This window comes from Edaphobacter bradus (genome assembly GCF_025685645.1).
Lineage (GTDB): Bacteria > Acidobacteriota > Terriglobia > Terriglobales > Acidobacteriaceae > Edaphobacter > Edaphobacter bradus.
This window is the reverse complement of record NZ_JAGSYF010000002.1, coordinates 1-115,343: the sequence shown is the minus strand read 5'-3', so window position 1 is coordinate 115,343 and position 115,343 is coordinate 1. Positions and strand designations below refer to the sequence as shown.

Sequence of the window (115,343 nt, the reverse complement as noted above, 5' to 3'; positions counted from 1 at the left end):
TGTGCCGTGCCGCAGGTGATGGCGTCCTCCTCAAGTTCACGAATCTGGGTTCCTACATTTTGCAGGACAACACTTTTGTAGGTTACGACGCAACGCTCTTCGATATGTTTTGCGAAGACGGCTGGGACTTCTGCAACGGAGCCGGAACAGCCTTTCAGAACAACGTTGTTTTGGGGTATTCCAACCCAACTTACGATTCGGGGATATTGCCCGGCTTGTTTTATCTGGAGACAGGTCAAGGCCAGGTGTTTCCGAATAATTCAGGTTGGGCAACACGCGATCATAATTTGTACTACAACGTCCGGTATTGCCCGTCTTCTCTGCAAGTTGGAGAGAAGTGCAACACCTCGGATCCTCTCTTTGCAGGTGAGCCAACTTCGCCGCTCAGTGCGGAGTCTGCACTGGATGGCTTCGACTTCGTTCCGTCATCTGCAGGCCCGCTCGTCGGATCTGGAATCGCGGTCGCTGGAATTGTGACGGACATTTCAGGCGCGACGCGACCAAATCCCCCGTCGATCGGCGCGTCTGAGATTCCGGCAGCCGGTTCCGCGCAGCCGTCTACCGTTACAACAGTCTCCTTGAATGCGACGGCAACATCTTTGTTCGTCGGACAGGCAGGAACTCTCACGGTATCGGTGGCTTCAGTGAACGGCGTAACTCCAACGGGAACGATTACGTTCTATAACGGAACAGCCAGCCTTGGGTCCGCTGCTCTTAATAACACGGGAGCGGCAACATTATCGACGTCTTCGTGGAGCGCGGGCGCTTACGTCGTGACAGCGGTTTACTCCGGTGACTCGGTCTATGCACCGGCTGCATCAAGCTCAGTCTCACTGACGATTACTACTCCACCAGCGCAAGGTGGCTCGACCACGCTACTAGTTTCGACAGCGGCGGTGAGCATTACACCCAACCCTGCGACGGTCGGACAGACAGTTACGTTTACTGGATCCGTTGCCGGTACTACGCTCAGCGGCGTGGTTCCCACAGGTGCGGTTTCGTTTATGGTTGCGGGCTCGTCGATTGGAACCGCACAGCTGAATAGCTCCGGTGTCGCAACGATGTCTACGGCATCTTTGGCTGCGGGTACATATTCTGTGACCATCAGTTACGCCGGCGACAGCAACTATGCCGCAAGCACTTCGAGTGCGGTATCTCTCACCATCGCTTCGCAGAGCAGTTCTGCAACTCCGCCGACAACGCCTCAAACATCGACGCTCAGCTTAAGTGTCGCGTCAAATCCAGCGATGGTTGGGCAGACGGTTACATTGACTGGACGCGTTGCGGGCTGGTTGAGCGGATCTGTTCCGACAGGTACGGTCTCGTTCCTGGTTGCGGGTTCGTCGATCGGATCGGCACAACTGAATAGCTCTGGCGTCGCAACGCTATCCACGGCTTCGCTTGCCGCAGGCACCTATGCCGTAACCGCCAATTATTCCGGCGATGGCACGTACGGTACCAGCACGTCGAACTCCGTATCGCTTGTGGTGAATCCGGCTGCTTCCAACGCTGTCTCAATAGCAGTTGCGCAGCCCGCATACGGGTTCAACGTAATTCCGAACTCGGTGCGGCGCATCTTCGCTACGGTCACTAATGGCAGCACCAATAAGGTGAGCTGGGCGGTGAAGTCCGGTTCGGCGCAGTTGTCGTCGAACAGCGGATCGTGGGTCGATGTCACAGCGCCTGCAACGGGAAGCTCGTGCAAGATCGCCGGATCGGCTTCGCAATACTCTGTCAGCTCGTCGGCCCAGTTCACCATCGAGGCGACTTCATTGGATGATCCTGCGACGGTAGCTGACGTCACGTTCAACGTCTGCAATCCGACGGTTGAGATCTCTACGGTTCCGTTCTACCGGACGGTCTATGCGAACCAGCCGGTCGATATCCAGAGCCTTGTGCTGGGAGCCACGGATCAGACGGTTCACTGGGCGATTACGTCGCAGCCGAGTGGCGGCGACGGAAGCCTTACCGATTCGACCTCGCGCGACACAGTTTTCACCGCGACCGTCGCAGGCCGCTACGATGTGACGGCGACGAGCAGCGCAAACTCTCAGAAGGCTGCCACGGCGATTGTTTATGTGACGGGTCACTCGCTGCCGTATCGTGTGACTCCGAATCTGACAGAGCCGGTTGACTGCAGCGTCGATCCCTCGCTGCAGGGCCTCTTGTACGATGTCGGACCTTCGCAATCGTTCAAGACGCTTGCTGCGGTTCCGTTCCCAACGATGCCTGCGGGTTCGACTGTGCGTGTTCACAATGAAGATACGACCGGGCTTCATCCGACTGAGTATCACGAATACGTGCAGATTTCCCAGGCTGGAACCGCGCAGCAGCCAGTGCGAATCTGCGGTGTGGCGGATCCCCAGGGCAATCTTCCGGTGATCGATGCGTCGAGTGCGACGGGACGGCCGGATGACAGCGCGAACGTCGCTGGCCTCGGACTCATCACGCTGCACAATCCGTCGTACTGGACGTACTGGCCTAACTACTCTGCTGCGGCGTACGTCGTCGTGGAAGGGCTTCAACTGCGCAATGCGAAGGCTGGCTCCAGTTACACGGGGCCCGACGGATCGCAAGGTCAGTGGAGCAACAGTTCTTCGGCGATTCGGATCGATGAAGGACAGAACATTGTCTTCGTCGGAAACGATATCAACAACAACAGCACCGGCGTTCAAAGTACGTTCGCCGCGGACGGTGGATGGGGTTCCTCGGACCTGAATGTTCTGTGGGAAGGAAACCATATCCACAACAACGGTGTTTCGGGCTCGGCTACCGCGCACCAGATGGACCTGCAGGCGTGGGGCGAGGTGGTGCAGTTCAACCGCATCGATGGCTACGTCTCCGGCGGACTTGGGTCGAACATCAAGTCACGCGGCATCCAGGGAGTCATTCGCTACAACTACCTTGGCGATGGGCCGGCGCGGCAGATCGACCTGGTGGATGTACAGAATGCAGCTCCTCTGATGTCGTTTGAGGCGTTCCTCAGCGGCGGAGCCTCTTCAGTACATGCGAACTATCCGCAGGACGTCTATCCTGCCGATAGGATCGCCGCGGAGCAGGAGGCGTGGAACTCACACTTCGTCTACGGAAACATTTATCAGAACAGCACTTCGATGACTCCGATCCATTTCGGTGAAGAGCTGAGCGGAGGAGAGGCTGCCAGAAAAGGCTCGCTGTACTGGTACAACAACACTTTCTATCAGAAGCTCTGCCCGTCATGCTCGAACCAGGCGTGGACGCTGTTCGACACTGCGGCCAGCAATGGTGGGTTCCTGGGACAGACCGAGTTCCAGACCGTTCAGGCGATCAATAACATCGTCTGGATGGATAACCCCGCCGAGCCTGTGTTCCAGTTCAACAACAACGCAGGCTTTATCGGAGTGGCGGGGAGAAATCTTCTGCCAGCGAACTGGGGCACGAACAATACCAATGGAGGTTCAGGTACGGGATGGGTTGCGAGTGCAAATTCGCAGGCGTACCAGAACGCGGGCGAGCTAAGCCTGCACCTGAGCGGATTCACGAGCTCGCACCTGATTACGAGTTCCACTATTCCGTTCGATACGATCGACTGGACGCTGACTTCGGGCGTGTCGGGACAACTGAGCGTTCCGTCGGCAGTCTGCGAGATGCCGGTTCGGTTCGCCTATCTGCCGAGCCTGGGGTATGTGGTCCCGCGAACGGACACTCCGAACCTGGGCGCTACCGACACAGCCGCTCAGACGGCAACACAGATGAATGCCGTTGCCGGAAATGGGCGGTATCACACTCGCTACTCGACCTGTCGCTGAGGAGGATCGGTTTCGTTACGCTGCAGGCGGTTCTTCCCGGCGGGGAAGGAAGAGGGTGAAGACGGTGCCGTGGTGGATGGGGTGGGCCGTGCTTCGAACCGTGAGGCGTCCCTGATGGCGGCTGACGATGCCGGAGGAGATCCAGAGGCCGAGGCCGGTTCCGCTTAGATTTCTAGTGGTGAAGAAGGGCTCGAAGATGCGGGCGCGGACCTCGGGTGTCATACCGTGGCCGGTGTCGGCGATGGTGATGCGCAGGCCGTGGCGGTTGCCGCGACCCGGAGTTCGATCGATGGCGTCGTGGGCGCGGACGATGAGGCGGCCTCCGCCCTGGCGCATTGCATCAATGGCGTTGGCGATGAGGTTGTTGAGGACCTGGCGGATGTCGTTCTCAAAACAGAGAATGCGCTGTGAGGTTGCGTAGCAGGCTTCGACGCGAATGTCGGAGTTGGCGAGGCGGCCCTGGTAGAGCCTGAGGACGTCGTCGACGAGGCCGGCGGCGGTGATCCAAGTGGCGCTGACGGCCTGACGGTGGAAGCGCAGAGTCTGGGTCGCGATCTGGCAGACGCGCGAGAGTTCGCTCTGGGCGACGGCGACGTATTCGCGCACAGTGTCGGGCAGGTCGTCAGAGACGGCGATGAGGTAAAGCAGGTTGGTGATGGCTTCGAGCGGGTTGTTGATCTCGTGCGAGATGGAGCTGGCGAGGCGTCCGACGGCGGCGAGCTTTTCGTTTTGTACGAGAGCTGCTTCAGCGCGCTTCTGCTGCGTGATCTCCTGGATGACGGCGGCGACAGCCTCGACCTTACCTTCGGCGCCGTGCAGGGGGGAGTAGCTGACGTTCCAGAAGCGGTGGTCGCCAGGTCGCGTGGGCAGTTCGCCTTCGAGCTGGTGATCGCGGATGGTTTCGCCGGCCGCAGCCCTTCGGAGCAGGTCTTCGAGCCCGGCGAGGGGGATGAGGTCAGTGATACGGCGGCCGAGGATCTGCTCGCGGGGCAGGCCGATGGTCTTGACCTGGCGGTCGTTGACGCGGAGATATCGCAGCTCGAGGGGATCGAAGAGAGCGAAGCCGACGGGCGCGGTGCGGTAGATGGTCTCAAGCTCGGTTCGCTGGCGTTCGGTCTCCTCCTGGCGCTGCTGGAGGGTCTCGGCGAAGGTCTTGCGGTCGTCGATGTCGGTGTTGACGCCGAGCCAGTGCAGGATATTGCCCTGTTCGTCGCGGACTGGCTGGGCGCGGATCCACCACCAGCGGGCGCGGCCGTCGCGGGCGCGGATCATGCGGGCCTCGAGGTCGAAGTCGGCCCCGGTGGCGACGGAGTGCTTCCAGGCTTCGAGGACACGCTGGCGGTCGTCGGGATGTAAGGCCTTGAGCCAGTTCTCGCCTTCGAGGTCTTCGTTGTTGAAGCCGAGGTAGTCCATCATCCCCTGGTTGGCGTAAGTGAGGCTGCCGCAGGGAGCACCCATCCAGATGGCCTGAGGGTTGAGGTCGGCGAGGATGCGGTAGCGGGCTTCACTCGCGGCGAGCGCCTCCTGGTTACGCTTGTGTTGCGTGATGTCGATGGAGAGGCCACGAAGATGTGGTGCGCCATCGACGACGAGAGCCTGGCCGCGGTTCTCGACCCAGACGATTGAGCCATCGGCGGCGCGGATAGGAAAGTCGACGACGATCATTTCGCCAGTCTCGCGGGTTCGACGGATAACATCGGCGAGGATGGGGACGTACTCGGGAAGCAGGAACCTGGTGAAGGTTTCGATGTCGGGAATCGCATCGTGAGGATGGCCGAAGACGGGGTAAGAGCCGTCGCCGACGGTGATCTTTCCAGTGGTGAGATCGACGTCCCAGGTGGCGGCCAGCGCGGTCTCCTGCACGACGGAGAGGAGATCGTGCTGCTTCTGGATGGCCTCGCGAGCGGCGCGTCCGGCGGTGATGTCGCGGAAGAAGATGACGAGGCCGTCGTCGGCGGGACGAACCTGGATGGAAAGCCAGAGGTTGAGGGGCTCGGGGTAGAAGGCGTCGAACTCGCCGGGGATGCCCTGGTTGAGAGCGCGGTTGAAGTAGTCGCGGTGTTGCGTGGCAGCGGGGAATTCAGCCCAGATATTTTTGCCGAGGAGATCGCCTTTGACGGCCAGCAGCTCGCGGGCGCGGCGGTTGAGGTAGGTGAAGTTGAGGGTGCGATCGAGGCTGACGACGGCGTCAGTCGTGGCCTCAAGGACTTGGTGCAGCTGACGGGAGGCAGCGTCGCGGAGCAGCTCGGCACCCTTGTGGTCGGTGATGTCGCGGAAGTAGATGGCGACGCCCTCATCGGTGGGCAGTACGTGGGTGTCGAGCCAGATGTCGCGCGGTGTGCAGAGGTATTCGAGGTACCCGGATTCGCCGGTCTGCATGACCCTGCGGTAGACACGCTCGACCTCGGTTCCGAGCTTCTCGGGGAAGATCTCCCAGTGGGTTCTTGTTGCTATGTCCTCTGGAGTGAGCCGGAGGAGCCGAGTCGCCTCGTCGTTGGCGAAGGTGATGTACCAGTCGCGGTTGCAGCAGAGGACACCAACGGGAATCCGGTTGAGAAGGCGGCCGAGGTCCTCGTGTCGCCGATCATCTGCGCGCCGGCCGGCATTCTGCCGCTGGACGAAGACTTCGGCGTTGGCGTTGTGGTTGGTCATAGAACAGTCAGCTAATGTGGGTTTCGATCATCTCACAGAGCAGGAGCCTGAGAGTAGAAGAAGAATTGAGGTTATGAGGTCGGGGCGAGGGTGTCGAGGCGAAGCTTGAGAGCTGCCACGGTGGAGGCGAGGTTCGCTAGCTCGGACTCGAGGTGGGCAAGCCGCTGGGCTGTCGTCTCCTGCGAGGTGGCCGTCGTTCCGTAGGGCCGGGCGGACTCGGTGACGTCGGGTATGGGGCCGAGCAGGTGGGTGTAGCGGGCCTCGCGGGAGCCGGGCTGACGGGGCAGGATTGCTGTGAGAGGGCCGGTGGAGTCGGTGGATGCGTCACGGGCGGCGAGGCGGTCGAGGGTGGCCTGCACGGCGGCAATGTCGTCGAAGGCGTAGAGACGCTCGGAGCGGCTGCGAAGCTCGCCGGGGGTCTGGGGGCCACGAAGCATCAGCAGGCAGAGGACGGCAGTCTCGTCGCGGCGGAGGTTGAGCACGGTGCGGACGCGGTGCTCGTACTTGGGGACGCGGGAGTCGTGGACGGTGGATGTGAGGGCGAGGTCTTCGAGGGTGTGGAGGGCCTGACGGACTTCGTCCTCGGTCAGCTCGAGGACGGGGTCGCGGCTGGATCTTTGGTTGCACGCGTTGACGAGCGCGTTCAGCGAGAGCGGGTAACTCTCCGGGGTGACGATCTCTTTTTCAATTAGGGAGCCGAGAACGCGTATCTGGATGGGGTCGAGCGTCATGTCTTCTAGTTTATAGGCGTGGGGTTGATGTTCGGATGAATCGTTGAAAGTGGCCGGATGCCCTTTGTTTTCAGCGGAAATGGCATGACACGAACGTTATATTTTTGTTCGGCGAGACAGGACTTAGGCTCATTTAAAATGACGATAGTGAATGACTGAAGCCGAAGCGCAATTGCAATGGTCTATTTTCGAAGCCATGGTTAGGGGTGTCTGAATGAATCGTTGGAGGGGGAAGGTTTTTGGGGGCGTCGCGGCGGCTGCGCTGGCAGTCTTTGCATTGAGCGCGTCTTCCAGAGCCGAGGACCCGACGCCAGCGGTCTCGAGCGGCGGCGAGCAGTACCGTTTGCGGCTGCACCACCTGCATACGGGGGAAGACATCGACATCGTATACCGCGTGGGCGCTGCCTATCTGCCGGAGGCGATGGAGAAGCTGGACTACTTTCTGCGCGACCACCGGACCCAGACGGTCAGCAACTACGACCCCAGGGAGTTCGACGTGCTGCATGACCTGATGGCGAAGCTGCGGCGACCCAATGGCGTGATCGACGTCGTCTGCGGCTACCGCACGCCGTGGAGCAATGATCTTCTGCGGTCGCAGTCGGCGAACTCAGGCGTGGCGGAGCATAGCCAGCACATGGAGGCCAAGGCGATCGACATTCGCGTGCCCGGCGTGCCGACGGCGAGGCTGCGCGATGCGGCGCTGAGCCTGCATGATGGCGGCGTGGGGTACTATCCGGTGAATCAGTTTGTGCATGTGGATGTCGGCCCGGTGCGGGAGTGGAGCTATGGGCGGGTGTCGCGGCGGCGGGCGTCGACTCACCTTGTGGCACGTGCGCACAGGCGGCACTCGGATCATTCAACGTCGGGCTAGTAAGTTTCTCAGGTAGAGGGTGGCAGGGCTCCGCGAACGGAGCCCTTTTTGCGTCGGACATTGCGACGGGATTGCTCTTTGCGACGGGATGCTCTAATAGACTGCACTTGCCAGATTGCTTTCTATTGGAGTGTGCGAATGAGCCGTGAATACTTTTCCAGTGATCCCTCCAGTCCGTTTGCGGATGCCGTTCTTGTGGAAGGCAGGACGCTGTATCTCTCGGGGCGGATTGGCCTGATTCCGGGCACGACCAAGGTTCCCGATACGGTTGAAGAAGAGGCGCGCCTGGTGATGCAGGACCTGCAGCGAGTGCTTGCGCTGGCGGGCATGACACTCGATCAGCTTGTTTCGGTGCAGGTTTTCGCGAGCGATGTGTCGCATTGGGAGCGCTTCAATGCGGTTTATCGCACGTACTTCAGCGGACAGCTTCCTACGCGGGCGTTTCTGGGCTCGGGGACGCTGCTGTTCGGGGCTCGGTTTGAGGTGCAGGGGATCGCTGTCAAGGATTAGCGGGAGATGCGCTCGCTCGGTGAAGGCACGTGGGGTCTGGAGCGGGCGCGGCAGACTGCGCGTGAGATCGAAGGGGACCGGCGAGCGGTGAAGGCACTGGTGGAAGCGATGTTCGGGGATGAGTCGGAGACTCGCAAGCGGGCTGCCGACGTGGCTCGGAGAATTACGGAACAGGATGCAGCTCCGTTGGAGCGGTATGCGGACGAGTTAGCCGGTTTGCTGGCGGAGATTTCGGTGGAGGAGTCGCGGACGCGGTGGCATCTGGGGCTGGTGGTTGCGCGAGTGGCGCATACACGCGAGCAGAGATTGCGAGCGGCTCGGCTGATGGAACTGCTGTTTGAGGAGGAGAGTAACGTGGCGCGCTGCTCGGCGGTGGAGGGGATGGGTCTGCTCGCTGGGCAGGAGGCCTCGCTGCGTGAGATTGCGGAGGAGATGATTGAGCGGTCGTTGCGGGAGGGGACGCTAGCGATGAAGTGCCGGGCTCGGGAGGCGAAGAGGCGTTTGGAGAAGGTAAGAAAAACGTAGCTTAGTTCCAAATGGCCCTGTTTCTTCGGTTGCCGTCCTAAATCCGCCAGGACACTGCGTTCTCCGGTTCGTATTTCCATTCGCCCTGTACCCCCTCCCCCATCTTTTTGCGCAAAGTCTTCCAAACAGAGACCTTAGGTTTGGACTTCGCGCGCAGGTTTGATGCCAAACCCCGAAGAGTCCAGTAAATCGATAATGCTGGCGCGCAAAGTATTCTAAACACTAAAGTTTTGCACAAAGAAAGCCCCGGAGCGGCCGGGGCTTTCTCTTCTGCATAGTCTTATTTTAGCAAGTCGGGTGAAACTGCTTTGCCATACTTCGGCGATTTATTTTCCCTTTGTTTTGTGTCGATTGAAAGGTTTTCCGTGGTTAAGGGGTCTTGACAAGCTCTGGAACGAATGTGTTCGAGGCGCGGGCGTTGTGAGGAATCGTGTTTATGGGGGCGATTCCAACACAGCAATTCAGCGACGGGATTGCAGCGTGGACGCGCTTATATGAGTCTTAGCGGCGTCACTTGTTCCTGGTTTTCTTAGTTGCATCTGGAGGTATTGGACCAGCTTTTGTTTCTTGTCGGGATCGGGAATCATGCTGATCGCGATTGTGCCTCCATTGTCGATGACTACTGGTTCTAGCGAATCGGAGATTGGCATGTGGGGAAACTTCATGGATTGTGGAAATGTGTCTGGAGCCTGCGGCTTAAACGTGCAGCGTACCTGCTGAGAGCCCTCGATAGGTTGAACGAGAAGATCGTAGGCGAACGCGATGTTGTTTTTGGTTTCCTCAATGATGAGATGAATGATCTCCTGACCGTTCGATCCGTCGACATGCATTGCTTCGTTCCAGATGCTGCCAACGTTTGTCATCGTGATGTTGACAGTGACATCATTTGCGGTCGGGTGCCAGCGATCGATAGCCCCTGCTGGAGGTGCTGCGATTTTTTGATAGATGGGCGAGTGTTCATAGGACTGTGCGCGGACGGCTGCAGAGATAAGTGGAAGGGCAACGAATAGGAGAAGAGCACGTTGAAGGAAGGGACGTTGACTGGGCCAAGACAAGACAGGCGGCATATCTGATCTCCTGAAAAAAATATGCGGAACTGGTAGAAAGACCTGTGCGTGTTTTGACGAAGTGTCTCAAGAATATTCACGTTAGAGCAATAAGAAAGGCCGCCATTGCTGGCGGCCTTTGTCGTTGATGCGGCTTGAGGGGGTTAGTCGCCAGCGACGGTTTCTTCTTCCGTCTTGACCGGAGCCGCTGCCTTGATCTCGCCGAGGGAGATGAAGCCGGGCTGCTCCTGCTCCTTTAGGATCTCCTTGCGGTAGAGCTTGGCCATGCGGGCGTTTTCGGCGTCCTGCTTGATCTTCGCGTCGCGGGCGCGGATCTTCTCCTCGCGGGCGTTCTTGGCGATGCCGGACTTGTCGAAGGTGTCGTTGGCAGCGGCGTTGACGTGGGCCTCGTTGAGCACCAGGTCGTACTTCTCCTGCTTCTCAATGCCCACCTTCTTGCCGCCGGCGAAGATCTCGTGGCGGCCGTGCTCCTCGTACCACTTGGTGAGGGTGGCAGTCATGTGCATCTTCTCGATGATGTTCCTCCAGCCCACGCCGGTGTTGTAGGCGCAGAAGGAGATCTCGCCTTCCTGGGTGGCGTAGGGGATGATGCACTGCTCGGTGCGGCGGAAGTCGTAGTTGAAGAGGTCCTGGAACCACATTCCGGCGATGAAGAGGAAGTTCCAGCGGTCGGCGCGGCGCTTCTCGATGTCGGCCATGGTGCGGTCGCCGGTCACCTTGCCGTAGTTGCGGCCGGTGGCTCCGAAGCACTTATCGAACTTCTGCAGCAGGTCCATGATGCGGAAGTGCGTGGGGGCCTTGCTGGGGTCGTAGTTGCGTAGCAGCGCAAGCGAGACTCCGAGGATGGAAAGGAACTTGCCGCGGGCGGCGTCGTTGATGCGGGCGACGTCCTTGGCGAGCTGCGTGGCGTCGAGGAACGCGGTGACCGGAACGGCTTCCTTGGTCTCCTTGTCGATCATCAGCGCCATGCCGATGCCGCAGTTCGGGTGGCAGCCGCAGGAGAGCTGGCCCCAGTCATGCTCCGGCCCGTGGACCAGGTCGGCCCAGTCGGAGAAGGTGGACATGAAGGAGATGGGGAACCAGTCGCGGGTGCTCTCGCCGAGGCCGGTCTGGTTGCGGATGTCGTGCGCGAGATGCGACAGCGTGTAGCGCTGTGCGGCGCGGCGCTCGTCCGAGACCTCTTCGTCGCGGCCAGTAAACGAGACCGGCTGGAAGGAGAGGAAGTTGATCTTCTTGGGGTTGTCGAGCGCGAACTCGATGATGCGGCCGACCTGCTCGTTGTTGATGCCGTTGACGATGGTCGTCACGGGGACGATGTCGACGCCGGCCTCGTGCAGGTTGTGGATGGCCTGGAGCTTCACGTCGAACGCGTTGCCGACCTTACGGTGCGAGTTGGCGGCGTTGCCGATGCCGTCGAACTGCAGGTAGGCGTAGCGGAGACCGGCCTCAGCGGCGGCCTTGGCGAACTCCTTGGACTTCGCGAACTCGATGCCGTTGGTCGCGGCCTGCACCGAGTTGTAACCGACCTTGCGGGAGTAGGCGACGGCGTCGAGGAAGTAGGGCGAGAGCGTGGGCTCGCCGCCGGAGAACTGCACGCTCATCTGACGACGCGGCTTGATCTGGATCGCGTTGTCTAGCATGGTCTTGATCTCGTCCCAGGTGAGCTCGTGGACGAAGCCGACCTGGTTGGCATCCATGAAGCAGGGGTCGCACATCATGTTGCAGCGGTTGGTGAGGTCGATCGTCAAGACTGACCCACGGCCGTGGGTGACAGTGGAGGTTCCGTGGTTGTGGAGCTTCTCGTCGTTGTGGGCGCGGATGTCGCGGCCGGGGAAGACGTCTTCGAGGTGCTTCATCATCGGAGGGTCGATGGACATGACGTCTTCGAAGTGGCCGTGGATCGGGCAGTCCTTGACCATGAGGATCTTGCCGTCGCGCTCGATGATCTGAGCCTTAATCTCGCCGACCTTCTCATTGAGCAGGATCTCGTGGGGCAGCTTGCCGTCGACGATCTGCTGGCGGATCTCAGGGATGCACTTGGGGCAAAGGGAGTCGGTGGTACGGGGCCAGCCTAGCGGCGGCTTCTCTTTCTGGTAGGACTTCAGGAGGGGCTTGTCGCTCCACTTCGGCGTGAAGCTCTCGTTGGGCGAGATCGAGTTGATCCTGTCAAATACTGCCCAAGCGGCTTTTGCTCCATAGGTAAGGGCTTTTTCGGCGAACTTCGATGCCTTTGCCATATGCGTTCTTTAGTCTCCTGATGTCCTCTTCAATCCCACTCGGGACTGAGATTTTTTTTGTGCGCAGCATCCATCTGACCTGGAGACAGGTGGGCTGCGACAAGTTGAAAAAGGGCCCTGATTGACCCGCGATCACGCTTCCCTTAACTGCATGAAGTGCAATGGCTTTTGTCCGTCGTTAAGACTACGCAAGCTGCCCTCGGGACCGAAGCCTGAGCAATCGAACGGCGAAATTCTGCATTGAACGGGGAAATGTGGGGTTGACCGGCGCTGCAAATCAGGATGCAAAATTTTGCGCCCGGAGCCTCAGAAGCTTATGGTTGCGGGCCAGCGGGGGCGGCGGCGATGTTGTTGAGGATGTTCTGCACGAAGATGATGCGGACGTGGACTCGCCTGGCGACGTCGGGCACGAACTCGGAGACGAGGTTGTTGACCGGCTCGAGGGCGTAGCCGATGAGGATGCGCTTGGCGGTTGAGCGACCGTCGCTCTGGATGCCGGGCACGTAGAGATTCGAGATCTCGGAGGCGATGGGATAGGTGAGGATGACGCCGTAATTGGGCATTCTGCGGCCGTCGTCGCTGTAGGCGACGTAGGTCTGCGCGACGGCGTGGCCGAGGCGGCGCGGAATGCTCGCCTTTGGCATCCGGTAGTAGCGCGGGTCCTGATGGGTGAGGGAGGGGATGGCGAAGGCCCCGAAGAACTCGCCGGTTGCATCCTGAAGAAGGCTGACGCCGGTTAGCTTGCCCCAGCCCTTAAGGCCGGGGCCGTAGGCTGTATGCGAGTCGACGCCGATGTTGATGGCCGAGATGCCAACGATGGTGAGGAGGTTCGAGGGGTCGCTGAACTGGTGCATGGCGAGATAGCCCTTCTGCTGCCAGGTGAGCGGGATTACGATCTCGGTGTCGAGGAAGCGCTGGTACGGGGAGATCAGCTCTGCGCAAGGGGGAGGCACCTTGCCTGGTTGATTGACGTCGTAGGGGATCAGCTGGATCGACCGGGCAAGATTGCAGTTTCCGGGGGCGTTGCCGGTTGTCTTGAAGGAGTGGTGTGCGGCTATGACGACGTCGGTCTGGCGGGTTGCGGATGCGCTGGGAGCGTCAGGGAGGCTGTCGCTTGTGGAATCGGAGGAGAGCGAGACCAGAGGGATGGTGAGAGGGCTCGGAGGCAAATTGAGCGGCGCGTAGCTCTGTGCGCGGGCGGCCGCGGCCGATACCAGGACTCCGTAGATGATCGCCCAGCGCTTCAAGACACTCCTCCTCTATCAACCCAGGCAGGGAGAGATTACTCATATTTCTTGAGATGGGCGAATGTGAGAACGTCGGGGAGAAACTCTTTGTTGAAGGAGCCGATGAAGGAGCCGAAGAACGACTCGCCTAAGGTCTTGCCTACCTTCGCTGTCAGCGTATGCACAGATATAAGGGACGCGATAGGCGTGCAGCAAGTTGTATTTGCCGCGTGAGGTGGGGCGGAGGCCGTGCGATCCACCACTATCTGCTGCGGTTACCACCTCGGCACTGCGTGGTGGAATATTGCGCCAGCATTGGTAACCGTGCTTTTTCCCACGTCATCATATTTAATGGTGGAGAGGTGCGCGTATGCCAGACGAGTCGTCAAAGCGCCCGTGGGAAGAACGTCTGCACGAGGCAGGAAGCCACATCGAGGAGGACCTGCGCCGCGTCATCGCGTACATCAACGATGAGGTGGTGCCTGAGGTGCGCCGTAATGGCTCTGAGGCGCTGCGTGCTGCGGCGACTGAGCTGCACAAGCTGGCCGAGCGGATCGACAGCCGACGCGCGTCCGCGCCTCCTCGTCCACCAAAGGATGTACCGAAGCCGTGAAACGTGCCCGCATCGTTGACGTCGCGCTGGTGTCGGCGCTTGCGCTGACAGCCTCGGGCTGCCACAAGAAGGTGAAGCAGGCGTATCAGCCTCCGCCTCCGCCGTCGGTCTACTCCAGCTCCGACGCCTGGGGCAGACCTTCGACACGTCCGGATACTTCCTCATCTTCGTCGGGCACGGCACAGCAGCTTCCCTCGCCGCCGCCTGACACTAAAGGCAAGCCGACACTGGTGGAGACGGGACTCGCAAGCTGGTACGGGCCGCCGTACGCTGGCCGCAAGGGAGCCGACGGCAAGGTTTACAACCAGAACGCGATGACCGCAGCGCACCTTACGCTTCCGCTGGGCTCGATGGCGCGGGTCACCAATCTGACGACGAACCAGTCGGCGATGGTGAAGATTACGGACCGCGGGCCGTTCGTGCATGGGCGCATCATCGACTTGTCGCTGGCCGCGGCGAAGGCCACGGGTCTCTATCGCATGGGCGTCGCGAAGGTGCGGGTGGAGGCGTGGGCGCAAACTCCGCGTACGGCATCCACTCCGGGCGGACGGTGGTGCGTGCAGATCGGCGCGTTTGCCCACCAGCAGGACGCCATCCAGCTCAAGAACCACCTGATGCGCCGCTACAGTACCGCCAAGGTGATTGAGTTTGCCGGCCCCACTGGTCACTGGGTGCGGATCAATCCACAGACGCCGGACCGCAACCACGCCCAGGAGATCGCGAACAATATTCACGTGCCGGACGCCGAGCCATATGTCATCCGCACGGACTAGCGCGGATTCTCCGCGCGCTGCGATCTATTCCGTAATCACGAGGTCTGCCCATTCGATGAGGGAGACGAAGATCGGTGGGCTGCCAAATTTAGCGCTGTAGTTGCTCAGGTCACCTTCCGTCACGCCTCGAGCGCGTGAGCAGGCGCCGCAGGCATAGATCGGAATGTGCCGGGCAGCGACCTTGTCCAGTGTCTCGCCGATGGGGGGCCAGCCTACGGGAGTGACGGCATTCGCGACGGTTTTTCTCATCAGCACAACGGCCTCTCCCAGCAGGAATATCTGCACCTCGTGGCCGGCATCAGATAGCGCCAGGCTGTGCGAGAAGGGAAAGCCGGCCTTCGTCGGGTCATCGGAGCCCCACGCGCTCTTCATGAGGATCTTGCGAGGTTTGCGTGCGGTCTGGGCTTCGAGGGGAACTGCAGACGCGACCAGAGGTGCGGCCGCCAACTGTGCAAGTTGTGACAGAAATGCTCGGCGTCCCATGGCCTCCTTCAGTTCAGAAGAATTCAGGACCGGAAAGGCACCATGACTTTACAACATTCTGTCGCGTTTGCAGCGTGCGCAGCCTCGAGGCTACCTTCCCTCAAGCGTTGGCGGCGGGTAGTACGGCAGTTTCTGCTGCTCTTCGTTAGCTCGCTTCACTCCGATTTCGTCGAAGAGCAGGCTCGGCGCGATGGTCGTCTGCGGAACGACTCCCATTGACTGGGAGATATATGGATCGTCGCCCGCAGCAACGATCTCGGAGCGGAGACTGCGAACGTCCAGCTCATCGAAGACTGCTCCGCGCACCAGTTCGCGGCTACCGTCCGAGGCGTGCACGCGATAGAGTAGCCGCGGTGCATCGCCGCCCATAGTCTCGACGGCATAGACGTCGTGGCCCTGCTCCTTGGCCATCGCGAGCAGGCGCTTGTTCAGCTCATCAGCCGGTACCGGGTTCGTTGGCTTGAAGATCATCACGCCGGACTGCGAGTGCGCCGGTGCGCCTGCCGCGGCGCGGCCGTGTCCGTTCGAGTTGGGGAAGTCCTTGATGGGGTCGCGGTCGATGAGATAGTTCTCAAGCGTCCCGTTGGTCACGACCGGCACGGGATGCGCGGGCACGCCCTCATCGTCGACGGCGTAGGCGCCGATGAGGCCTCGACCATTGAAGGTTGTCTGCAGCGGGTCGTCGACAACGTTGAAGAACCCAGGCAGCACGCGCGCTTTGTAGCTTGCGTTATAAGCGCCGGTGGTGCGAGCGGTCGTGCCGAGGTCTGGCCGGCCGGCCTCGACGTTCGGAACGAAGAACCGGTTCAGCACGTCGGACGCGGCATCGCCACTGAACAGCACCGGCCCGTGGTAGTCGGTTGCATCCACGACAGGAGCCCTGCGCAGCGCGTCGAGGCTCTTGAGATCGTCGATCACGCGCTTGCGAAACGCGGGCCAGCTATCGAGCTCCTTCGCGGTCACGGCGACCGAGCCGTTGTCGCGGCCGAGCCGCATTCCGTCCGAGGCCTGGCCTCCGACGCTGATGGTGTTGCTGTAGGCGGAGTAGCCCTGTCGCACAACCGTCCCCTCGGTGTTCACGAGGTAGCGGTTCATCGCGACGGCGCGGAGGTTGGCCACCGAATACTGCACCTGGTCGGCAAAGGCCTTGACCTCAGGATCGGTTGCGTAGAGGCCGCTTGCCTCCACGACACGCTTCTTCCACTCGGCACGGTCGAGATCGAGCTTGGCCAGGGCGGCGATATGTACGGCCGGCTTCTCTTCGGAGAAGTCGTTTTCGCCACGCTGCGTCTGGAACCGTTCGAGTGCTGCCTGCTTGGCCGAATAGGCGCGCAGCGCGTTCTTGTAGGCGTCGTCCGTGGCGATCCATAGGGCGTAGCGCAGCGCGTCGGGGTCGTTGTCCCTTGGCCCGAGCTGCACGACGCCGTCGCCCCGGCTTGAGCTGGAGTCTGTCTGGTAGCCTCCCACTCGAACCGAGACCCGCACGAGACGCTGATGGCTCTCCTCCTCGCGGGTGAGCGCGCCGTAGTTGGCGACGGCCTCGTAGGTGCTGATGTCATCCATCCGGTATTCGATGAAGTACGGCCCGTGCATTCCGGGGAGCACGAGCTGGATCTTCTCGCGGTCCAACTCGTCCTGCATTGCTTTCAGCAAGGGGTCGTTCGCCTGGGCGTGCGCAGCATTTGCGGCTGCGATCGTTGCCAATACAGCGATGGCGGCGGCGATTCTAAGGTTGGCCGCGGATTTACGTAACTGTGCCGGGAGGATATTCATTATTTGGCCCCCTTGGCGCTGGCCGGTGGCGGAGGAAGGATTGGCGGCCGTGCCGTGCCCTGCGCCTGGCGCTGAGTCTCAATCTCGCTGACCAGCATCGCCGGAGCCACGGCGCTGACGGGAATGCTTCCTGACTCCGCACCGCAGATGCCGTTGAAGATCTCCTGCCTGTCTCCAGTGGCCATGATGCGTGTCAGCGCGGCCTGCGGAGTGCCTACGATGCTGACGCCGCGCACTAGCTCATCCGGCCGGCCGTCGACGTAGACGCGGTAGACGACCAGCGGGATGACCTGAAAGGCCTGCGGAGAGCGCCGCGTCGTAACGGCGAAGCCTGAGGAGATGTCCTCGAAGTAAAGACCGTAGGGCTTGCCCTGCTTCTTCGCCTCGTCGATCAGCATCTGCCGCAACTCTTTGTCGTTCATGGTCTTCGAGGAACTGACGATCAGATTGCCCTGCCGCCCTGTCGGCATGCGTCCTGTTTCGGCGCGGCCGTGGCCGTTGCTGTTGGAGAAGCTGGCGATTGGCAGCCGCGACATGAGAAAGGTTTCGAGCACGCCGTCTTTGATCAGATCGACGCGCCTGGCCTCCTGGCCCTCGTCGTCATAGTCATAGTGGCCGCTGAGCGGTGCGCCGCCGAAGCTCTTGAGCGTCGGGTCGTCGTAGACACTGAGGAAGGTCGGCAGAATCTGCTTGCCCAGCATCTTGGTGAAGGTCTGGCCCTCTTCGTCGCCGCGCTGCCGCTGGCCCTCGAGCCTGTGGCCGAGCACCTCGTGGAAGAAGACCGCGGAGGCGCGCCCGCTGAGGATCGCCGGCCCGTTGAAGGGTTCAGTGACGGGGGCCGTGCGCAGGTCTTCGAGGTTCTTGGCCATCGCCGTGGTCTTCTCGATCAGAATCTTCTGGTCGGGCAGATGGCTGATGTTATCGGCCTCGAAGGTCTCGACGCGGAAGAGGTCCATGCCGTCGGCGGCACGCGTCCGTGCCACGATGACGATTCGTGCAACCTGGTTTGGCGTCGCAACCTTTGCGCCCTCCGACGAGACGAAGTAGTCGGTTTCGGTGGCGGCCTGCAGGATCACGGTGTTGAAGAAGATGTCGGGGTACTGCTTGAAGAGGCTGGAGAGCTCGCGCAGCCGCGCCTCCCACGCCGTCTTGTCCACGGCGAGAGCGGAAGCGGTAGGCTCGACCGCCGTCTTCGGCTGCTCGCTCGAAAAGTCTGCCGAAGTGTCTTCTTCCTTGGCGCGGACCTGCTGCTCAGTCCTGACCTTCACATAGCCATCGAGAGCACGGGCGTAGCCGCGATTGGTGGCGAACCAGAGGCTTCGCTCGATGGCGTCACGGTCGTCGGTGAGGGGCAGGGGAATCGTCGTCAGCGCGCTGATGCGGTGGTCGCCGTGGGTGTTGTCCTCCTGACGAGTTCCGAGGCGCATCTGCACGTCGGCGGTGCGGCGCTTGCTCTCGTTGGAGACTGCGACCGCCCCGTACTGGACGGTGATGTTGAGACTGTCGCTGTCGGAGACGGCGTAGCTGAGGAAGTAGGGCTTCGGCTGCTCCGCCGCGTCGGCTCCCGTGGAGCCGAGCGAGTGCATCGCCCGCGCCAACTCGGAGCCCATCGCATCCAGCAGAACCTGTGACCGGCTGGGAGCCGGAGCGGCCGCAGCATGACCCGGCAGCATCATTGCCGCCAATACAAGACCGGCTGATGTGCCGGCAACCACGACTCGATCTGTCTTCATGGAAAGGGGAACCCGTATTCCCAGTGCAAATTAAGGCTTCAGCCGAGTGTACAGAAACTCCCGTGCGGTGTGCCCTGCACCTTATGGCCTTTTGTTGCACTGCCTGGAGTGTTGGACGATGATATATGCGGTTCAGGAGCAGAGATCGCTCGCCACTGGAGAGTTAAACTCATGTAGGTTACTGGTTAGAGACACTGTGAGATTCGAGACGACTGAGACCGTTCCGACCGGCGACGCAGAGCAAGTCCTGCACGCGCTTGAGCTGTCCCTGCTCGAGCTCTCCGACGAGGTGGAGCGCCAGGGGCGTCAGCTTACGCTTCGGGGGCTCGGCCCCTCTCCGCGCGCCCGTAACTACCGGGATACCGCGATCTTTGAGGTCGTGCCCAGCCATGACAGCACCGCGATCCACGCCAACATCAGCTTTCAGGCGTCGGCGCTGCTGGGCTCGTCACCACAGGATGCTCCGATCCGCGCCAAGCTGGACTACGCCTTCGGCCAGATGCGCGCGCGACTTGGCCTTCCCGGCCTGGGCCGCTCGACGACGCCGCTTGAGCCAGTGCCGGAGCCGGTTTCAACGGTCGAGCCTGAGTCGCCTGCCATGGGGGAGCCCGAGCCAGCCGCTGATCCTACGATGGAAGCGGTCGGTCCGTTGCCAGTCGAACCGCCAGTTGCTTCGCCGGCTGAGCTGCCTGTTGAGCGGCCGGTTGTGCCGCTCGAATCGCCAGGCGAGGCGTCAGTTATGCCGCCAACTGTCCAGCCAATTGAGCCGCCGACCGCCAGCTCCGAGCCAACTCCGACGTCTGGGCCGATACAGGAGGCGTCAGAGCGGCCAAAGCCCACCGCCGAGACTGCGTCGAAGCCCTCGCAGCCGACGGCCTTTGCCGCGCTGGCTGCCCAGCTCGCGGCAGCGAGCGCGACGCGAACCGCATCCGGCTCACGCAAACGGGCAGTGGTGGCTGAGCCTCCCCGCGAGCTTCCAACGATTCGTCTCGCGGCTGCCGATTCCTCACATTCCAGGACGCGCATGCCGCTGCTGGTGGCGTTGCTGCTCGCGCTTACCGTCTCGGCAGGGACGATCTACCTGTACTGGGCTGGCCGCCTCGACCTCCAGAGCTTGCGGCTGCGCCCGGCTACGCCACCGGCGGAGGCCCAGCCTCAGCCCGCTCCAGTCGCTGTGGTGCCTCCCACTCCTCCGGCTCCTCCTCCCCATACCGAGGCCGACCCCAAGGTGTGGCTCGAAGAGTGGGCCGACTCGATGCGAGGCCGCGACCCTGTGCTTGAGGCCTCGTTCTATGCCGATCCCGTTGGGCATTATCTTGGCGATGCAAACGTCGGCAATCAGGCGCTGATCGACAAGTTTCGCAGCGCCATCCAGGACCGCTCAGGCGTGTGGACCGTCAAACTCGAAAGGGTCGCCGTTCAGCCGCGAACGGACTCCGATCTCACGGTCCGGCTGACGAAGCACTTCATGCAGCTTGCCGACGCGACCACGCCAGACTCGGAAACCGAATCCATGGCAGGTTCGCAGATCGCTGACCGCTATGTCCGCACGCAGCTCGAACTCAAGCGCATCAACGGTGAGTGGAAGATCGTCTCCGAGCAAGAGACCGCGGCGCCGGGCAAGCCGCAGGTGTGAGGTTGCGATGAATCTACGCGCCCTCGTTTTGCTGCTCGTCTCCTTCGTCACGGTCTTTGCTGTACCTTTTCTCCGGGCTCAAGCGCAGCCTGCGGCCAATGTTCGAACTGGCGCACAGGTTCGGCCGGCTGACGGTAAGCCAGCTTACTCTCTGCCGCCGGAGACACTGCGGAAGGCCGTCACCTTCTCCCACAGCCGCATCGCACTCGACTTTCTTTCGAGCGGTTGGGGCATTCTGCAGCTCATCCTTCTGCTGGGGCTCGGCATCATCGCCCGAATGAGGAACTTTGCTGTCGCGGTCAGCAGGAATCGCTGGGCGCAAGGTTTCGTCTTCACCTTTCTGCTGCTGCTCGTCACTACGCTGCTCACGCTGCCGCTCGACATGGTTGGCCACCACACTGCAGTCGAGTACGGCCTCTCCGTGCAAGGGTGGGGAAGCTGGTTCTGGGACATGGCCAAGACGTTTGCCCTTGCCTTCGTCTTCGGAGGGCTGCTGGTTATGCTGCTCTTCTGGGTCATTCGCAGATCGCCTTCGCGGTGGTGGTTCTGGTTCTGGATTCCGGCGGTGGCGGTGACCGTTTTCGCGGTCTTCGTTGCGCCCATCTTCCTCGATCCGCTCTTCAACACCTTCGAGTCGCTGGGCAAGACCGACCCCGCACTTGTGGCCCGGCTTGAGCAGGTGGTTCAGCGCGGCGGCATCGAGATTCCTCCGGACAGGATGTTTCTGATGAAGGCCAGCGAGAAGGTCACGACGCTCAACGCGTATGTCACCGGCATCGGGGCCTCGAAGCGGGTTGTCGTGTGGGACAACACCATCAGCCATGCCACGCCTGACGAGATCAGCTACATCTTCGGCCACGAGATGGGCCACTACGTCCTGAACCACATTTACAAGACGCTGGCGTTCCTCAGCGTGCTTATGCTGGTGGAGTTCTATCTCGGGTATCGCTGCGTTGGCGGGCTCATCCGGCGCTACGGCCGCACGCGATGGCAGATCGATTCGCAGCACGATTGGGGCGCTCTCGCTGTACTTCTGCTGGTCTTTTCTGTGCTCTCGTTTCTGGGAGAGCCCATCATCAATGCTTACAGCCGCGCGCAGGAGCATGCCGCCGACGTCTACGGCCAGGAGGCCATCCACGGCATCGTTGCCGACCCGCAATCCACAGCGCAGCAGAGCTTTCAATTACTCGGTGAGCTCTCATTGAGCGAGCCGGATCCGAACCCGTTCGTCGTCTTCTGGAGCTTCAGCCATCCTTCGATCAGCAGCCGCGCGACCTTCGCCCTTCGGTACAACCCCTGGTCGCAGGGGGAGCATCCGAGGTACTTTCAGAAGTGAAGGCTTGAGAAGCGTATGGGGGGATTCGCTTGAAATCGAAACCTAACATGTCTGCCGACTGTGTGTTCTGCAAGATCGTCGCTGGCGAGATTCCGGCCAACCGGGTGTTTGAAGACCAGTTGTGCATCGGCTTTCCCGACATCAACCCCCAGGCCCCAACTCACCTGATCATCATCCCGAAGGAGCACATCGTCTCGCAGGCCAGGGCGCTTGCCGAGCACAAGTCTCTGCTGGGCCACCTGTTGGCCGCAGCAGCAGACCTGGCGCGCTTGCAGAAGCTCGATAAGGGTTACCGCGTCGTGGTCAACACAGGCGATGACGGCGGCCAGACGGTGCATCATCTGCACCTGCATCTGCTGGGCGGCCGCACCATGCACTGGCCTCCGGGCTAGAGGCGCTGAAAGGCGCAGGGCGCGCCATGAAGCCCATGACGCGCCCTATCACCACCCGGAGTTGATTCCACTATTGGTTGAAGTTGTTGTCTTCCTCTTCCTCCGTGCCGTAGCGGCGCAGAAGGTTGGGAAGGTTCTGCGAGAAGGCAGCCCGCGGCATCACGGTGTCGCAGCCGGCCTCGGTCGCCTTAGCCTTCAGGTCGCCCTGCAGGTGCGAGAGGAAGCCGATGATGGAGGTTCCCTTCTTCAGCTTGGCCTTGAGCTTGGGAATCAGCGTCAGTGGCTTGGCGTTGGCGTTGTTCAGGTCGAAGACGATCAGTCCCGGCCTATCCTCCTCATCGCCCGATGTGAGCTGTGAGAGGACTTCCTTGTCGTTCTTCACGAACGCGACCTTGACTCCGAGTTTGCGGGCCGTCTCCTGAATCTTCGCCAGGAAGAACAGGTCTTCGATGAAGAAGTAGATCTTCGTTGGGGCATTCTCGTCGATCGGAATCGGCCTGCCAACGGAGTAGTCGATCGGGCCGGACTCGTTCAGAAGCGCTCGCGCGCCGCCACTATGTCCGTTGCGGCGTCCTCCGTAATTACCGTGCGTCTCGATGGTGGAGGGAGGCGCGTCGGCAAAGTTGCCGTTCACCTCGCGGTAGCTGTGGTCCATAGGACCGACAAAGCTGCGAGGCCCGCGCTGCTGCTTGCCACCCTTGCTCCGCTTGTAGGCGTTGTTGCCGGGCTGGTGTGAATCGCGGTCGCGGTAGCCCCCGCCGGACTCGGCGACATTTCCGGGGCTCTGCTGCGAGCCACGCTGGCGGTCACGGTCGCGATACTTCTTCTTCCAGCGCTTGCCACCCGAGTTCTGGCCGCCGTGGCTGGGCTGCTGCCCGCCCTGCTGCTGGAACGGCTGCGGCTGCGCTCCAGCCTGCATCGAGGGGACCTGTCCGCCGGGCTGGCCGCTCTGTTGGCTGTTCGGCTCGAAGCCTGTCTGCTGCGCGGCCGAGTCGAGGCCCTTGTTCTTGCGCTTCCGACGGCGACGGCGGCTGCTCTTGGACTGTCCCATGCCTGGGGGCACGGGCTGACCAGCGTATTGTGCGTCGCCATCCTGTTCGGAGGACGCTGGGGAACCCTGGTAGGACTGCACCTCGGGTACATTTTGCTCTGAAGTCATGCTTCCACTTCCTATTGCATCAAACGCAATTCGCGTTTCGTCCCACGCTGACAGCCAAAGCCTTCTCCGTGGAAACCACGAGGAGAGAATCAACCCGGTCTTTCAGCGTCGGAGGAAACGGTTTCAAGTTGTACTCAAAACGGACTTCTTGCCCTGCATCTCGCTGCGATCAGCGGCTCACTCAGCCGATGCTACGCGCAGCCTGGAACGCCTGATTCGGCCGTTCCCATCACCCTCATAACTGTTTTGCGACAGAGTCCGGCAAGTTCCGGTGCACTGTATCCTGTGCTTCCAGCCCCAATCTTACACGATAGCCCGGAAGGTCTGCACAGCGAACGGCACGCACCGCCAGTTCACGAAGCAAGCACAAGCGTACGCGTAATGGCTTCGGTTTGCAACTACTCTCTTGTGCAGGAACGATGTTTTCTTCGGCCTCTGATTTCAAATCCATGAAATATATAGGCTTGCCCAAATTCAAAAGAGTCGCCCATCGGGCGATGATCCCAACCAGAGTGGGGAAAGGCTGCTCCCGAAAGGGGAGCGGCCTTTCCGCCAAAGGTCAATGGCCAGTCACTGGCCTCCTGAAATTACTCCCCGGAGAGGAAGCTTGCCTCAACTTGGCGACACCTTCTAGCGGGTGTACTCGTGCATTGAGGCGATGCGGCATCACGCCAGAAATCCTGGCGCAAATCCGCACGATAGGCAAATGTGCAATCCTCATGCCAAACAGAACTGGTGGATTTTGTGGGATTTCTCATAGGGTTACGGGGGGCAGGTGGCCAGAAAACAGAAGAATGACTGGTCAATGCTCCATATTTCAGAAGAGTGATATTTGAGAAGAGTTTGTTTGACCCACTCTGGGGCGGGTCCTATAATCGCTCTTGTTCTGGAAGCCCTCTCGCTCCGTCGATTTTCCCATCGGACAATCGGGTGATCGAGGTATATGGTGACGCCGCTCCCCGGTGTGCGTCACTCTGAGTGGATGCAAGGAGCAAGGCAGGGCAGGCCCGGATGGTGCGACGAGGCACCGAAGGCCAATGAGCATTTGAACGATCTCCCAAGGAGTACCACACACCGCATGAATCGCAACGTTGCCTTTGCCTCCGCACTCGCGGCGGCGTTGACCACTGCCGCAGGGCTTGCACAGACGGCCAGCCCTCAGGCTCCGGCGGCTCCGGCCACCACTCCGGCCACCACTCCGGCCACCACTCCGGCCACGACTCCGGCTAGCGCTCCTGTTGCTCCACAGGCCATTCCGGCGAAGATCGCCGTCATTGAGTACGAACAGGTCGCCGCCGCCACCAACGAGGGGCAGCGTGCACTGCAAGAGATTCAGAAGAAGTACGAACCGAAGAAGACGCAGCTTGACGCCCTGGCCGGCGAGATCGACTCGCTGCAGAAGCAGCTTCAGGCCTCGGGGACCACGCTGTCTGAAGATGAGCGGGCCACCCGGTTGCGTGCGATCGATACCAAGCAGAAACAGTATCAGCGCGACGGCGACGACGCCAGCAACGCTTATAGCGCTGATGTACAGGAGGCGATCGGTAAGGTCGCCCAGAAGCTCGGGCCGGTCGTGATGAAGTATGTGCAGCAGAACGGATACACGATGCTGCTCGATAACAACGGCCAGCAACAGGGCGGCGGCCTGACTCTGCTGTGGGCGCCGGGCGCCGACATCTCGCAGGCGATCGTAGAGGCCTACAACGCCTCGTCCGGAGTTGCGGCTCCTCCGCCATCGGCTCCGTCGGCGACGCGTCCCCGGACGACGACACCTCCCCGGCCCGCGCCTACCAAGCAGTAAATTCCACTCCGTCCCTGATGGAGTGACTCGTCCTCCATCAGGCGACGGACAACAAGGCAAGACTCTGAAGGAGCATTCCAGACCTATGAATCGCACTCTTGTTCTCCTCTCCGCTCTCGGCGCGGGACTGTCCACGGCCGCTATAGCCCAGTCTGCAGCCGCACCCGCCGCTGCCGCACCTGTAGCGGCCGCTTCGGCTCCCGCCGCTCCTCCGCAGGCCGTTCCCGCCAAGATCGCGCTCGTCGCCTTCGAGCAGGCTGTCTTCGCCACCAATGAGGGCCAGCGTGCCGTTCAGGATGTGCAGAAGAAGTACGAGCCCAAGAAGCAGCAGATCGACGCTCTCGCGCAGGAGGTTGATTCGCTCAAGAAGCAACTTCAGAGCGCCCCTGCCACTCTCAGCGATGCAGATCGGGCTGCGCGCCTGAAGAGCATCGACACCAAAGAGAAGCAGCTCAACCGCGAAGCCGAGGACGCCAACACCGCGTACCAGACCGACCTGCAGGAGGCCTACGGTAAGGTGGCCCAGAAGGTCTCGGTGGCATTGAAGAACTATGTAGAGCAGAACGGGTACACGCTGCTGCTTGACGTCAGCAACCAGCAGACGAACAACGTGATGTGGGTCAACCCGAAGGAGAACATCGACATCACCCAGGCTGTGGTGAGTGCCTACAACGCCTCTTCGGGGGTCGCTGCTCCTCCTCCGACGGCTCCGTCGGCCTCCGCTCCGGTGCGTCCGCATCCCGCGGCCGGCACCACACCGAAGGCTGCTGCCCCAAAGCAGTAACTGGAGCGTCGTGCACGATCAAAAGGGAGGCCCGACAGGGCCTCCTTTTTCTATTGGAAATAAGTTCGCTAGCATCGAACAATGTGGAAAACACTGTGGATTTCCTGGTTGTGAGGCCCCGCGAGCTGTAACGGGATTGTGTCCGGCACCGCTCTGCTCCGTCCATCCTCCGATTGCGTAACTCTATGCGGGTAAATAAGTTGTGGCGTCAAGACTGTCCGTGCCGACGGTGCTTTTTCGGCAATCTGACAGCAAATTGAGGCACCTCAAGGGTTTCCACAGATGAAGATGAAAGCTGCATTACAGAATTCTGGATAACGGCAATCCGCGCCTACTCTTCGCCCACTTTCAGCACGGCGAGGAAGGCCTCCTGCGGGATGTCGACCTTGCCTATCCGCTTCATCCGCTTCTTGCCTTCTTTCTGCTTCTCGAGCAACTTGCGCTTGCGGCTGATGTCGCCGCCGTAGCACTTGGCGAGCACGTTTTTGCGGATGGCCGCGACGGTCTCGCGGGCGATGATCTTCGAGCCGATCGCCGCCTGAATCGCCACCTCGAACATCTGCCGTGGAATCAGCTCGCGCATCTTCGAGACCAACGCCTTGCCGCGCTCGTAGGCGAAGTCACGGTGCACGATGATGGAGAGCGCGTCGACCGGCTCTCCCGAGACAAGGATGTCCATCTTCACCATCGGCGAGACCCACATTCCTGCGAGGTGATAGTCGAGCGAGGCGTACCCGCGTGAGACCGACTTCAGCCTGTCGTAGAAGTCGAGAACGATCTCATTCAGCGGAAGCTCGTAGGTCAGCATCACGCGTGTCTCGGAGACGTACTCGAAGTTCTGCTGGCGGCCGCGCTTGTCCTCGACGAGCTTCAGGATTCCGCCAACATATTCTTCATTGGTGAGGATCTTCGCCGTGATGACAGGCTCTTCGATCTGCTCGATCTCACTGGGATCCGGCCAGCGCGAGGGATTGTCGACCTCGATGACAGAGCCGTCGGTCATCGTGATCTTGTAGCGCACGCCTGGAGCAGTGGTGATGAGGTCGAGGTTGTACTCGCGCTCCAGCCGCTCCTGAATGATCTCGAGGTGCAGCAGACCGAGGAAGCCGCAGCGGAATCCGAAGCCGAGCGCGGCGGAGGACTCAGGCTCGAAGTTGAAGGAGCTGTCGTTGAGCCGCAGCTTTTCGAGCGCATCGCGCAACATGCCGTGCTCGTGCGAGTCCACCGTGTAGAGTCCGGCGAAGACCATGCTCTTGATGTCTTCGAAGCCGGGCAGAGGTTCGGCGCAAGGGCGCTCGACATCGGTGATGGTGTCGCCAACCTTGGTGTCGGCGACGTTCTTGATAGTGGCGACGAAGAAGCCGACCTCGCCGGCTGAGAGCTCATCGAGCTCGACAGGCTTGGGAGTCATGACGCCCATGCTCTCGACATCGAATATCTTGCCGTTCGACATCAGCTTGATCTTCATTCCCTTGCGCAGCTTCCCGTTGATGACGCGAGCCAGCACGATGACGCCGCGGTATGCGTCGAACCAGGAGTCGAAGATCAGCGCCTGCAGTGGAGCCTCGGCGTCACCCTTGGGCGGAGGCAGTAGATGCACGACAGCCTCAAGGATTTCATCGACGTTCTGTCCCGTCTTGGCGGAGACCGGAATCGCATCATCAGCGGGAAGGCCGACGGACTTCTCGATCATCTCCTTGGTCCGCTCGATGTCGGCGCTGGGCAGGTCGATCTTGTTGATGATGGGGATGATCTCAAGTCCGTGTGAGATGGCGAGGTAGGCGTTCGCGAGTGTTTGCGCCTCGACGCCTTGCGAGGCATCGACCACCAGCAGCGCACCTTCGCATGAGGCAAGCGAGCGCGAGACCTCGTAGCTGAAGTCCACATGGCCGGGCGTGTCGATCAGGTTGAGCTGATAGGTCTCTCCGTCCTTTGCCTTGTACATCATGCGGACGGTGTGGGCCTTGATGGTGATGCCGCGTTCGCGCTCGAGATCCATCGCGTCCAGCACCTGCGCATGCATCTCGCGCGCCGTCAGCGAGCCGGTAAGCTCAAGCAGCCGGTCGGAGAGCGTGGACTTGCCATGATCGATGTGCGCGATGATCGCGAAGTTGCGGATGTGACTTGGATCCATACTGGGTGGGTGAATTCCTTCAACTTCTAATGTTAACACCCGCAGGACGTCCAAGCCCTTGCGCGACGCCGCATCCGAAGATGAATTTCAGGCGCATAAACGCAGTTCGAGAATGCATCAGTTTCCGGTCGCAATCCGTCTTACAATGAGCAGGAACAATGCAGCAGCGAGCTCGATACAAATGGGTGCGGCAATGGGCACTGGCGGCGATGTGTGCGCCGCTGGTGCTGCTGGCAGGGTGTCCGCAGAAACCGGCCGCTGCTCCAGGCAAGGTCCCCGCGCAGGCCACCGCTCCCTCGACTTCGCAGGCGGCGGGCGTTGCGACGGCCAGCAAGTCCACAACGCAGCAGCCTGCGGCGCATCCCGTTGAGAGCGCAGAACAGACGTATAAGGAGCAGCAGCTCATTAGTCGCGTCGAACAGACGTATCGCCGAGGTGTCGACAACTATCGTGCAGGTCATCTCGACGCCGCGCGGCAGGACTTCGACTCTGCCGTTGACGTCATGCTCACGAGTGGCATGGACCTGAAGGGCGACCCGCAGCTCTCCGACGAGTTTGAGCATCTGCTGGATGCGATCAACGCCCTCGAGCTGGCGGCGCTCAAGCAGGGCAATGGCCTCTCGCCTGTCCTCGAAGCCGCTCCGCTCGATACTGCGAACGAGGTCACCTTTCCTCCGAATGCGGCTCTCACCGCGCAGGTGGCCGCAGAGCTCAAGACGACGCAGTCTGACTTTCCCCTCGTCGTCAACGACTACGTTGCAGGCTTCATCAGCTACTTCACCAACTCGCAGGCGGGCCACGCGCATCTCCTGCGTTCGCTTGAGCGCGCAGGGAAGTACAAGGACATGATCCAGAAGGTCCTGCGCGAAGAGGGCGTTCCGCAGGACCTGATCTACCTCGCGGTCGCGGAGTCAGGCTTCCAGCCGCAGGCGCTCAATGTTCGCTCGGGCGCCGGAGGCATGTGGCAGTTCATGCCGTTTGCCGGATCGTACGGCCTTGCGCGCAATGGCTGGGTCGATGAGCGCTTCGATCCCGAGAAGTCTTCGCGAGCCTACGCGAAGTACATGAAATCGCTCTATGACCAGTTCGGCGACTGGTATCTCGCCATGGCTGCCTACGACTGGGGCCCGGGCAATGTGCAGCGCGCTGTGATGCGCACGGGCTACGCCGACTTCTGGGAGCTCTATCGGCGCGGCAATCTGCCCGGCGAGACGAGAAACTACGTGCCGGGCATCATCGCGGCGATTATTATGGCGAAGAATCCGGCGCAGTATGGTCTCGACAGTGTCGTGCCGGAGCCGGCAGTGCTCTCCGACAAGGTCACGATCGACTATCCGATTGATCTGCGTCTGGTCGCCGACGTGACTGGGGCGACGCTGCAGGAGATTGTCGCGCTCAACCCGAGCCTTCTGCGCATGAGCACGCCGCAGGACACCCCCTTCGACCTGCACGTTCCGCTGGGGACGCATGACGTCTATCTAGATCGCATTAAGGAGATTCCCGAGGACAAGCGCAGCACCTGGCGCTTCCACGTCGTTCGCTCCGGCGAGTCGCTCGACGCCATCGCGAACATGCTGCACGCGCGCGCCAGTGAGATCGCACAGGTGAACAGCATCGCCGCGGGCGATCCTGTGGACACAGGCGACGAGCTTGTCGTCCCCGTCGCCAGTCCTTCGAGCACGCACCCGCAGCATTACCGAGTGCTCCGGGGTGACACGCTTATCACCGTCGCGGACCGCTTCGGCGTCTCTGCGGAGGACCTCCGGCGCTGGAATCATCTCTCCTCCAACACGATCCATCCCGGCAGCACGATCACCGTCGCCGAGCCTGTGAGGCTTGCGCCGAGCGTACGCGCGCGCTCCAAGGCCTCGAGCAGAAGATCTGCATCTCACGGAGCGCCGTCGCATGTGGGGTACAACTCAACCAGGAGCGCGGGCGCGCACCACCGCTCATCGAGCAAGAGCGGAGGCGCAAAATCGAAGAGCGCCTCTTCCAATTCGAGACGGAGAGCTGCACGATAAGCTACCTCGCACAAAAGAGTGCTTGCGTTTACTGGCAGATAAGGGCATCCTGTTGCTAGAATTCCGTGCCGAAGGTGCAATGAACTTTCTTCTACATCGAAGAAATGTTCGAAACCGGCCGGAAAATGTGGTGGGAAGGAAAGCAGCAGAGGATAGGCGACAATGACGTTCGACGACACGATCAGGTTCCACGCAGCTGCCTCAGACGACGATTACATGTTCAGCGATGAGAGCGACGACGATCTCTCCAACAGCTTTGATCACGACGACGAAGAAGAGGAGGTTATTGTGACCTCCGAAAACGGCGGAGTGACCGAAGTGGAAACCCACGCCGAGGAAGCCGTCATCTTTGCGCCACCGCCGTCACCTGTGGCCCCCTACACGCCTCCCACGAAGGCATCCAAGCCGCCGGTGAGCAGCGAGGCCCTTGCAGCAGCAAAGGCTCCGAAGCCTGCAGCGAAGAAGGCTGCCCCAGCCAAGAAGGCGGCGGCGAAAGCCCCTGCGAAGAAGGCCGTGGCCAAGAAAGCTGTGAAGAAGGCAGCTCCGGCCAAGAAAGTGGTCAAAAAGGCCGCCAAGAAGGCTGTGAAGAAGACATTGAAATCTGCCGCGAAGAAGTCTGGTGCTCGGCGCGGTAAGGTCGCTCCTAAAAAAGCGGTCGTGAAAAAGAGCACAAAAAAATCAATCAAGAGAGGTACGACTTTGGCAACTAAGAAAGCAGCAAAGAAGGCAGTAAAGAAGGCGGTTAAGAAGGCTGTTGTTAAGAAGGCCGCCAAGAAGGCCATCAAGAAGGCTATCGTCAAGAAGGCCATCAAGAAGGCAATCGTCAAGCGGGCGGTCAAGAAGGCAATCGTCAAGAAGATGAGCTAAGAGTAACCCTGTACTAAGGCAAGCAAAAAGGCCCGGTCTGCTCAGAAAGAGCGCCCGGGCCTTTTTGCGTCTGTTGGAGTCTACTTCTTCTGCGCTGTGATCTCGGCCAGCACCTCTTCGCTATGTGTCTGCGGGTCGACCTTCGGCCAGACCTTGACCACCTTGCCAGCAGGCGAGATCAGGAAGGTCTGGCGGCTGGCGAACTTCATGTCGCCGTGCGTCATGACTGGAACACCGTACTCGTCTACGACCTTGTGGTCGGGATCGGCCAGCAGCTTGAAGCTGAAAGTGTCCTTCGCGCACCACGCCTTATGCCCCTCGACCGTGTCCAGGCTCACTCCGAGCACGACGGCATGCAGCGCGTCGTACTTGGCCATGTCACGCTGGAAGTTGTGCGCCTCAATCGTGCAGCCGGTGGTCTGGTCCTTGGGGTAAAAGTAAAGGACGACCCACTTGCCCTTATAGTCCTTCAGGCTTACCGGCTTGTCTTCCTGTGAGGGGAGAGTGAAGTTCGGCGCCGTTGCACCGACCTGAACTGTATCCGTGGCTGCGTTGAGCTTCAAACTGAAGCTGCCTGCTGCGACTACGCCTGCAATAACTGCGATCCACATACCCTTGCGCATCATGTCTTCCTCGTTTTCGGGATTCGTTCTTGGGGATTTCAATGAGAGTGTACGAATGAAAGTGCGCGCAGGACTCACCCCCGGCGTCGCTCATGGTGATTTTACTCTCGCTTAACGGGGCCTTGACCAGTCAATGACAAAACGGCAGGCGTTCAGACCCCATGCAGCAGGCCGAACATCAGCACGGCGAGCACAAAGAGGCTGATCGCAACGTACAGGCGGTCGCGCTCCATAGCGAATGCAATTACGGCGAAGACGACGCGCGCGATAGGGGTCGCAACCAGCAGCAGCACGCCGAACTGGATCAGTGCGGCGGCGTTGCCGGCTGCGACCTCCCGCAGCAGCGCGCCTGGATGCCGCAGCTCCGCCGGTTCGCTCACAAAAGTCCGATAGTTCACTGAGGTATGCGGATGTGCCTTGAGGTACAGCAGACCTCCCACCAGCACGACCGCCGAGGCCAGCAGCACGCCGGACTGCAACAGCCGGCCCATGATTGCGTCCATGCGCTGGTCATCGAAGGGCCTGCGTTCTTCGGTCATAGTTTGCCCATCCAGCCGTTAACGATCATCTCGACTCCCAGCGCCAGAATCACCAGCGTGAACACGGTGCGCAGCACGGAGACGCGCGCCCGCACCAGCAACCGCGCACCCAGCAGCGACCCGATCAAGACGCCCAGCATCACCGGGAAGGCGAGCCCCGGATCAATGTATCCGCGCTTCAGGTAAATCCCCGCGCTTGCCGCTGCCGTTACGCCGATCATGAAGTTGCTCGTTGTCGTCGAGACCTTGAAGGGGATTCGCATCACGCGGTCCATCGCCAGCACCTTCACCGCGCCGGAGCCGATTCCCAGCAGCCCTGAGAGAGTGCCAGCGCCGAACATCGTCGCGAAGCCTCCCGCGATGCGATCCACTTTGTAGGGAATCTGTCCGCCCTGCCCGTCCGGATACTGGCCCGAGAGCCGCAGCCGGTCCGACCACGGACTTGCCTTCCTCTCTCTGCCATCCTCGGGGTGTCCGTTCCTGCTCAGCCACGCGGAGTAGAGAAGCACCAGGCCAAAGATGATGGCCAGTGCCCGCGTCGGGGTTCGCGTCGCGAGAAGCGCGCCGAAGACCGCACCCAGTGTCGTGGCGACCTCGAGGAACATCCCTATCCGCACACTTGAGAAGCCCTCGCGCACATAGGCCGCTGCCGCTCCCGATGAGGTTGCGATGACTGAGATCAGTGATGCCCCGATCGCATAGCGAAGATCCACGTGGAGGACCAGCGTCAGCAGCGGGACCAGTACGACCCCGCCGCCTAGCCCGGTCAGCGCTCCCAGCATCCCGGCCAATGTGGAGCCGGCAAAGATCAGCATAGTAAATGGAAGGGCTGGCATCGCAGATTATTCTAGACGGGGATGCAACCTCGGCCTCGCACAAAAGAGTGAGTCTCCATGCCGCTAACAGGCGTCCTATACGCAGAAGAGACAGGCCCATGAGCAAGCCATGGATGGCTGAAGACATTCCCTCGCAGGTTGGCCGGCGGTTCCTGATCACCGGCGGCAACAGCGGCATCGGCTACCACGCTGCGCTCAAGCTCGCGCGCAAGGGAGCGCAGGTGCTTCTGGCGTGCCGCAACCGCAGCAAGGGCGAGGCTGCCGTGGCGCAGCTCGCCGAAGAGGCCCCTGGAGGCCACGTCGAGCTGGCGCTGCTCGACCTCGCTTCGCTGGAGAGCGTGCGGCAGTTTGCGGCTGAGGAGATCGCCCGCAGGCGTCCACTGCATGTGCTCATCAACAACGCAGGCGTCCTGGCGCCGCCGCGCCGCCGAGAGACCACCGAAGGTTTCGAGGTGCAGTTCGGCACCAACGTCCTCGGGCACTTTGCTCTGACGGGCCTCCTGTTGCCCGCACTGCAACTCACGGCCTCACATTCCGGTGAGCGTCCGCGCATCGTCACGATCGCCTCCATCGCACACAAACGCGGCGGGATCAACTTCGACGATCTGCAATCCACACGCTCGTATTCGTCCATGAAGTCCTACCAGCAGTCCAAGCTCGCCAACCTTATGCTTTCGCTAGAGCTGAGCCGCCGCCTGCGGGCTGCCTCCTGGCCAATCATCAGCGTTGCGGCTCACCCCGGAGTAGCTGATACAAACATTTTCAAGAAAGAAGACTACTCTCCGTTTGAGAAGGCTGTGCGCAACATGATGGGCCACGTCATTGGCACGTTCCTCAACACGGATGCCGAAGGCGCGCTGCCCACGCTCTACGCGGCCACCTCGCCCGACGTCGCAGACGGTGGTTACTACGGCCCACAGGGCTTTCAGGAGATGCGCGGCGAGACCGTCGGCCCGGCGAAGATCGCGCCTGCAGCCCGGGACCAGGCAGCGGCGGCAAGACTCTGGGGTATCTGCGAGGAGCTCACCGGCGTTCGTTACCTCGATCGCTAAGCACGCCGAACTGCTTGACGCATACGATCGCGCGGGCGCAGGATTTGCCTGTCTCTGGTCCAGAGGTGTGTCGCTATGCCCGCCGATTCCTTCGATCTTCAGCGCTTCATTGATGCCCAGGAACAGGTCTACCCGCAGGTGCTCGCCGAACTCCGCGCCGGCCGCAAGCGCAGCCATTGGATATGGTTCATCTTTCCGCAAATTGCCGGGCTTGGCTCAAGCCCTACATCCCAGCACTTTGCTCTCAAGTCGATCGCAGAGGCGGGGGCCTATCTTGAGCATCCCGTGCTGGGCCCGCGCCTGCGTGAGTGCACGCAGCTTGTGCTTGAGATTCACAACCGGATGCAAGGCCGCGCGATCGACAAAATCCTGGGCGACCCGGACGATCTGAAGTTCTGGTCCTCGATGACTCTTTTCGCGGAGGCCACAACGGAGAATCGGCTCTTTCTCGACGCAATTGCAACGTATTTCGCAGGCCAGCCGGACACGAATACGCTCAGGTTGCTCCGCGTCCTATCCTCAGAGGGACAGCGGTAAGAGCGAAGCGACGGCGATTTTCGCAAACGATTCACAGATTTGTGACCGCCCCATCTTGCAAATTCAGTTATCGGTTACGTATGCTCTCCTGCCGTCCGCGCATGGAAGGCTCAACTGCAGCGAACAATCACAACACGACTTTCAGGTAGTTCATCAGGAGGCTCTTTTATGTTCCAAATGAAACGTGCTGGAAAGATCATTCCGGCCTGTATCTTTCTTCTGTTGCTGGTGACTGGATTTGTACCGGTAGCCCTGTATGCTCAGGTAGATACTGGCGGCGTCACCGGTACCGTTACCGACCCAACTGGAGCGGCCGTCCCAGGCGCTCAGATTACCCTCACCAATCCGTCAACCGGTATCTCGCTCACGGCGCAGTCCACAGCGACTGGCAGTTACACAGTTTCCGGCGTGCGAACGGGAACCTATGTCCTTAAGGCCGAGGCACCGGGCTTCCGGACCTTCACCGTAATCGGTGTCGAAGTACACATCCAGAACATCCTGACGATCGACGTCAAGTTCGAGGCTGGCCAAGTCACGCAGCAGGTTGAGGTCACGGCCTCGGCTCCTCTGCTACAGGCCGAGAATGGATCGGTCGGACAGACGATCCGGACGCAGACCGTAAACGATCTCCCGCTGCAGGGCCGAAATTGGACTTCGCTCTCACAGCTCTCGGCTGGCGTCACCACAGCGCCTCCTGGCCAGCCAAGCTCAGACTCAGGCGCTTCGTCCAGCGCCTTCTTCGTGGTTGACGGCGCCAACTTGTGGCAGAACGACTTTAGGCTCAATGGCATCAACGACAACATTGAGATGTACGGGGGCTCCTCCGTCAATAGCAACGCCACCATCACGCCTCCTCCGGACGCCATCGAGGAGTTCAAGCTGCAGAACGGCAACTTCAGCGCCGAGTTTGGGCACTCCACCGGCGGAGTGGTGAATGCCACCACCAAGTCTGGCACCAATCGCTTTCACGGTGACGTGTGGGAATACGTCCGCAACGACGTCTTCAACGCGAACCTCTTCTTCAACAAGCTTAACCAAAAGGCACGGCCGGAATACCGCCAGAACATCTTCGGCGCCACCATCGGCGGCCCGATCGTTCGCGACAAGACGTTCTTCTTCTTTGCCTACCAGGGACAGCGGTACGTGCTGCCCTCTCCTGCCACAAGCACTGTGCCCACCGCGGCGATGGTGAACAGCGGCTTTACCAACCTGCAGGACCTGATTACCTACAACAGCGGCACGGGCACGGACGCTCTCGGTCGCGTCATCCCGCACGGCACCGTCCTCGACCCGGCGACGACGCGCCAGATTCCTGCCTCGGGCGTGGATCCTATTACCGGCCTGAGCGGAACTGCGGGCAGCTATGTGCGCGATCCGTTCTATACCGGGAGCCTGGCCGGGAAGACCACGTTCGTCGGCGCCACCTCGCAGCTCAACATCATTCCGGCCAGCCGTATCGACCCCAATGCCGTGAAGCTGCTCGGGGTCTATCCCACGGCGACCGCCTCGGGTCTTAACAATAACTTTTTCTGGTCTCCCAGAACCGTGACCAATGTCGATACCTATGACCTGCGCATCGACGAGCACATCAACGACAAGAACATCCTGAACGGAACCTATGACCGCAGCCTCTACTCGTCTGCGGTTCCGTCGGCGCTGCCTAACCGGGCCGTGGGTCAGTCGGGAGGGCGCAACGATAGCTTCCCGGCCTATGCCTTCGCGGTTGGATACACCCACGTCTTTACAACGACCCTAACCAACGAAATGCATGTCGGCATGATGCACGCAGACAAGTTGCAGCGGTCGGTCTTTGGAAACACGATGGGAATTCCCGCTGAGTATGGCATCCAGGGCATTCCGCAGGTTGCCAATAACGGCGGAATTCCTCCGATCAACATCAACGGCCTGACCCACATCGGTGTCGGCAATTTCACCCCGACGCTCCAGTACGTCTACAGCATCGAAGGAGCCGACAGCGTCACCAAGGTCTACCGCAACCATGCCTTCAAGATGGGGGTGCAGGTCGACGACATCGAAGGCGACATCTCCCAGCCACCCCAGGGCAGGGGATTTATGACCTATAGCGGCCAATATTCCGATATCCCGAACAAGAACAGCAACCTCACTGGCCTCGGCGATATGCTGCTCGTCCCAATCGCTTCTACAGTTGGTGGCGTAAAGAACGTAGGCGGGCTGGGCACCTTCTCCGGGTCGAACATCTCCGCGACCGACGATCATCGCTGGTACATCGGTGCCTACTTCCAAGATGACTGGAAGATTACGCCGGACCTGACGCTGAACCTCGGCCTCCGTTGGGATTACTTCACGCCCTATGCCGAGAGCTCTGGCCGGCAGGCGAACTTCGTCGCCAACGGCGGAAACGGCAACACCGGCACCTACTACATATCGAATAAGGGGTGCGCAGTGTCGCGTTCCGCATCCTTCGACGCTCTGCTGGTGAGCAGCAACATCACACTCAAGTGCGTCTCAGGCCTTACTCTGGGCAATGCGCAGAAGACGAACTTCGCTCCGCGTCTTGGCTTTGCTTATCGTGTCAATCCGACGCTCGCGGTCCGCGGAGGATACGGCATTGCCTATGGTGCGCTCGGAAACCTGGGTTACGGCGGAACTCTCGGCACCAACTATCCATTTGTCTACACCTCCACCTTCCCCAGCCCCGACTCGCAGCATCCGATCGTGCTTCCCAATGGAGCAACGGCGACCATGGAGAGCGCATTCGCCCAGATCAACATCTCCGACCCCACGGTCAACAGCGGGCAGGGACTGAATCTGTACGGGCGGCAGTATGACTTCAAGACTCCCTACATTCAGTCTTTCAATCTGACAGTCCAGGACCAGTTCACCAACCACGACTCCATCCAGATCGCATACGTCGGATCGACCGGCCGTCACCTGGACAACCTCGGGTACTTCAACTCACCGAGCCAGCTTCTCCCTCCCAGCGCCAACCCTCAGAACTACGTTCCGTTCCCGAGCTTTGCCAGGAACGCAACCTACGAGACGACCAATGCAACCAGCAGTTACAACTCGCTGCAGGTGACCTACGAGCGCCAACTTGGCGCCGGTCTGAGTGTTCTCGCGAACTACACCTACAGCAAGTGCCTGACCGACCAGCACACGCAGGCCTCGCAGAACCAGCAGTACAGGGCCGAATGGCTTCCCGGCTTCGGCATCGCAGCCGACTACGGGCTCTGCGATACCGACGCTACCAACGTGGTCCACGGCTCCGGATCGTATGCGCTGCCCTTCGGCCACGGCCGCGAGTGGCTGGGCAATGCCAACAAGCTCACGGACCTGGCGGTTGGCGGATGGAACGTCAACTTCATCTACACCTACCAGACCGGTCAGCCGTTCACAGTAAACTGCCCAATTGCCACCTCTGCGTTTGGCTGCTTTGCCAATGTCGTTCCGGGCGCAAACATCTACGGCGGCAAGCACAACTACTCGCAGTGGCTGAACCCCCAGGCATTTGCTCAGCCGGCTGCTGCAACGGCGATCGGGCAATCCAACTACGCTCCGCTTGGCGGAGGCCCGCAGCAGGCTCGCGGTCCTCATTTCACCAACCTCGATGCCTCGATCCTCAAGGACTTCACCGTTACCGAGACGGTCAGGCTGCAGTTCCGGGCCGAGGCATTCAACGCAACCAACACTACGCCGCTGGCGCAGCCAGCAACAGGAACCCTGAACTTCCTCACCACAAACTTCAGCTCAATCACCAGCGCCAGAGGGGGACCCAATGCCTCCCGGCGCCTACAACTCGCTATGAAGCTGTTCTTCTAAACCAGATGTTGTACAGGCAGTCAGCGGGCGCGGGAGGAGCACATGCCTCCTGCGTCTTTTTTGTTACATCACCAGACGCTTCGGCAGCGCATGGTGTACGCCCTGCGTCAATTTGACGAGGTTGTGCGGTCAGGGTCTTACTTGCGCGACGCTCTCTACATCAATAGAGACTGCCTTATTCACGCGCAGAACGAAGGTGCTTGGGTCCTTCAATCCCCATTGCACATAGGGTACTTCGAAGTGAGTGTCGAGCTCGACGCCGGCCGATTGCGGGTGAGCGCTCACCATCATCTTCATAGGGTGGTCCGCGCCATGAAGACTGAAGACTCCATCTACAGTGAAGACGCCCTGAGCTGCCTGATCAAACTTGCCCTCCACGTGCGTGGGGCGAAAGGTAATGGTCTGGTATCGCAGGCTCTCGAGAACATCTTTGTGCATTCTCTGATCGCGCGCAGAACTTCCGCTCTCTCCGCTGGCCGCATCGATCTCGATCAAGCCCGTGGCATTGCCGGTGAGAGGATCGTAGTGGATTGCGCCCTTCTTCAGTTTGAAAGATCCATGAACGGTGTGCAGAACATCGCCGAGCGTCCAATGAACGGTTGTAGCTACGGGATCGAGTGTGATGTCGATCTCATGTGGAGCCTGTGCAATCGCAATTGCCACAAAGGTCAGAAGCGACCCAACGATTCCCAGCAACAATCCGAAATTTCGACCGGCCGTGCTCTTCCGTTGCATCGATTTCCCCCTTAACCGTGATGACTTCCAGTCATGAGACTCCAGCCGAGCTTTGGTCCACGCAGCATGGCAAACTCGAACAGACCCTTCATCCCCAAATGGACGGACAGCAGTTCGCGAAACAGCTCCGGATTGGAGGAGAGAGCCCGCATGGCGCGCACCTCAACTGACGGCCAGCGGTCCATTGTCAGCATAAGAGACCCCATGGCGTGTGGCAGCCTTCCGATCCGCTCATGCGCACGGCTATAGCCCGCCAAAGACCCCGCCTCGATTGCTTCGGCCAATGCGCTTGCCTGACGAAACGACATCGCGAGTCCTTCCCCTGTGATGGCATCTGTCGAGCCAGAGGCATCGCCGACCAGGGCAACTGTTCCGTCTGCAACTCGGCTCAATTCGCGGGTTGCTGAAACTGCGCCTCGCTGCTGCGATAGAAGGGGAGCGCTACTGAGCCGCTGGCGTAAGGCAGGGAACGACGCGAGGATATCGCTGCGATCACGCAGGTCAGCGGTGACGAACACGATACACACGGACTCCGGAGATACAGGCGTGACGTAAATCTGACCACCCGGGCCCCAATGCACCTCGACAAACTCGCTCCATGGCCTTATCTGATAGTGCCGCCGAAAGCCATATCGCAGGCGTTTCTTTCGTGTCTGGTCAAGCCCCGCCCAGCGACGCACGAAAGAGCCCTGTCCATCGGCACCGATCAACCAGCGAAACGCTATCTGTGTGCCGTCGATCGAGGACATGCCCCGATCGAGCAGTGTGACGCGGCTGTTCCAGAGGATGTTGACGCCGCAACGATGCGCACGTAGCGCCAGACGTTCGTGCAGCCTGATCCTGCGAACACCGACTCCGTAGCCTTCAGGGAACTGCGCATCTACCTGGTGCGCTGCGTTTGCAAATCGTATTCCGCGAAACGGATATCCATCCTCGTCTGTGATCTGAACGCCGAGGGATTCAAGTGCGCTGAGCGCATTCGGCATGAGCCCTTCACCACATGCCTTGTCAATCGCCGGAGGCAAGGCCTCCACAACCACGCAGCCGATGTTTCTTTGTCGCAGAGCGATTGCGGCGGCTAATCCCGCTGGTCCGCCGCCAACGATGAGTGCATCGGTCGATCCAGGCATCAATGAGTTCCGCTAAACCTTTCCTTATCTAGACGCGGCGGGTCGAAGATCGTTGCGCGGGGGATGTCATCTTTCTGTCACGTGTTTATCAAAGCGTTGCTAAACACAGGCAGTGATCCATCCCCACCGACGCATCAGGGATTGATCAAGGTGATAGCAGATCTCATCATGCAGCTTGTGAAGCTACATCGGTTTGGGGGGAATGAGCATAGTTCCAGACGGAGGTAAAGGCACCGCCGGTTCGCTTAGCGTCTTGCTGGCTTCCTGCCAGGTCAGTCGGGCCGATACCGACGGATAGTTGGTGGCGGTCAACTCGCCCATTACCGGATAGTTGCGAATCCTGTTGATCTGGTCCATACTTGCTAGCGATACAAAGCTGACGGGTTGTGTTGAGGCGAAGGACTATGGACCTTTGGCCGCTGGCAGTCTATCTCGTAATCGTTATCATGCTCGTTGTCGCTATGCTTGGCCTGTCTTTCGTACTGGGTCAGCGACATCACAATCGGGCAACGGGCACCCCCTATGAATCAGGTATCCTCTCGCAGGGGTCTGCGCGAGTGCGGTTGTCGGCCAAGTTCTACTTGGTCGCCATGTTCTTCGTGATCTTCGATCTCGAAGCGGTCTTCATTTTTGCGTGGGCGATCTCCGTCCGTGAAACTGGATGGACCGGCTACGGCGAGGCCTCGCTTTTTATGGCGGTCCTGCTCGCAACCCTGGTCTATCTATGGCGCGTGGGTGCGCTGGATTGGAGCGGAAGCCGACGGACAAGTTAGAAACGGATGGTGAATTATGCCCTGGTCGATCAGTCGGCTTGGTGCCCCGCAGGTTGAAAAAGTCGGTGAATCTTCTGACGACGCGATCCGTCGTACGCTCATTCTGTCTCGCGTGGATGACCTTGTTGCTTGGGGTCGCAAAAACTCCGTCTGGCCCTTCAACTTTGGTCTCTCATGTTGCTTTGTGGAGATGGCTACGAGCATTACCAGCAAATATGACATCTCGAGGTTCGGCGCTGAAGTGATACGCGGTACACCACGAGAAGCAGACCTCATGGTCATTGCAGGTACGGTCTTCATCAAGATGGCTCCGGTCATTCAGCGCCTGTATGAGCAGATGATGGAGCCGCGCTGGGTCATCTCCATGGGCTCATGCGCGAATTCAGGCGGCATGTATGACATCTACAGCGTTGTACAGGGCGTAGATAAGTTCTTGCCCGTAGACGTATATGTGCCTGGGTGTCCGCCTCGGCCGGACGCATTTCTCGAAGGTGTCTTGTTGTTGCGTGATGCGGTTGGAAAGGAAAAGCGGCCCCTGAGTTGGGTAGTCGGGCCGCAGGGAGTGGAGCGGCCTGAGATGCCTTCCATGCGAGATGAGAAGCGGGCTCAGCGGCAGTTGCTGACGGTGCTCAGGACTCCCGATAGCGTATAGCGGTACTGGCGGTGCTGTATGGCAAGTGGCCTCGTCCTCGATCAGGAGCTACAGCATGAATTGGGGGATACTGCTGCGCCTCAGTCGGCCCGTGACGATATTCCTACATTCTGGGTGTCGAAGGATGCCATCCATCAGGCGATACGCTCGCTTCACTCCAGCATCTCCGATCCATATACGATGCTGTACGATCTCACGGCAATCGACGAACGCGGACGTGCGCATCGCGACGGTCAGCCGCCGAGCGACTTCACGGTGGTTTACCACCTCTACTCGTTTGAGCGAAATTCGTATGTTCGGCTGAAGGTCGCGCTCAACGAAGAGCAGCTAACACTGCCAACCATCACCGATATCTTCCGTGCCGCCAACTGGTACGAGCGCGAAGTGTGGGACATGTTCGGCATTGTCTTCGACAAGCACCCGCATTTGGAGCGCATTCTCATGCCGCGGAGTTGGTCGGGACACCCATTGCGCAAGGATCATGCGGCACGCGCCACTGAGATGGGGCCGTTCCGTCTGCCGGACGAAAAGCAGGACGCCGAACAGCAAGCGTTGCAGTTTCATCCTGAAGAGTGGGGCATGTTGCGCGAGCATGACGGTCTGGACTTTCTCTTCCTGAACGTAGGGCCGCAGCACCCGGGCACGCACGGCGTTCTGCGCATCGCTCTACAGCTTGATGGCGAAGTGATCGTCGATGCTGTGCCAGACATAGGCTTTCATCATCGCGGCGCAGAAAAGATGGGCGAGCGCCAGACGTGGCATACCTATATTCCTTACACCGACCGTGTGGACTATCTGGGCGGTGTGATGAACAACTTCGCGTACCTGACAGCGGTTGAAAAGCTTGCAGGTATTACGGTGCCGCCACGTGGGCAGATGATTCGCGTCATGATGGCGGAGCTCTTTCGCATCATGAGCCACCTGGTCTGGTACGGCACGTTCGCGCAGGATCTCGGCCAAATGTCGCCGGTGTTTTATCTGTTCAACGACCGCGAACGAGCCTTTGGGATTGTCGAAGCGATCTGCGGCGCGCGCATGCACCCGAACTGGTTTCGTATCGGGGGGGTGGCACAAGACCTTCCGAATGGATGGGACCGGTTATTCCGAGAGTTTCTGCAATACTTGCCAGCCCGGCTCGATGAATACGATCGCACCGTTATACGCAACCGTCTGTTCAAAGGGCGCACAAAGGGAATTGGCGGCTGCACGGTCGAAGAAGCGATCGAGTGGGGCATGACAGGGCCGAATCTGCGTGCCTGCGGACTCGAATGGGATTTCCGCAAGAAGCAGCCCTACTCCTGCTACAGCCAGCTCGACTTTGAAATACCAGTCGGCCAATCCGGTGATTGTTATGACCGTGCAGTTGTCCACGTTGAGGAGATGCGTCAGAGCCTTCGCATCATCCAGCAGTGCGTCGACAACATGCCGGGAGGCCCATGCAATGCCGAACATCCGCTCACCACGCCGCCACCCAAGGCGCGCACCATGCATGATATCGAGACGCTTATCCATCATTTTCTTGGCGTGAGCTGGGGGCCAGTCATTCCAGCGGGAGAAGCAATGGCGGCAATTGAAGGGACCAAGGGCAATAACGGCTACTACCTGATCAGTGACGGGGGAACTGGCTCGTACAGGACGCGTATCCGCACGCCGTCATTCCCGCATATGCAGATGCTGCCGCAGCTGTGCCGGGGGCTTATGATTCCGGACCTGCTGGCGATTCTTGGGAGCCTGGACTATGTGCTCGCCGATATCGACCGATGACACCAGAAGGGAAGCGAAGCGATGCTGACTACTGAGGAACGAAGAGAGATCGAGACGAAGCTTGGCGACTATCCGAACAAGCAGGCCATGAGCATCGAGTCCATGCTGATCGTCCAGCGAAATCGCGGGTGGGTCTCGGAGGAAAGCCTGCGAGACATTTCGGAGCTTCTTGGACTTTCCGTTGCCGACCTGGATGGTGTCGCGACGTTCTACAACCTGATCCGACGCAAACCTGTCGGACGACATGTGGCACTAGTCTGCGACAGCGTCTCCTGCTGGATCATGGGCTGCGATCGTGTGCGCGATCGTCTTTGCAGCAGCCTGGGTACAACGCTCGGCGGCACGACAGCAGACGGACGGTTCACCCTTTTGCCTATTGTTTGTCTGGGCGCGTGCGATCACGCACCCGCTGTGATGATCGACGGCAAGTTGTACGAAGATGTTGACGAGCGGCGGATCGAGGAAGTCGTAGCGCAGTACGAGTAGGTGAGCTCTATGGATAAACCTCTGACTGGGAACTTTCGAGCCGATAAAGAGGCAGTAAGCCTTGCAGAGTACGAACGCAGCGGAGGCTATCAAGGTCTTCGCAAAGCAATGCTCATGGCGCCGGCAGAAGTGATTGAACTAGTGAAGAGGTCCAATCTTCGCGGACGGGGAGGCGCGGGCTTTCCCACCGGCATGAAGTGGAGCTTTGTACCTTTGGGAAAAGACGCACCGCATCCAAAGTATCTGGTTGCAAACGCCGACGAGATGGAGCCCGGTACGTTCAAAGATCGCGCGCTGATGGAACGCGATCCACATCAGTTGATCGAGGGCATGATCGTCGCGGCTTATGCGATTGAGGCCGACATCGGTTATATATTTCTGCGGGGGGAGTACGAGTGCTCCTACGAACGTCTTGCCCGAGCAATCGCCGAAGCGCAAGCAAGCAATTACCTCGGACGCAACATTCTCGGGTCAGGCTATAACCTCGCGATCCACCTTCATGCCAGCGCAGGCCGCTACATCTGCGGTGAGGAGACCGCGCTGCTCAACGCGCTCGAAGGCAAGCGGGCACACCCGAGAACGAAGCCACCGTTTCCGCAGATTTCAGGGCTCTGGGGAAAGCCGACCGTCGTCCAGAACGTAGAGACGCTCTGCAATGTTCATCACATCGTGAACCACGGGACCGACTGGTTCCGTGGCCTGAGCCGGACCCAGGACGGTGGCACGAAGCTCTACGGTGCCAGTGGCAAGGTCAAGAGGCCGGGGCTTTGGGAACTTCCAATGGGTACACCGCTGCGGGAGATCTTGGAGGAACACGCAGGAGGAATGCGTAACGGCCTGCACTTCCGCGGGGTCCTGCCTGGCGGAGCATCGACTGATTTTCTGGTGGAGGAACATCTAGACACGCCCATGGACTACGAACACGTGCAGAGAGCGGGAAGCCGCCTGGGCACCGGAACCATGATTGTGCTGGATGACCAGACGTGTCCCGTCGGCATGGTGTGGAACCTCGAGCACTTCTTTGCACAGGAATCCTGCGGCTGGTGCACGCCGTGCTGGAGCGGGCTCGCGTGGACGGAAAAGATTCTGTACGCGATGGAGCAAGGCAAGGGAAGCGCACGCGATCTCGAAACACTGACATTTCAGACGAAGTTCCTTGCTCCCGGCAACACATTCTGCGCGCTTGCTCCCGGAGCAGTGGAACCGCTTCAGAGCGCATTGAAGTACTTCGCCGACGATTTTCGGCGGCACGTCGATGAACAGCGGTGTCCGTGGAGGAGATGACCGTGGCGACTATTTTTATCGACAATGAGCCCAGGCAGGCTAACCCCAAACAGAACCTTCTTCACGCCTGTCTTTCGCTGGGCTATGACCTCCCTTATTTCTGTTGGCATCCTGCTCTGGGATCAGTGGGAGCGTGCCGCCAGTGTGCAATCAAGCAATTTCGCAATGAGCAGGACACCACAGGAAAGCTCGTGATGGCCTGCATGACACCGGCCGTAGAGGGTATACGCATCTCGATTGCCGATACCGAGGCTGCAGCTTTTCGTGCGGCGGTCATTCAGGGCTTGATGCAGAACCACCCGCACGATTGCCCGGTCTGTGACGAAGGCGGCGAATGCCATCTTCAGGACATGACGGTGATGACTGGCCACCGGCAACGCGTTTACAGCTTCGGCAAAAGAACTTTTCGCAACCAGTATCTGGGCCCGCTGGTGAATCATGAGATGGACCGCTGTATCCAGTGCCAGCGGTGCGTGCGTTTCTATCGCGAATACGCAGGCGGCCACGATCTGAATGCATTTCATCTGCGCGACACCATCTACTATGGGCGGCACGAAGACGGCGTCTTAGAGAACGAGTTCAGCGGCAATCTGGTGGAGATCTGTCCAACAGGTGTCTTTACGGATGCGACTCTCAAGCGCCACTACACGCGCAAATGGGACCTCCAGATGGCGCCTTCCATCTGCATACATTGCGGACTCGGTTGCAACATTACAGTCGGCGAGCGATACGACGCGCTCCGTCGCGTGGTCAATCGCTACAATCACGAAGTTAACGGCTATTTTCTTTGCGATCGTGGCCGGTTCGGCTATGAATTCGTCGAGAGCAGCCTGCGCATTCGCCACCCACTTGTTCACGGTAAATCGGTCACAAAAGGCGAGGCACTGGAACGATTCGGCGCCGTCCTTCGCGAAGGCAATGTGGTAGGTATCGGGTCCCCGCGAGCCTCCTTGGAAGCCAACTTTGCGTTACGCACAATGGTTGGCCCGGATCGATTCTTCGCCGGAGTCCCCGACGAAGAGGCGCGGCTGTTCTCAGCCATGATCCGCATCCTGCGCGAGGGGCCGGCGCGGTCTCCTTCACTCGATGAGGTGGAGCATTCGGATGCCGTGTTTGTGGTCGGCGAGGATCTCACGAACGTCGCGCCGATCATGGCGCTGCGACTGCGCCAGTCCGTACGCCAGGCACCCATGCGTATTGCCGCCGGCCTGCACATCCCCGAATGGCTTGACCACGCGGTGCGAGAGGCCGTGCAGGACGCGAAGGGGCCGCTCTTCATTGCCTCTCCGTATGCAACGAGGCTAGATGACATCGCGGCGGCTACCTATCACGCTTCGCCGGACGATCTGGCGCGACTGGGCTTCGCCGTCGCGCATGCGATCGACACGACGGCCCCTGCAGTGGCAGGGCTTCAGAAAGAGTTGGAGTTGATGGCTGCCAATATAGCTACAGCCTTGCTTGACGCTCAACGTCCTCTTGTAGCCTCAGGTGCGAGCTGCCGCAGCCAGAGTGTCATTGAAGCCGCGGCACAAATTGCCTGGGCCCTATGTAAGTCAGGTCGTCCGGCAAGCCTCAGTTTCACTACACCGGAATGCAATAGCCTTGGCCTTTCATTGATGGAGCCGCGACCGCTCTCCGAGGCGTTTCGGACGATCAACAGCGGATCAGTCGATACGCTGATTGTCCTTGAGAACGATCTGTTCCGCCGCGCCTCTGCAAACGAAGTAACGTCGTTGCTGCGTGGCGTCCGGCATCTGGTCGTGCTCGATCATCTTGGGAATGCCACTACGGAAGCGGCCGAACTTGTGCTGCCCGCTGGCACCTTCGCCGAATCGGATGGCACGCTCGTGAATAGCGAAGGACGCGCACAACGGTACTTCCAGGCTCTGGACCCCAGCACTGACGTGCAGGCGAGCTGGCGATGGTTGCGTGAAGGCTCCGTGGCGGCAGGCAAGAGCGAGGTTCAATGGCAGGGTCTTGACGACCTCACCACGGCGATGGCCGCAGAGATAGACGCACTCAAAGCCGTTCCAAAAGTCGCCCCACCGCGCAGTGCAGTTGGCAAGATTGCTCGTGAACCGAGCCGGTATAGCGGCCGCACCGCGATGCTCGCCAACATCAGCGTGAACGAGCCCAAGCCGCCTGACGACCCCGATTCCGCGCTGGCCTTCTCCATGGAAACTGGTCCGAATCTGGTACCGCCTTCGCTGATTCCGTTTTTCTGGGCGCCTGGGTGGAACTCGGTGCAAGCAGTGAACAAATTTCAGAGCGAGATGGGAGGGCCACTACGTGGTGGTGACCCCGGAGTTCGTTTGATCGAACCGGCACTGAAATCAGACTGGCGGTATTCTTCCGCAATTCCTCCCGCTTTCAGGTCGCAATCGGGGGAATGGCTTCTCATCCCTATCTTTCATATCTTCGGCTCAGAGGAACTCAGTCGGCATGCGCAGGGTATCGCGCAGCTTCTCCCGCGTCCCTATCTAGCGTTGAACTCGGCGGAAGCTGCTATGGTTGGCGTGAAATCTGGGGAGTCGATCAAGGTAGTTGTCGAAGACTCCCAGTTTGAGTTGGAGGTTGTGTTGCGTGCCGACCTGCCGCGTGGCCTGGCCGGCGTACCTGCAGGACTGTCTCTGTTCGACGGCATACAACTCCCGGTCTTCTGCAAGCTCACGCCATCTGGAGCCGAACTCCTGGCGAGAGGTGCGTCATGAGAACAACTCTTTTCCCTCTGATCATCATTGGTGTTGTCCTGTTCGTAGTTCTCAATCTGTCGGCGGGGCTGATTTGGGTTGAACGCCGTCTGCTTGCACTGTGGCAGGACCGATATGGCCCAAACCGGGTTGGACCTTTCGGCCTGGGGCAGATCGTTGCAGACTCGATCAAGCTTTTTACCAAAGAAGACTGGATTCCACCGTTCGCCGACAAACCAGTCTTTGTCCTCGCGCCTGCGATTGTTGTGGCTACCGCGTTGATCTCGTTCGCGGTCGTGCCCTTTGCTCCAGGATTCGTGATCGCCGATCTCAATATCGGGGTTCTCTTCCTTCTGGCGATGTCGTCGTTGGGCGTTTACAGCGTCGTTCTTGCCGGCTGGTCTTCTAACAACAAATACTCGCTGCTTGGGGGCATCCGTGCCGCCGCGCAGATGATGAGCTATGAAGTCTTCATGGGGCTCTCGCTTCTCGGCACCGTCATTCTGGCTGGCTCATTCCGTCTTACGGACATCGTCGAAGCGCAGCGCGGACTGTGGTTCGTGGTTCCTCAATTCCTCGGCTTCGTCCTGTTCCTGATCGCGGGAGTTGCCGAAACGCGACGGCTTCCCTTCGATCTTGCAGAAGCAGAAAGCGAATTGATTGCGGGCTTTCATTCCGAATATTCAGGCATGAAGTTCGGCATGTTCTTCGTCGGCGAATACATTGGCGTCATTCTCGTCTCGGCAACCATTTCGTTGTTATTTTTTGGCGGCTGGCTCGGCCCCGTGCTCCCGCCTGCGATTTGGTTCGCCGTAAAGACAATGTTTTTCATCTGTCTGTTCATCCTGTTTCGCGCGGCGCTTCCCCGGCCGCGATTTGATCAGCTTATGTCCTGGGGTTGGAAGGTAATGCTGCCTCTCGCTCTGGTGAATATTCTCGTGACTGGAGCGGTCGTGCTAGCCCGAAGGTGAAGGGAGGCGTTTCTGTGCTCAGCTTGGTGCGTTCTCTATGGGAGGTCTTCCGGCACGCGTTTGCACGGCGTGTGACGGTTCAGTACCCGGAACAAAAGGCCTATCTCGCGCCCCGGTACAGGGGCCGCATTGTTCTCACCCGTGACCCCGACGGTGGAGAACGCTGTGTCGCTTGTAACCTCTGCGCTGTGGCCTGTCCGGTGGCGTGCATCTCGCTCCAGGCAACGGAAGACGAGCATGGCAGGAGATATCCGGAATTCTTCCGCATCAACTTTTCCCGCTGCATCTTCTGTGGCTTCTGCGAAGAAGCTTGCCCTACCTACGCAATTCAACTGACACCGGATACCGAGATGGGCGAGTACAAGCGGCAAAATCTTGTGTACGAGAAGGCGGACCTGATGATAGACGGCCCGGGAAAGTATCCCGACTACAACTTCTGGCGCGTCGCGGGAGTTGCCATAGGCGGTAAAGACAAAGGACAGGCCGAGAACGAACTCGAGCCAGTCGATATCCATAACCTGATGCCCTGAGGAAACTTCATGGTCCTACTCTTTTATCTTGCAGGTACTCTCGCAGTCGTAGCTACGTTGCTTGCCATCACACAGCGGCACGCGGTGCACGCGCTGCTCTATCTGATCGTGTCGTTGCTGGCAGTCGCTGCCGACTTTTACGCGCTCGGCGCACCATTTGTCGCGGCGCTTGAAATCATGATCTACGCGGGAGCCATCATGGTGCTCTTCGTGTTTGTCGTCATGATGCTCAATCTGGCGGAGCATGCGATGGAAGTGGAACGCGAGTGGCTGAAGCCAAAAAACTGGTTCGGACCTGCACTTTTTGCTTTGATCCTGCTGGGAGAACTGGTCTTTTGCACCGCAACATCGTTCAGCACGCCTTCCCTCATGAACATAGTGAGCCCAAAGCAGGTTGGCATGTCACTGTTCGGGGGGTATTGGATAGGAGTGGAGCTCGCGTCGTTGTTATTGACGGCGGGCCTCGTCGGAGCATTTCATCTGGGACGCCATGCCATTGCGGGAGAGGAGAAACAACATGTCACCAGTACCGATGCAGCACATATTGATTCTCGCAGCGATCTTGTTCCTGCTGGGTCTCGCGGGACTTCTCACGCGGCGTAATCTCATCTTCACGCTCATGTGCATTGAGATCATGCTCAACGCGAGCGGTCTGGCATTCGTCGCTGCGGGGTCTCGCTGGGCACAACCTGACGGCCAGGTCATGTTTCTATTCATTCTCGCCATGGCCGCCGCCGAGGTGTCTGTTGGATTGGCATTCGTCCTCCTCTACCACAAAAAGCAGCTTGCATTGGATGTGGACGCTGCCAGCGAGTTGAGAGGTTGATATGTTTCAACTGCTGTGGCTGATCGTCGCCATTCCGTTCGCCAGTGCTGTCCTGCTAGGACTGTTCGGCTCCAATCTGCCGCGCCGCGTGGTCGCAGTCATCGGTGCTGGCTCGATTGGACTCATTGCGGCACTTACTCTACTGGTTGGCGCGGAGTTCATCACACACTCGCCGGTCGGCAACGTATACGTCCAACACTTGTGGACATGGATGGAGAGCGGCGGATTTCGCCCTGAGATCGCCTTCTATCTCGATCCTGTTTCGCTCATCATGCTTTTGGTCGTCACCTTTGTCGGCTTCCTGATTCATCTCTATTCGGTTGAATACATGCGCGACGATGACGGGTATGCGCGCTTCTTCGCCTACATGAACCTCTTTGTGGCGTCGATGATCACGCTCGTACTGGCGAACAATCTGCTGTTGCTGTATCTGGGATGGGAGGGCGTCGGACTGTGTAGCTTTCTGCTGATCGGTTTCTGGTATCGCGAACCGCAGAACGTGCGGGCTGCCAGCAAGGCTTTCATCGTAACGCGGTGCGGTGATACCGCCTTTGCGCTCGGACTGTTCCTCCTGTTTACCCGTCTGGGAACGCTGGATATTCAGGAACTGATGCATCGGGCCGCAGCGCAATGGAGCCCGGGCAGCAGCATTGCAGTGGTGGCGACGGCGTTGCTCCTGGGCGGAGCGGTCGGCAAGTCCGCGCAGTTGCCGCTCCAGACATGGCTGCCGGACGCCATGGCAGGCCCCACACCCACAAGCGCCCTGATTCACGCCGCGACCATGGTGACTGCGGGCGTGTATCTGATCGCACGCACGCACACGCTCTTCTCCCTTGCGCCTCCCGTTCAACTCGCGGTGGCAATCATCGGGACTGCCACCATGTTGCTCGCGGCCTTCTGCGCGCTCGCACAGCGTGACATGAAGCGAGTGCTGGCCTACTCCACGATGAGTCAGATCGGTTACATGTTCCTCGCGCTTGGACTGGGGGCGTGGTCGGCTGCCATGTTCCATCTCATGACGCATGCCTTCTTCAAGGCGCTTCTCTTTCTGGCCGCTGGCGTAGTCATCCATGCTGTGCACGAGCAGGACTTGTACCGCATGGGCGGGCTCCGCTCCGAGTTGCGGCTTGCCTTCTGGTCGTTCGTAATCGGCGGCTCAGCATTGGCAGGCCTGCCGCTCATCACTGCTGGCTTCTTCAGCAAGGACCTCATCCTGTGGCAATCGTGGGCCGGCCCAAACGGCAGTGCCTGGTTCTGGATTGCCGGGATGACCGGTGCTCTGCTCACCTCGCTCTACACCTTCAGGATGATCCTGCTGGCCTTCTATGGTCCGCAGCAGTCGCAAGTTCGCGAAGAGAGTGGCCTCGCGGTGCGCGTCTCGCTGACTGTGCTTTGTGTTCTGTCGCTTGTAGGCGGATATGTGGATACACCTCCACATTTTGGCGGAGTGCCCGCGTTTTCCAACTTTCTAAGCAGCGTATTGCCGCCGCTCGAGGAAGTGCACATAGGCCCGATTACGGAGACTATCACCGCGCTCTGTGCCAGCACAGTGTTCGCACTCGGCCTCGGTTTGGCGTACCTGCTCTTTGGGCCGCAGCGTTCACGGCAGCCCGCGCAGAATATCCTCGAGCAATTGTGGCTCGCCGGTTGGGGATTTGATTGGATGTACGACCGGCTGTTCGTCCGGCCGTTCCAGTGGCTCGCCCGCAAGAGCGCGAGCGATCCGGCGGATGTACCGGTCAACGGCTTAGCGCAGATGACCGTACTAAGCTACCGTGCGTTGCGGTTGACACAAACCGGACGCGTGCGCTGGTATGCAACCGGTCTTGCCATGGGCACTGCAGTGATCCTCGCAATTGCATTCTTTGCTCGTTGAGGTGTTTCGCATGATTCTCCCGAGTCTCATCGTGATTCTGATTATCGGCGGCATCGCATCCTGGATCGTTGCACGTCGAAGCACGGTTGTGGCGCGTTGGATTGCTGTCGTCAGCGTGCTGGCAGACTTTGCAACGTGCCTCGGGGTCTGGATGGCCCGCGCAGGCCGATCGCAGTTCACGCCGGAGCGCTGGTTTGTGGAATGCAACGTCGCCTGGATTCCGCAGTTCGGCATCCACATCCACCTTGCAATCGATGGGCTAAGCCTGGCATTACTTCTGCTCACCTACTTCCTTGGCGTTATGGCGGTCCTCTGTTCCTGGACTGAGATTCAGGAGCGAGTCGGCTTCTTTCACTTCAACCTGCTCTGGGTATTGGCTGGCATCACGGGCGTCTTTCTTGCAACAGATCTCCTTCTCTTCTATTTGTTCTGGGAGTTGATGCTGGTGCCGATGTACTTCCTGATCGGCATATGGGGACACGAGAGGCGAATCTATGCGTCGACAAAGTTCTTCCTCTTCACGCAATTGAGTGGTCTGTTGATGTTGATTGCGATCGTTGCGCTGGCGGTTTTTCACTACCAGTCAACCGGCGTCTTCACCTTCGACTATGAGCAGTTGCTCCAGACAACTCTGTCGCCTCGCGCGGCCCGTCTGCTGATGCTTGGGTTTCTCATTGCGTTCGCGGTGAAACTGCCTGCATTCCCCTTTCACACCTGGCTCCCGGATGCGCACACAGAAGCTCCCACTGCGGGAAGCGTCGTGCTGGCGGGGCTCTTGTTGAAGACGGGAGCATACGGACTGATTCGTTTTGTACTGCCGCTCTTTCCAGGTCCGTCGCATGAGCTGGCTCCCTTGATGATGACCATTGGCGTGATCGGAATTCTCTATGGTGCGGTGCTCGCCGTCGGCCAGACCGACCTCAAGCGCCTCGTCGCTTACACCAGCGTGAGTCACATGGGGTTCGTGCTGCTCGGAGTCTTCGCCGGAAATCAAATCGCCCTCGAAGGCGCCGTGGTCCAGATGATAAGTCATGGAATCAGCACGGGTGCCCTGTTTATTCTTGCTGGCCTGCTTCAGGAAAGACTGCATACGCGCGAGATATCGCAGATGGGAGGCCTGTGGGAGACCATGCCGGTGCTCAGTGGGGCGGGCCTTGTATTTGCTATGGCTTCACTCGGGCTTCCAGGGCTGGGGGACTTCGTGGGTGAATTTCTCGTCCTGCTTGGGACATACCGGGCGAATGTTGGTCTCGCCACTGTCGCTACCCTCGGCCTTCTCGCCGCCACTCTCTACGGTTTGAGGTTTGCGCAAGGCGCGTTTCAAGGCCCCAACCGGCATCATTGGAGACTGCCGGACATGCGGCCGCGCGAATGGGCGGCCCTTGGCCTGATGATGATCTGCCTTGTTTGGATAGGCCTCTATCCGCAGCCGGTTCTGCGCGCCATCCGTCCAAGCCTCGCTACCGCGCAGCAAAGCGCACTTCCACAGGAGCTGGTCAGGAGATAAAGAATGAGCCACGCCGACTTTACCGCATCATTGCCGATGCTGATCGTTTCGGTAACTGCGGTTCTATTGATGCTCTCAATTGCTATCCGGCGCAGTCACATGGCTGCCGCCGCTATTTCATTGATCGGCCTGTTTGTGGCGCTCGCGAGCCTGCCCTTTGCGTCGTCCGTTGTGCCGCGGCAGGTCACTGCTTTCTTTATCTTTGACTCTTACTCCCTTATCTATGTGGCGATTCTCCTCCTCGCCACGGCATTTGTATTTCTGCTCGGCTACGACTACCTGGATCGGCGCAAGGAACATCGTGAGGAGTTTTACCTCCTCGTACTGCTCGCAACGACGGGTGCGATGGTGCTTGTGGCCAGCCGAAACTTCGCGTCCTTCTTCCTTGGTCTTGAGCTGTTGAGTGTGGCGCTCTACACGTTGATCGCATACGCTCGCACTGAGAGGGCCGTCGAAGCGGGGATCAAGTATCTGATTCTGGCCGCGTCGTCCTCATCCATTCTGCTCTTTGGTCTTGCTCTCATTTATTCGGGATCAGGGACCATGGAACTCTCCCAATTCACTGCAATGACTCATTCAACCAGGCAAGCGAGCTCACTTCTTTTCCTCGCAGGCTTGGCGCTCACCCTCACGGGGGTAGGCTTCAAGCTGGCAGTTGTCCCTTTTCACCTCTGGACGCCGGATGTTTACGAGGGCGCGCCCTTGCCGGTCACTACGTTTATCGCCACCATATCGAAAGGTGGCATGTTTGCATTGCTCTTGCGCTGGTTTCATTCGGAGGTTGGGGGGCTGGCCGGAGCGCCGGGCCTTGTCCTCTCGATCATCGCCATCGCTTCGATGCTGACGGGTAATCTTCTCGCGCTGCGGCAGACTAACGTCAAGAGGATCCTCGCATACTCGTCCATTGCGCATATGGGCTATCTTCTGGTTGCGTTGCTCGCAGGTGGAGTACTCGGAGCTTCGGCAGCCACCTACTACCTGGCGGCCTATATGGTGACCATCCTCGGCGCCTTCGGCACCATGACCGTCCTCTCGGGCACGCGATGGGAAGCTGCTTCGCTGGATAGCTTCCGTGGGCTCTTCTGGCAGAGGCCGCTCGTCGCAGCCACGTTCACCACCATGCTTCTTTCGCTCGCCGGAATTCCGCTCACAGCAGGATTCCTCGGCAAGTTCTATGTCCTTATCGCAGGCGCTTCACAATCCCGCTGGGTGCTTCTCTTTACCCTTGTCGTTAGCAGCACGATCGGTCTTTTCTACTACCTTCGCATCATCGTCGTCATGTACTCCCAGCCTGCGGAGCACATCGCGGCAGGAGACCCGGGTACACTTCCCTTGTCCATCCCGGCAGCTCTGGCATTGGCCGCTCTGACAGGTCTGGTGTTTCTGCTTGGCGTTTACCCGGCACTTCTCTGGAACGTTATCGTAGAGGCGACACACAACCTCGGATAATCCGTGCAAGAGCCGCGGGCGACGATCTAGCAGGGGTATTTCCCTTCGATGTAATTCTCGAGCTGTTCAATGGTCTGATCCTGCGCGAAGGAGATCCACTGCACCAGGTCTCCAATCGAGATCACACCATGAACCTTGCCGTCGCAGACCACCGGAAGGTGACGGACCCGATGTGTTGTGATGAGCCGCATGGCCTCGTCCACGGAACACTCCGGGCGGATGGTAATCATCGGCTCCGACATGATCTCGCGCACGGGAGTCTCCTTCGACGAACGCCCCTGAATGATCACTTTCCGGGCATAATCCCGCTCCGAAACGACACCTTCAAGGTGCTCGCCGTCCATAACCAGCAACGCACCCACATCCTTGTCCGCCATCATCTTCATGGCATCATAAACAGTCGCATCGGGAGGTACATGCCATACCTCCGTGCCCTTCTTACGTAGAATGAACAACACGGGATCGAAGACTCTCATGGCAACTCCTTGCACACAGTTGCGTCTAAGAGTGGCATTCAAAGGAAGAACGAGGCAGGTGCGCCGAACACCAGTATTTGCATGTCGGGCTCTGGGGCGCGGCACTCTCACTGGAAGATAAACGAACCTTCGCAGTATTCCGCCCGCACGACCCAATGAAGAAGACCGTCACTCGATCGAACATAGTACGCCCAACTCTGGTTCCTTTGCACGTCTGTATCGTCGATTTTTGACGCGTCCGGGCATACCGTCATTGTCCGGTAGGTGCCCCTCCGACCCCTATAGCCCTACGTCTGGCACTCCGTCTAATCGCGATCCAGGCTAACTGACTGAAAGGATTGACCGTACCACAAGATTCGAGAGACCAATAAGACGCTTATAGAGGATCTCTTTTGCACTGAATCTTGTGAAGATTATCTGGCCGCTCGCGAAATACCTGGCGGTCTTCCAGTTTTCAAAGAGCTCAAATGAAGACAATTTCATTCTAGTTTCAGCCATCACTAATGTGCGAGAGCAATCTTCAATAGGAAAGATTGGAACATGTTGATGAAATCTCCGCTTCATTCTTTTACCGGAGAAATTGATTGTCTGGATTAGGAGAATTGATGAGAAAAATAGTTCACCTGGCCTGTATAGCAGCGCTCTCCAGTGTTTTTGTTGGTCAAATTCTGGCACAGGAGAATAGGGAACAGGCTGTCTCTGGTCTGCGGAAAGTAGATGCGAAGGAGATGGACCCTTCGTATACGACTCCCGCACCATTCGCACAAAAGCTAGTGGATGAGGCCCTGGCAAAACACCCGGAAGTCCTTCTTCTGGCTATCCACGCAGCGCCGCCACATCACAAGAATGTCATTGTTGCCTCAAATTTCGGGCGCATTGGCAAGATTGGCGACGAAGATGATCTTCGTTGCATTCGGACGGGAAAGAGCAATCTCGAGGTGAGCGCGAACGGCAAACACTTCGAGGATGAGTTGGCGCTGCAGGACGCCTCCGGCAAAACGATTGGCGCGCTCGGGGTGGTATTCAATTACAAAGCGGGCGACGACAAGGCGGCGCTAGAGAAGATCGCCGAGCAAATTCGAGACGAAATGAAGGTGCAGTTGCCTGAAGAATCGGCGCTATTTCAATCGGTGAAATAGGACGGCCGAACTAACATCCATTAGCTATGCAGATGCCGGCAAGTCCCTCTTTATCTCAGGCATAACGCGCACTGAAATAGACTCCCGTACTGAAGGTGAGGTGAACCTGAAAGGGTTTTCATGTAGTCTTAATGTCCGCTTTACGACCGACATTTTTAAAGTATCGGGGGCTTCACAATGCGTATTTTATTGGTCGAGGATGAGCCCAAGGTGTCAGGATTTGTGGAGCGCGGTCTTGCGGCTGAGCGCTACGCTGTCGATGTGGTCGCGGATGGGCGCGAGGGCCTGGAGATGGCCGAGACGTATCCGTATGACCTGATCATTCTGGATCTCATGCTTCCGAGGATGGACGGCAAGGAAGTGCTGCAACGGATTCGTCGCAATGACACGTGTGTCCCGATCCTGGTCCTTACAGCACGGGATACAGTAGAAGATAAAGTGCTGCTATTCGATAGTGGCGCTGATGATTATCTGACGAAACCGTTTGCCTTTGCCGAACTTCTTGTTCGCACCAAGGCTCTTCTCCGCAGGGGACCGGTCAACCGGTCCAGTACCCTGACGGTAAGCGATCTTGAACTGGATCGACTCACCCAACAGGTGAAGCGGGGAGGGAAGCGAATCGAATTGACGGTAAAGGAGTACTCGCTGCTTGAATACCTCATGCAGAATGTGGAGCGGGTTCTTTCGCGCAACATGATTATTGAGCATGTCTGGGATCAAAGCTTCGACGGCATCACGAACATCGTGGATGTCTATGTACGTCACCTTCGTGCGAAGGTAGACGACGGCCATGAGATCAAGCTGATCCGGACCGTGCGTGGCGCAGGCTATATGATCCGCGCCGGCGGCGAGTTATGAGTCTCAATACCCTGCGCGGCCGTGTTACCACCTGGTATGTTGGTCTGCTCGCTACCGCCCTGGTCGTCTTTGGCGCCGCGCTCTATTTTGGATTGGAGGGCTATCTTAGAACATCGCTCGAGCACTCCATGTCCAGCGAAGCGAAGGCGATTGCGGCAGATTTTGTCTCCTTTGAGGAAGCAAAGGGAATGACGTGGATGGCCGGCGAGGTCGCCGAGGCATACGCACCGGAGCACAGCGGCCGATTTATACGAATTACACGGCAGGACGGAAAAGTCCTGTACGAATCCGGTGACACCCGTGATCCGTACATCGCAGCGTCCAAGATCTCTCATCTCCCAGTCCTGGAAAGTAAGGAGTCCTTTCGTCGGGAGATTCAGGACAGGGGGCGCCGCCTGCTGATCTTTTCGCAACCCTATTCCACGCCATCAGGGACGAAATATCTCATCGAGACAGGAGCGTCTCTGTCCTTGATTGATCGGGTTCTCTCCAGTCTGCGCAGAATTCTTCTTCTTATCACCCCGTTGATCCTGATCGCGGCTGTTCTGGGCGGCCATCTCCTTATGACAAGGCCCCTCCGCCCGCTCATCGAACTTACCGAGCAGGCGGAACGGATTGGAACGCACAAACTTGGCGAGCGCCTGTCTGTAATTGCTACCGGCGACGAGATGGAGCGCCTGTCACTCTCGTTGAATCGCATGATCAGCCGACTGGAGGATGCATTAGACCACAACAGACGTTTCTCTGCCGACGTATCGCATGAGCTGCGAACTCCCTTGACAATCCTTAAGGGAGAACTGGAGCAAGTGGTCCAGGCACCACAACTTCCGGACTCCATGAGGGAATCTGTCGGAAGTTCACTTGAGGAGATTGATCGCATGTCAAAGATCGTGGAGAATCTCCTCACCATCTCCCGCCTCGATAGCGGAGCAGACGCCATGGTTCGCCAAACAGTCGATTTGAGTCAGTTGGCACTGTGGACTCTTGACCAGATGCACCTCCTCGCCGAAGAGAAGCAGATAACGATGCGCAGCACGCATGCTTCGCCAGCACTGATCCTCGCGGACCCAGGGCGCATCAAGCAGGTAATGGTCAACCTACTCGACAATGCAATCAAGTACACTCCAGACCACGGAGAGATTAACGTTTCCGTCGTTGCTGCACAACACACGGCTGTTCTCGAGGTAAGCGATACCGGCATTGGTATTCCTGCCGAGTCTTTGTCAAACGTATTTCAGCGCTTTTATCGGTCTGACAAGGCACGCTCACGCGAGTCAGGCGGCACTGGATTGGGTCTGTCCATCGTGCAGGCCATCTGCAATGCACATGGGGGTTCCGTCGGAATCCAGAGCGTAGAAGGAAGGGGCACTACTGTTCGGGTCGAACTGCCTCTCGCTCCCTCGCCAGCAGGGCTAGAGACTGAGGTAACCTCTATCTCTAGTCTCTCCATCGTTGAGAATGATCTCCGTTTTGCCAGTGGAGCTCAGCGAAGGGTAATAGAACACGATCAAGTGGTGAAGTGACGAATGGAGCCTGGAGCGAACCAGGGGCGGTTTGCGTTCTCGAAAACTGCGTGCTGTCGGCTACATAAATCCACATGCCGAAAAGCTCATCTGGATTCCAGCAAACGTCGCTGCTCTTCGACGATGTTCGGTGTTAGGGGGAGATACATCCCATCGTTGCGGACGTCCTCCTGGCCCTGGCGGCTCAGGACGTAGTGAAGGAATTCAAGCACAGCGGGGTTCTCTGCGCTCCGATTTATCACCATGTACACCGCGCGAGATAAGGGGTAGCGTCTCGAAGCGACATTCTTGCGCGTGGGCGCTACGGGGGGCTCCTTATCCTGCATGGAGAGTGGCAAGACCTTAACAGACTGGGTGGCGTAATGGATGTTGGAGATTCCAATGCCAGCAGGGTCCTTTGCGACAGCTCGAAGGATCAGGTCACCAGCGTCGGCCGCAATAACGCCGGAGGAGTTGGAATACTCGTGTAAGTTGCAGTTCCATCGCGCACTCTGTTTGAAGATGATCCGGCTGAAGATCAACGCCTTGTCATTGTCCATGCTGAAGCCGTAGAGGTGGATACTCCGCTTTGCCCATGTGCCCTTGAGTCCGAGTTCACCCCACGTCCGAACCGGCTTTTGTTGAGCGTCTCCGAAGATGTGGTCGAGCTGGACGGTGGAAAGGCTTGTAATGGGATTCGACCCATGGACGAAGATCATCAGCGCATACGTGGCTTTGGGGACATCGTAGGCACCGGTAGCAACCTCAATGGCGATCGGCGAATGACCAGTAACAGACTCGAACGCCTGAACTTCGCTGGGCCAGATCTCGCGGCCCATAAGGGCGATGTCGGCACGCCCGGTGTAGACTCCCGCAACTCCGGAGACGGTGCTTTTGAGATCGTCTTCAAAGTGGACAAATGGCTGAAATTTTCGAAAACCGTCTTCGTAGCGACGGAGCAGGTCGCTAATCTGTGGACTGCCCCATGTGTGAATGACTCCGGCAACCTGTCGGGTGGGAGTGTAAGGAGGCATAGGCGAGCTCTGTGCTTCCATCTGTGCCGCGAACAGTGCGGCGATGCCGGCGGCCACAAGTCTCTGAGGCCTTCTAAGTGATCGGTCTGGCAAGGTCGTCGCGACTTTCACAATTGATCACTGTGCTGGCACGAGGAACAGAAGGGAAAGGCCAAAGGCGACAAAGGAGACGAGAAAGGTAATCACCATGAAGCCCATCATGCGCTGAACCTTGATTCCTGCGATAGCGAGGATGGGTAAAGCGAAGAATGGCTGCAACATGTTTGCCACGGACTCGCCCATTGCTACGGACATGGTTACGCCGGCGAGCGATGCATGCAGATCTCGAGCTGCAGGAACGGCAAAGGGACCTTGCACCGCCCAGTGGCCGCCTCCGCTTGGAACGAAGAAGGTGATGATGACCGAGGTGAGGTAGGTCCAGAAGTGGATGCTGTGTGCGGTCGAGAACGAGAGGAAGACCTTGGAGAGTACGCCTGCCAAGCCAGTTGTTGTCATGATGCCCATGAGCCCGCCATACAGTGGATACTGCAGGATAAGCGGCCCGGAGATGCGGGCGGCGTGCTTGATGGCCGCTACGTAGGCAGCGGGTGTCCAGTGCAACAGAAGCCCGAGCATAAGGAGCGTCATGATGACAGAGTTCAGGTCCAGCGATCCCTTTGTCCGGTAAAGCTCCATCCCAAGCGCTGTGGCGATGAACAAGACCAGAAGCACTGTCAAAATCCAGGCGTTGTCGAGTTTGCCACCGAGGGTATTGGTCTTCTCTTTTGCCTGCGGAGTTGCGTCTTCGCTGCGTAGCTTATCGGGGTTTGCAGCGAAGGTGTTCGCCGGGGCCGGCCCGATGTAGCGGAAGACAATGGGGAGGACAATCAGCAGCACAGCGAGTGGAATCAGATTGAAGCGTGTGAAGACGGTGTGAGACAGCGGCGTGACGATACCGGTGACCTTCTCGACGATGTTAAGCGCCGAGCCATGCGTGGCCTGCGACAATGCAATTGATCCGGACAATCCCTCCGTCGAGATGACGAACCCACTATAGGCCGCAGCGACTAGCCAGCCGAAGTCCATGGGTATACGTTTGGCGATCTCACGTGCCAAAAGCGCAGCCGTCACCAGACCCATCCCCCAGTTGATCCATGACGCAATCATGGAGACGACGATCGTTAGAGATACGGCAGCCGCGGGGTTTGTCGGAATCGAGGCGATCCTGCCGAGCAGGTTGCGAATTGCCGGTGCGCTGGCCAGAGCGTATCCAGCTACCAGCATGATCACCATCTGGAAGGCGAAGGTAAACAGGTTGAAGACACCGCCATACCAGGCAGTGGCAATCTGCTGTGGGCGCGCATTGGGTGCGAAGAAGAACGCCAGCAACGCTGCGACAAACGTCAGAATCACAGCGAAGACATAAGGGTCCGGCATGATCTGGTCAAAAAGGTAGACGAAGAAGGTGGTCACCCTTCCGAGTGCTGTGTATTTGTGCTCGTGACTGAGTACAGTTACTTCGTCCATGGGATGTTCTTTTTGGCCTTCTCGGAGAGATTGAAAACTCAAGCTACGCCATTTACTTGCACGCAAATGAAGTACCCATGAACTGTAGATGAAAACCCTTTCAGGGATCCCGCGAAGCCTCGTTCCCTTGGCCTCCGTAGCGTGTCAGTTTCCGGAGAGGGCTTGGGCTCTGTCCCTTCGCAGAAGGGCGCGACGCCCCCTTGCCAACGCCCATTGTTTGCTGATCCAGATGACCGAACCGGTGATGGCGAGGACGGAAAGCATGAGCCCAAAGAAGGAAGCTGCAATCTGAGTGGGGAACCCCAGAATCGTGCCGGTGTGAATCTCCCGAGTCCATTGCACGAGTGCTGTTTGCAGAAGGGGGGCTGTTCTCGTTGATCCAAAGCTGAGAACCGCGCCAGTCTTAGGGTCAAGCGTCGTGAAGCTGCGGCCAGCCGGTGTCCTGTCCTCAGGAAACCGTTGGTAAATAAAGACTGGATCCCCGGCTTTTTCGGGAAGCAGAAGCCGCGGGATCGTGCTTCCGGGGAGCGCTTCGCGCGCCGTTCTCAACATCCCCTCGATCGAGGTTCCGTGGCCGGGCATGCTGGCAGCCGTAGCTGGAGTATTCAGCAGATTCAACAACTTCCCCGTCTGGTAGTGCAGCGCCAGACCCGTGATTGAAAAAGCAAACATGGCAAGAAAAGACCAGAATCCGACGCTGTAATGCAGGTCGCGGTTGAAGCGTACCAATGAAGGCGTTCGCTGAAAGCGAAATACTTTGCGCGGCCACCACAAGATGATCCCTGAGAGTGAGAGGAGCAGCAGCCCAAACGTGCTCCAGGTCACGATCCGATTCCCAATCTTTCCCGATAGCAGGTTAACGTGCAGGTCGTGAACTTTAAGTATCCAGTTGCTGCCGTCTTCTGTGCTGCCAAGGATGGCACCTGTGTATTGGTTGACGTAGACGTGGCGAATACGGTGGGTCGTGCTCGAGCGCAGGCGAACGTAGGTGGACCGATCGGACCGGTCAGGAAAATAAAATCGAATCAACTTCCAACCGGGCGCTTGCTGCTCGACTCGAGCGCGAACGCTGTCCCAATCCAGTGGCTGACCCTCCGGTCTCACATTCGTCAGTTGAGGGTGAACCGCGCGGTTCAACTCATTTTCGAAGGCGATGATTGCCCCTGTGATGCTCAGCGAGATAAGGAAGAGCGCGGCGATCACACCAACACATAAATGGAGATTCAAGACAAGTTTCTTCATTGGGCTCAGCCTATCGAGATTTTGCTTATTAGGATATTGGGCACGCAAGAGCAAGATGAAGGAAACTTCATTAGCAATCACTGAGTGCCGGATGAAATGTTGTTCATTTCAGTTTTACGGGCTTCAATTTGGTTGACAGTCGCGATTCGTCTAACTAGATTTGCTCTCGTTTCTTATTCCCATTTGGATGGCACTCATGCATCGCATTCCAAGTATCAAAGCACTGTGGCTCTGCAGCGCAATGTGTGTATGGCTGGCTGTTCACGACGTGTCCGCGCAAACTTACAAATCTCTGGGGGAGTACAAACTCTCAGGCGCGAGCGCGCAGGGGATAGCCGTGGATAGCGATAGTCGCCGCCTATTTATTGCGGGCGATGACGGCATCACTGTCCTCAACGCAGACACAGGGGACAAGCTTGGGAATATCCAGCTGAAAAATGCGCAGGATGTACTGCTTATTCCTGTCATGAATGGCGACGAGCAGGGTGCATCCACGAAGGGGTTCGCGACTGGAGATGGAAGTATCATCGCATTCTCGCTTGCGGATATGAAGATTACCGCTACCGAGAAACTGCCCACTAGGGGGGCCTCCTCCCTTTGCTACGACGATGATGCGAAGACAGTGGAAGCTGTCAGTGCGGGAGGCTCGTTGGCGACCGTCGACGCGGAGTCCGGCAAGGTCGTCAAGTCGGATCGTATCGCCACCGGTGCCGGCCAGATCGTGTGTGGGACGCTCGGTCACGTCTATGTTGCCGATACGTCCGGGAACGTCATTCACGTTCTCAATCACGGAACCGGGAAAAATGATGGCGACTATCCCATCATGAGTGGCAGTAAGCCGTCGGGTCTGGCGCTTGATACCAAGGGACGCCGCCTCTTCGTTGCCTGCGAGGACGGGGTGATCGAGATCATCGACACGGACTCCGGCTTTACATTCATTGAACTCAAGGGTGGTGCAGGACCTGCCCGCGAGACCTTCGCCTGGACGCCGCAGGGGAAGGGGCAATGGAAGGCTGCGTCGTTCGTGGCGCACCAGGACGGTACTCTTACTGGAGTCCGCATGAATGCCTATATCAATTACACCGTCGGGGGCCAGTACAAGCTGGAACCCGGTTTGGGTAGCATCGCATTCGACGCAAAGACACGTCATCTATTCATCACTGCGATGCACTCAGGCGCTCCGGTCGTGGTTGTTGCGGGCTACTAATCAATTGAAATCGATCAGGACGGGGAAAGATATGTTCAAGCTCAACAGCTCTGTGAGAGTTCCTATAGTTGCGACCCTTTTCCTCTTCATACTTCCACTTGTCCAAGCGCAAAGTGACGATCATATTCTGAATAGCTCCCAACTTCGCGGCAAAAAGATCCTCATGATTGCTGGAGAGGCCGAGAAGGATCATCTCAACGATGACTTACTCGTTAAGAAACACCTTGAGCAGCAGGGGTATGTGGTCACGATGGGAACCGAGGATGACGATGCTTCGAAAGCCGCTGGAGAAGACCTTATTCTTCTCTCCTCCACTGCGAATCCGCGTGAGATCCAGGGCAAGTATGCCGATAGCGCGATCCCCGTGTTTACTTGGAATACTGTCGACTATCCCGATATGAAGATGACCGGTCCGGAGCGTCACACCGATTTCGAGACCCTTGATCCGGTGCAGGACTATGCGCGCGCCTTCACGATGTTGTACGGGTACTTCCCCAATGTCACCAACCCGATCGTAAGCGAGCTCGCTATCCCTCGCTCGCAGATGTTCGGCACAACATACTTGTTGCCACAGGCATTCGGCTGGGCTAAGCCGGCTCCGTCTGCCAACATAGTTGTCAACGTCGAAGGCGAGCCAACGCATGCGGGAGTTTTCACCTATGAGAAAGGTGCGACGATGTACAGCGGCTTCGTGGCACCGTCGCGCCGTGTCGGCTTCTATCTTCAAGATGCAACGTTTCGTTACCTGACTGACGTTCATGGAGAAGCCGAGACGGATTCCAACCTTGCACAGTGGTGGGTCGGCCTCAAACTCTTTGACGCGAGTATCCGGTGGGCCCTCAGCCCTCCCGTTGTTCCGGAGCCCTACAACGCGGCGGCACTCAAGAGCAGACTCGCTGCGGCCGCCAAAGGAAAGAAGCTGCTCTTCGTTCGTCGACTGAATACGCCCGAGGGCGAAGAGTCCGATGATCACATCGCCGAGCACCTTAAAGACCTCGGTTTCATTGTTACGGAGGCGGATCAAAGCCAGCCCGACACGATGGCCATTGGCCAGGACGTGATCGTTCTCTCCGCGACAAACTCCAAGTACAAGATGAGCAACAAATATCGCGACGCGAAGATTCCGATTCTTTGTCTCGAAGGCCTGATGGCCGACACGCTGAAGATGGCGAACCGTCATCGCTACGTCGATTATGGCGAGCACGGTGAAGCGAAGGAGAGCGAAGATCCGCCGGAGGCCTATCTTGAGATCGTTGGGTCATACCATCTGATGGCGGCGGGATTGAAGCCGGGTTATGTGAAGTACATCAAGGAGGCAGATGTTCTAAAGTGGGCGATGCCGCTGCCTTCCGCGACCATCATCGCGACACTCCCCAACTCCTTCCACGAACGCGCGATCTTTGGCTATGAGAAGGGGGCAGCAATGGCTGATGAGTATGTCGCACCTGCCCGGCGCACTATGCTCCCTGTGGATAACCCGGCCTTCGACGACCTCACCGAGCAAGGCCATGCCCTCTTCGATGCGGTCGTCCTGTGGACGATCAGCGAACCTGCAAAGCAGCGCTAGTGAGCCTGCCGCCCTCCTACGGTCTGCAGAAATTGCAGCTTGTACGTCGTAATGGATTTCGCCAGGAGCATCCTATGATCCGCAAATGCATAAAAACCGTTTTTGCTCTTGCAGTCGCTCTTGTTCTCGTCAGCGGAACCGGTCAAGCTGAGGACACGCCGAATCCCATCTTCAAAGGAAAGAAGCTCCTGCTTGTTGCGGCGATCTCCAGCCCCACTGCGGCCATCGATGCGAACACCAAGAAGCACTTCGAATCGCTGGGGATGATCGTGAACATGGTCTCGGACATCAACCCACCTTCAGCGGAGAGCTATGATCTCGTTTACCTCGCAAGCGACGTCAAGGCAAAGACGGTCACAAATACCTACCGCAACACAAAGGTTCCTGTTTTTACGACGAAGCCCTGGCTGTTGGATTTTCTCGGCATGACTGGCTATCAGCCGCAAAAGGACTACGGTGAGGATGAGAAGGAAGAGCAATCGTTTCTCTGGCTCGTCAACGCGCCGAATCCCATCCAGGCTGGCTTTCCAAACGGAATGTTCATGCCGGTCAAACACGCCATCAAAATCTACAACTGGGGCCGTCCTGAACCCTCTGCTCAGGTTATCGCCTTCCTTCCCGGGGAGCCCGAGAAGGGGTTCATCTTCGCTTACGAGAAGGGCGTTTACATGGACCATGAGTTTACTGCTCCCGCGCGCCGCATCTTCTTCGGACTTGCCCCCGACCAGTTCGATCTCCTCATCCCGGATGGCTTGCGCCTGTTCGATTCCTGTGCAGCCTGGGCTCTGGGCGGGAAGTAGGGTTCACATGAAAGTTGCACATGGTATCCGTACTGTTGTGGCTGTCGTTGGGCTCTCTCTGGTTGGCGCTTCCAATCAAGCACATGCTCAAGAGCAGATAGATGGGCCTACTGCCCTCATCATCACATATCACGCCAGGCCGGGGGCGCGAGCAAGCTTTCGCAAGGTCATGCAAAGCGAAGGGATTGGTCAGTTAGAGAAATGGAAGAATGAGGGTATCTTCGCTGCCTACAACGCTCTTTTCACTACGTATGCGGCAGATAATACGCCGGACATGTTTCTGGTCCTGCGCTTCAAGCACTTCACTGACCTCGGCCGGTGGCAGAAGATCGAAGAGGCCTACCCCGGCGGACTGACCGAGAAGGCGCAGACGACTGCTGTTGCCGAGACGTCCGGTACAGCTGATGTCGTCGGAGAAGGGTCGGGCGCGGTAACGACAAAGGATTCCCAGTTTTTTGTGCTTGAGTACGATGTGACCGTCGATATGCCAAAGTATGTCAGTTACGTTCGGGGATATGTTGCTCCGCAGTTTGAGGGCTGGATGAAGGCTGGCGTACTTTCCTCCTACTCTTGCTATGTCAACCAAAACCCCGCCGGCGCGCCGTGGTCCAGCTTCATTGTGCTTGAGTACAAGGACCTCAAGTCTCTTGCCGCGCGCGAGATCGTCAAGAACAAAACCCGCGCGGAACTGGCCGTCACGAACCCTGCATGGAAGAAGTGGAGTGACGACAAGAGTGCGATCCGGAAAGAGAAGGCTGCGATCCCTGCGCTTTCTCTTAACTAGTTGCCTAGAGACAGAGGCGAGCATCCTCGCGAAGCGTCAGAAGATGCCAGGCAGTGCAGGCGTATGTTCGCGATGGAGCGCCTGCAAATCAAATTTCTCCATGCCAAGCGCGCGCAGGAGCAGGGGAGCGATCTGCGAGGTGGGGACCCACGTCTTATCGGTTCGTCCGGTGAGTTGCGAGCCCGAGACTAGCAAGGCAACGTGAGTATCTTCGTCCTGCATTCCGCCGTGACTTGCCAGCGCCGTATCGTTCGCGGTGCTCCAGATCACACCGAGTTCAGGCTGCAGAATAATGTCGGGCATTCGCATATCGTGATCGGGCAGGTTGAGAGTGAGTCCTATCCTCGTGCCAGAGTAGATCTCCTGAATGCCGAGTGCGGCGGCCTGTTCTCCATAAGCCTTGACCAAGGCTCCGGTCATTGAGGAGTCATTGAGCCATATCATCCCGATATCTCCTGTGCTCACATGAGCAGCAAGGCCGGGCCGAATGGAGTTCGCGACAGCCGTCAGCCGTGTATCTGCGATGATGCGGCGCTTCCGCCGGTCCATAGGCGCCTGCCCATAGGCTGAGGTCACGATGATCCACGTTGAATCGTAGAGGCCTCGCTCTTTTAGCTTGCCGATGATGCGGCTGATCGCTCCATCCGTGAAAGCAATGCTCTTCTCGAGGCCAGCGGACGGGGTCCCAGTTACATCGCTATACCCCATGCTCACGTCCGCCTGCGCTGCGCCGATGGATGTGAAACTCATGCCGAAGATCTCCGGTACCGGCGCGTCTTTGCTACCAGTGCAATTTCTGCCGTCGATCCAGTTCAAGAGAATGGTTATGCGGTGCTCGTCGTTTGCGAGGCTGGTTGCGACGTTTGATTCGGGTCGCTCAAACCCGCAAGCCTCATCAAGGCCGTTGCCCGAAGGTCCCTGATAGAGGTCGGTCAACGCCGCGCTCTCACCCGCCCATGCGGTACGGCCGCCAGTTGCCTCGACTACCTCGAAGATGTTGTTCACGCGCAGCAGATCATGCGGAAAGACCGGCGCACATCCGCGCTGAGGATCGAGCGGCAGCTTCGAGGCATCAAGCTTTCCGGATCGACCGTCGGAGGACGCGATTCTCTCATTGAGCAGGATTGGCGCGCCCCTGCTCTGGCAATGTGATCCAGGAGGAGAGAGCGTGCGGTCATATCCGTCGCTGCTTACGATGCCGGTTGTTAGTGGAGTGCCTCCAGTGGCAAGCGCCACGGAGCCTGCTGCTGGGTCGCCCCACGGAACATGAGCATTGGTATAGGTCACCCCGCGCGCACTCAACTCGGCGAGTGCAGAGCGGGGATGGGCCGAAACCCAATTTGCCAGGTCAAGCGCGTGCATCCCGTCGATACTGATGAGGATGACCCGCGCCGCCGGGTGATCTGCAGGTGTGTGAATCAGAGGCTTTGGGTACTGTTCCTGTGCGACGCAGGCGAGCACCGGAATCCAGAGAAGTGTGGCGCAGGAAAGCAGGGTTCGCGCAGTCTGTCTCCTATTCCATCGCAATCGAATCTCTCCCGGGTTTCACACGACGCAAGATATCTACTTCAGCTTCTCTGTCTCACGGGCATCCATCGCGGCGGGCAGCGGTGTGAAGATGCGGTCCTGCACGATGACCTGCTGGCCCTGTTGGCTCAACGTATAACGGATGAATTCGCGCAGCACAGGGTTAATTGGCTTGCCCGGCTCTCGATTGATGAAGATGTAGATTACGCGGCTCAAGGGGTACTTCTGCGAGGCGACGCTTTCGAAGGTCGGCTCCAGGAAAGGGTCGCCGGGATGCACGGCGAGCTTTAGCACCTTGGTATTCGGGTTGGTATCCCAGGCGAGCCCCGTGTAGCTGATTGCATATTTGTCGGTAGCAACCTTATCGGAAAGCGGGATGACGGTGTGTTGCGACTGGATGCCTTCGCGCCACTGGCCGTTTGCCAGAACATGCATGTTCACAAACGTATCGTAGCCATTCGGTATCTCTACACCCCAGACATGAATGGGCTTGTCCACCCACTCGCCGGTCAATCCGAGTTGCCCCCAGGTAGTAATGGGCGCCTTGATACCGCGGTTGTGAGTTGCTGAATAGATGGCATCCAACTGCGGAAAGGTAATCTCTTCCAGTGGATTGTCCTTGTTCACGATGAAGACGACACAGTCCGTAAATGCTTTGACAGCCAGGCTGCCACCCGAGACAGCGATAGCGAGTGGCTTGTATCCGAATTTGTCGATAAATGGCGTCTCTTCGCGTCCCATCATCTCGCGCGCAATGAAGCCGAAGTCAGCCGTACCGGCGGTCAAACGCGGTCCCCCCTGGCCCGACCCTCCGATATCAACGGAGATCTTCACGTTGGGATATATCTTCGTAAATCCAGCGATCCATGCATCCGTAACTGCCGTAACCGTGTTCGATTCCACTCCCTTCAGAGATCCGGAGAGTCCCTTTACCGGCTTGTACTCAGGAATAGACGAGTCAACTGTGGCGCTATAGGGCAGAGGCGGATTCGGGCGAGTTGCCGGCGTCTCGAGGTTCTGAGCGTGAACATGGAAAGGCATCACTACGAGAGCGAGGGCAAGTATCTTTTTCATGGAGTAGATTGCGAGTTCCTTCCGGAGAGCATTTATATAGCATCGCCACTTCAAGCTGAAGAGATGAATCCTACCTGAACAAATGGTGAAAAGGCATTAACTTCTCTATCTCTCCCGCAGACTCATCTCCGATGTTGCGCATCCGGCTCGGTGGCTAACTGGCGCTCCCTCTTGAACGAAGAACTGATGAAGCCATTTTCATTTTCACTTTAGACGTCGTTCATTTTAGAGCCATAAGTTTCCTCGCGTCCCAAGGAAGAGCCTTCTTGCTGCATGCACGTCTGAGTTTGCCTACTTTCCCTTGATTTTGGGCAGCCCAACCGGTGATTCCAGCTTCATCCTTTCCATGGAGGCAAGAACGTGTACGGCAGAATTCGTGGATTTGTCCAAGTCGCGGCCATATCTTGCTTGATCTGTACCTTTACAGCTACGGCTCAGTCGAATTCCATGCAGAAGCAAGGCATCGTGACCATTCGCCTCTACGGCTACGGTGGAATGGACAGCCTGGTAGACCGATGGGAGCGAGGCTTCATGCGCGAGCATGGTGAGGTACGTTTTACGAACACCTTCCACGGGGCTGCGACGGCGATGGCAGGTCTCTACACTGGCGTCGCAGACATCTCTGTAATGGGGCGTGAACTTTGGCCGAACGAGACGATGGCCTATCGATGGGTGTTTCAGTATCTTCCATTCGGCGTCGAGGTTGTCACCAGCGCACTGACGAGCCCGGACCAGACCTACACGCCGGTAGTGATTGCCAACGCGACGAATCCGATTGCTTCTCTAACGCTGCGGCAGTTGGCGGGGATTTATGGAAGCGAGCATCGCCGGGGAGGAGGAAACCTAAGGGTATGGGGAGATCTCGGGCTGACGGGTGAGTGGGCGAATAGGCCGATCCATGTGTATGGCTATGGACCGGACGATCCCGAAGGAGTCAATTTCCGCAAGGCCGTTTTTCGCGGCGACTTCAAGCCAAATGTGGAGGGACGCTATCTCTCGGACCGCGATGGGAAGGGCATTGCGGCTGCGCGGATTGCGGCGGCGGTTGCGGCCGATCCGTTGGCGATCGGACTTACCGGCGCAGGCTTTGCCAGAGAAGGGCTGAAGCTGTTGCCGGTGGCGAAGAGCGATGATGCCGCCGCGGTTGCACCCACCAGCCAGACGGTCGCGGATCGCAGCTACCCGTTGACGCGAACGCTGTCGTTCTATGTTCGCCGAGAACCCGGCAAGCCGATCGATCCGGCGCTCGCTGCGTTTTTGCGCTACATCCTGAGCCCGGTGGGCCAGGAGATGGTGCGCGAGGATGGACGGTTCGCTGCATTGACTCCAGCAGTGGCGGCGGTTCAAGTGCAGAGTCTCCAACGGGAGATGCCGACGGAGGAGCAGGAGATTGCGACGGATGCGAACTGAAACTCGCAACAGGAGCTGGGGGCTTTGCGCGAGATGTTGCGCGCTGCTGGCGCTTGCGTGTGTGCAGCCGCGACAAGTAAGTCCTCAAGCCCTGACCAGGGCGCCGGAGTACAAGCCGAAGACGCAGGTTCAGGGCACGATCCGAATCTGGGGGCATGGTGCGCTTGGGCATGACTTCATTACGTCACTGATGGTTGCACTTGAGGATGGATTTCGGAAACAGCAGCCGAGAATTGTCTTCGACAACGAATTGCATGGCACCGCCTCAGCGATGGGTGCACTCTATACGGGCACGGGGGACATCGCGTTGCTAGGGCGTGACATCTTGCCGGTGGAGGTCGAGGCCTTTGAAGATGTCTTTCACCATCCGCCCCTGGGTATTGACATCATGACCGGAAGCCTCGATATCCGAAACAAGGAGTTCGCCCTCGTTGTTTATGCAAACAAGAAGAATCCGATCCAACACTTGACGACGAAGCAGATGGAACGCGTGTTTGGCGGGCGCGATACGGTGAAGACATGGGGCGATCTCGGACTTACGGACGAGTGGGCGGATGCACCTGTACATGTATACGGCTTTGAGATTCATCGCGGCTTCGGGTACCTGATGCAGCAGCGGGTCTTCGGGGGGAGTGCGATCTGGAATCCGGAGTTGAAGGAGTTCGGTGACGTTAAGCGTCCCGGCGGAACGCTGCTAGATGCGGGACAGCGGATCTCGGATGCGGTCGGAGAAGATCCGTATGGTATCGGTTACTCGAGCCTGCTCTACAAGAACACCGCGATCAAGCCGCTGGCGCTCGAGGCTACAAGCGGACATTTCATACTGCCGACAAAGGAGTCGGTCGAAGATCACAGTTATCCGCTCGAGCAGGTGATCACCTGTTATATCAACCGTGACCCGGGAAAGCCTATCGATGCAAAGCTTGCGGAGTTCTTTCGGTACGTACTCAGCCGCGATGGTCAGGAGATTGTGGAGAGGGCGGGAGGCTACCTGCCACTGACCGCGCAGCTTTCAGCTCACGAGCTTCGCAAACTGGAATGAAATAGGGAGCGGCTTGGTTCCGAGCGGTTACGCGTGCGTTCCGTGCCTGCCAGGCACGAAGCCGATGCAGCGCGAGAGCGAGGCCGGTCCAAACGAGCACCAGCGCACCCGCGGCGGCCAGAAACGCGGCCGTCTGACCGATGATTCCCACGGACTCGCCCGTGTGCGTCCAGCGCGCGAGTTCGCGCAACCGTTGGCCGAGATTCTTCGCGCGGAAGGGAACCCAGCTCAACACCTCACCCGTCCTCGCATTCAATACCAGTTCCCCTTGAGATTGTGGCTTCCCTCCGTTGCCGCTGTCGATGGTGAAGAGCACCGGCGCATTCGCGTCGTCTGGCACGATCAGGTTGATTCTCTGCCACGTGGCCAGTTGCGACTCGGCGCGACCTAGTAGCGGTTCCCAGCGCGGCGACGAACTGAGGACGTGTAACGCGCCAGCGGGGCGAAAGACGTGGTCTTCAGCAGGTATCGCGTTTCCGGTCGTGCGAAATAAGAGATCATTCGCCCAGCCATACGAGAGAATCGTACCCGTGAGCACGATGACTAGCAGCAACGGCAAGGTCCAGATTCCAAAGGTATTGTGCCAGTTCCAGTTACGCGCTCTACCCTTCAAGCCTCGCCGAAGGCACACGATCGGGCGCAGATAGCGAACCCTGAACGCGGTCGGCCACCAAAGGCAGAAGCCGGTCAGCAACATAACCAGCAAACCCAGGTTCGCAGCGGCCTTGAGGGAGCGTCCGCGTGACCGCAGGCCGCCGGAGATTCCAAACCAGCGATGAAGTCCTTCGACGGTCGCAAAGAAACGACGCACGCGGATCGCGCCGTGTCCAAGTGATGCGCCGGTGTATGGGTCCAGGTAGAGCACGGTGAAGCGGCCGGTCTGGAAGCACACGGGTTCATTGACATCTCGCAGTATGAGCGCCGAGGGCGGAGGAGTCCCTTCTAGGATCGTGGCTCGCCGGACGAGTTCTTCAATCGGCAGTCGGCGCGCGCCCGGCTTCACTTCGGAGATAGAGACATTTCGTTCAGCGAATGTGAATGCTTGCCGTTGATATGCGAGTAGCATGCCTGTCGATGCCATGAACGCGATGAAGAGGCCGAAGACACAGCCGGTCAGCAGATGAGTCCAGAACAGGATGGTTCTTAGTTTCATGCGCCTCGAAGTCCCTTCCCTTTGCCATGCGCCCTGCGGCAACGTCGAAGACGTAGCATACGGCCGTTCAATGCACGCTCAGTGATAGGGGCGAATATACTACTCCGCCATTGCGAGCTGGGATGCATGAACAAAATTTTATGTGCGGTTCAGAACACGCTTATTCCTCGGGCCTATTCGTTGCTATGCCCTTTTTCCTGGACACTTCGCGTGTTCCAGCGGACGACGGAAGTTTATTCAAACCACGAGGTTCTATGTACAGAAAAGTTATCGGCCTGCTCTTCTTCGCCCTTGCGGTTCATGCCTACGCACAAATTCAGGACCCTGCTTTGCTGCCTGCCTATAAACCTGAGGTCACCGTCACCGGTGCGATCAAGGTGAACGGCAGCGAACTCAAAGGCCAGGTTGTCGCGTGGGAGACGGGATTTAAAAAGTTCCATCCTGACGTCGTGTTCGTCAACAACTTTTCGCACAGCAGCGAAGGCGCCATCGCCGGGCTCTATCTTGCCGGCGCCGATCTGGCCCCGGCAGGCGATGACGCCAAGATCACCGACGTTATGCCCTTCTACGAGGTGTACCGCTACCAGCCGCTGGAGATCTCGGTCGCTACGGGCGGGTATGAGAAGCGCGGCACGTTGTGGGCGATCCAGATTTTGGTGAACAAGGACAACCCGCTGACGAAACTAACCATGAAGCAGGTTGCCGATATCTTCGGCTCGGAGCGGACGGGTGGATGGGACGGCATCTTCTACACGGCGAAGTATGCGCGTGGGCCTGAAGAAAACATCCGCACGTGGGGCCAGCTTGGACTCACGGGTGAGTTTGCCAACAAGCCGATTCAAACCTACGGTTACTCGGCGCCAGGCTTCGTGGTGAGCTTTGAGAGAAGGTTGTTTCACTGGTCAGGAAAATGGAATGAGAACTACAAAGAGTTTGTGGAAGAGAAGGAGATCGTTCCGGGCCCGGAGGGCGAAAAGGTCGCCAGCGAACGCATGTTTGAGGAGCTCTCGAAGGACAAGTACGGCATTGCGTGGGGACCAATCCTGCACTCGAAGAACTACCCGAATCTGAAGCAGATCGACCTGGCGGAGACAGAGGCGGGCCCGTATGTTCCGCTGACCGAGGCCAATGTGCAGAACCGCAGCTATCCCTTCATTCGCGATGCGTACTTTTACCTGAACCGCGAGCCGGGTAAGCCGATCGACTCCCGCGCGAAGGAGTTCATGCGCTACGTCTTGAGCCGCGAAGGCCAGCAGGACATCCTCCCGCTGGGGATGTACTATCCGCTGCCCGGAAACGTAGTCGAGCGCGAATTGAAGAAGCTGGAATAACTTCCGGGCCGACGGCGCGTAACGCGCAGACGGAGAGCGGGAAATGTAAGAGTGCGATGCGAGTTCTACCCTCTGGAGTGCGTTCGTTAGTCTTTGGCGCGCTTATGGTTCTCCCGATGGCTTCAGCGATTTCGGCATACGGGCAACACGTTGACGGTCTGCCCAGCTACCACCCAGCGGTGACTGTCTCTGGGGTGATTCGAGTATGGGGTCATGGAAATCGCTCCAATCATTACCTGGGCGCACTGTTGCGCTCGCTCGACGCAGGCTTCCGCAAGTATCAACCGAGTGCGAGCCTAGAAGACGGCATGCTGGGCAACGCGTCTGCCATCGGCGGCCTGTACACGGGTGCCGCGGACGTTGCCCTGATCGACCGCCGCGTCATGGCCATTGAGCTTGACGGCTACCAGCAGGTGTTTGGCTATGATCCGCTTGAGATCTCCGTAGCGACCGGCAACCTGAAGGTGCCCAATCATTCGCCGGCGCTGGTGATCTTTGTGAACAAGAACAATCCCCTGAGGCAGATTTCGCTGGCGCAACTCGACGCCATCTTCGGCGCCGACCATCGCCGCAGCGATCACAATCTACGGGAGTGGGGCGGCCTCGGGCTGACCGGCATGTGGGCGAGCCGACGGATTACCCCGTACGGCTTCGGGATCGCACGGGCGCAGTCGCAAACGTTCGAGCGGCTAGTGATGAAGGGCAGCCAGAAGTGGAACTGCGATTTGCATGAGTTTTCCGATATACGAGACGAACCCAAGCGGACAAAGCGGGCGGGCCAGGCGATTCTGGATGCGCTTGCAAAGGATCCCGGCGGCATTGCGTTTTCGACGTTCGAGTTCCGTAACTCGAATGTGCGGGCAATCCCGGTCTCGGTCGAACCGAATGGCAGACCCGTGATGCCGACCGAAGCGACGCTACAATCGCGAGCTTACCCGCTGACACAGACGATCTCAGTCTTCGTCAACCGTCCGCCTGGTAAGCCGTTGGATCCGCGGGTTCGGGAGTTCCTAAGCTTTGTACTGAGCCGCGAAGGTCAGCGGATTATCCAGGAGGATGGCGGCTATCTGCCGTTGACCTCAGATGTTGTTACCCAGGAACGAAGGAAGATTCAATGACGATGCGACGCCTTGTCCCCATCGCCGGCGCAGTTGTGCTGCTGGCCGCGCCTCTCGCTGACTTCGGCCAGCAACCTGACTTTCTCAAGGACCTGAAGCCTTACCAGCCGCAGCAGAAGGTCTCGGGTACGATTCGCAATTGGGGAAACAACTACATTCCCGCGTTGATGAAGGAGTGGGAGGATGGCTTCCGCAAGTATCAGCCGGACGTGCAGTTCGAAACCAACCTTAAGGGCACCGAGGCGTCGCTTGCCGGATTGTATGGCGGTATCGCAGACTTGACCTTCATCGGGCGCGAGGGGTATCGCTCAGAGATCAACGGATTCTATGGGCGTTTCGGCTACTACCCGCTGGGAGTCGAGATCAGCTCAGGCAGCTTCAACACGCCGCACAAGACGTTTGCCTTGATGGTGTTTGTTCACAAGGACAATCCGCTGGCCCACCTGACGATGGAGCAGGCGCAGGCGATCTTCGGATGCAGCGGCGACCTGGTCGTGAGCGGCACGGGCAGTTGCGAGAGGGCGACGCACAAGCCGATCCGTACATGGGGCGAGGCGGGTCTGTCCGGTCAGTGGAAGGACCGCCCGGTGCACGTGTACGGGTACAACTTCGACACCGGCATGGCGGGCTACTTCAATCGCGTAACGCTCAACGACTCCGGACGCTGGAACGAGGATCTGAAGGATTTCGACAATGGGCATGAAGCGAATGGCGAGGTCATCAACGCCGGCGTATATGTGCTGGCGGCGCTGGCGAAGGATCCGAACGGGATCGCGTTCGCGAACATCCTCTACACCAACCCTGATGTGAAGATGCTTGCCTTGGGCGGGAACGCGAGCGGGCCGTTCGTCTACCCAACCGTCGAGACGGCGTGGAGGCGCGAGTACCCGATTACGCGCTTTACGACGGTGTACCTGAATCGGGTCCCGGGACAACCTGTCGACGCGAAGGTGAAGGAGTTTCTGCGCTACATTCTGAGTCGCGATGGAATGGCGGCGGTGGCTAAGGATGGCGCGTATCTTCCCTTGAACGAGAAGGTGATTGAAGAGCAGCTGCGCAAGCTCGAGTAGAGCAAAACGATGCTGGAGGTTACGAGATGATTCCCGAACGACGATCTGCTGTAACGCTGCGTCTGGCAGCTGCAGTTGTGGTGTGTGGGTTCGCCCTCCATGCGAACACGCAGGAACAGCAACGCAATGGGCTTGACGTGCAGAAGGCCCGCGCCGAGCACGTGGCCGGACGCGCGAAGAAGGCGTACTATACGCGCAAGTTCGACCTCTCTGGATTGCCGGAGTACCAGCCCGAGCAGCAGGTCTCGGGCAACATTCGAATCTGGGGTTCGAACTATTTCCAGGACAGCAACCTGAACGACTATTGGGTTGCAGGGTTTCACAAATATCAACCCAATGTGACATTCAGCTTCAACATGCTAACGGCACTTGAGTCCGCGGCTGCCTTGGCGACAGGTGTGGCCGACATGGCTGCGTGCCGGCTGTTCACCTTTCAAGAGACCGAGATGTATCAGCGCGTCTACAACAAAGACCCGCTGCGCATTACGATCGCGACGGGCTCGTTCGACGTGCCGGGCTGGAGCCCTGCCCTGGCCGTGATGGTGAACAAAGAAAACCCCATCGCTAAGCTGAGTCTGAAGCAGCTCGACGGCATCTTCGGGGCGGCACGGACGGGTGGGTGGGAAGGAACGACGTGGCATCCGGAGAAGGGTCGACCAGCCTCCGAGAACATTCGGACCTGGGGGCAGTTGGGGCTAACGGGCAAGTGGAAAAACGCGCCGATCCACGTGTATGGGCTAAACCTGAAATACGGGATGGCGAACGACTTTCAGGAGATCGTGATGAAGGGCGGAGACAAGTGGACCGAAAGTCTTACGGAGTATGCAAACTACGCGCGACCGGATGGGACGCTGCAAATCGCGGCAGACGAATTGATGAAGGATCTCTCAAAGGATCCATATGGGATTGCTTATAGCGGCGCGATGTTTCTGACCCCGCAAACCAAGGCGTTGGCGATCTCGGAGAAGGACAACGGACCATGGGTGGATTTGACGATCGACAACGTGCGGAACCGGACGTATCCGCTGCTTCTCGAGGTGTACTACTATCTCAACTGCGAGAACGGGAAGCCGGTTGATCCTAAGGAGAAGGAGTTCCTGCGCTACACGCTGAGCCGCGAGGGGCAAGAGGCGATCGAGAGGGACGGTAAGTATCTGCCGCTGACCGCGGAAGAAGTGAGAGCACAACTGAAAAAGTTAGAGTAACGCAGTTGAAGCTTTTGGCTTTAGCTGGAAGCGATCATTGAGTGTGGAGCTTGCGGAGTTGTTCGGCGGCGAGTTTGTCGGTGAGCGGAAGATAGTCGCCGTCGCGGGCTACGGCTTGCTGACCCTCGCGACTGAAGATGTAGCGGAGGAACTCACGAATCATTGGGTCGATTGGCTCGCCGGGTTTGTGGTTGATGTAGATCCAAACGGAGCGCGATAAGGGGTAGGTGCGATCGGCCACAGTAGTTGGAGTGGGAAGAATCTTCGGATCGGTGTCTTCGATAGAGACGGAGAGCAGCTTGACGTTAGGGTTGTAGGCACCTGCGCCAGAGAGAGCCATGCCGAAGCGGTCCTGTCCGAGGGCGTCCACGATGCGTTGCTGGGCTTCGTATACTTTGCCGCCTGGAAGATCGAGATCGTCAAGAGGCTTGAGATTTTCATTCCAAAGCAAGCTACCGCGCATGACGACCTGCGAGAAGAAGAAGCCGGGGGCAGCGTCGAGTACGCCCGAATAGAGGTTGATGGGGCGCGAGGCCCAGTCACCGGTGAGGCCGAGCTCACCCCAGGTACGAATGTTCCGGTTGCCGCGACGATGCTCGGCTCCGAAGACCGAGTCAAGCTGGGCGAAGGTGATGGACTTGAGTGGGTTGTCTTTGCTGACGAAGATGCCAAGGGCGACGGACTTATCGGCGTTGGCGAAACTACCTGTCATGACCTCAAAGGGAAAAGGCTTCTGCTTCATGACGCGGCTGTAGCCGGCGACTTCCATGGGACGGATCTCGCGGCCCAGGATGCCAAGGTCGGCAGTATGGGTGAAGAGGGCTCCAGTGGCGGCTGCGCTCGAGACGAGGTTGTCGTTGAAGTGGATGTCGGGATGAAACTTCTGGAAGCCGGCTTCCCAGTCGAGCATGACCTTCTTGAGGAATACATGGCCCCAGCTGGTGATGGTACCGGAGACCGCCTGGTCGGGGTGGTAGGGGGCGAGGTCTTCAGGGCTCTGGGAGTGGGCCGGTGCGGGCAACAGCAAGGCCCCGAGGAGGATTGTCTCTTTGATGGTCATGTCGGTTAGGGGAGAGGCTCGAAGAGCCAGACTTCGGCGACCTTGCCGTCTGCCGGTGGCAAGGCGACACAGAAGAGATTCAGTTTGGGAATGAAGATTGAGGTTCCGGCCTTGGGCCCGGTGAAGAAGCGGGCGAGCTCCTTGTAGTGATCCGGGTCGATTGTCTGGATGGCTTGCACGTTACCATCCAGCCCGGTGACGTAGATGCGTTTGTGCGCGGCGTCGAAGTACATGCCCTCGATGCCGCTGAGGCTGTCGAGTGTTGCGACTGTCTTGCCGGTCTCCGTGTCGAAGGCTATGAAGTTGTCCGGGGAGCGGGTCCCAACGAAGACACGCTTGTCGGCTGTGTCGAGCGCGATGGCAACAGGCTTAGTCGGCCTGGGTGCCTGGAAACGAGCAATGATGGTTGAGGTCCGGGTGTCAATGACGCCGACCTGGCTGAGGCCGGGAAGCGTAACGAAGAGGCGATGGGTCGAGGGCTGGATTTCGAGCGCGGCGGGGCGGTACTCCGTGGCAATGTCCCTGACCAGATGCCAGTCGGTTGTGTCGACGACAGCGAGGGCGCCGGGGCCGCGGTTGGAATCGACTCCGCCATGATCGATGTAGAGGTATTTGGACTCTGGGTCGTAGTCCATCATGTCGGCGCCGAGAGTGAGTGAGAGTACTTTGATGGGCTCGTAGGTTTTGCCGTCGAAGGAACGGAGCGTGCCGTCGCGTCCGTTGGTGACCGCAAGGGAGTTGGCTCCGGGAACGAAGAACTCGCCTTGCGGCCGATTGAAGCCGCCGGAGATGGTGTGGAGCGGTTTGCGGCCGGCAAGATCGATGACGCGGACCTCGTTATCTTCCTGTGCGGAGAGGAAGAGACGGCTGGTGGAAGAGTCGGCGGCAAGGTGATCCCAGGTGCCGGTCATTCCGGGGACTGGGATCTTCGCGACGAGGCGGAAGGCGTCGTTGTGCTCTGCCGTTTGCTGCGCGAAAGCAGGACAAGCGAGGAGGGCAGCGAGATAGAGTGCCGTCAGGTTCATTGGGGGTCCTTAGCGTTTCATTATTCGAGTTTCTTAAGTTGTTCGCGGGCTACTTCGCCGGTGAGGGGAAGGTACTTGCCGTCTTTGACGACCTGCTGCTGGCCCTCGCGGCTGAGCAGGAAGCGGAGATACTCCTTCAACTTGGGATCGACGGGCTTCTTCGGATCGCGGTTGAGATAGAAGAAGACGTCGGCGTACATAGGGTAGGTGCGGCTTTGAACGTTCTCAATGGTGAGATCGAAGTAGGGGCCGCCGTCCCTGGCGCCGAGGGCGACTGTCTTGACCTGAGGTCCGGCCCACTTGCTGCCGCCGGCGACGTAGGCGATGGCATAGGGGTCCTTGGCGAGATCCTGCAGCATGAGGTCACCTGCCAGCTTGAGGGTGCCGTCGGGCATGACCTTATTGGCGTACTCGACGAGGTTCTCGTTCCACTTATCGGTAACGCCGCCCATGGATCGGGTTGTGATCTCCTCAGGGAAGTGGAAGAGCAGGTTGTAGCCGAGGACATGGATAGGCTTGTCGGCCCACTCGCCAGTGAGGCCGAGTTGGCCCCAGGTAGTGATGTTACCGTCCGGGCCACGGGCGAGCGACTCGTCAAACGTCAGGCCGCGCCAGGCGCCAGAGCGCGGGGCCAGGAAGATGCCATCGAGCTGCTTGAGCGAGAGATGGGCGAGCGGGTTGGCTTTGTTGACAAAGATGCCGATGGCCGGGTTCCAGCCGGACACGTCGAAGCTTCCTGTCATGACGACGATTCCGGTGGGCTGGTAGTCGAACTCACGCTGAAACGCCGTGCGCTCATCCCACATGATCTGTCGGCCCATGGGACCGAGATCGGAGACGCCGAAGCAGAGAGCGGAGATGGCGTGTTCGCTGGTCTTGAGGTGATCGTCGAACTTGATATCGGGCTGAAACTTCTGGAACGCGGTCTCCCAGTAGCCAGCGAGCGGGCTGTCGGCGAGGTAGTTTGAGCCCCACTCGCGAATGGTTCCGGAGACTTTGACCTGCGGCACGTAGGGAGGTAGATCGGAGAGGTCCCACTTGCGGGTGTAGGCGCGCAGCCTGCCCTTGCTGGTGACGCTTTTGGCGCGAGCGGCCTGTTCGTCGCTGGACTCCTTGTCCAACCTCTGCTGATCGGCGGAGGTCTGGGCGTGAGCGGGAACAAGGAAAAGAGGAACCAACGCGAGGGAGAGGATACCAGTAAGACGTAGGTTGAAAATCATCATGATTCGGATCGAAGGTGCAGGAGCATTTGAGGTTGCCGGAATGAAAGATACGTGATGTGAAGGTGAAATTGATTTCATGAATTGGGTTTCGTTGCCGACGGAGCGTATCAAGGCTGATTTTGCCTTTCCTGGAATCGATCGATCATCGTAGCAGCTGGAGCGAACGATCGTAAGTCTGATCAAGAGCACATGAACCGGATTTCATGAGCGCTTCATTCCGCCTTCATTCTGCAAACCTACAAGGTGTAGCTGCCTCGCAAACTGAATTTTTTTCCGTTGCGACAATCCGCCGCGCGAACCTGAGGAACAACCCCCAGGTCAGCATAATCCGAGGCGAGATCGAGTCCTTCTACCAATTCGAGGATTGGAAGTCTGCGCAGGGCTAACAGTGACACTGAGGAAGAAACGAGGGAGTCCATGACGATGAAACACAGAGGAAAGCCCAAACTCGGGACGGGCGCTCTACTTTCGGTTTTGTTGTTATCTGTGGGATTGGGCACGCTACACGCGCAGGGTCGCAATGCGCTGGAAGTGCAGAAGGCACGTAATGAGCACGTCGCCAGTCGTCGGAACCTGGTGCGTTATCCGATTACCAAGTTCGACCTTTCTGCATTGCCGCACTACGTGCCGACGCAGGAGATCTCAGGCACAATTCGGATGACGGGTTCGAACTATGTTGCGGACAGCCACATAGGCGAGTATTGGGAGGCAGGCTTCAAGAAATTCCATCCCAACGTCAAGTTCGTTTACAACCTGAAGAGTCCATCTGCGGCGATTCCTGCGCTGTTCCTAGGGGTCTCCGACCTCGGGCCGTCGCGCAGAATGACCTTCGAAGACCTGCTCGCTTATGAACGGTTGAAGAACACCGATCCTATCGAGATTGTCTACGCAACGGGGTCGTATGACGTTCCGGGCTGGTCGCCGGCGTTCGGGATATTCGTGAACAAGTCGAACCCGTTGACCCAGCTGACGATGGCACAGCTGGAAGGCATCTTCGGCGCAGAACGTACAGGCGCGTGGGAAGGTACGACGTGGCATCCGGAGCGGGCGCGCAGCGCGGCGCAGAACATCCGCACATGGGGTCAGCTGGGGTTAACGGGAGAGTGGAAGGACAAGCCCATTCACGCGTACGGCGTGAACCTGCGGTATCACCAGGCGGTGCGATTTGAGGATGAGGTGCTGGAGGGTAGCTCGAAGTGGAACCCGACGCTTATGGAGTACGCGAACTACTCGAAGGCAGATGGGACCCTTGCGATCGGAGCCGAGCTGATGCTGGAGGATCTGTCGAAGGATCCGTATGGAATCGCGTACTCGGAGACGACCTTCCAGACGTCGCAGACTAAGGCTCTCGCGATTGCGTCGAAGGACGGCGGACCATATATCCCGATCACGGTCGAGACGGTGCAGAACCGAACTTATCCGCTTCACGACCAGGTGTACATGTACCTGAATCCAGGAAGCGATCCGACGGTGAAGGAGTTCATGCGTTACATCCTGAGCCAGGAGGGGCAGATGGATATCGCTCGCGATGGAAAATACCTGCCCTTGACGGCGGACATGGTGAAGGAAGGACGGAGGAAGCTCGAGTAGGAGCGGCTTCGAACAGTTTGGGGGCGGTCAGAGTTTTTCTGCGAAACACGCAACGAAGTTAGGGAGTAAAAAAAATGAGAGCCACGCGAAGTGCAGCAAACGTTTTGGTGTTGGCGACATTTCTGTTGGCAGGCGTGACAGGAGCCGTCGCACAGGTGTCTGGCGGATCTATCACAGGAACCGTTACGGACCCGACCGGTGCCGTAATCCCTGGTGTGACGGTGACGATCACCAACCGGTCGACGGGAATCTCGCAGGTGTTGAAGACGACGGCGAGTGGGCTGTTCAATGAGCCCAACCTCGATCCTGGAACATACGATGTGACCTTTGTAGAGGCAGGGTTTGCGAACGCAAAGGCCGAGGCGCTCGTGGACGTCAGTCACGACACCGTGCTTCAGGTGCAGATGCAAGTAGGCACCGAAGACAAGACGGTCTACGTGACCTCAGCTACGCCGGTGGTGGACCTGGGCTCGACTCAGTTGAATCAGACCGTGGACGGCAAGACGCTACGCGAGCTTCCACTAAACGGACGCGACTGGACTTCGTTGAGCGTTCTCGAGCCGAACGTTCACACGGTTGACAATCAGCTGAACATCTCATCTGGCGACAACACCCGGTCGAACCGTGGAGTCGGCACGCAGATTTCGATTGGTGGCACGCGTCCGCAGCAGAACAACTATCGTCTGGATGGAATTACGACAAACGACTACTCCGGATCGGGCCCGGGCGGAGCTTTGGGCGGGACGCTGGGCGTCGACGCAATCCAGGAGTTCTCGGTTGTTACCTCGAATGCGACAGCGGACTATGGCCGTACATCGGGAGGCGTGATCTCGGGTGTAACGCGCCAAGGGACGAACAAGTTCCACGGTTCAGCGTATGAGTTTATCCGTAACAGCGCGTTGGATGCGAAGAACTACTTCTCGACCGGCTCGGCACCGTTCAAGCGCAACCAGTTCGGCGGGGCGATCGGTGGCCCGGTGCTCAAAGACAAGGCGTTCTTCTTCTTCAACTATGAAGGGCTACGTCAGAGCCGGACGACGGCGACGATCGATACAGTGCCGAGCGCCGCTGCCCGTACCGGAGCGCTGGTGTCTGGGCATGTGACAGTCAGCCCCGCCGTGATTCCATATTTGGCGCTGTTCCCTCTGCCTAACGCAGGAACGAGCGGTGACGTGGGCACGTGGACGTTTGACTCAAAGGCAGTGGCAAGCGAGAACCTGTTCACCGGCCGCGCCGACTACACGCTTTCGCCCAGGGATGCGATTCATGGGACGGCCCTGAGCGATGACTCGACAGACACCCAGCCGGACGGGTTCAACTTTGTGTTAACGGGATTGAATATCAACCGCAAGGTGTATTCGATCCAGGAGTCCCATCAGCTTTTGCCGAACATTGTGAACTTCGCGCGCGTCGGCTATGCATACACCTTTTCGATCGCGCCGGCCTCGAGTATTGCGATCAACCCGCTGGCTTCCGATACTGCTCTGGGATTTGTGCCGGGGCAGAATGTGGGTGAGTTGCAGATCTCAGGTCTGAGCACGTTTTTTGGGGGTGTAGGGGCGGAGGGAACCTACTCCTGGCACTACAACAGTTACCAGGCGGCTGATGACGTCTACATCACCAAAGGCAGTCACTCGCTTCAGGTGGGGTTCTCCTTTGAGCAGATTCAATCCAACGATCGCGGAAACGTCACGAACGGCTTCTTTACGTTTGGATCGCTTTCGAATTTCCTGACGAATAAACCGACTCAGTTCACCTCAAACATTCCCGGTAGCGGTATCCCGATCTATCTGCGGCAGAAGGTGTACGGCGCGTACGCATTTGATAGCTACCATTTCCGGAAGAATCTCACGTTGATCTATGGCGTACGGTACGAGCCGACGAGTTCCGTCACGGAGAAGTATGGACATATCGCCACACTGACGAACCCTGCTTCACCAACGCTCAAACTTGGAGGGGCGCTCTTTCAGAATCCTACGTTGACAAATCTTGCTCCGCGTGTCGGCGTTGCGTGGGATCCGTTTGGTGCCGGCAAGACCTCTGTCCGAGCCTCGTATGGCATCTATGACAATCTTCCGCTTACGTACCAGTTCACGCTCTCGACTCTGACGGTTGCCCCCTATGGCAGCACGGCCAACTTGACTGATACGACGGTTCTCGCGGGCACGTTTCCTGCTAAGACATATCCACTGGCGATTGCCGCGGCAACCAATAAGGTGACATACATCCAGCAGAATCCGGGACGTCCTTATGTGCAGCAGTTCATTGTGAATATCCAACAGGAACTGGCGAGGAATATAAGCCTGGAGATGGGCTGGACCGGATCGCACGGAGTTCGGCAGACATTGAAGGCGAACGATGGAAACATCGTGGAGCCGTTACAGACGTCGGACCTGCATAACCTGATCTGGCCGAAGTTTGCCTGCACGACCGTCAAGGGCGTGCAGACGTGTAAGACGACCGGAGTCAAGCAGAACCCAAAGGTCGGCGGCGTCGATACGACACTATTCAATGAATCGACGAGCTACCATGCGCTGAATGTAGCGTTGCGGGGATCGGCCAGGAATGCACGACTCGGTATTGCTTATACATGGGCGAAATCGATCGACGAGTCTTCATCTTCGAATGGCGGGACGAACTTCACGAACTCGATCATCTCTCCTTTCCCGACGGTGATCGGCAGATTTAAGGGACTTTCGGACTTCAATATTGGCCAGAACATCGTCATCAATGGGCTTTATACCTTCGAAGGGCCGAAAGCCTCGCAGGCTTTCATACGGGCGCTCACCAGCGGATATCAACTTGGGGGCATCGTGCGAGTTGCGAGTGGACTGCCGTTCACGCCCCTGATCAGTGGCGACCCGCTGGGCTTGAGCAACAACAACCCGCTCTCGCTTCCGGATCGTCTGATGGGGCCGGGGTGCACTGGAAACCCGGTAAACCTGAGGGACAAGGCCAACTACCTGAAGCGTAGCTGCTTCGCCTTCCCGGCGAATATCCCGGCGACGGGTGGCTACTTCCCTCGGCTTGGCAACGCAGGACGCAACTCGGTATTCGGACCAGGCATTGCAACGCTTGACGCTTCGATAGTGAAAAATACATCGTTTGCACGACTCTCTGAGACGGCCAGGGTTGAGTTCCGCGCGGAGGCATTCAATCTGCTAAACCATCCAAACTTCTCAGTTCCGTCGCGGACAGCGTCGGCGTTGTTCAATGCGGCAGGAACTCCACTGAATAGCCCCTTGCTGACGACGACGTCGACGACAGAACGGCAGATCCAGTTCGGTCTGAAGATCATCTTTTGAAGGCAAACGTCGGGGCTGCCTGGCGTGCAAGAAGGGTTTTCGACAGTCGGGTGTGGGACCTTAGCGTGGCCTTTGAACGCTAAGTCTGCATCTTTTGCCTAAAGCAGCCTCGCCTCATCAAGGATTTCCTAGTCGAGCTTCTTGAGTTGCTCCGCGAGGAACTCGGGGGGCATGGGGAGGAAGTCGCCCTCCTTGAGTACGTCGGCCTGACCCTGTTTGCTGAGGACGTAGTGGAGGAACTCGTTGAGCTTGGGGTCAAGCGGCGTGCCGGGTTTACGATTGACCAGGATATAGATGGCGCGGACCATCGGATACGTGCGGTTGGCGGTGTTTTCGACGTTGGGTGTGATGTAGGGGCCTCCGGAGTTCACGGAGATCGGTAGAAACTTGACGCCGTCGTTGGCGAATTGCATACCGGTGAAGCCGATGGCATCCTCATCCTTCGCGATCTCAGCTGTCATGAGGTCGCCACCGGTATGGATGAGCCTTCCATCCGGGTAATGGGTGTTGTAGAACTCCCGCAGGCTGCCGGTCCACTTGTCGCTGCCCATGAAGACGATCTGCTGGAAGCCATAAGTAAATCCGGGAATTTGCATGTCGTAGCCGTTGACATGGATTGGGCGGTCGGCCCACTCGCCGGTCAGACCGAGCTGTCCCCAGCGCGTGATGGGCACTTTAGCGCCGCGCTTGAGGCCGGTGCCGAAAATAGCATCGAGCTGCTGGAGATCGAGGTGCTGAATGGGGTTGCTTTTGTTAACAAAAATGATGAAGGGCCAGGTCTTGCCTTCGGCGTCGAAGCTTCCCGTGGCCGCGGCAATGGCGAGCGGGTCGTAGTTGAACATCTTCTGGAAGCCCAGGACTTCCATGGGCCAGGGCTCGCGGCCGAGGAGGCCGACGTCGGCGACGTTGGTGTAGAGTGCGCCTACAGCTTGGGCGGAGCTCTTAAGGGTGTCCTCGAAACGGATCTCCGGATGAAACTTGCGGAAGCCCTCTTCCCAGATGGATTCGAGCCTGGTCATGAAGTCGTTGCCCCAAACGCGGATGACGCCCGGTGCCGGCGGACCAGGTTTGTAGTCGGCCGCGCTCGCGACGTTCGCGAGGGCTGCCGGCGTGCGGTTGGTCGGCTTCGTTGCGGGTTGCGATCCGGTCTGCGCGTATATGGAGGAAGTGGCAAAGATTGTGCCCACTAGGAATGCTTTGGAGATCTTCATGGGATGGGACTCCTGGTTTTGAAGCTGCGCCCGCGATTCTCTGGGCCGAATCCGAAGATGAGCATGAGCGATGCGATGACGCACAGCTCGAACGAGGTCAGTGCCCAGGAATAGCCGAGGCGCTTTTCCAGAAGATTCTGGAGCGCTGGCAGCGGCGAAGAGAACAACACGCCAAGCTGGTAGACGAAGCCTGTGAAGAGGCCGCGAATGGCGTCTGGCGAGAGCTCATTGAGGTGCGCCGGGATGACTCCGAAGGCTCCCTGCACGCCGGTCTGCATGCAGAACGAGCCGAGGACAATAGCGACGAGTGTGCCGCCAAAGGCCCAGGCGGGGATCGAAATCAGGCAGAGCGTGAGGGCGATCATGAGGGCATAGCGACGGCCGATGCGCTCGGACAACCCGCCGATGATGATCGCACCGATGATCGCGCCGACGTTGTAAAGGACGGGAATGCCATATGTCGCCTTCATGCCGAAGACCGTTGCCTTAGTAACCCAAGGGAGGCCCTTGAGGAAGTCGGGGTAGAGATCCTGGGTGCCGTGCGAGAGGCAGGTCATTACGGTCATCACGAGCAGAAGGTAAGCAAAGGGGCGGATGTTATGCATGAGGGTCGCGCCCATGGACCAGATCGATGGGCTGCGGTGCAGCTTCCAGGCGTCAGACTCTGGAGCCTTCAGAGTGATAAGCACGATGAGCACGGCGACGACCGAGCCGACTACGAACATGGCCTGCCAACCGAAGCGCGGTGGGACGGTCTGGATGGCAATAGAAGCCATGAGGTAGCCGAAAGGATAGCCGCCCTGCATCATGCCGGAGAGGAAGCCTCGTTTACGGCGGGGAGCGCTCTCCATGGAGTAGGCCGCTCCGATGCCCCAGTAGCCACCCATGCCAATGCCGTAGAGTGCGCGAAAGATCATGAACGCAAGGTAGCTGGGCGCGAAGCCACTGAGGACGGTCATCGTGGAGAAGTAGAGCACGCACACCATGAGCGGCCGGCGGCGGCCGAAGCGATCCGCGAGCCAGCCGAAGAGGAGAGCGCCGACGGGACGCATGGCAAGTGTAAGGGTGAGCGAGACAACGATGGCGGACTTGCTGACTTGGAACTTCGCGGAGAGCTCGTTGAAGAGAAAGACGACAACGAAGAAGTCGAAGGCGTCGAGCACCCAGCCGAGGATGCCTCCGATTACGGCAAATTGCCAACCGGGTGTATCGACCTCCTGTTGCAGACTGGATGCGGGATCAACGGAGGCGACGTACATGGAGTCCTTGGGTGTGTCTAAAAAAGCAGAGCGAGCAGGCTAAGGGCTGTGACCCAGGAGCCGGCAGCATTGTCTCAATCTGATACCCCGACCATTTACTTTGGCCGGAATGAAGTACCCATGAATCAAGCATGAAAACTCATTCAGGATCAACAAACAACGCCAAAGGCGTGTTTGCAAGTCTAGTGAGCGATTCGATTGTTCGCTTCAGTTGATTCTTGTGCCTGCGCCGTTGCGATTTCGAACGTCGAATGTTTCGCCTGCTGTCAACAGCACATGAAAACAATTTCATTGCGGGTTCAGCAACGGCTCATCCGGCCCCACGAGGCTAACGGGAGACGTCAAGCCCGTGCGACTTACGAAGGTCACGCCGTCGAGGTTTGCAGACGAGAAGAATGAGGATAAATCCATGAAGAAGATATTCGCGGGAGCTTTGATGCTCACCGCTGCGACGTTAGCTACAAGTGCCGCTGCCCAAAGCAACGCTCAACTCAAGCTGGTCAAGACGGTGGAGTTGCCAGGCTACACAGGCGACTTTGACCACTTCGCGATTGATCGCCAGCGGGGGCGGATTCTGGTCGCGGCGGAGGATCATGCGACCCTCGAAATATTCGATCTGAAGACCGGTAATCATTTGAAGACGATCGCTGGGTTCGGAGCGCCACATACGGTGCTGGTGCGTCCGAACTCGCCGAACATCTTGGTGACTGACAGCGGCAAGGAGATGACAGCAGTGCTGGACGCGGCGACCTACGAGAAGAAGGGAACCGTAACGCTGACACCTGGAGCCGATTCGGCGGGCTATGATGCTGTGGCGAACGTCTGGTATGTCGTCACGGGAGGCAAAGACGTGGACATGAAGACGGCCGAGATCGAGGCAATTAACCCGGACACGGGCAAGAAACTAGGCGAGGTAGTGTTCGACGACAACCACGTTGAAGCGATGGCACTCGAGAAGAATGGGGACCGGCTATTCATCAATCTTGCGCAAACGAACAAACTGGCCGTAGTCAATCGGAAGACGATGAAGGAGATTGCGGAGTGGGCCGTACTACCGGCGAAAGCGAACGCGATGGTTGCATTTGATGAAGGAGCCAAACGGCTCTATGTAGTATGCCGGGACCCGGGCATGGTCGTTGTGATGAACAGCGATACCGGGGCGGTAGTGAGCAAGGCGCCGGCACCGCTGCGTGCCGACGAAGTGATGATGGACGCGACAACGCACCGCCTTTATGTCCCTGGTGGTGAGGGCTACATCGGAATTTATGACACATCGGATCCGCAACAGGTGAAGATGATTGCCAAGGTGCCGAGCGCTCCCGGGGCGAAAACCGGAATTCTGTTGCCAGACATGAAAAAGATGTTTGTCGCGGCTTCGCCGGGAGAAACGAAGAATGTTGCAAAGATTATGACGTATCAACTACCTTGATTGGCCTGTTAGGTAGGTCCATCCGCGATTGGCAGATCAGAATCGAGGGATAGAGAAACAAACGCATATCCTGTGTCAACTCAAACAATGATCTGATTAATCCATTTTCATTTTTAGTTCAGACAACCTTCATTCCGGGAGCCGTAAATGCTCCTGACCCGAAGGAGAGCCTGCTTGGTTTCATCGAAGGGAAGCAATCCCTGCTATTCCACGGTCCGGGAGCTCGCATGTTCGCAAAGGCTAGACGCACTCTCCTCACTGCAATCACGATCACTTCCGTAGCACTCACTTCGGCAAGTTACGCGCAGAGCGGCGGCGCAACGCTCCAGGGGACGGTGACGGATCCAAACGGGGCGGTAGTGCCCAATGCGCGGATAGGTATCGTATCCCAGTTGACTGGAGTATCCCGGGATGTGACCTCGAACAACGAGGGCATCTACTCCGCACCGAACCTCAGCGCCGGGAGATACAAGGTCACCACCTCGGCCTCTGGTTTCGCCACCAACGTCCAGACCGACGTACTGCTCACGGTTGGCGCCGTGCGCGACTTTGACATTCCGCTGACGCTCGCCACAACCGACATCACCATCACAGTCGAAAGCTCGAGCAACCAGGTCAACTCTGTCGACACTTCCGTCCAGGGCATCGTGGATGGAAAACAGACCCGAGACCTCCCGCTCAACGGCCGCGACTGGACCACGTTAGCGACACTCAACTCCGGTGTCTCTCAGATACTCACTCAATTTCCAGGTGCGGCCACTGCCACAACCCGGCTATCCCGTGGCCTGGGGGCACAGTTGACCATCGGTGGCAATCGGCCACAGCAGAACAGTTATCGACTCGACGGTGTTAACATCAACGATTACGCCAACGGCGGCCCCGGCTCTGTCTCGGGAGCCACGCTCGGCGTCGACGCAGTGCAGGAGTTCAACGTAATCACCTCGGACGCCCCCGCGCAGTACGGCCGCATGTCCGGTGGCGTCATTAATTCCATCACCCGCCAGGGTTCCAATCAGCTACACGGTTCGGCGTACGATTTCATCCGCAACAGCGTCTTCGATGCCCGCAGTTACTTCGATCCGGTTGGTGGTGGCGAGCCCTCCTTCCGTCGCAACCAATTCGGCGGAACCCTCGGCGGTCCAATCATTCGCGACAAGACATTCTTCTTCTTCAACTATGAGGGCTTCCGTCAGGCGCAGGGAGTCTCGATGCAATCGACCGTGCTCTCACCGAACGCGCGCACCGGACTCGTCACTTGCACCAGTGGCTCCACGTGTAAGAACGGCCTGCAGCAGCTCAAGATCAGCCCCGCCGTATCTCCCTTCCTCACACTCTTCCCCCTCCCCAATTCGACCGTAAGCGGAAATACGGGAATCTATAGCTTTTTGACGACGCAGAAAGCGAACGAGGATTTTTCCACTGTCCACGGGGACCACAACTTCTCACAGAGCGATTCAATTCACGGTACGCTGCTCTACGACACCGCCTCGCTTGACTCCGCGGATCAGACCAACACCCTTTACGATGAAGCTATTTCGCGCCGGACCACGGCTGCGATCGAAGAGGTACATCTCTTCTCGCCGAGACTCACCAACTCCTTCCGGCTTGGCTACAACCGCTCCGTCGCCATCGCTCCAACCGAAAAGGCCGTCATCAATCCTGCGGTCAATAATCCCGCCCTCGCGTACTATGCCGGTTACACTACGGGACAGCTTCTCGTTTCCAGCCTTACTACCGTTCAGGGTGGTTCAGGTGCAGTCGGCACAAACTCCTACCACTACAACTCCTACCAACTCTACGACGATGCCACTTATGTGCGCGGCAAGCACTCCATCACCTTCGGAGGGGTGATCGAATACATCCAGAACAACACCAATGGCGGCGTTCTTCCAAATGGGGAGTGGAACTTCGGATCGATCAACAACTTCCTCACCAACGTGCCCACGTTCTTCGAGGGCCGCGTTCCAGGAACGCCCGTTGTCCCGCACGACTTGCGGCAGACGCTCTATTCTGCCTACGTCCAGGACAGTTGGAAGATGCGCAACTACCTCACCATCAACCTTGGGCTTCGGTACGAGATGGTGACGGACACGACTGAGACTCGCGGTCGGATCGGCGCGCTGCCCACCCAGACCTCGCCCGCAGCCGTTCCGATCCACACCTTTTTCACCAATAATCCGACGACCAAAAACTTCGAGCCACGTATTGGCGTTGCCTGGGATCCCTTCCGCAATGGGAAAACTATTGTGTCCGTCGCCTCAGGCATCTACGACATCCTGCCCCTGAATTACACATTGCAGCTCCAACTCCTTTCGAGCGCCCCCTCCTACCAAGAGGGACGGGTTACGTACTCTGGCACTACAGGAAAGGGTCTCTTTCCTGTCACACCATTCGTCACCACAACACCCCAACTTCGCGTTATCTATACGCCCCAGAACCCGCCTCGCAGTTACGTTATCCAAAACAACGTCAATCTCCAGCAGCAGCTCACGCCCAACACAGTCTTCCAGATTGGCTACATCGGCTCGCATGGAGTTCATCAGTTATTCAGCACCAATGACATCAACAACGTCCCCAGCTTAGGCAAGGACCCCTCCGGCAACTACTACTGGCCTGACCTCTCCAAGGTCACCGGCGCCGCGCGCTCCGCCTTGCAATTGAACCCCGCCGTCGGCACAGAGTCCGACACCATCTACGCTGGCAGCTCAATCTACCACTCTCTCCAGACCTCCATCAGCTACGCGGCTCCCAAGGGAGTTATCGGCAAGATCGCCTATACCTGGTCGCACTCCATCGATGACAGCTCCTCGCAAGTCTCGGGCGCCAGCTTTGGCAACTCGGTCTCAGGTCTTCCCGCCTTCGACCTCAGTCTCGACCGCGCAGACTCTGATTTCGATATCCGCCACGTCTTCTCCGCAAACGCTATCGCTCCTCTTCCGAACATTAAGCGAGGAGGAGGCTACACCTCTATCCTCCGCGGATGGAGCACAAACAATATCTTCACCATTCGTTCCGGTATCCCCTTCACCCCGGTCGTCGGCGGCGACCCTCTCGGATTGCTCGGCTCCCAGACATTTCAGTTTCCTGATCGCATCGTCCACGGTCGCAGCTGCACGAACAGTCACAACGTCCACTACATCGATACCTCGTGTTTCGCCTTCCCTGGCACTTACGCCTACGGCCCCGGCCTCGCCGGACCCCGACTCGGCACCGGCCGCCGCAACACCCTCGACGGCCCGGGCCTCTTCAACTGGACGACAGGTCTGATGAAGGATCAGGTCATTACCGAGCGCTTACGCGCCCAGTTTCAAGCACAGGCCTTCAACGTAACCAACCACACTAACTTTGCCAACCCGGCGAGTGCACAGACGCAGATCTTCAATGTCAACGGCTCCCTATCCGGTACAGCCGGTACGCTCACCTCCGTCGCCACTCAAGGGCGCCAGCTGCAGTTCGCCCTTAAGCTGCTCTTCTAAGGAGCTGCATCGCATTGAACACTCTGCAACCGAACAGTTCAATGAAAGTGCGAGACATACGATGATGGCAAAGAGCAAGGCAATACGGTGGCTTGTGGTCCTCGACGGCATCCTGGCTGTGACGACGATGGCCACAGCACCTGCTAACGCTCTTGGCGGCGCACCCATCAGGCAGGCGGACGCATCGCTCCCCTCTTATCAGCCCCAGCCAGCAGCGCCTCCCAAGGGCGCAGGCTACGTCATGCCGGACGGAACCATCCGTATCGTCGGCTTCGATGACATGGAAGGGATGATCCTGAAGCTGAACGCGCTCTTTACTCAGTCCCATCCGGGGACGAAGTTCACCTACGTGAAGAGCAACAGCTACGGTGCTCTCTACTCGCTGATGTGGGACTCAACGGCTTTCGCTCCTATGGCTCTGGACTATCAGAGCAATCTCGTCTACACCGATATTGTCCATGGCCCATCCTTTGCAATCCGCGTCGCACACGCCTCTGTGACTCCCGCCGCAAAGCTTAGCCCGATCGCAGTTGTCGTGAACAAGAGCAGCCCTATCGACACCCTGTCGGTCGCTCAGCTTACATCCATTTTCACGGAACCGGTCCGCAGACCTGTTTACAGCCACTGGGGCCAGCTTGGCCTGAAAGGCGAGTTGGAAGCCCAATCCATCCATCCCTGCGGCCTTCCCTGGAGCGATCATTACCCCTCCCAGGATCCGACGTTCGGAGAGTATGTCTTCACGCGCAAACTCGGGGGAGGTCAGCCCGTCGTGAACTACGCGATGTTCACCACCTATGCAGCCGTGCTCAGGAACGTCGCCTCAGACCCGCTCGCAATCGGGCTTGTAGCCGCCAACGAGGTCACCTCCGACGTCAAGCTCGTCAACGTCACTGGTGGCGACCTCGGTGAACCTTCTCGCCCAGACGCAGCCAGTGTTCAGAGCGGGCGCTACCCTTTGGACCGCTATCTGTATCTCTATGGCCGGCTCGTCTCGGGCAAGCCCTTCGACCCATTCGTAAAGGAGTACATGCGGATGGTTCTGTCGAAGGAAGGGCAACGGATTATCGCCGAGGATCCTCACGGCTACATCCCGCTCGATACCGTCGAAGTTGGGAACGACCTGGCGAAGCTCCGATGAGTCATGGCAATCGCACAGCCAAAGGACACTTGCATGAACCCGTCAAGCCATAAGAGGAGTTGCAGGAAGCCAACCCACTTATACCTGAACACTTCGCGACGCCGGCATATCCATCTCATTGCCTTTGCCGCGGCGCTGATCATCGTGCAAGGCCCGTATTCTTCTCATGGCTTCGCCCAGGAGAAGGCCCTCGATGGTCCACAGCCCTATGTCGCTCAGTCGGTGAAGTTCCCCGCCGGCGCAACCTATTTGCGGCCGGACGGCAGCATCTACATGACTGGCAATGACCTCGTTCAGCCGTTGATCGAAAAGCTCAACGAACTCTTCGTCAAAACTCACCCCGGCTTCAGATTTTCCTTGCATATGATGTCCTCCGCAGAAGCAATCAGCGGCATCACCTCCGGAAAATCTGCTATTGGCCCGATTGCACGCGATGCCACATTCTGGGACAAGGACGCGTTCGCTTCCGTCTATGGCTATCAGCCCACCGACGTTCAGATCGGCTGGGATAACACGCCCGACGCAGATCACTATCCTCCGGGCAAGTTTCCGCCCGCAGTATGGGTCAACGTACGCAACCCTGTATCGGCGCTCGATCTCGATCAGGTCACATCGATCTTCACGCAGGGATCTCCCAAGGGGGATATCACACGCTGGGGCCAGGTCGCCTTCCACGAAGCGAATCTGGGCAACAATGGCGGCGACTATGCCAAGCGCGAGATCCACGTCTATCTGCCCACCCTGCGCGGTCTGCCCGTTGTTTCCACCACGCGCATGCGTCTGGGCGGCTATCCGTGGACAGCCCGCGGTGAATACCTGCCCTCCATTGAAGATGTGATGAATGCAGTGGCGAATGATCCCTTCGGCATCGGCTTCATCGGCTGGTTTCCCGTCGACGAAGGTTGGGACCGCTCCGTCGACCTGAGCGGCAAAGTCCGGCTTCTTCCTTTGTCCGAGACGGCAGACAGCAAGATCTCGCGCGGCACACCTGGCGATCTCTATCCCCTCGCAGGAGGCATTCACCTGATGGTTAACCGTGCACCAGGCAAGCCGATGGAGCCGTGGATCCGGGAGTACTTGCGGCTCGCCCTCTCAAAGGAGGGCCAGGAGATCATCTCCTCCATGACCGCAAGCGACGGTTTCATGTCGCTTGATCCCAAAGATGTTCCCGCAGAGCTAAAGAAGCTGGACTGAGGGATGCAGATGAATTCGATCAGAACGCAGGCCGTCCAGAATCGCAAAGACCTCGCGCGAGCCTCGCATTCGTCACGCACGAGCGGCCGTTCGCCGGCGGCGAGGCTTTGTAGGCTTCTGGCGCTGATCGGTCTGGTCTCATTGATGGCACGCCGCCCCGCCCTCGCCCAGCAATATGATCTGAGCGGCCTACCACCCTACCACGACGAGACCAACCCGCAACAACTTCACGGCGTCATCCGCATCCACGGAACCGAGCTCACACAGCACCTCATTCACGAGTGGGAGGATGCGTTCCTCAAACTCCACCCCCTTGTCCGCTTCGGCGACTACATGCTCCCAACCGGCTTCAGCGGCCTCTGCGCCGGCACTGCCGACATCAATGTAATGGGTCACACCGCGTGGCGCTCAGATCTCAAGGCCTTCGAGGAAACCTTCGGCTATGACCCTTTTGAAGTGATGTTCGCGACCGGAGGTTTCAATCTGAGGAAGGGCAACACGCCGGCTGCGATCATCTTTGTCAACAAAGACAACCCCATAGGCCAACTCTCTCTGAGACAGCTCGATGGCATCTTTGGTGCCCAGCGCACCGGCGGCTGGAACGGGACGCATTGGTCGACCGCGAGCGCGCGAGGTCCCGAAGGGGACATTCGCACTTGGGGCCAGCTCGGCCTTACGGGCGACTGGAAGGACAAGCCGATCCACCTCTACGGGATCGACGCCACCTTGAGCAACTGGTCGGAGCTGATCCAGCGCGTCGTCTTCAAAGGCGGCGACAAGTGGAACCCCGCGATGAACGAGATTGTACGCGGAGGTGTCGAGATCCCTGCCGACGCGCAGATCGTCTCAAGCGTCGCAAACGACCCAGGCGGCATCGGTTTCAACCTGATGCGTGTCGTCGAGAAGAATCCCGGCGTGAAAGCGCTCGCAATCGGCGCACAGGATCAGGGACCATACATTCAGCCTACTGCCGAGAGTTGCTATCAACGCACCTACCCACTGGTTAACTCAGTTTATCTCTACCTCAATCGGCCGCCGGGCAAGCCGTTCGACCCCCGGCTCAAAGAGTTCCTCAAATTTGTCCTCAGTCGCGAAGGCCAGCAGATCGTCGTCGACGACGGAATGTTTATCCCTCTCAATCCGGAAGCTGCTCACGAAACGCTGCGAAAGCTTGATTAGCTTCAGCCCCTTGACCTCAGACGTATCGAGCCATCTATGAAACTGCCGACTATGGTCACTCATCATCGATCCTCCAGCCGGACTCTCAGCCTTTTCGCCGGCTTAACTCTCGCCGGGATGACCGCGCCAATGTGGGCGCAGAGCGTCCCGTCTCTTCCGGAATACAAGCCCGGTGCGAAGCTGGCCGGCGTCATCCGGAGTTGGGGCAGTGACCAGATGGGTCCCTTGATGAAACGATGGGAAGATGGCTTCCACAGATATCAACCAGACGTCTACTTCTCAGACACCCTGAAGGGGACGGCCACTGCCCAATTCGGGCTGCACGAGTGGGTTGCGGATATTGCGGTATCTACACGCAAGATCTACCCCTACGAGTTTTATGGCGTTTACCGTCGATCACTCCTCTATCCCGTCGAGATCGCCGTCGCAACAGGCAGCTACAACGTGCCGCACAAGGCGGCAGCAATTGCCGTCTTCGTCAACCGGGAAAACCCCCTCGCAAAACTGACCGTGAATCAGCTTGACGGCATCTATGGCGCACATCGTACCGGAGGATGGCAGGATCTGAATTGGCACTCCGAGATCGCCCGTGGTACCGAGCAGGACATCCGTACATGGGGCCAACTCGGACTGAAGGGCGATTGGGCCGACAAGCCCATCCACGCTTACGGCCCTCCAGGTATCTACCCCGGTGGCATCTCCTTCTTTCAGACCAGAGTGATGGGAGGAGCTGATAGCTGGAACGAGTCCCTTCTGGAGTACGACGATCGCGCAAAGATGATGGACGCTCTCAGCCATGATCGATACGGAATTGCGTACACTTCGCTGAACTACCAGACCCAGCAGACGAAACCTCTTGCTCTCGCGGAGAATGACGCGGGGGCCTTCGTCGAGCTTACTCGCAAGACCACGACCGACCGCACGTATCCCCTTGTGCGCACCGCCTACATCTACTTTTCCCCCGACCGGCCGGATGGTTCTCCTGCCGACCCGAAAGTGGAACCAAAGATCAGGGAGTTCCTTCGCTACGTGTTGAGCAGGCAGGGCCAGGAGGACGCCCTGCGCGAAGGAGATTTTTTACCCCTCACCCCCCAGCTCGTTGCCGAGCAACTTCGTAAGCTCGAATGACCCGGATGGTGGAGGCCACAGCAGTGCAACGCCCGGAACACGTACATAAAAATCCGGAGAACAGTAATTCATGAAATCTTTTCACCGTCTCTGTTCCTTGATCTCGCCTCTCTGGCCATTGCTCGCGCTCACGGTTGCCGCTACCCCCGTCTACACGCAGACATCCCGGCAACTGGCCCCATACAAGCCGGAACAGAAGCTTCCAGGGCCGGAGATCCTTCGCAGCTGGGGAAGCAACGAGATGGCCGGTCTGATGAAATTGTGGGAAGAAGGCTTCGTTCGCTACCAGCCCGAAATCCGTTTCTCCGATACCCTCAAGGGGACTGAAACCGCACAGGCCGCGCTCTTCTCCCACGTGGCCGATATGGCTCTGATGAGCCGTCCGATATTACCCCTCGAACGTCATGTCATGTTCCGGCGTGAGCACCATCTGCCGCTCGAGATTATGGTCGCGACTGGCAGCTTCGATGCTGCCGACAGGACCTTCGCCCTCGCTGTCCTCGTCAACAAAGACAACCCTCTCTCTGGCCTCAGCCTCAAGCAGCTCGACGGCATCTTTGGCGATCAGCGAACCGGAGCATGGGATGAGAAGTTCATCTGGCACCCGGAAGCGGCACGTGGTCCCGATCAAAACATACGCACCTGGGGTCAGCTCGGTCTCACTGGAGAGTGGGCGGACAAGCCCATCCACGTCTACGGTTATCCCGTAACGATCTATTCACCCGTCTCCGGTCCCATGCTCTCCTTCCGCAAGGACATCATGCAGGGCGGCGATATCTGGAACCCCGGTCTTAGGGAATTCCCGGAGGGAGACAAGATCGCCGAGGCTCTCAGCAAAGACCGCTACGGCGTGGGCTATACATGCCTCTGCTTCAAGACAAATGCATTGAAACCGCTCGCCATCACACCAGCGGGCGGCTCAACCCCGATACCACTGAGCAAGTCCACGGTCGCCGACCGCACCTATCCGTTGAGCAGGTCTGTTTATATCTACATCGATCGCACGCCAGGCGAGCCGGTCGATCCTGGGGTGAAGGAGTTCCTCAGCTATGTGCTCAGCCGCGAGGGGCAGGACGTAGTGTCGCGCTCCGGTGGATACCTGCCCCTAACCCCCCAACTCGCACTGGAGCAGCTTCAGAAGCTCCAGTAGACGACAAGACTCGTCGATCACTTCGTTGACGCTGTCGTCTCACAAGTTCGCTACGCAAGCAGTAGTTCAAGGAGAATGCCGATGCGAAGGACACAGATGATCGCTCTCATCATCACAGCCCTCGTGGCAACCGCTGGCTCTGCACAAAATCTCGATGGCCTCCCTCTCTACCAGGGAAATAACGATCAGTTTGGCGAGATCCGGATTTGGGGCAATGAGACGATGCTCCAGATGCTCACCGCCTGGGAACTAGGCATTCACGAGCACCAGCGCGGCCTCCGCTTCGCCGACGTTTTGCCGAGCGGCGCCGCCGCCATTGGCGCCCTCTATACTGGCGTCGCCGACCTCGGCCTCATGGGACACCACAGCTGGCCAATGGAAACTCTCGCCTTCCACGAGGTCTACGGTTACGACCCCCTCGAGATCATTGTTGCCACGGGTGCCTACGATGTGCCGGCAAAGATGCCCGCCAATGTCATCTACGTCAATAAGAAGAACCCTCTCGTAAAACTTGATGTGCAGCAGCTCGACGGTATCTTCGGATCGCAGCGGACGGGCGGCTGGCAAGGAACGCATTGGTCCACTGCGAGCGCCCGTGGTCCCGACAAGAACATTCGCACATGGGGTCAACTCGGACTTACTGGCGAGTGGGCGGACAAGCCTATCCATCCTTATGCTTATGATCTCAGCGCCAATAGCTTTTGCCTCTCGATGCAGCGAATGGCATTCCAGGGAGGCGATAAGTGGAACCCGGAACTGCACGAGTTCGCGCTGAACGAAGTGGGTATGCTCTTCAAACCCGGCCCGCGTCCGCCCCAAGGCTGCGAGATGATCATCGACGCACTCTCCAAGGATCCTTACGGGATCGCCTACACCGCTCCACAATGCGCGCGTAAGAGCAACGAAGTGCGGCCACTCGCGCTCGCTGCTGATGCACGTGGGCCCTTCGTCGAGCCCACGCTGGAGAATATGGCGAATCGGACCTATCCGCTCGTCGAATCCATTTACGTCTACATCAATCGGCCGCCAGGCCAGCCCGTAGACCCGAAGCTCAAGGCATTTCTCACCTACATCCTAAGCCGCCAGGGACAAGAGGGCGTTCTGCGCGACGGCGGATACCTCCCGCTCACACCCGAGGTTGCACGCGAGCAACTCAAGAAGCTCGAATGACCTCTCTGCGCAGCCCTCCTCCAGCGACATCACCAAAATATGAGTTGCACGAAAGGGAAGACTTATGAAGCTGACGTCTCTACTCTCCATCTTCGTGGTGCTGGCCGCGGCCGCAGCCTCCGCACAGGATCTCACCTCCTTTCCGCAATACACGCCTCACGTGAAAGTCAGCGGAACCCTCGTTGTCTGGGGCAATGACGGCATGGTGGCTCTAGCGAAGCGCTGGGAAGATGGCTTCCACAAATATCAGCCCGACATTCGGTTCGAAGACCATCTCTACAGCACCGCCGCCGCCATTGGTGGACTTTATGCCGGCCATGCTGACCTTGCCTATATGGGCCGCGACATCTGGCCAGTCGAAAGCCTCGGTTTCTCCAAAACCTTCGGCTACGCCCCAACTCGCTTCGTCGCCGCAACCGGTGCCTACGATGTCGAAGGGAAGACCTTTCCCATGGTCGTTTTCGTCAACAAGGACAACCCGCTCAAGGGGCTCACCCTGCCGCAGCTCGACGCCATCTTCGGCACAGAACGTAAGCTCGGCGCCCCAATCAACATTCAGAAATGGGGAGACCTCGGCCTCGCCGGGGATTGGGCGGACAAGCCTATTCACCTCTACGGCTATGCCAGCGATAGCGGCTTCGGCGTCTTCTTCTCTGCCGCCACGATGGGCGGAAGCTCCAGTTGGAACTGTGGCATTCACCAGTTCGACAACATCTACGACAGCACGGGCAAGACCATCACCCCTGCTGGCCGACGAAGCCTCATTGCGCTCGCCGCTGATAAGTACGGCCTCGCTTACTCCGGCATCAGATATCTCACATCCGACGTTAGGCCCATTCCCATCGCCACCCGCGAAGGCGCACCTTACATTGCGCCGACCCGCGAAAACGTCGTCAACCGCACCTATCCACTCCTCCGCGACATCCCCATCTACATCAACAGGGCTCCAGGGAAGCCAATCGATCCTAAGGTGAGCGAGTTTCTGTCCTACATCCTCAGCCGCGAAGGCCAGGAGGCGATCAGCCAAGAGGGCGATTACCTGCCGCTAACGGTCGATCTCGTGCAACAGCAAAGAGAGATACTTAAGTAAGCCACTCCACCTGAATGTCGCCATGGCATCGAGATGATCTTCAAAAGGGCTCAGTTTGAAGAATGGTCGGCCCTAGTGGACGATTTTCGAACTTTTCAGGGTTTAGATATCTCTTACGGTTCGTTTTCTCTACCAATTTGAGGTTGGACTGCAACAAGGGATACCTCCCTGCAATCCTGCGCCATTGATTCGGTTTCAATAGGTACCATGATGCGGGGTGTGACCACTATCAATTTGGTAAACAGAAGCCGACATATCAGTACCTAATCCTTGGCGAAGCCCATAAACCGCAGAACCGAAGGCAGTTTCGCATTAGTTACGAATTGATCTTGTCAGAAATCCTGTTCTTAACAGATGATCGCCGAGGGTCACTTGTCCGAAATGCGGACTATACGGCCATGTGGTCTGGAAACACTGATCTCGTTTTGCAAGTCGGCATCCGTCCGTGGTAGCCTGTGCGCGATTAGGAGCTCCTTAGCGGTTTCCCGGATTTCAAGCATGGGACCGCAGATATCGGATCAAGCTGAAAATGACCTGGATGGATCCGGTTGCATTGGAGGCTTAAATGGACACCGATGTTCTTGTCGTCGGGGCCGGCCCAACCGGACTGATGCTTGCTAATCAACTTGTTCGACGCAGTATACGCACCCTCATCATTGACAGACATGCTGCGCCATCGATTGAAACCCGAGCGCTGGGAGTGCAGGCGCGCACGCTGGAGATCTACTCGCAATTGGGAATCGTTGATCGAGCGTTGGAGCTTGGCAAACGCGGCACAGGTGGAAACATCTGGGCAGAGGGACAGGGGAGGGCACGCGTCGCTCTGAGTGACGCCGGAGAGGCAGCGACATCCCCTGGGGAATCTGCTTGCCTTCGTTTTTGCCTAAAGCAGATACTTCCGAGCCCAGGAATCGAGCTCCTGCAGAACAGGCCGGAGCTTTCGTCCGAACGCGGTCAGCGAGTATTCAACACGCACAGGCATTTCGGAGAACATCTCTCTTTTCACAAGTCCGTCCCGCTCAAGTTCTCGCAACTGCTGCGTCAATACCTTCTGCGAGATTCGAGGCATGCTTTGCCGGAGGATTTTGAACCGGAGCGGCTTTTCGGTGCCCATAAGCCACCAGAGAATGACTGGTTTCCAGCGGCCGCCAATCAGGACGAGCAGTTCCTCGATCGGACACATGCTGACAATACGTTTAGCGCTCACTTCAATTTTGGTGACCAGGTATCCATTTGGTTCCTGGTGTCCCCTTCGTAGTACAAAGTGATTTTGATCTTACATCGAAGAAAGCGAAATTTCTTGAACACGACAACACGTTTAGCAGCGGCGTAGCCACCTTTCGGATGTGTTGAAGGCGGAAACGTCTTACATAATCCATTCACCTCTAAGAGGAGAGAAAAGTCATGGTTCAGAACAGCGGTCCGGCAAAACGAAGTGAGAAGGGGTTGCTGACTCCTGACAATTGCGTTGTGACGCTCATCGATCATCAGCCACAAATGCTATTTGGGACCAGTAACTTTGACCGTCAGGGGATCATAAACAACACAGTGGCTCTTGCAAAAGCTGCCAGAGTGTTTGATGTCCCGGTCGTACTGTCGACAGTTGAAACAAAGGCGTTCAGCGGCAACATGTGGCCTCAGCTCCGAGCTGTATTCCCGGGCCGGGAGCCTATAGAGCGTTCATCGATGAACTCCTGGGACGACAAGAACTTCGTAGCGGCCATTGAAGAGACAGGGCGCAAAAAGATCGTGCTGGCTGGGCTGTGGACCGAGACCTGCGTGGCGCTTCCCACAGTGCAGGCGATCCACGACGGCTACGAAGTCTACGTGGTGGAAGATTGCTGCGGTGACGTGAGTCAACTCGCTCATGACAACGCTATGAAGCGAGTAATCCAGGCGGGAGCGAAACCCGTGACGTCACTCTCAACAATGCTGGAGTGGCAGCGCGACTGGGCTCACAAGGAAACTTACGACGCCGTGATGGACATTGTGAAGAACCATTACGGGGCTTATGGGATCGGAGTCGAGTACGTGTACACGATGGTACACGGCGCTCCCGCCACGAAATTCCCCGAATACGTAATTCCCGCCGCGCTCGCTGGGGCGCACAAGTAGGAACGAGCAGAGGGCAAGGGTCTTCTTGCCTTCTGGCACCACAGTCCTGTGAGGAAAATCTTATGGCAACGGATACTATCTTGCACAATGCAAAGATCGAGACGAATTCCACGCCTTCATTTGTTGAAGCTCTCGCGATTACAGACGGAAAGATCATCGCCACGGGCAACGAGCAAGATATCTTACGGCTGCGTGGCCCTGCGACCAAAGTGATTGATGCAAAGGGCCGAACCATCATTCCAGGCCTCAACGATTCCCACATGCATCCGATCCGCGGCGGCCTCAATTACAACATGGAGCTGCGCTGGGATGGTGTACCTTCGCTCTCCGATGCTCTGCGCATGCTGAAAGATCAAGCGGAGCGGACGCCCGCTCCGCAGTGGGTCCGAGTTATCGGCGGTTGGACGGAGTTTCAATTCGCTGAACGCCGCATGCCAACGCTCGATGAGATCAACGCAGTAGCGCCGGACACACCGGTCTTCGTGATGCATTTGTACGACAGAGCGCTGTTGAACGGAGCGGCGCTTCGTGCTGTGGGCTATGACAAGAATGCCCCAGACTTTCCGGCCGGTGAAGTTCAACGCGACCGTCACGGGAACCCCACAGGTCTTCTCATCGCGAAGCCGAACGCAAATATTCTCTACTCCACCCTCGCGAAGGGTCCGAAACTGTCGCGCGAGGACCAACTCAACTCTTCAAGGCTCTTTTTCCGTGAGCTAAACCGCTTTGGAATTACCAGTGTGATCGATGCGGGCGGCGGCTTTCAGAACTATCCCGACGACTACGCCGTTGTGAACGAACTGCACCGAAATGGAGAACTTTCCGTCCGGCTTGCTTACAACCTCTTCACGCAGAAACCGAAACAGGAACTGGCCGACTTCCAGAGCTGGACCAAAATGACAAAGCCCGGGGACGGCGATGATTTCTATCGCGTCAATGGCGCAGGGGAAATGCTAGTTTTTTCCGCTGCGGACTTCGAAGACTTTCTTGTCCCGCGGCCGGACATGGTTCCCGTGATGGAAAGCGAGCTGAATGCCGTCATTAGACATCTGGTAGAGAATCGCTGGCCATTTCGCTTGCATGCGACATACAACGAGACGATCGAGCGAGCTTTGAACGTCTATGAAGAAGTGAATCGAGAGATTCCGTTTGACGGCCTGCACTGGTTCTTCGATCACTGCGAGACGATTACTGATCGCAATATCGAACGTGTGAAAGCGCTGGGCGGCGGCATCGCGGTGCAGAACCGCATGGCATTCCAAGGTGAGTACTTTGTCGAGCGATATGGGGCGCAGCAAGCGAAGCGCACACCGCCGATACGGCGGATGTTGGAGATGGGTGTTCCCGTGGGAGCAGGGACCGATGCAACCCGCGTCTCAAGCTACAACCCTTACCTTTCTCTGTATTGGCTTATAACTGGCAAGACCATAGGCGGTCTTGGTCTGTATCCGGAAGAAAATCGGCTCGATCGGGCGGAAGCGCTGAAGCTTTACACCATGGGAAGCAGTTGGTTCTCCACGGAGGATGGTAAGAAGGGAGCGCTTGTTCCTGGGCAGCTCGCTGATCTGGCCGTTCTCTCTGCCGATTATTTCTCGATCCCGGAGGGAGAAATTAAAGATCTTGAATCGGTGCTGACCATCGTCGGTGGCAGGGTTGTGTACGCCACTGAAGAGCACGCAAGCCTTGCTCCTCCCGAGCTTCCTGTCAGTCCTGACTGGTCGCCTGTCGCGCATTATGGCGGCTATACCAAGGCTTCAAAATCACTGGCTGGAGCCTCTCATTCCGCCTTTTGCCAGCACTCAGAGCTGAGTCACGCGGAGAAGGGCCCAAATGGGCACGTTCGTGTATTCGGAAAATCCGGGCTTTGGAGTCTCGGCTGTGACTGTTTCGCGTTCTAAAACACAACCGGACGAAAGAATGGCCTGAAGAACTGGAAGGGAGAGCAACTGATGAAGGTACTGCTCATTTCATTTGCAGTAGGTTTGTTTGTCGGCATTTTGTACGGACTGATTCGCGTAAAGAGTCCGGCCCCGCCAATCGTCGCTCTGCTCGGCCTCCTGGGAATGGTGCTCGGAGAACAGCTCGGCGGTTGGATTCTTACGAAAAAAGTCAGCGTGACACATGCTGCATCCGTTTGTCTCGTGGGTAAGCATTGGGATCAGCGAGCAAATGTGCAATCTGTAGTATCAGTTCAGCCTCACGCGGACTGAAGAGAGTTCTCATCGTGCCAAATGAGCTGCGCGCCAACATCGTGTGATGCTGACCCCTCGAGAAAGGAGACTCAATGCGTATCACTAAATCCTTTGGCGTGATTGCCATCGCGATCTTTCTGAGTACGGGAATTGCTCGTCTGTTCCCGATGCGGAGCACCGCCCTGGCAGTCGTCGATGCTGCTACGGTTACGCCCAACGTGACCGTGGAGCCGCAATATGATACGACCCACGTCTACGTCGCGCCCGAGGACTTCGACCGCTTCGTCGCCAGCCTTGTAGCAACCTTCGGCGGGACCACATCCAAACAGGGCGTCTTCACCGTGACGCCAACTCCAAGCAGTACCATGTCACAACTCGTGTTGACTCCCGTGGGCAGCATTTCGGTCTTCGGCTTTAAAACACCGGTACCGTATCCGTTTGGAGCGGAGCGCACCGGCTATCTGGTGGCGGACATGGACGCGGCCATCAACGCAGCCCGGATGGCCGGTGCCGATGTTCTCGTCACTCCCTTCAATGATCCCATAGGAAGAGACGCTATTATCCAATGGCCCGGCGGCGTGAACACGCAGCTTTACTGGCACACAACCGCGCCCTCTTATAAAGCGCTTCAAACCATTCCGGAAAACCGTGCCTATGTCTCCCCAGATCGTGCAGCTGCATTCGTAGCGAGCTATGTTGCGTTCAGTCATGGCAGGGTTGTCTCTGATGATGGACATGCTCCCGGCATTGAGATCGGGAAGCCGGGCGAAACCTATCGGCGCATTCGGATCGAATCGGGTTTCGGGAAGCTAGTCGTGTTCGTGACGGACGGCCATCTACCTTATCCTTACGGGCGGGAAATCACGGGGTATGAGGTGCCGAACCTAACCGATACGCTAACGAAGGCCAAGGCTGCCGGGGTCGAGATTCTTGTTGCTCCCTACACAGCCGAGCGAACCTCTGCCGTTGTCCAATTCCCAGGCGGATACATTGCTGAGATCCACTCGATCACGGAAAAACCGAAATGATAGTTAAGCAAACACCTTGATGCGATTTTTTCCCATGCTGGCGGCAGTTGTGTTGCTCGTAACACGAACTCCTGTAGGGGCACAGTCCGTATCTTCTGCCATCCCGGACTCGCCTGACAGGAGCATCAAGTTATTGCGTGAGGACGAAGACTGGAGCTTTCTGGCTAATCCCGCCAACCGTCAGGATTTCTGGGACCCGCTCAAATTTATCCGGCTTCGAGGCGATAGCAGTGATTGGTTCATGACGATCAGCGGAGAAGCCAGGGAAGTATGGGAGCAGATCGGCAACGATTACTGGGGACAGGCTCCTTACTGGAATGGGTACCTGAATGAAAGGTACATGCTGGGTTTCGATATCCATTACGGAAAGCACGTTCGCACGTTTGTCGACTTTAAGAGCGGTATCAATTCCTTCCGGAATGGTGGCCCGCGTCCGATCGACGAAAAGAAACTCGACTTTCAAGCCGCCTTCCTGCAGGTTGGAACTGCAGAAGGTCAGAACTCGGTCGAGGTGAGGGCCGGAATACAGGAACTCGAGTACGGATCCGGACGGCTTATCGACGTTCGCGAGGGACCGAATGTCCGCCTGAGTTTTGCTGGTTTCCTGGTCAAAAGCAAAATCAATGAATGGCTGGTGGACGGATTCGCCATGCGTCCACGCCTGGACAAATTTGGTGTTTTTGACGATCAGCCAAACCACCAGGTAGGTTTCTGGGGCGTTTATGCTTCGCGACCCGCGCCGAAAACGTCAGTAGAACTGTACTACCTGGGGTTGGATAGAAAGCAAGCCACATTTCAACGGGGCACCGCTCAGGAAGTACGTCACTCCATCGGCGGACGGCTCTCGCGTCCCATTGCGACCGAGCGGCCCGGTTGGGACTTTGACAATGAAGCTCTGTGGCAGTTCGGCACGTTTGGTTCGGGAAATATTCGAGCGTGGACGGTTGCTACAGAAACCGGCTATCGATTTACAAGTAGGCCATTGAAGCCGCGTCTTAGCGTGAAGGCCGACATCTCAAGCGGCGATCATCCAGCCACGAGTACTCTGGGCACGTTCAATCCTCTCTTCCCAAAGGGAGACTACTTCGGCGTCTTGGCTACGACCGGACCAGGCCCAATCAACTTTATAGATGTTCATCCTCACGTCGAGATAGCACTGCCTCACAACGTCGCTGCCTCTTTTGATTGGATCGTGCAGTGGCGAGAGAGTCTTGACGATGGCATCTACAACGTACCGGGAAGCCTGATCCGTGCCGGCAATGCAAGCGAGGCGCGTTATGTCGGACATAGGCCGGGCACGCAGATTCGCTGGCAGAAGACTCGTCACCTATGGTTTCAGGGTGACTACGGAATCTTTTATGCGGGCAGTTTCCTGAAGGAGACGCAACCTGGGCGCAACCTCAACTACTGGGCTTTGTGGACCGGCTACAAGTTTTAGTCTGACGAGCAGAGGTCTTGATTTATGTGGAAAGCGCTGACTGCGGACTCAATCCTCCCATATGCGCTGCTTGGGATGACCGCCGTTACCGGTCTTGTCGATGCAGTGAGCTTCCTTTCTCTCGGGCATGTATTCACAGCAAACATGACTGGAAACATCGTTCTTCTTGCATTTGCGAGTACGGGTGTACCTCAGGTGTCCCTGGCCGGTTCAATCACTGCTCTCTTGGGGTTTCTTGCAGGCGCCGCGGTTGGCGGTCGCATCATGGCTGGCGCAAGCGCAGTGGCGCAGCTTCGTGCCGCGAGTTCGGTTTTTGCATTGGAGATTGTTTTCTTAGTCGGGGCAACTCTGGCCGCACTTGGCTATAGTGTCGTTTCATCTCCGCATTTCCTACGGCTTTACGCGATGATCGCTTTCACAGCCATAGCGATGGGGATGAGAAATGCCGCCGTACGTAAGTTAGCCGTTCCAGACCTGACAACGACAGTGCTGACGTTGACCATTACGGGCCTTGCTGCGGATTCGTCCCTGGCGCGCGGAACCAATCCCCGTTTGCAGCGGCGAATTGCAGCGGTGGTGGCGATGTTTGCTGGTGCAGCGTTAGGCTCGATAACCCTAAGGCACTCCGTCTTCATGGCTCTCGCTTTTTCCGTCGTACTGTCGTCACTTTGTAGCCTCGCGTTGCTGATATCGTCGCGGTTGCCTTGCGCAAGAAACGCAGAAAAGGACTAGAAGTAGTCTCATAGATGTCTCAAGAGAATCAACCTGCATCCGAGTTGAACCATTCCGAGAAAGTTGTCCGCATGGCGTCCCCAGCGGCTGCAGATACGGCAGTAGTTCTTCAGCCAGGCAAAACAGCCGCTCGGCTTTCCAACGCCGGCGGTAGCGGCGCAGTGGCTGTCCAACCTGAGTTCGCTTTCGCCTGCGGCGATTGGGCACAAGCAATTCGATGCTGTGCTCCTGGCGCAGCCGTTCATCCAGCCGATCGCTATCGTAGGCACGGTCTGCAATCAACCGTTTCGGCAATCCACCGACGTGGCGTTGACTGAGTGTGTCTTCGACCAGCGTGGACTCATTCGGTGAAGCGCTTGTAACCCGCACGGCGATAGGAAGACCATGGCCGTCCGCGATTGCCATGATCTTGCTCCCTTTGCCACAGCGTGTTGGACCAATGCGATCGCCCCTTTTGGCCCCCGCGAAGGAGACGTCGATGAAGGCCTCTTCCAGCCCGAGTTCGCCTCGGGCCAACAGGTCTTCGCAGAGCGCCCACAATATGCCGTCCAGCACCCCCGCCCGCTGCCACTACGTGACCCCGCGTTGCGAAGCCGTCTTGAGTTGCAGGCTCTGTCTAATAGCCTGCAACTCTAGTACCCCATACTTTTTCCCCGGGGTACGTGATGATCGATAAACTCGACCTCCGAATTCCCCGGAGAGTAGGTTTCACATCCGAATTTGACCGCCTCTGAGAAGAGCCCCTTCCGCCCCTCGAAGTATTACGAATTTGCCGGTGATCTCAGGGAGTACGGCCATGATGCGCGGCTCAACATGTTTTGCCGAATGCACAAGAGCGGAGATCACAAGATCGAGTTGTTTGACGTTGGCACAAAATCAAAGTCAGAAATCATCGAGGAAATAGTGAGAATCTTTGATTTCAATCCGTACAGATCAGGGATAATAACGGCGCTGATTCGCAGCCCGAGATGGTCTTTCTGGTTGTTCTTCGTGGTCGAGATGTCGTTGTCCAAGAACATCGAGTAACAACTATAACCTGTCCACATTCTCGGCAATCGTGAAGCGACACACCTCAGTAGACCGAGTTTCCGGTTAGCCGGTAATAGGCCCGGTACTGAGGATTGCGCCATTCAATGGTTCGATCCGGCACTAGAGGCTCGAAGTACGCGATAGTTCACTTTTGCCGACACTCAGGGAAACATCTCGCGCCGTTTGGCCGTTAGGCGAAATCATCTCTTGGGGAGTGTCCGCGCCCAGATGACTACCCATGGTAGCCAGCGACCCCCGCCTCCCCTTCGGAGGAATCGAACACTCAGGCTACGGCCGCGAACTCTCCGCCGCCGGAATGCGCGAATTCCTGAACGCCAAAACCGTAGTCATAACCGCCCCACCCAGCAACGAGATCCGATAACCCCCCTATTTTGCAATTAGTTGCAACTTTTGGGTGATGACACGATGTGACGCCGTTTTGTAGCCTAAAAACGCTCTTACTTCTCAAGATTCAAATACTTCACAGTGTAAGGATATTCCGGTTTGTTCTGTAATCTCTGGACAGCTCGGTTCCTCTGCAGGCTGTCGAAGAGAAAGTTTTGCATGTCTGTCGTGCTTCGTCGGTTTGTCTTCGGCCTGGGGAGGACACCTCTTCGTCTCTGGATTCCTCTCAGTTAATCTCATCTAATCTCATCCACTTTTTCCCCTTGGGGGTAAGGGCACCCGTTGCGGCCAGCAGATGGCCGGATAGCCACTCTTGTTCGCTTTCGTACAGTGATTTACTCAACCGCTTCAATGCATCTTTTCAGGAGATCTACAGTAATGTTGTTTTCCGCTGCCTTTGGCACTTCCCATGTCTCGCCCAGAGTAGCTTCCCGAGTGGTTCCCAGCGACAGCCAGGCGGCTGCGCTGGAGGATCGGTACATCAAAGAGGCCCCACGCAGAAAGAAGCTTATTCGCTGCGCGTTGTTGGCCGTGGCGACTCTGTGCCTCAGCGCCGTAAGCGGATTCGCGCAGACGGCGAACTTCACCTACACACAAAGTACGGTCTCGACAAGTGGACTGAACAGTCCCGGTGATGTAGCTGTGGACGGCAGCGGCAACATCTACATCGCGGATACCTATAACCACCGGGTGCTGAAGGAGACGCTCTCCGGCGGCAGCTACACCCAGAGCACGATCGGGAGTGGACTGAGCTATACCTGGGGTGTAGTTGTTGACGGCAGCGGCAACGTCTACATCGCGGATTCCGCTAACAACCGGGTGTTGAAGGAGACGCTCTCCGGCGGCAGCTACACCGAGAGCACGATCGGGAGTGGGCTGAACGGTCCCGGTGGTGTAGCTGTTGACGGCAGCGGCAACGTCTACATCGCGGATACCGCCAACAACCGGGTGGTGAAGGAGACGCTCTCCGGCGGCAGCTACACCCAGAGCACGATCGGGAGTGTACTCAACCGTCCCAATGGTGTAACTGTTGACGGCAGCGGCAACGTCTACATCGCGGATACCTTAAACAACCGGGTGTTGAAGGAGACGCTCTCCGGCGGCAGCTACACCGAGAGCACGATCGGGAGTGGACTGAACAATCCCGGTGGTGTAGCTGTTGACGGCAGCGGCAACGTCTACATCGCGGATACCCACAACAGCCGTGTGCTGAAGGAGACGCTCTCCGGCGGCAGTTACACCCAGAGTACGATCGGGAGTGGACTGAATGCTCCCTTTGGTATAGCTGTTGACGGCAGCGGCAACGTCTATATCGCGGATTCCGGCAACAACCGCGTGGTGATGCTGCAGCCCGGCGGAGTCAACTTCAATACGGTTGCGGTGGGCAGCACCAGCGCCAGCCAGAGCCTGAGCTTTACCTTCACCGCCAGCGGTACGCTGGGAGCTTCGCCTTACGCGGTACTGACCATGGGAGCTGCCGGCTTGGACTTCCAGGCTGCCACCAGCCAGCCTGCCTCGGCCTGCGTCTCGGGAACCACCTACAACGCCGGCAATACCTGCACGGTCGACGTGACCTTCAATCCCACGCTCACCGGCCCCCGTTACGGCGCAGTGGTCCTCTACGACGGCTCGGGCAACGTCATTGAGACGGGCTATGTCTACGGAACCGGATCGGGACCGCAGGTCAGCTTTACGCCGGCTACGCAGAGCGCGATCGTGAGCGGACTGAGCCATCTCGCAGATGCAGTATTGGACGGCAGCGGCAATGTCTACATCGTGGATAGCGGCAACAACCAGGTACTGAAGGAGACGCTCTCCGGCGGTACCTACAGCCAAAGTGTGGTCCCGACAAGTGTACTGGTCAATCCCTTTGGTGTAGCTGTTGACGGAAGCGGCAACCTCTACATCGCGGATACCTATAACAACCGTGTTCTGAAGGAGACACTCTCTGCCGGAGGCAGCTACACCGAGAGCACGATCGGGACTGGACTGAATGGTCCCTTTAAGATAGCTGTGGACGGCAACGGCAACGTCTACATCGCGGATTACTACACCAACCGTGTTCTGAAGGAGACCCTCTCCGGCGGCACCTACACCCAGAGCACGATCGGGACTGGACTGAGCGGGCCTATAGCTGTAGCTGTGGACGGCAGCGGCAGTGTCTACATCGTGGAGTTTACAGGCGGCGGCCGTGTGCTGAAGGAGACGCTCTCCGGCGGCAGTTACACCCAGAGCACAATCGCGAGCGGACTGACCGGTTCCCGTGGTGTAGCTGTGGACGGCAGTGGCAACGTCTACATCGCGGACGGCTACAGCAGTGTTCTGAAGGAGACGCTCTCCGGCGGCAGTTACACCCAGAGCACGATCGCGACCGGACTGAATGGTACCTTTAGTGTAGCTGTGGACGGCAGCGGCAACGTCTACAGCGTGGATCGCAACGACAACCGCGTGCTGAAGTTGGATTACGCGGATGCTCCGAGCCTGAGCTTTGCAACGACGGCTGTGGGGCAGACCAGCAGCGACAGCTCCCAGACGGTGACGCTCACCAACATCGGCAACGCAGCGCTCACGTTCCCGGTACCCGCAACGGGCCTTAACCCCAGCATTGCAGCCGGATTCACGTTCGGAAACAGCTCCACCTGCCCTCAGCTCTCGTCGAGTTCGAGCGCGGCGACGCTGGCCCCTGGCGCATCCTGTACGAACCTGATCAGCTTTACGCCAACTGCGGCCGGCTCCGTCAGAGGTTCGCTGGTGATCACAGACGACCACCTGAACGCAGCGGCTCCCGGCTATGCCACGCAGATCATCCCGCTGAGCGGAACGGCGACACAGGCGCTGACCGCGACGCAGGCCATTGCCTCGACAACGTTGACGGTGAACCATGCGGCGACGCCGTTCACCCCGGTGACTGCTTCCGGCGGTACGGGAACCCTTACCTACAGTGTGTCGCCTGCACTGCCCGCCGGACTGAGCTTTAGTTCGAGCACAGGAGCAATTACGGGCACACCCACGGTAGCAAGCGCAGCAGCGACGTATACCGTGACGGTGACGGATGCGAACAGCGCGACGGCGACGGCGAACTTCAGCCTGACCGTCATCGCACAAGCCGTGACGATTAGCTTCACCGTTCCTAACCACACCTACGGCGACGCTCCGTTCACGGTGAGCGCCACCTCCAACTCCACGGGAGCCTTCACCTACTCGGTCGTCTCGGGCCCGGCAACGATCGCGGGTTCAACCGTGACGCTGACAGGCACAGGAACGGTGGTGCTGCAGGCCTCCGAAGCAGCCGACGCGAACTATGCTGCTGGCACGCAGAGCGCGACCTTCACGGTCGCAGCGGGCACTCCGACGATCACTTTCACCGTTCCTAACCACACCTACGGTGACGCTCCCTTCACGGTGAGCGCCACCTCCAACTCCACCGGAGCCTTCACCTACTCGGTGGTCTCGGGCCCGGCAACGGTCGCGGGTTCAACCGTGACACTGACAGGCGCGGGAACCGTAGTGCTCCAAGCCTCCGAGGCAGCAGACGCCAACTTCGCTGCTGGCACGAAGAACGCGACCTTCACGGTCGCAACGGGCACCCCGACGATCGCTTTCACCGTTCCCAACCACACCTACGGCGACGCTCCCTTCACGGTCAGCGCCACCTCCAACTCCACCGGGGCCTTCACCTACTCGGTGGTCTCGGGCCCGGCAACGGTCGCGGGTTCAACCGTGACACTGACAGGCACAGGAACCGTAGTACTGCTGGCCTCCGAGGCCGCGGACGCCAACTTCGCTGCTAGCACGAAGAACGCGACCTTCACGGTCGCAACGGGCACCCCGACGATCGCTTTCACCGTTCCCAACCACACTTATGGCGACACTTCCTTCACAGTGAGCGCCACCTCCAGCTCCACCGGAGCCTTCACCTACTCGGTAGTCTCGGGTCCGGCAACGGTCTCGGGTTCGACGGTCACTCTGACGGGCGCAGGAACGGTAGTGCTGCAGGCCTCGGAGGCAGCGGACGCGAACTTTGCTTCTGGCACGAAGAGCGCGACCTTTACGGTCGCATTGGCTACCCCGACAATCAGCTTTACGGTTCCCAACCACACCTATGGCGATGCACCGTTCACGGTCACCGCCTCCTCCAACTCCACCGGAGCCTTCACCTACTCGGTGGTCTCGGGTCCGGCGACGGTCTCGGGTTCAACCGTGACACTGACAGGCGCGGGTACGGTAGTTCTAAGTGCCAGCCAGGTCGCCAGCGGAAACTTTGGCCCGGCGACTGCGACCCCCAGCTTCACTGTGACCCCAAGCTTTACGCTCTCCTCTGGCTCGGGGACAGGTTCCAGCTCTGGGACTGCGACCGTGGCCCCGGGGGCAGCAGCGACCTTCACCCTTACCTTCTCCCCCACCGGCGCAGCAACCTTCCCCGATGCGTTGACGTTGAGCGCAAGCGGTCTGCCCAGCGGAGCAACCGCGACCTTCTCGCCGGCAACGATCGCGGCGGGCAGCGCGGCAACGCCGATCACACTCACCATTCAGACCAGCACGCAGACCGCCTTCAATGA

At 58.4% G+C, this 115,343-nt stretch carries 92 protein-coding genes and 1 pseudogene (1 of these 93 running past the window's edge); 63 read left to right on the top strand and 30 right to left on the bottom strand.

From position 1 onward, the window contains the following. Positions 1 to 3,788: the 3' portion of an Ig-like domain repeat protein gene (locus tag OHL16_RS06660; protein WP_263366334.1), read on the top strand. The gene continues 1,786 nt to the left of window position 1, outside the view; only the last 3,788 of its 5,574 coding nucleotides appear in the window; its start codon lies off the left edge, out of view; the stop codon is at positions 3,786 to 3,788. A gap of 15 nt (positions 3,789 to 3,803) precedes the next feature. Here the strand turns inward: OHL16_RS06660 and OHL16_RS06655 are convergent, their stop codons facing one another. Then, the gene (locus OHL16_RS06655) at positions 3,804 to 6,440 is read right to left on the bottom strand and encodes a PAS domain-containing protein (protein ID WP_263366333.1); all 2,637 of its coding nucleotides are present in this window, start codon (positions 6,438 to 6,440) and stop codon (positions 3,804 to 3,806) included. 71 nt (positions 6,441 to 6,511) lie between these two features. Further along, on the bottom strand, positions 6,512 to 7,171 hold the full coding sequence (locus OHL16_RS06650) for a YceH family protein (RefSeq protein WP_263366332.1): 660 nt from the start codon (positions 7,169 to 7,171) through the stop codon (positions 6,512 to 6,514). Between the two features lie 214 nt (positions 7,172 to 7,385). Here OHL16_RS06650 and OHL16_RS06645 point away from each other — a divergent pair, with 214 nt between their 5' ends. The 3 genes from OHL16_RS06645 (at position 7,386) to OHL16_RS06635 (ending at position 9,077) form a co-directional block, all read left to right on the top strand. After that, positions 7,386 to 8,042 carry a DUF882 domain-containing protein gene (locus OHL16_RS06645; protein ID WP_263366331.1) on the top strand — a complete coding sequence of 219 codons (657 nt, stop codon included), beginning with the start codon at positions 7,386 to 7,388 and terminating at the stop codon, positions 8,040 to 8,042. 138 nt (positions 8,043 to 8,180) lie between these two features. Continuing rightward, complete coding sequence (locus tag OHL16_RS06640; protein ID WP_263366330.1) at positions 8,181 to 8,552, top strand: RidA family protein; 372 nt, start codon at positions 8,181 to 8,183, stop codon at positions 8,550 to 8,552. 6 nt (positions 8,553 to 8,558) lie between these two features. Beyond that, entirely contained in the window at positions 8,559 to 9,077 is a 519-nt protein-coding gene (locus OHL16_RS06635; protein WP_263366329.1) for a hypothetical protein, read from the top strand. A 461-nt stretch (positions 9,078 to 9,538) separates the two neighbouring features. Here the strand turns inward: OHL16_RS06635 and OHL16_RS06630 are convergent, their stop codons facing one another. From OHL16_RS06630 to OHL16_RS06615, 4 genes are all read right to left on the bottom strand, one after another. After that, positions 9,539 to 10,144, bottom strand: coding sequence for a hypothetical protein (locus OHL16_RS06630; protein WP_263366328.1), 606 nt, complete (start codon positions 10,142 to 10,144; stop codon positions 9,539 to 9,541). A 143-nt stretch (positions 10,145 to 10,287) separates the two neighbouring features. Further along, the gene (locus tag OHL16_RS06625; RefSeq protein ID WP_263366327.1) at positions 10,288 to 12,381 is read right to left on the bottom strand and encodes a radical SAM protein; all 2,094 of its coding nucleotides are present in this window, start codon (positions 12,379 to 12,381) and stop codon (positions 10,288 to 10,290) included. A gap of 314 nt (positions 12,382 to 12,695) precedes the next feature. Further along, positions 12,696 to 13,628 carry a hypothetical protein gene (locus OHL16_RS06620; RefSeq protein ID WP_263366326.1) on the bottom strand — a complete coding sequence of 311 codons (933 nt, stop codon included), beginning with the start codon at positions 13,626 to 13,628 and terminating at the stop codon, positions 12,696 to 12,698. Positions 13,629 to 13,663: 35 nt separating this feature from the next. After that, positions 13,664 to 13,867 (bottom strand): hypothetical protein, encoded by a 204-nt coding sequence (locus OHL16_RS06615; protein ID WP_263366325.1) that lies wholly within the window; start codon positions 13,865 to 13,867, stop codon positions 13,664 to 13,666. A gap of 110 nt (positions 13,868 to 13,977) precedes the next feature. Between OHL16_RS06615 and OHL16_RS06610 the strand changes: the two genes are divergently transcribed. Both OHL16_RS06610 and OHL16_RS06605 read left to right on the top strand, forming a co-directional pair. After that, positions 13,978 to 14,220: a hypothetical protein gene (locus OHL16_RS06610; protein WP_263366324.1), complete on the top strand. Its 243-nt coding sequence runs from the start codon at positions 13,978 to 13,980 to the stop codon at positions 14,218 to 14,220. Next, on the top strand, positions 14,217 to 14,993 hold the full coding sequence (locus OHL16_RS06605; protein ID WP_263366323.1) for a septal ring lytic transglycosylase RlpA family protein: 777 nt from the start codon (positions 14,217 to 14,219) through the stop codon (positions 14,991 to 14,993). Before OHL16_RS06610 ends, OHL16_RS06605 begins: the two co-directional genes overlap by 4 nt. 24 nt (positions 14,994 to 15,017) lie before the next feature. Here OHL16_RS06605 and OHL16_RS06600 read toward each other — a convergent pair whose 3' ends face one another. The 3 genes from OHL16_RS06600 to OHL16_RS06590 all read right to left on the bottom strand — a co-directional run bounded on the left by OHL16_RS06600 (position 15,018) and on the right by OHL16_RS06590 (position 18,982). After that, positions 15,018 to 15,476: a DsrE family protein gene (locus tag OHL16_RS06600; protein ID WP_263366322.1), complete on the bottom strand. Its 459-nt coding sequence runs from the start codon at positions 15,474 to 15,476 to the stop codon at positions 15,018 to 15,020. A gap of 90 nt (positions 15,477 to 15,566) precedes the next feature. Then, positions 15,567 to 17,249, bottom strand: coding sequence for a metallopeptidase TldD-related protein (locus OHL16_RS06595; RefSeq protein ID WP_263366321.1), 1,683 nt, complete (start codon positions 17,247 to 17,249; stop codon positions 15,567 to 15,569). Continuing rightward, a complete protein-coding gene (locus tag OHL16_RS06590) occupies positions 17,249 to 18,982 on the bottom strand; it encodes a metallopeptidase TldD-related protein (protein WP_263366320.1) in 1,734 nt (577 codons plus the stop codon). Before OHL16_RS06590 ends, OHL16_RS06595 begins: the two co-directional genes overlap by 1 nt. A gap of 196 nt (positions 18,983 to 19,178) precedes the next feature. On the opposite strand from OHL16_RS06590, the gene OHL16_RS06585 reads away from it, so the two are divergent. From OHL16_RS06585 to OHL16_RS06575, 3 genes are read left to right on the top strand one after another with little or no spacing between them, the layout of a single operon-like run. Further along, positions 19,179 to 20,618 carry a Cif family virulence factor gene (locus OHL16_RS06585; protein ID WP_263366319.1) on the top strand — a complete coding sequence of 480 codons (1,440 nt, stop codon included), beginning with the start codon at positions 19,179 to 19,181 and terminating at the stop codon, positions 20,616 to 20,618. A gap of 7 nt (positions 20,619 to 20,625) precedes the next feature. Further along, entirely contained in the window at positions 20,626 to 21,954 is a 1,329-nt protein-coding gene (locus OHL16_RS06580) for a M48 family metallopeptidase (RefSeq protein WP_263366318.1), read from the top strand. Positions 21,955 to 22,001: 47 nt separating this feature from the next. After that, on the top strand, positions 22,002 to 22,346 hold the full coding sequence (locus OHL16_RS06575) for an HIT domain-containing protein (protein WP_263366317.1): 345 nt from the start codon (positions 22,002 to 22,004) through the stop codon (positions 22,344 to 22,346). A gap of 70 nt (positions 22,347 to 22,416) precedes the next feature. On the opposite strand, the gene OHL16_RS06570 is transcribed toward OHL16_RS06575, so the two are convergent. Further along, entirely contained in the window at positions 22,417 to 23,505 is a 1,089-nt protein-coding gene (locus OHL16_RS06570; protein WP_263366316.1) for a response regulator, read from the bottom strand. Between the two features lie 1,078 nt (positions 23,506 to 24,583). Here OHL16_RS06570 and OHL16_RS06565 point away from each other — a divergent pair. Both OHL16_RS06565 and OHL16_RS06560 read left to right on the top strand, forming a co-directional pair. Further along, entirely contained in the window at positions 24,584 to 25,306 is a 723-nt protein-coding gene (locus OHL16_RS06565; RefSeq protein ID WP_263366315.1) for an OmpH family outer membrane protein, read from the top strand. 85 nt (positions 25,307 to 25,391) lie between these two features. After that, positions 25,392 to 26,090 carry an OmpH family outer membrane protein gene (locus OHL16_RS06560; protein WP_263366314.1) on the top strand — a complete coding sequence of 233 codons (699 nt, stop codon included), beginning with the start codon at positions 25,392 to 25,394 and terminating at the stop codon, positions 26,088 to 26,090. A 331-nt stretch (positions 26,091 to 26,421) separates the two neighbouring features. Here OHL16_RS06560 and lepA read toward each other — a convergent pair whose 3' ends face one another. Next, positions 26,422 to 28,224 (bottom strand): translation elongation factor 4, encoded by a 1,803-nt coding sequence (lepA, locus tag OHL16_RS06555; RefSeq protein WP_263366313.1) that lies wholly within the window; start codon positions 28,222 to 28,224, stop codon positions 26,422 to 26,424. A 158-nt stretch (positions 28,225 to 28,382) separates the two neighbouring features. On the opposite strand from lepA, the gene OHL16_RS06550 reads away from it, so the two are divergent. Both OHL16_RS06550 and OHL16_RS06545 read left to right on the top strand, forming a co-directional pair. After that, the gene (locus OHL16_RS06550) at positions 28,383 to 30,245 is read left to right on the top strand and encodes a lytic transglycosylase domain-containing protein (protein ID WP_263366312.1); all 1,863 of its coding nucleotides are present in this window, start codon (positions 28,383 to 28,385) and stop codon (positions 30,243 to 30,245) included. Between the two features lie 162 nt (positions 30,246 to 30,407). Beyond that, the gene (locus tag OHL16_RS06545) at positions 30,408 to 31,112 is read left to right on the top strand and encodes a hypothetical protein (RefSeq protein ID WP_263366311.1); all 705 of its coding nucleotides are present in this window, start codon (positions 30,408 to 30,410) and stop codon (positions 31,110 to 31,112) included. A gap of 80 nt (positions 31,113 to 31,192) precedes the next feature. On the opposite strand, the gene OHL16_RS06540 is transcribed toward OHL16_RS06545, so the two are convergent. From OHL16_RS06540 to OHL16_RS06530, 3 genes are all read right to left on the bottom strand, one after another. Further along, complete coding sequence (locus tag OHL16_RS06540) at positions 31,193 to 31,735, bottom strand: peroxiredoxin (RefSeq protein WP_263367420.1); 543 nt, start codon at positions 31,733 to 31,735, stop codon at positions 31,193 to 31,195. Positions 31,736 to 31,887: 152 nt separating this feature from the next. Then, a complete protein-coding gene (locus OHL16_RS06535; protein WP_263366310.1) occupies positions 31,888 to 32,274 on the bottom strand; it encodes a DUF1634 domain-containing protein in 387 nt (128 codons plus the stop codon). Further along, the gene (locus OHL16_RS06530; RefSeq protein WP_263366309.1) at positions 32,271 to 33,110 is read right to left on the bottom strand and encodes a sulfite exporter TauE/SafE family protein; all 840 of its coding nucleotides are present in this window, start codon (positions 33,108 to 33,110) and stop codon (positions 32,271 to 32,273) included. Before OHL16_RS06530 ends, OHL16_RS06535 begins: the two co-directional genes overlap by 4 nt. 98 nt (positions 33,111 to 33,208) lie before the next feature. Here OHL16_RS06530 and OHL16_RS06525 point away from each other — a divergent pair, with 98 nt between their 5' ends. From OHL16_RS06525 to OHL16_RS06515, 3 genes are all read left to right on the top strand, one after another. Beyond that, positions 33,209 to 34,162 (top strand): oxidoreductase, encoded by a 954-nt coding sequence (locus OHL16_RS06525; protein ID WP_263366308.1) that lies wholly within the window; start codon positions 33,209 to 33,211, stop codon positions 34,160 to 34,162. A gap of 75 nt (positions 34,163 to 34,237) precedes the next feature. Continuing rightward, the gene (locus OHL16_RS06520) at positions 34,238 to 34,699 is read left to right on the top strand and encodes a DUF1810 domain-containing protein (protein ID WP_263366307.1); all 462 of its coding nucleotides are present in this window, start codon (positions 34,238 to 34,240) and stop codon (positions 34,697 to 34,699) included. A 168-nt stretch (positions 34,700 to 34,867) separates the two neighbouring features. Continuing rightward, on the top strand, positions 34,868 to 38,500 hold the full coding sequence (locus OHL16_RS06515) for a carboxypeptidase-like regulatory domain-containing protein (protein ID WP_263366306.1): 3,633 nt from the start codon (positions 34,868 to 34,870) through the stop codon (positions 38,498 to 38,500). A 129-nt stretch (positions 38,501 to 38,629) separates the two neighbouring features. Here OHL16_RS06515 and OHL16_RS06510 read toward each other — a convergent pair whose 3' ends face one another. Both OHL16_RS06510 and OHL16_RS06505 read right to left on the bottom strand, forming a co-directional pair. After that, on the bottom strand, positions 38,630 to 39,235 hold the full coding sequence (locus tag OHL16_RS06510) for a YceI family protein (RefSeq protein WP_263366305.1): 606 nt from the start codon (positions 39,233 to 39,235) through the stop codon (positions 38,630 to 38,632). Between the two features lie 11 nt (positions 39,236 to 39,246). Beyond that, entirely contained in the window at positions 39,247 to 40,365 is a 1,119-nt protein-coding gene (locus OHL16_RS06505) for an NAD(P)/FAD-dependent oxidoreductase (protein WP_263366304.1), read from the bottom strand. A gap of 404 nt (positions 40,366 to 40,769) precedes the next feature. Between OHL16_RS06505 and ndhC the strand changes: the two genes are divergently transcribed. Genes ndhC through OHL16_RS06440 form a run of 13 tightly spaced genes read left to right on the top strand, consistent with a single transcriptional unit; the run spans position 40,770 to position 55,173 of the window. Next, positions 40,770 to 41,138: an NADH-quinone oxidoreductase subunit A gene (ndhC, locus tag OHL16_RS06500; protein WP_317891043.1), complete on the top strand. Its 369-nt coding sequence runs from the start codon at positions 40,770 to 40,772 to the stop codon at positions 41,136 to 41,138. Positions 41,139 to 41,154: 16 nt separating this feature from the next. Further along, on the top strand, positions 41,155 to 41,790 hold the full coding sequence (locus tag OHL16_RS06495; protein ID WP_263366303.1) for an NADH-quinone oxidoreductase subunit B: 636 nt from the start codon (positions 41,155 to 41,157) through the stop codon (positions 41,788 to 41,790). Positions 41,791 to 41,808: 18 nt separating this feature from the next. Then, the gene (gene nuoC / locus OHL16_RS06490) at positions 41,809 to 43,554 is read left to right on the top strand and encodes an NADH-quinone oxidoreductase subunit C/D (RefSeq protein WP_263366302.1); all 1,746 of its coding nucleotides are present in this window, start codon (positions 41,809 to 41,811) and stop codon (positions 43,552 to 43,554) included. Positions 43,555 to 43,575: 21 nt separating this feature from the next. After that, complete coding sequence (gene nuoE, locus OHL16_RS06485) at positions 43,576 to 44,040, top strand: NADH-quinone oxidoreductase subunit NuoE (RefSeq protein ID WP_263366301.1); 465 nt, start codon at positions 43,576 to 43,578, stop codon at positions 44,038 to 44,040. 9 nt (positions 44,041 to 44,049) lie between these two features. After that, a complete protein-coding gene (gene nuoF / locus OHL16_RS06480; protein ID WP_263366300.1) occupies positions 44,050 to 45,324 on the top strand; it encodes an NADH-quinone oxidoreductase subunit NuoF in 1,275 nt (424 codons plus the stop codon). Beyond that, on the top strand, positions 45,321 to 48,035 hold the full coding sequence (nuoG, locus tag OHL16_RS06475; RefSeq protein ID WP_263366299.1) for an NADH-quinone oxidoreductase subunit NuoG: 2,715 nt from the start codon (positions 45,321 to 45,323) through the stop codon (positions 48,033 to 48,035). The genes nuoF and nuoG overlap by 4 nt, the downstream gene beginning before the upstream one ends. Beyond that, the gene (gene nuoH / locus OHL16_RS06470; protein WP_263366298.1) at positions 48,032 to 48,985 is read left to right on the top strand and encodes an NADH-quinone oxidoreductase subunit NuoH; all 954 of its coding nucleotides are present in this window, start codon (positions 48,032 to 48,034) and stop codon (positions 48,983 to 48,985) included. The genes nuoG and nuoH overlap by 4 nt, the downstream gene beginning before the upstream one ends. A gap of 14 nt (positions 48,986 to 48,999) precedes the next feature. After that, a complete protein-coding gene (nuoI, locus tag OHL16_RS06465) occupies positions 49,000 to 49,515 on the top strand; it encodes an NADH-quinone oxidoreductase subunit NuoI (RefSeq protein ID WP_263366297.1) in 516 nt (171 codons plus the stop codon). Between the two features lie 9 nt (positions 49,516 to 49,524). Continuing rightward, a complete protein-coding gene (gene nuoJ, locus OHL16_RS06460; RefSeq protein WP_317891042.1) occupies positions 49,525 to 50,118 on the top strand; it encodes an NADH-quinone oxidoreductase subunit J in 594 nt (197 codons plus the stop codon). Beyond that, positions 50,006 to 50,341 carry an NADH-quinone oxidoreductase subunit NuoK gene (gene nuoK, locus OHL16_RS06455; protein WP_317891041.1) on the top strand — a complete coding sequence of 112 codons (336 nt, stop codon included), beginning with the start codon at positions 50,006 to 50,008 and terminating at the stop codon, positions 50,339 to 50,341. Before nuoJ ends, nuoK begins: the two co-directional genes overlap by 113 nt. Before the next feature lies 1 nt (position 50,342). Then, positions 50,343 to 52,217 (top strand): NADH-quinone oxidoreductase subunit L, encoded by a 1,875-nt coding sequence (gene nuoL / locus OHL16_RS06450; RefSeq protein ID WP_263366294.1) that lies wholly within the window; start codon positions 50,343 to 50,345, stop codon positions 52,215 to 52,217. Positions 52,218 to 52,227: 10 nt separating this feature from the next. After that, positions 52,228 to 53,724, top strand: coding sequence for an NADH-quinone oxidoreductase subunit M (gene nuoM, locus OHL16_RS06445; RefSeq protein ID WP_263366293.1), 1,497 nt, complete (start codon positions 52,228 to 52,230; stop codon positions 53,722 to 53,724). A gap of 3 nt (positions 53,725 to 53,727) precedes the next feature. Then, positions 53,728 to 55,173 (top strand): NADH-quinone oxidoreductase subunit N, encoded by a 1,446-nt coding sequence (locus OHL16_RS06440; protein ID WP_263366292.1) that lies wholly within the window; start codon positions 53,728 to 53,730, stop codon positions 55,171 to 55,173. Between the two features lie 26 nt (positions 55,174 to 55,199). On the opposite strand, the gene OHL16_RS06435 is transcribed toward OHL16_RS06440, so the two are convergent. Further along, positions 55,200 to 55,649 carry a CBS domain-containing protein gene (locus OHL16_RS06435; protein ID WP_263366291.1) on the bottom strand — a complete coding sequence of 150 codons (450 nt, stop codon included), beginning with the start codon at positions 55,647 to 55,649 and terminating at the stop codon, positions 55,200 to 55,202. Between the two features lie 605 nt (positions 55,650 to 56,254). Between OHL16_RS06435 and OHL16_RS06430 the strand changes: the two genes are divergently transcribed. The 3 genes from OHL16_RS06430 (at position 56,255) to OHL16_RS06420 (ending at position 59,169) form a co-directional block, all read left to right on the top strand. Further along, positions 56,255 to 56,788, top strand: coding sequence for a hypothetical protein (locus OHL16_RS06430; protein ID WP_263366290.1), 534 nt, complete (start codon positions 56,255 to 56,257; stop codon positions 56,786 to 56,788). 177 nt (positions 56,789 to 56,965) lie between these two features. Continuing rightward, positions 56,966 to 57,646, top strand: coding sequence for a response regulator (locus OHL16_RS06425; RefSeq protein WP_263366289.1), 681 nt, complete (start codon positions 56,966 to 56,968; stop codon positions 57,644 to 57,646). Positions 57,647 to 57,834: 188 nt separating this feature from the next. Continuing rightward, the gene (locus OHL16_RS06420) at positions 57,835 to 59,169 is read left to right on the top strand and encodes a sensor histidine kinase (protein ID WP_263366288.1); all 1,335 of its coding nucleotides are present in this window, start codon (positions 57,835 to 57,837) and stop codon (positions 59,167 to 59,169) included. A gap of 86 nt (positions 59,170 to 59,255) precedes the next feature. Here OHL16_RS06420 and OHL16_RS06415 read toward each other — a convergent pair whose 3' ends face one another. From OHL16_RS06415 to OHL16_RS06405, 3 genes are all read right to left on the bottom strand, one after another. Continuing rightward, a complete protein-coding gene (locus OHL16_RS06415) occupies positions 59,256 to 60,239 on the bottom strand; it encodes a PstS family phosphate ABC transporter substrate-binding protein (protein ID WP_263366287.1) in 984 nt (327 codons plus the stop codon). A gap of 60 nt (positions 60,240 to 60,299) precedes the next feature. Next, positions 60,300 to 61,688, bottom strand: a complete 1,389-nt coding sequence (locus tag OHL16_RS06410) for a short-chain fatty acid transporter (protein ID WP_263366286.1) — start codon at positions 61,686 to 61,688, stop codon at positions 60,300 to 60,302. A 144-nt stretch (positions 61,689 to 61,832) separates the two neighbouring features. Further along, positions 61,833 to 62,930, bottom strand: coding sequence for a PepSY-associated TM helix domain-containing protein (locus OHL16_RS06405; RefSeq protein WP_263366285.1), 1,098 nt, complete (start codon positions 62,928 to 62,930; stop codon positions 61,833 to 61,835). Between the two features lie 337 nt (positions 62,931 to 63,267). Between OHL16_RS06405 and OHL16_RS06400 the strand changes: the two genes are divergently transcribed. The 4 genes from OHL16_RS06400 (at position 63,268) to OHL16_RS06385 (ending at position 67,288) form a co-directional block, all read left to right on the top strand. Further along, positions 63,268 to 64,137 carry a YncE family protein gene (locus OHL16_RS06400; protein WP_263366284.1) on the top strand — a complete coding sequence of 290 codons (870 nt, stop codon included), beginning with the start codon at positions 63,268 to 63,270 and terminating at the stop codon, positions 64,135 to 64,137. A gap of 163 nt (positions 64,138 to 64,300) precedes the next feature. Next, positions 64,301 to 65,704 (top strand): uroporphyrinogen-III synthase, encoded by a 1,404-nt coding sequence (locus OHL16_RS06395; RefSeq protein WP_263366283.1) that lies wholly within the window; start codon positions 64,301 to 64,303, stop codon positions 65,702 to 65,704. Between the two features lie 74 nt (positions 65,705 to 65,778). Next, positions 65,779 to 66,504, top strand: coding sequence for a hypothetical protein (locus OHL16_RS06390; RefSeq protein ID WP_263366282.1), 726 nt, complete (start codon positions 65,779 to 65,781; stop codon positions 66,502 to 66,504). Positions 66,505 to 66,511: 7 nt separating this feature from the next. Further along, positions 66,512 to 67,288, top strand: a complete 777-nt coding sequence (locus OHL16_RS06385) for a hypothetical protein (RefSeq protein WP_263366281.1) — start codon at positions 66,512 to 66,514, stop codon at positions 67,286 to 67,288. Positions 67,289 to 67,324: 36 nt separating this feature from the next. Here the strand turns inward: OHL16_RS06385 and OHL16_RS06380 are convergent, their stop codons facing one another. Then, positions 67,325 to 68,815 (bottom strand): alkaline phosphatase family protein, encoded by a 1,491-nt coding sequence (locus tag OHL16_RS06380; protein ID WP_263366280.1) that lies wholly within the window; start codon positions 68,813 to 68,815, stop codon positions 67,325 to 67,327. Between the two features lie 36 nt (positions 68,816 to 68,851). After that, positions 68,852 to 69,889: a PstS family phosphate ABC transporter substrate-binding protein gene (locus tag OHL16_RS06375; protein WP_263366279.1), complete on the bottom strand. Its 1,038-nt coding sequence runs from the start codon at positions 69,887 to 69,889 to the stop codon at positions 68,852 to 68,854. Positions 69,890 to 70,336: 447 nt separating this feature from the next. Here OHL16_RS06375 and OHL16_RS06370 point away from each other — a divergent pair, with 447 nt between their 5' ends. Both OHL16_RS06370 and OHL16_RS06365 read left to right on the top strand, forming a co-directional pair. Beyond that, a complete protein-coding gene (locus OHL16_RS06370; protein ID WP_263366278.1) occupies positions 70,337 to 71,299 on the top strand; it encodes a PstS family phosphate ABC transporter substrate-binding protein in 963 nt (320 codons plus the stop codon). Then, complete coding sequence (locus tag OHL16_RS06365) at positions 71,289 to 72,341, top strand: PstS family phosphate ABC transporter substrate-binding protein (RefSeq protein WP_263366277.1); 1,053 nt, start codon at positions 71,289 to 71,291, stop codon at positions 72,339 to 72,341. Before OHL16_RS06370 ends, OHL16_RS06365 begins: the two co-directional genes overlap by 11 nt. On the opposite strand, the gene OHL16_RS06360 is transcribed toward OHL16_RS06365, so the two are convergent. After that, positions 72,247 to 73,494, bottom strand: coding sequence for a PepSY-associated TM helix domain-containing protein (locus tag OHL16_RS06360; protein WP_263366276.1), 1,248 nt, complete (start codon positions 73,492 to 73,494; stop codon positions 72,247 to 72,249). The genes OHL16_RS06365 and OHL16_RS06360 overlap by 95 nt on opposite strands. A gap of 254 nt (positions 73,495 to 73,748) precedes the next feature. Here OHL16_RS06360 and OHL16_RS06355 point away from each other — a divergent pair, with 254 nt between their 5' ends. The 4 genes from OHL16_RS06355 (at position 73,749) to OHL16_RS06340 (ending at position 78,218) form a co-directional block, all read left to right on the top strand. Then, on the top strand, positions 73,749 to 74,825 hold the full coding sequence (locus OHL16_RS06355; protein WP_263366275.1) for a PstS family phosphate ABC transporter substrate-binding protein: 1,077 nt from the start codon (positions 73,749 to 73,751) through the stop codon (positions 74,823 to 74,825). A gap of 116 nt (positions 74,826 to 74,941) precedes the next feature. Next, positions 74,942 to 75,943, top strand: coding sequence for a PstS family phosphate ABC transporter substrate-binding protein (locus OHL16_RS06350; RefSeq protein ID WP_263366274.1), 1,002 nt, complete (start codon positions 74,942 to 74,944; stop codon positions 75,941 to 75,943). Next, positions 75,940 to 77,013 carry a PstS family phosphate ABC transporter substrate-binding protein gene (locus OHL16_RS06345; protein WP_263366273.1) on the top strand — a complete coding sequence of 358 codons (1,074 nt, stop codon included), beginning with the start codon at positions 75,940 to 75,942 and terminating at the stop codon, positions 77,011 to 77,013. Before OHL16_RS06350 ends, OHL16_RS06345 begins: the two co-directional genes overlap by 4 nt. Before the next feature lie 26 nt (positions 77,014 to 77,039). Continuing rightward, positions 77,040 to 78,218, top strand: a complete 1,179-nt coding sequence (locus OHL16_RS06340) for a PstS family phosphate ABC transporter substrate-binding protein (protein WP_263366272.1) — start codon at positions 77,040 to 77,042, stop codon at positions 78,216 to 78,218. 34 nt (positions 78,219 to 78,252) lie between these two features. On the opposite strand, the gene OHL16_RS06335 is transcribed toward OHL16_RS06340, so the two are convergent. The 3 genes from OHL16_RS06335 to OHL16_RS06325 are packed head-to-tail and all read right to left on the bottom strand — an operon-like array spanning position 78,253 to position 81,526. Continuing rightward, positions 78,253 to 79,278 (bottom strand): PstS family phosphate ABC transporter substrate-binding protein, encoded by a 1,026-nt coding sequence (locus tag OHL16_RS06335; RefSeq protein ID WP_263366271.1) that lies wholly within the window; start codon positions 79,276 to 79,278, stop codon positions 78,253 to 78,255. Between the two features lie 5 nt (positions 79,279 to 79,283). Continuing rightward, positions 79,284 to 80,303: a YncE family protein gene (locus OHL16_RS06330; RefSeq protein WP_263366270.1), complete on the bottom strand. Its 1,020-nt coding sequence runs from the start codon at positions 80,301 to 80,303 to the stop codon at positions 79,284 to 79,286. Between the two features lie 20 nt (positions 80,304 to 80,323). Then, positions 80,324 to 81,526, bottom strand: a complete 1,203-nt coding sequence (locus tag OHL16_RS06325; RefSeq protein ID WP_263366269.1) for a PstS family phosphate ABC transporter substrate-binding protein — start codon at positions 81,524 to 81,526, stop codon at positions 80,324 to 80,326. Between the two features lie 417 nt (positions 81,527 to 81,943). On the opposite strand from OHL16_RS06325, the gene OHL16_RS06320 reads away from it, so the two are divergent. Together OHL16_RS06320 and OHL16_RS06315 are read left to right on the top strand one after the other, a co-directional pair. Further along, the gene (locus OHL16_RS06320; protein ID WP_263366268.1) at positions 81,944 to 83,116 is read left to right on the top strand and encodes a PstS family phosphate ABC transporter substrate-binding protein; all 1,173 of its coding nucleotides are present in this window, start codon (positions 81,944 to 81,946) and stop codon (positions 83,114 to 83,116) included. 74 nt (positions 83,117 to 83,190) lie between these two features. Next, a complete protein-coding gene (locus tag OHL16_RS06315; protein ID WP_263366267.1) occupies positions 83,191 to 86,421 on the top strand; it encodes a TonB-dependent receptor in 3,231 nt (1,076 codons plus the stop codon). Positions 86,422 to 86,549: 128 nt separating this feature from the next. Here the strand turns inward: OHL16_RS06315 and OHL16_RS06310 are convergent, their stop codons facing one another. After that, complete coding sequence (locus OHL16_RS06310) at positions 86,550 to 87,632, bottom strand: PstS family phosphate ABC transporter substrate-binding protein (RefSeq protein ID WP_263366266.1); 1,083 nt, start codon at positions 87,630 to 87,632, stop codon at positions 86,550 to 86,552. Then, on the bottom strand, positions 87,629 to 88,891 hold the full coding sequence (locus OHL16_RS06305) for an MFS transporter (RefSeq protein WP_263366265.1): 1,263 nt from the start codon (positions 88,889 to 88,891) through the stop codon (positions 87,629 to 87,631). The genes OHL16_RS06310 and OHL16_RS06305 overlap by 4 nt, the downstream gene beginning before the upstream one ends. A gap of 409 nt (positions 88,892 to 89,300) precedes the next feature. Between OHL16_RS06305 and OHL16_RS06300 the strand changes: the two genes are divergently transcribed. The 10 genes and pseudogenes from OHL16_RS06300 to OHL16_RS20235 form a co-directional block, all read left to right on the top strand. Continuing rightward, positions 89,301 to 90,320, top strand: a complete 1,020-nt coding sequence (locus OHL16_RS06300) for a YncE family protein (protein ID WP_263366264.1) — start codon at positions 89,301 to 89,303, stop codon at positions 90,318 to 90,320. A 227-nt stretch (positions 90,321 to 90,547) separates the two neighbouring features. Then, the gene (locus tag OHL16_RS06295) at positions 90,548 to 93,796 is read left to right on the top strand and encodes a TonB-dependent receptor (RefSeq protein WP_263366263.1); all 3,249 of its coding nucleotides are present in this window, start codon (positions 90,548 to 90,550) and stop codon (positions 93,794 to 93,796) included. A gap of 61 nt (positions 93,797 to 93,857) precedes the next feature. Continuing rightward, a complete protein-coding gene (locus OHL16_RS06290) occupies positions 93,858 to 94,934 on the top strand; it encodes a PstS family phosphate ABC transporter substrate-binding protein (RefSeq protein WP_263366262.1) in 1,077 nt (358 codons plus the stop codon). A 33-nt stretch (positions 94,935 to 94,967) separates the two neighbouring features. Beyond that, positions 94,968 to 96,128: a type 2 periplasmic-binding domain-containing protein gene (locus OHL16_RS06285; RefSeq protein WP_263366261.1), complete on the top strand. Its 1,161-nt coding sequence runs from the start codon at positions 94,968 to 94,970 to the stop codon at positions 96,126 to 96,128. Positions 96,129 to 96,137: 9 nt separating this feature from the next. Continuing rightward, positions 96,138 to 97,307, top strand: a complete 1,170-nt coding sequence (locus tag OHL16_RS06280; protein ID WP_263366260.1) for a PstS family phosphate ABC transporter substrate-binding protein — start codon at positions 96,138 to 96,140, stop codon at positions 97,305 to 97,307. Positions 97,308 to 97,343: 36 nt separating this feature from the next. After that, positions 97,344 to 98,435: a PstS family phosphate ABC transporter substrate-binding protein gene (locus OHL16_RS06275; protein ID WP_263366259.1), complete on the top strand. Its 1,092-nt coding sequence runs from the start codon at positions 97,344 to 97,346 to the stop codon at positions 98,433 to 98,435. 70 nt (positions 98,436 to 98,505) lie between these two features. After that, positions 98,506 to 99,585 (top strand): PstS family phosphate ABC transporter substrate-binding protein, encoded by a 1,080-nt coding sequence (locus tag OHL16_RS06270; protein WP_263366258.1) that lies wholly within the window; start codon positions 98,506 to 98,508, stop codon positions 99,583 to 99,585. Between the two features lie 81 nt (positions 99,586 to 99,666). Beyond that, on the top strand, positions 99,667 to 100,755 hold the full coding sequence (locus tag OHL16_RS06265; RefSeq protein ID WP_263366257.1) for a PstS family phosphate ABC transporter substrate-binding protein: 1,089 nt from the start codon (positions 99,667 to 99,669) through the stop codon (positions 100,753 to 100,755). Between the two features lie 64 nt (positions 100,756 to 100,819). Continuing rightward, complete coding sequence (locus OHL16_RS06260; protein ID WP_263366256.1) at positions 100,820 to 101,845, top strand: PstS family phosphate ABC transporter substrate-binding protein; 1,026 nt, start codon at positions 100,820 to 100,822, stop codon at positions 101,843 to 101,845. 565 nt (positions 101,846 to 102,410) lie between these two features. After that, a pseudogene (locus OHL16_RS20235) lies at positions 102,411 to 102,671 on the top strand (FAD-dependent monooxygenase); the annotation flags it as partial. A gap of 57 nt (positions 102,672 to 102,728) precedes the next feature. Here the strand turns inward: OHL16_RS20235 and OHL16_RS20230 are convergent. After that, positions 102,729 to 102,959, bottom strand: a complete 231-nt coding sequence (locus OHL16_RS20230) for a winged helix-turn-helix transcriptional regulator (protein ID WP_396127182.1) — start codon at positions 102,957 to 102,959, stop codon at positions 102,729 to 102,731. A gap of 290 nt (positions 102,960 to 103,249) precedes the next feature. Between OHL16_RS20230 and OHL16_RS06250 the strand changes: the two genes are divergently transcribed. The 6 genes from OHL16_RS06250 (at position 103,250) to OHL16_RS06225 (ending at position 109,350) form a co-directional block, all read left to right on the top strand. Next, complete coding sequence (locus tag OHL16_RS06250; RefSeq protein ID WP_263366254.1) at positions 103,250 to 103,960, top strand: hydrolase; 711 nt, start codon at positions 103,250 to 103,252, stop codon at positions 103,958 to 103,960. A 62-nt stretch (positions 103,961 to 104,022) separates the two neighbouring features. Then, complete coding sequence (locus tag OHL16_RS06245) at positions 104,023 to 105,858, top strand: amidohydrolase (RefSeq protein WP_263366253.1); 1,836 nt, start codon at positions 104,023 to 104,025, stop codon at positions 105,856 to 105,858. 51 nt (positions 105,859 to 105,909) lie between these two features. Further along, positions 105,910 to 106,170, top strand: a complete 261-nt coding sequence (locus tag OHL16_RS06240) for a DUF1427 family protein (protein WP_263366252.1) — start codon at positions 105,910 to 105,912, stop codon at positions 106,168 to 106,170. A gap of 74 nt (positions 106,171 to 106,244) precedes the next feature. Further along, a complete protein-coding gene (locus tag OHL16_RS06235) occupies positions 106,245 to 107,180 on the top strand; it encodes a VOC family protein (protein ID WP_263366251.1) in 936 nt (311 codons plus the stop codon). Between the two features lie 19 nt (positions 107,181 to 107,199). Continuing rightward, positions 107,200 to 108,618 (top strand): alginate export family protein, encoded by a 1,419-nt coding sequence (locus OHL16_RS06230; protein WP_263366250.1) that lies wholly within the window; start codon positions 107,200 to 107,202, stop codon positions 108,616 to 108,618. A 24-nt stretch (positions 108,619 to 108,642) separates the two neighbouring features. Next, entirely contained in the window at positions 108,643 to 109,350 is a 708-nt protein-coding gene (locus OHL16_RS06225) for a YoaK family protein (RefSeq protein ID WP_263366249.1), read from the top strand. Here OHL16_RS06225 and OHL16_RS20225 read toward each other — a convergent pair. Beyond that, complete coding sequence (locus OHL16_RS20225; RefSeq protein WP_396127181.1) at positions 109,282 to 109,755, bottom strand: transposase; 474 nt, start codon at positions 109,753 to 109,755, stop codon at positions 109,282 to 109,284. The two genes, OHL16_RS06225 and OHL16_RS20225, sit on opposite strands and share 69 nt — an antisense overlap. On the opposite strand from OHL16_RS20225, the gene OHL16_RS06220 reads away from it, so the two are divergent. The 3 genes from OHL16_RS06220 to OHL16_RS06210 all read left to right on the top strand — a co-directional run. Beyond that, positions 109,735 to 109,986: a hypothetical protein gene (locus OHL16_RS06220; protein ID WP_263366248.1), complete on the top strand. Its 252-nt coding sequence runs from the start codon at positions 109,735 to 109,737 to the stop codon at positions 109,984 to 109,986. The two genes, OHL16_RS20225 and OHL16_RS06220, sit on opposite strands and share 21 nt — an antisense overlap. A 631-nt stretch (positions 109,987 to 110,617) precedes the next feature. Next, positions 110,618 to 110,761, top strand: a complete 144-nt coding sequence (locus OHL16_RS06215; RefSeq protein ID WP_263366247.1) for an aldehyde dehydrogenase family protein — start codon at positions 110,618 to 110,620, stop codon at positions 110,759 to 110,761. A 401-nt stretch (positions 110,762 to 111,162) separates the two neighbouring features. Then, the coding region (locus tag OHL16_RS06210; protein WP_263366246.1) for a choice-of-anchor D domain-containing protein at positions 111,163 to 115,343 on the top strand (4,181 nt) is incomplete at its 3' end.

Bases quoted from the DNA above. Each gene is read 5' to 3' on its own strand.
- OHL16_RS06655 (WP_263366333.1), bottom strand. From the start codon at position 6,440: ATGACCAACCACAACGCCAACGCCGAAGTCTTCGTCCAGCGGCAGAAT.
- OHL16_RS06650 (WP_263366332.1), bottom strand. From the start codon at position 7,171: ATGACGCTCGACCCCATCCAGATACGCGTTCTCGGCTCCCTAATTGAA.
- OHL16_RS06645 (WP_263366331.1), top strand. From the start codon at position 7,386: ATGAATCGTTGGAGGGGGAAGGTTTTTGGGGGCGTCGCGGCGGCTGCG.
- OHL16_RS06640 (WP_263366330.1), top strand. From the start codon at position 8,181: ATGAGCCGTGAATACTTTTCCAGTGATCCCTCCAGTCCGTTTGCGGAT.
- OHL16_RS06635 (WP_263366329.1), top strand. From the start codon at position 8,559: ATGCGCTCGCTCGGTGAAGGCACGTGGGGTCTGGAGCGGGCGCGGCAG.
- OHL16_RS06630 (WP_263366328.1), bottom strand. From the start codon at position 10,144: ATGCCGCCTGTCTTGTCTTGGCCCAGTCAACGTCCCTTCCTTCAACGT.
- OHL16_RS06625 (WP_263366327.1), bottom strand. From the start codon at position 12,381: ATGGCAAAGGCATCGAAGTTCGCCGAAAAAGCCCTTACCTATGGAGCA.
- OHL16_RS06610 (WP_263366324.1), top strand. From the start codon at position 13,978: ATGCCAGACGAGTCGTCAAAGCGCCCGTGGGAAGAACGTCTGCACGAG.
- OHL16_RS06600 (WP_263366322.1), bottom strand. From the start codon at position 15,476: ATGGGACGCCGAGCATTTCTGTCACAACTTGCACAGTTGGCGGCCGCA.
- OHL16_RS06595 (WP_263366321.1), bottom strand. From the start codon at position 17,249: ATGAATATCCTCCCGGCACAGTTACGTAAATCCGCGGCCAACCTTAGA.
- OHL16_RS06590 (WP_263366320.1), bottom strand. From the start codon at position 18,982: ATGAAGACAGATCGAGTCGTGGTTGCCGGCACATCAGCCGGTCTTGTA.
- OHL16_RS06580 (WP_263366318.1), top strand. From the start codon at position 20,626: ATGAATCTACGCGCCCTCGTTTTGCTGCTCGTCTCCTTCGTCACGGTC.
- OHL16_RS06575 (WP_263366317.1), top strand. From the start codon at position 22,002: ATGTCTGCCGACTGTGTGTTCTGCAAGATCGTCGCTGGCGAGATTCCG.
- OHL16_RS06570 (WP_263366316.1), bottom strand. From the start codon at position 23,505: ATGACTTCAGAGCAAAATGTACCCGAGGTGCAGTCCTACCAGGGTTCC.
- OHL16_RS06565 (WP_263366315.1), top strand. From the start codon at position 24,584: ATGAATCGCAACGTTGCCTTTGCCTCCGCACTCGCGGCGGCGTTGACC.
- OHL16_RS06560 (WP_263366314.1), top strand. From the start codon at position 25,392: ATGAATCGCACTCTTGTTCTCCTCTCCGCTCTCGGCGCGGGACTGTCC.
- lepA (WP_263366313.1), bottom strand. From the start codon at position 28,224: ATGGATCCAAGTCACATCCGCAACTTCGCGATCATCGCGCACATCGAT.
- OHL16_RS06550 (WP_263366312.1), top strand. From the start codon at position 28,383: ATGCAGCAGCGAGCTCGATACAAATGGGTGCGGCAATGGGCACTGGCG.
- OHL16_RS06545 (WP_263366311.1), top strand. From the start codon at position 30,408: ATGACGTTCGACGACACGATCAGGTTCCACGCAGCTGCCTCAGACGAC.
- OHL16_RS06540 (WP_263367420.1), bottom strand. From the start codon at position 31,735: ATGCGCAAGGGTATGTGGATCGCAGTTATTGCAGGCGTAGTCGCAGCA.
- OHL16_RS06535 (WP_263366310.1), bottom strand. From the start codon at position 32,274: ATGACCGAAGAACGCAGGCCCTTCGATGACCAGCGCATGGACGCAATC.
- OHL16_RS06530 (WP_263366309.1), bottom strand. From the start codon at position 33,110: ATGCCAGCCCTTCCATTTACTATGCTGATCTTTGCCGGCTCCACATTG.
- OHL16_RS06525 (WP_263366308.1), top strand. From the start codon at position 33,209: ATGAGCAAGCCATGGATGGCTGAAGACATTCCCTCGCAGGTTGGCCGG.
- OHL16_RS06520 (WP_263366307.1), top strand. From the start codon at position 34,238: ATGCCCGCCGATTCCTTCGATCTTCAGCGCTTCATTGATGCCCAGGAA.
- OHL16_RS06515 (WP_263366306.1), top strand. From the start codon at position 34,868: ATGTTCCAAATGAAACGTGCTGGAAAGATCATTCCGGCCTGTATCTTT.
- OHL16_RS06510 (WP_263366305.1), bottom strand. From the start codon at position 39,235: ATGCAACGGAAGAGCACGGCCGGTCGAAATTTCGGATTGTTGCTGGGA.
- OHL16_RS06505 (WP_263366304.1), bottom strand. From the start codon at position 40,365: ATGCCTGGATCGACCGATGCACTCATCGTTGGCGGCGGACCAGCGGGA.
- ndhC (WP_317891043.1), top strand. From the start codon at position 40,770: ATGGACCTTTGGCCGCTGGCAGTCTATCTCGTAATCGTTATCATGCTC.
- OHL16_RS06495 (WP_263366303.1), top strand. From the start codon at position 41,155: ATGCCCTGGTCGATCAGTCGGCTTGGTGCCCCGCAGGTTGAAAAAGTC.
- nuoC (WP_263366302.1), top strand. From the start codon at position 41,809: ATGGCAAGTGGCCTCGTCCTCGATCAGGAGCTACAGCATGAATTGGGG.
- nuoE (WP_263366301.1), top strand. From the start codon at position 43,576: ATGCTGACTACTGAGGAACGAAGAGAGATCGAGACGAAGCTTGGCGAC.
- nuoF (WP_263366300.1), top strand. From the start codon at position 44,050: ATGGATAAACCTCTGACTGGGAACTTTCGAGCCGATAAAGAGGCAGTA.
- nuoG (WP_263366299.1), top strand. From the start codon at position 45,321: ATGACCGTGGCGACTATTTTTATCGACAATGAGCCCAGGCAGGCTAAC.
- nuoH (WP_263366298.1), top strand. From the start codon at position 48,032: ATGAGAACAACTCTTTTCCCTCTGATCATCATTGGTGTTGTCCTGTTC.
- nuoJ (WP_317891042.1), top strand. From the start codon at position 49,525: ATGGTCCTACTCTTTTATCTTGCAGGTACTCTCGCAGTCGTAGCTACG.
- nuoK (WP_317891041.1), top strand. From the start codon at position 50,006: ATGCCATTGCGGGAGAGGAGAAACAACATGTCACCAGTACCGATGCAG.
- nuoL (WP_263366294.1), top strand. From the start codon at position 50,343: ATGTTTCAACTGCTGTGGCTGATCGTCGCCATTCCGTTCGCCAGTGCT.
- nuoM (WP_263366293.1), top strand. From the start codon at position 52,228: ATGATTCTCCCGAGTCTCATCGTGATTCTGATTATCGGCGGCATCGCA.
- OHL16_RS06440 (WP_263366292.1), top strand. From the start codon at position 53,728: ATGAGCCACGCCGACTTTACCGCATCATTGCCGATGCTGATCGTTTCG.
- OHL16_RS06435 (WP_263366291.1), bottom strand. From the start codon at position 55,649: ATGAGAGTCTTCGATCCCGTGTTGTTCATTCTACGTAAGAAGGGCACG.
- OHL16_RS06430 (WP_263366290.1), top strand. From the start codon at position 56,255: ATGAGAAAAATAGTTCACCTGGCCTGTATAGCAGCGCTCTCCAGTGTT.
- OHL16_RS06425 (WP_263366289.1), top strand. From the start codon at position 56,966: ATGCGTATTTTATTGGTCGAGGATGAGCCCAAGGTGTCAGGATTTGTG.
- OHL16_RS06420 (WP_263366288.1), top strand. From the start codon at position 57,835: ATGACGTGGATGGCCGGCGAGGTCGCCGAGGCATACGCACCGGAGCAC.
- OHL16_RS06410 (WP_263366286.1), bottom strand. From the start codon at position 61,688: ATGGACGAAGTAACTGTACTCAGTCACGAGCACAAATACACAGCACTC.
- OHL16_RS06405 (WP_263366285.1), bottom strand. From the start codon at position 62,930: ATGAAGAAACTTGTCTTGAATCTCCATTTATGTGTTGGTGTGATCGCC.
- OHL16_RS06395 (WP_263366283.1), top strand. From the start codon at position 64,301: ATGATTGCTGGAGAGGCCGAGAAGGATCATCTCAACGATGACTTACTC.
- OHL16_RS06390 (WP_263366282.1), top strand. From the start codon at position 65,779: ATGATCCGCAAATGCATAAAAACCGTTTTTGCTCTTGCAGTCGCTCTT.
- OHL16_RS06385 (WP_263366281.1), top strand. From the start codon at position 66,512: ATGAAAGTTGCACATGGTATCCGTACTGTTGTGGCTGTCGTTGGGCTC.
- OHL16_RS06375 (WP_263366279.1), bottom strand. From the start codon at position 69,889: ATGAAAAAGATACTTGCCCTCGCTCTCGTAGTGATGCCTTTCCATGTT.
- OHL16_RS06370 (WP_263366278.1), top strand. From the start codon at position 70,337: ATGCAGAAGCAAGGCATCGTGACCATTCGCCTCTACGGCTACGGTGGA.
- OHL16_RS06365 (WP_263366277.1), top strand. From the start codon at position 71,289: ATGCGAACTGAAACTCGCAACAGGAGCTGGGGGCTTTGCGCGAGATGT.
- OHL16_RS06360 (WP_263366276.1), bottom strand. From the start codon at position 73,494: ATGAAACTAAGAACCATCCTGTTCTGGACTCATCTGCTGACCGGCTGT.
- OHL16_RS06355 (WP_263366275.1), top strand. From the start codon at position 73,749: ATGTACAGAAAAGTTATCGGCCTGCTCTTCTTCGCCCTTGCGGTTCAT.
- OHL16_RS06350 (WP_263366274.1), top strand. From the start codon at position 74,942: ATGGCTTCAGCGATTTCGGCATACGGGCAACACGTTGACGGTCTGCCC.
- OHL16_RS06345 (WP_263366273.1), top strand. From the start codon at position 75,940: ATGACGATGCGACGCCTTGTCCCCATCGCCGGCGCAGTTGTGCTGCTG.
- OHL16_RS06340 (WP_263366272.1), top strand. From the start codon at position 77,040: ATGATTCCCGAACGACGATCTGCTGTAACGCTGCGTCTGGCAGCTGCA.
- OHL16_RS06335 (WP_263366271.1), bottom strand. From the start codon at position 79,278: ATGACCATCAAAGAGACAATCCTCCTCGGGGCCTTGCTGTTGCCCGCA.
- OHL16_RS06330 (WP_263366270.1), bottom strand. From the start codon at position 80,303: ATGAACCTGACGGCACTCTATCTCGCTGCCCTCCTCGCTTGTCCTGCT.
- OHL16_RS06325 (WP_263366269.1), bottom strand. From the start codon at position 81,526: ATGATGATTTTCAACCTACGTCTTACTGGTATCCTCTCCCTCGCGTTG.
- OHL16_RS06320 (WP_263366268.1), top strand. From the start codon at position 81,944: ATGACGATGAAACACAGAGGAAAGCCCAAACTCGGGACGGGCGCTCTA.
- OHL16_RS06315 (WP_263366267.1), top strand. From the start codon at position 83,191: ATGAGAGCCACGCGAAGTGCAGCAAACGTTTTGGTGTTGGCGACATTT.
- OHL16_RS06310 (WP_263366266.1), bottom strand. From the start codon at position 87,632: ATGAAGATCTCCAAAGCATTCCTAGTGGGCACAATCTTTGCCACTTCC.
- OHL16_RS06305 (WP_263366265.1), bottom strand. From the start codon at position 88,891: ATGTACGTCGCCTCCGTTGATCCCGCATCCAGTCTGCAACAGGAGGTC.
- OHL16_RS06300 (WP_263366264.1), top strand. From the start codon at position 89,301: ATGAAGAAGATATTCGCGGGAGCTTTGATGCTCACCGCTGCGACGTTA.
- OHL16_RS06295 (WP_263366263.1), top strand. From the start codon at position 90,548: ATGTTCGCAAAGGCTAGACGCACTCTCCTCACTGCAATCACGATCACT.
- OHL16_RS06290 (WP_263366262.1), top strand. From the start codon at position 93,858: ATGATGGCAAAGAGCAAGGCAATACGGTGGCTTGTGGTCCTCGACGGC.
- OHL16_RS06285 (WP_263366261.1), top strand. From the start codon at position 94,968: ATGAACCCGTCAAGCCATAAGAGGAGTTGCAGGAAGCCAACCCACTTA.
- OHL16_RS06280 (WP_263366260.1), top strand. From the start codon at position 96,138: ATGAATTCGATCAGAACGCAGGCCGTCCAGAATCGCAAAGACCTCGCG.
- OHL16_RS06275 (WP_263366259.1), top strand. From the start codon at position 97,344: ATGAAACTGCCGACTATGGTCACTCATCATCGATCCTCCAGCCGGACT.
- OHL16_RS06270 (WP_263366258.1), top strand. From the start codon at position 98,506: ATGAAATCTTTTCACCGTCTCTGTTCCTTGATCTCGCCTCTCTGGCCA.
- OHL16_RS06265 (WP_263366257.1), top strand. From the start codon at position 99,667: ATGCGAAGGACACAGATGATCGCTCTCATCATCACAGCCCTCGTGGCA.
- OHL16_RS06260 (WP_263366256.1), top strand. From the start codon at position 100,820: ATGAAGCTGACGTCTCTACTCTCCATCTTCGTGGTGCTGGCCGCGGCC.
- OHL16_RS20230 (WP_396127182.1), bottom strand. From the start codon at position 102,959: ATGGGCACCGAAAAGCCGCTCCGGTTCAAAATCCTCCGGCAAAGCATG.
- OHL16_RS06250 (WP_263366254.1), top strand. From the start codon at position 103,250: ATGGTTCAGAACAGCGGTCCGGCAAAACGAAGTGAGAAGGGGTTGCTG.
- OHL16_RS06245 (WP_263366253.1), top strand. From the start codon at position 104,023: ATGGCAACGGATACTATCTTGCACAATGCAAAGATCGAGACGAATTCC.
- OHL16_RS06240 (WP_263366252.1), top strand. From the start codon at position 105,910: ATGAAGGTACTGCTCATTTCATTTGCAGTAGGTTTGTTTGTCGGCATT.
- OHL16_RS06235 (WP_263366251.1), top strand. From the start codon at position 106,245: ATGCGTATCACTAAATCCTTTGGCGTGATTGCCATCGCGATCTTTCTG.
- OHL16_RS06230 (WP_263366250.1), top strand. From the start codon at position 107,200: ATGCGATTTTTTCCCATGCTGGCGGCAGTTGTGTTGCTCGTAACACGA.
- OHL16_RS06225 (WP_263366249.1), top strand. From the start codon at position 108,643: ATGTGGAAAGCGCTGACTGCGGACTCAATCCTCCCATATGCGCTGCTT.
- OHL16_RS06220 (WP_263366248.1), top strand. From the start codon at position 109,735: ATGGCCGTCCGCGATTGCCATGATCTTGCTCCCTTTGCCACAGCGTGT.
- OHL16_RS20225 (WP_396127181.1), bottom strand. From the start codon at position 109,755: ATGGCAATCGCGGACGGCCATGGTCTTCCTATCGCCGTGCGGGTTACA.
- OHL16_RS06215 (WP_263366247.1), top strand. From the start codon at position 110,618: ATGGTAGCCAGCGACCCCCGCCTCCCCTTCGGAGGAATCGAACACTCA.